100 protein-coding genes and 2 tRNA genes (2 of these 102 only partly in view) are annotated in these 115343 nt (G+C 58.9%); 51 read left to right on the plus strand and 51 right to left on the minus strand.

Annotated elements, in window-relative coordinates; translation table 11 throughout:
- The 3 genes in view from tsaE to G449_RS0110580 are tightly spaced (at most 2 nt apart) and all read right to left on the minus strand, a layout consistent with a single transcriptional unit that may run on beyond the window.
- Window positions 1-416, minus strand: the 5' portion of a protein-coding gene (tsaE, locus tag G449_RS0110570; RefSeq protein ID WP_022659284.1) for a tRNA (adenosine(37)-N6)-threonylcarbamoyltransferase complex ATPase subunit type 1 TsaE. Its footprint begins 76 nt before the window's first position; 416 of the gene's 492 nt are visible here — the first part of the coding sequence; the start codon lies at window positions 414-416; the stop codon falls past the left edge of the window.
- Window positions 404-2071 (minus strand): bifunctional ADP-dependent NAD(P)H-hydrate dehydratase/NAD(P)H-hydrate epimerase, encoded by a 1668-nt coding sequence (locus G449_RS0110575; protein ID WP_022659285.1) that lies wholly within the window; start codon window positions 2069-2071, stop codon window positions 404-406. Before G449_RS0110575 ends, tsaE begins: the two co-directional genes overlap by 13 nt.
- Before the next feature lie 2 nt (window positions 2072-2073).
- Window positions 2074-2445, minus strand: a complete 372-nt coding sequence (locus G449_RS0110580) for a holo-[acyl-carrier-protein] synthase (RefSeq protein ID WP_022659286.1) — start codon at window positions 2443-2445, stop codon at window positions 2074-2076.
- Window positions 2446-2609: 164 nt separating this feature from the next.
- Between G449_RS0110580 and G449_RS0110585 the strand changes: the two genes are divergently transcribed.
- The gene (locus G449_RS0110585) at window positions 2610-3944 is read left to right on the plus strand and encodes a UDP-glucose dehydrogenase family protein (protein WP_022659287.1); all 1335 of its coding nucleotides are present in this window, start codon (window positions 2610-2612) and stop codon (window positions 3942-3944) included.
- Window positions 3945-4222: 278 nt separating this feature from the next.
- On the opposite strand, the gene ychF is transcribed toward G449_RS0110585, so the two are convergent.
- The 4 genes from ychF to G449_RS0110605 form a co-directional block, all read right to left on the minus strand.
- Window positions 4223-5323: a redox-regulated ATPase YchF gene (ychF, locus tag G449_RS0110590; RefSeq protein WP_022659288.1), complete on the minus strand. Its 1101-nt coding sequence runs from the start codon at window positions 5321-5323 to the stop codon at window positions 4223-4225.
- Window positions 5324-5554: 231 nt separating this feature from the next.
- Window positions 5555-6163: a FlgO family outer membrane protein gene (locus G449_RS0110595; protein ID WP_022659289.1), complete on the minus strand. Its 609-nt coding sequence runs from the start codon at window positions 6161-6163 to the stop codon at window positions 5555-5557.
- 8 nt (window positions 6164-6171) lie between these two features.
- Window positions 6172-6525, minus strand: coding sequence for a hypothetical protein (locus tag G449_RS0110600; protein WP_022659290.1), 354 nt, complete (start codon window positions 6523-6525; stop codon window positions 6172-6174).
- A 13-nt stretch (window positions 6526-6538) separates the two neighbouring features.
- Entirely contained in the window at window positions 6539-7198 is a 660-nt protein-coding gene (locus G449_RS0110605) for a FlgO family outer membrane protein (RefSeq protein WP_245170850.1), read from the minus strand.
- 440 nt (window positions 7199-7638) lie between these two features.
- Here G449_RS0110605 and ispG point away from each other — a divergent pair, with 440 nt between their 5' ends.
- From ispG to dxs, 7 genes are all read left to right on the plus strand, one after another.
- Window positions 7639-8712, plus strand: a complete 1074-nt coding sequence (gene ispG / locus G449_RS0110615) for a flavodoxin-dependent (E)-4-hydroxy-3-methylbut-2-enyl-diphosphate synthase (RefSeq protein WP_022659293.1) — start codon at window positions 7639-7641, stop codon at window positions 8710-8712.
- Window positions 8712-10442 carry a proline--tRNA ligase gene (locus tag G449_RS0110620; RefSeq protein ID WP_022659294.1) on the plus strand — a complete coding sequence of 577 codons (1731 nt, stop codon included), beginning with the start codon at window positions 8712-8714 and terminating at the stop codon, window positions 10440-10442. Before ispG ends, G449_RS0110620 begins: the two co-directional genes overlap by 1 nt.
- Before the next feature lie 183 nt (window positions 10443-10625).
- Window positions 10626-12179: an exodeoxyribonuclease VII large subunit gene (gene xseA / locus G449_RS16855; protein WP_022659295.1), complete on the plus strand. Its 1554-nt coding sequence runs from the start codon at window positions 10626-10628 to the stop codon at window positions 12177-12179.
- The gene (locus tag G449_RS16860; RefSeq protein WP_022659296.1) at window positions 12179-13111 is read left to right on the plus strand and encodes a M23 family metallopeptidase; all 933 of its coding nucleotides are present in this window, start codon (window positions 12179-12181) and stop codon (window positions 13109-13111) included. Before xseA ends, G449_RS16860 begins: the two co-directional genes overlap by 1 nt.
- Window positions 13108-13368 (plus strand): exodeoxyribonuclease VII small subunit, encoded by a 261-nt coding sequence (gene xseB / locus G449_RS0110635; protein ID WP_027180913.1) that lies wholly within the window; start codon window positions 13108-13110, stop codon window positions 13366-13368. The genes G449_RS16860 and xseB overlap by 4 nt, the downstream gene beginning before the upstream one ends.
- Window positions 13369-13371: 3 nt before the next feature.
- The gene (locus tag G449_RS0110640; protein WP_027180914.1) at window positions 13372-14265 is read left to right on the plus strand and encodes a polyprenyl synthetase family protein; all 894 of its coding nucleotides are present in this window, start codon (window positions 13372-13374) and stop codon (window positions 14263-14265) included.
- Window positions 14266-16167, plus strand: a complete 1902-nt coding sequence (dxs, locus tag G449_RS0110645) for a 1-deoxy-D-xylulose-5-phosphate synthase (RefSeq protein ID WP_022659297.1) — start codon at window positions 14266-14268, stop codon at window positions 16165-16167. It abuts the gene before it with no gap.
- Window positions 16168-16313: 146 nt separating this feature from the next.
- Here the strand turns inward: dxs and G449_RS0110650 are convergent, their stop codons facing one another.
- From G449_RS0110650 to G449_RS0110720, 14 genes are all read right to left on the minus strand, one after another.
- Complete coding sequence (locus G449_RS0110650; protein ID WP_022659298.1) at window positions 16314-16859, minus strand: hypothetical protein; 546 nt, start codon at window positions 16857-16859, stop codon at window positions 16314-16316.
- Window positions 16859-17617 carry a 7-cyano-7-deazaguanine synthase QueC gene (gene queC, locus G449_RS0110655; RefSeq protein ID WP_022659299.1) on the minus strand — a complete coding sequence of 253 codons (759 nt, stop codon included), beginning with the start codon at window positions 17615-17617 and terminating at the stop codon, window positions 16859-16861. The genes G449_RS0110650 and queC overlap by 1 nt, the downstream gene beginning before the upstream one ends.
- Window positions 17614-18336, minus strand: coding sequence for a thermonuclease family protein (locus G449_RS0110660; RefSeq protein WP_051135441.1), 723 nt, complete (start codon window positions 18334-18336; stop codon window positions 17614-17616). Before G449_RS0110660 ends, queC begins: the two co-directional genes overlap by 4 nt.
- Window positions 18337-18448: 112 nt before the next feature.
- Entirely contained in the window at window positions 18449-20218 is a 1770-nt protein-coding gene (rpoD, locus tag G449_RS0110665; RefSeq protein ID WP_022659301.1) for an RNA polymerase sigma factor RpoD, read from the minus strand.
- The gene (gene dnaG / locus G449_RS0110670; protein WP_022659302.1) at window positions 20205-21938 is read right to left on the minus strand and encodes a DNA primase; all 1734 of its coding nucleotides are present in this window, start codon (window positions 21936-21938) and stop codon (window positions 20205-20207) included. The genes rpoD and dnaG overlap by 14 nt, the downstream gene beginning before the upstream one ends.
- A gap of 17 nt (window positions 21939-21955) precedes the next feature.
- On the minus strand, window positions 21956-24355 hold the full coding sequence (locus G449_RS0110675) for an endonuclease MutS2 (protein ID WP_022659303.1): 2400 nt from the start codon (window positions 24353-24355) through the stop codon (window positions 21956-21958).
- 277 nt (window positions 24356-24632) lie between these two features.
- Entirely contained in the window at window positions 24633-25100 is a 468-nt protein-coding gene (locus tag G449_RS0110680; RefSeq protein WP_027180917.1) for a GatB/YqeY domain-containing protein, read from the minus strand.
- A gap of 156 nt (window positions 25101-25256) precedes the next feature.
- Window positions 25257-25460, minus strand: a complete 204-nt coding sequence (gene rpsU, locus G449_RS0110685; protein ID WP_027180918.1) for a 30S ribosomal protein S21 — start codon at window positions 25458-25460, stop codon at window positions 25257-25259.
- 311 nt (window positions 25461-25771) lie between these two features.
- The gene (locus G449_RS0110690; RefSeq protein ID WP_022659306.1) at window positions 25772-26044 is read right to left on the minus strand and encodes an HU family DNA-binding protein; all 273 of its coding nucleotides are present in this window, start codon (window positions 26042-26044) and stop codon (window positions 25772-25774) included.
- Window positions 26045-26155: 111 nt separating this feature from the next.
- Window positions 26156-26977 (minus strand): 16S rRNA (adenine(1518)-N(6)/adenine(1519)-N(6))-dimethyltransferase RsmA, encoded by an 822-nt coding sequence (gene rsmA / locus G449_RS0110695; protein WP_022659307.1) that lies wholly within the window; start codon window positions 26975-26977, stop codon window positions 26156-26158.
- Between the two features lie 6 nt (window positions 26978-26983).
- On the minus strand, window positions 26984-29023 hold the full coding sequence (gene fusA / locus G449_RS0110700) for an elongation factor G (RefSeq protein ID WP_022659308.1): 2040 nt from the start codon (window positions 29021-29023) through the stop codon (window positions 26984-26986).
- A gap of 190 nt (window positions 29024-29213) precedes the next feature.
- The gene (locus G449_RS16865; protein ID WP_022659310.1) at window positions 29214-30086 is read right to left on the minus strand and encodes a hypothetical protein; all 873 of its coding nucleotides are present in this window, start codon (window positions 30084-30086) and stop codon (window positions 29214-29216) included.
- Between the two features lie 17 nt (window positions 30087-30103).
- Window positions 30104-31504 (minus strand): argininosuccinate lyase, encoded by a 1401-nt coding sequence (argH, locus tag G449_RS0110715; protein WP_027180919.1) that lies wholly within the window; start codon window positions 31502-31504, stop codon window positions 30104-30106.
- Between the two features lie 218 nt (window positions 31505-31722).
- Window positions 31723-32928: an argininosuccinate synthase gene (locus tag G449_RS0110720; protein WP_022659312.1), complete on the minus strand. Its 1206-nt coding sequence runs from the start codon at window positions 32926-32928 to the stop codon at window positions 31723-31725.
- 276 nt (window positions 32929-33204) lie between these two features.
- Between G449_RS0110720 and carB the strand changes: the two genes are divergently transcribed.
- The 5 genes from carB to G449_RS0110745 all read left to right on the plus strand — a co-directional run bounded on the left by carB (window position 33205) and on the right by G449_RS0110745 (window position 39465).
- The gene (gene carB, locus G449_RS0110725; protein ID WP_022659313.1) at window positions 33205-36447 is read left to right on the plus strand and encodes a carbamoyl-phosphate synthase large subunit; all 3243 of its coding nucleotides are present in this window, start codon (window positions 33205-33207) and stop codon (window positions 36445-36447) included.
- Window positions 36448-36450: 3 nt separating this feature from the next.
- Window positions 36451-37581: a glutamine-hydrolyzing carbamoyl-phosphate synthase small subunit gene (gene carA / locus G449_RS0110730; RefSeq protein WP_022659314.1), complete on the plus strand. Its 1131-nt coding sequence runs from the start codon at window positions 36451-36453 to the stop codon at window positions 37579-37581.
- Window positions 37582-37830: 249 nt separating this feature from the next.
- Complete coding sequence (locus tag G449_RS0110735) at window positions 37831-38265, plus strand: hypothetical protein (RefSeq protein WP_022659315.1); 435 nt, start codon at window positions 37831-37833, stop codon at window positions 38263-38265.
- A 39-nt stretch (window positions 38266-38304) separates the two neighbouring features.
- The gene (locus tag G449_RS0110740; protein ID WP_022659316.1) at window positions 38305-38544 is read left to right on the plus strand and encodes a glycine zipper domain-containing protein; all 240 of its coding nucleotides are present in this window, start codon (window positions 38305-38307) and stop codon (window positions 38542-38544) included.
- A 105-nt stretch (window positions 38545-38649) separates the two neighbouring features.
- Window positions 38650-39465, plus strand: a complete 816-nt coding sequence (locus tag G449_RS0110745; RefSeq protein WP_022659317.1) for a 4Fe-4S binding protein — start codon at window positions 38650-38652, stop codon at window positions 39463-39465.
- 197 nt (window positions 39466-39662) lie between these two features.
- Here the strand turns inward: G449_RS0110745 and G449_RS0110750 are convergent, their stop codons facing one another.
- Complete coding sequence (locus tag G449_RS0110750) at window positions 39663-40712, minus strand: HD-GYP domain-containing protein (RefSeq protein WP_022659318.1); 1050 nt, start codon at window positions 40710-40712, stop codon at window positions 39663-39665.
- 3 nt (window positions 40713-40715) lie between these two features.
- Entirely contained in the window at window positions 40716-42134 is a 1419-nt protein-coding gene (pyk, locus tag G449_RS0110755) for a pyruvate kinase (RefSeq protein ID WP_022659319.1), read from the minus strand.
- A gap of 384 nt (window positions 42135-42518) precedes the next feature.
- Here pyk and G449_RS0110760 point away from each other — a divergent pair, with 384 nt between their 5' ends.
- The 16 genes from G449_RS0110760 (at window position 42519) to G449_RS0110835 (ending at window position 61085) form a co-directional block, all read left to right on the plus strand.
- Entirely contained in the window at window positions 42519-42965 is a 447-nt protein-coding gene (locus G449_RS0110760) for a division/cell wall cluster transcriptional repressor MraZ (protein WP_027180920.1), read from the plus strand.
- An 8-nt stretch (window positions 42966-42973) separates the two neighbouring features.
- The gene (gene rsmH, locus G449_RS0110765; RefSeq protein ID WP_022659321.1) at window positions 42974-43957 is read left to right on the plus strand and encodes a 16S rRNA (cytosine(1402)-N(4))-methyltransferase RsmH; all 984 of its coding nucleotides are present in this window, start codon (window positions 42974-42976) and stop codon (window positions 43955-43957) included.
- Complete coding sequence (locus tag G449_RS0110770; RefSeq protein ID WP_022659322.1) at window positions 43954-44259, plus strand: hypothetical protein; 306 nt, start codon at window positions 43954-43956, stop codon at window positions 44257-44259. The genes rsmH and G449_RS0110770 overlap by 4 nt, the downstream gene beginning before the upstream one ends.
- A gap of 91 nt (window positions 44260-44350) precedes the next feature.
- The gene (locus tag G449_RS0110775) at window positions 44351-46492 is read left to right on the plus strand and encodes a penicillin-binding transpeptidase domain-containing protein (RefSeq protein WP_022659323.1); all 2142 of its coding nucleotides are present in this window, start codon (window positions 44351-44353) and stop codon (window positions 46490-46492) included.
- 115 nt (window positions 46493-46607) lie between these two features.
- Window positions 46608-48062 carry a UDP-N-acetylmuramoyl-L-alanyl-D-glutamate--2,6-diaminopimelate ligase gene (locus G449_RS0110780; RefSeq protein WP_022659324.1) on the plus strand — a complete coding sequence of 485 codons (1455 nt, stop codon included), beginning with the start codon at window positions 46608-46610 and terminating at the stop codon, window positions 48060-48062.
- The gene (locus tag G449_RS0110785; protein WP_022659325.1) at window positions 48053-49501 is read left to right on the plus strand and encodes a UDP-N-acetylmuramoyl-tripeptide--D-alanyl-D-alanine ligase; all 1449 of its coding nucleotides are present in this window, start codon (window positions 48053-48055) and stop codon (window positions 49499-49501) included. Before G449_RS0110780 ends, G449_RS0110785 begins: the two co-directional genes overlap by 10 nt.
- A 152-nt stretch (window positions 49502-49653) precedes the next feature.
- Window positions 49654-50730 carry a phospho-N-acetylmuramoyl-pentapeptide-transferase gene (gene mraY / locus G449_RS0110790; protein WP_022659326.1) on the plus strand — a complete coding sequence of 359 codons (1077 nt, stop codon included), beginning with the start codon at window positions 49654-49656 and terminating at the stop codon, window positions 50728-50730.
- A gap of 11 nt (window positions 50731-50741) precedes the next feature.
- Window positions 50742-52046: a UDP-N-acetylmuramoyl-L-alanine--D-glutamate ligase gene (gene murD / locus G449_RS0110795; RefSeq protein ID WP_022659327.1), complete on the plus strand. Its 1305-nt coding sequence runs from the start codon at window positions 50742-50744 to the stop codon at window positions 52044-52046.
- Window positions 52043-53221, plus strand: coding sequence for a putative lipid II flippase FtsW (gene ftsW / locus G449_RS0110800; protein WP_022659328.1), 1179 nt, complete (start codon window positions 52043-52045; stop codon window positions 53219-53221). The genes murD and ftsW overlap by 4 nt, the downstream gene beginning before the upstream one ends.
- The gene (murG, locus tag G449_RS0110805; protein ID WP_022659329.1) at window positions 53203-54267 is read left to right on the plus strand and encodes an undecaprenyldiphospho-muramoylpentapeptide beta-N-acetylglucosaminyltransferase; all 1065 of its coding nucleotides are present in this window, start codon (window positions 53203-53205) and stop codon (window positions 54265-54267) included. The genes ftsW and murG overlap by 19 nt, the downstream gene beginning before the upstream one ends.
- Before the next feature lie 75 nt (window positions 54268-54342).
- Window positions 54343-55716 (plus strand): UDP-N-acetylmuramate--L-alanine ligase, encoded by a 1374-nt coding sequence (gene murC / locus G449_RS0110810; RefSeq protein ID WP_022659330.1) that lies wholly within the window; start codon window positions 54343-54345, stop codon window positions 55714-55716.
- Window positions 55709-56599 (plus strand): UDP-N-acetylmuramate dehydrogenase, encoded by an 891-nt coding sequence (gene murB / locus G449_RS0110815; protein ID WP_022659331.1) that lies wholly within the window; start codon window positions 55709-55711, stop codon window positions 56597-56599. The genes murC and murB overlap by 8 nt, the downstream gene beginning before the upstream one ends.
- Window positions 56584-57468: a cell division protein FtsQ/DivIB gene (locus G449_RS0110820; protein ID WP_022659332.1), complete on the plus strand. Its 885-nt coding sequence runs from the start codon at window positions 56584-56586 to the stop codon at window positions 57466-57468. The genes murB and G449_RS0110820 overlap by 16 nt, the downstream gene beginning before the upstream one ends.
- A 69-nt stretch (window positions 57469-57537) precedes the next feature.
- The gene (ftsA, locus tag G449_RS0110825) at window positions 57538-58773 is read left to right on the plus strand and encodes a cell division protein FtsA (protein WP_022659333.1); all 1236 of its coding nucleotides are present in this window, start codon (window positions 57538-57540) and stop codon (window positions 58771-58773) included.
- A 45-nt stretch (window positions 58774-58818) separates the two neighbouring features.
- The gene (gene ftsZ / locus G449_RS0110830; protein WP_022659334.1) at window positions 58819-60132 is read left to right on the plus strand and encodes a cell division protein FtsZ; all 1314 of its coding nucleotides are present in this window, start codon (window positions 58819-58821) and stop codon (window positions 60130-60132) included.
- Between the two features lie 608 nt (window positions 60133-60740).
- Window positions 60741-61085 carry a hypothetical protein gene (locus G449_RS0110835; protein WP_022659335.1) on the plus strand — a complete coding sequence of 115 codons (345 nt, stop codon included), beginning with the start codon at window positions 60741-60743 and terminating at the stop codon, window positions 61083-61085.
- Window positions 61086-61532: 447 nt separating this feature from the next.
- Here G449_RS0110835 and G449_RS0110845 read toward each other — a convergent pair whose 3' ends face one another.
- Together G449_RS0110845 and G449_RS18460 are read right to left on the minus strand one after the other, a co-directional pair.
- Window positions 61533-61799 carry an RNA recognition motif domain-containing protein gene (locus tag G449_RS0110845; RefSeq protein ID WP_022659337.1) on the minus strand — a complete coding sequence of 89 codons (267 nt, stop codon included), beginning with the start codon at window positions 61797-61799 and terminating at the stop codon, window positions 61533-61535.
- Between the two features lie 313 nt (window positions 61800-62112).
- On the minus strand, window positions 62113-62349 hold the full coding sequence (locus G449_RS18460; protein ID WP_022659338.1) for a hypothetical protein: 237 nt from the start codon (window positions 62347-62349) through the stop codon (window positions 62113-62115).
- Window positions 62350-62708: 359 nt separating this feature from the next.
- On the opposite strand from G449_RS18460, the gene G449_RS0110855 reads away from it, so the two are divergent.
- Window positions 62709-62912: a dual CXXC motif small (seleno)protein gene (locus tag G449_RS0110855; protein WP_022659339.1), complete on the plus strand. Its 204-nt coding sequence runs from the start codon at window positions 62709-62711 to the stop codon at window positions 62910-62912.
- Between the two features lie 39 nt (window positions 62913-62951).
- Here G449_RS0110855 and G449_RS16870 read toward each other — a convergent pair whose 3' ends face one another.
- Window positions 62952-64394 (minus strand): BaiN/RdsA family NAD(P)/FAD-dependent oxidoreductase, encoded by a 1443-nt coding sequence (locus tag G449_RS16870; RefSeq protein WP_022659340.1) that lies wholly within the window; start codon window positions 64392-64394, stop codon window positions 62952-62954.
- A gap of 114 nt (window positions 64395-64508) precedes the next feature.
- Here G449_RS16870 and G449_RS0110865 point away from each other — a divergent pair, with 114 nt between their 5' ends.
- The gene (locus tag G449_RS0110865; RefSeq protein ID WP_027180922.1) at window positions 64509-65510 is read left to right on the plus strand and encodes a YheT family hydrolase; all 1002 of its coding nucleotides are present in this window, start codon (window positions 64509-64511) and stop codon (window positions 65508-65510) included.
- A 66-nt stretch (window positions 65511-65576) separates the two neighbouring features.
- On the opposite strand, the gene hrpB is transcribed toward G449_RS0110865, so the two are convergent.
- The gene (gene hrpB / locus G449_RS0110870; protein ID WP_022659342.1) at window positions 65577-68375 is read right to left on the minus strand and encodes an ATP-dependent helicase HrpB; all 2799 of its coding nucleotides are present in this window, start codon (window positions 68373-68375) and stop codon (window positions 65577-65579) included.
- A 116-nt stretch (window positions 68376-68491) separates the two neighbouring features.
- Between hrpB and G449_RS0110875 the strand changes: the two genes are divergently transcribed.
- The 6 genes from G449_RS0110875 to bioA all read left to right on the plus strand — a co-directional run bounded on the left by G449_RS0110875 (window position 68492) and on the right by bioA (window position 78066).
- A complete protein-coding gene (locus tag G449_RS0110875) occupies window positions 68492-69610 on the plus strand; it encodes a sigma-54 interaction domain-containing protein (RefSeq protein WP_027180924.1) in 1119 nt (372 codons plus the stop codon).
- 211 nt (window positions 69611-69821) lie between these two features.
- Window positions 69822-73079 carry a tetratricopeptide repeat protein gene (locus tag G449_RS16875; protein ID WP_081640543.1) on the plus strand — a complete coding sequence of 1086 codons (3258 nt, stop codon included), beginning with the start codon at window positions 69822-69824 and terminating at the stop codon, window positions 73077-73079.
- A gap of 295 nt (window positions 73080-73374) precedes the next feature.
- Window positions 73375-74115, plus strand: coding sequence for a DUF4851 domain-containing protein (locus G449_RS0110890; RefSeq protein ID WP_027180925.1), 741 nt, complete (start codon window positions 73375-73377; stop codon window positions 74113-74115).
- A gap of 332 nt (window positions 74116-74447) precedes the next feature.
- Entirely contained in the window at window positions 74448-74870 is a 423-nt protein-coding gene (locus G449_RS0110895; protein WP_022659347.1) for a Ros/MucR family transcriptional regulator, read from the plus strand.
- A gap of 165 nt (window positions 74871-75035) precedes the next feature.
- Window positions 75036-75986 (plus strand): biotin synthase BioB, encoded by a 951-nt coding sequence (gene bioB / locus G449_RS0110900; RefSeq protein WP_027180926.1) that lies wholly within the window; start codon window positions 75036-75038, stop codon window positions 75984-75986.
- Window positions 75973-78066, plus strand: a complete 2094-nt coding sequence (gene bioA / locus G449_RS0110905; protein ID WP_022659349.1) for an adenosylmethionine--8-amino-7-oxononanoate transaminase — start codon at window positions 75973-75975, stop codon at window positions 78064-78066. Before bioB ends, bioA begins: the two co-directional genes overlap by 14 nt.
- A 61-nt stretch (window positions 78067-78127) precedes the next feature.
- Here bioA and G449_RS0110910 read toward each other — a convergent pair whose 3' ends face one another.
- Window positions 78128-78337: a hypothetical protein gene (locus tag G449_RS0110910; protein WP_022659350.1), complete on the minus strand. Its 210-nt coding sequence runs from the start codon at window positions 78335-78337 to the stop codon at window positions 78128-78130.
- Window positions 78325-78693 (minus strand): prenylated flavin chaperone LpdD, encoded by a 369-nt coding sequence (lpdD, locus tag G449_RS0110915; protein WP_022659351.1) that lies wholly within the window; start codon window positions 78691-78693, stop codon window positions 78325-78327. The genes G449_RS0110910 and lpdD overlap by 13 nt, the downstream gene beginning before the upstream one ends.
- On the opposite strand from lpdD, the gene G449_RS18465 reads away from it, so the two are divergent.
- The 6 genes from G449_RS18465 (at window position 78692) to G449_RS0110945 (ending at window position 87677) form a co-directional block, all read left to right on the plus strand.
- Window positions 78692-78844: a hypothetical protein gene (locus G449_RS18465; protein ID WP_022659352.1), complete on the plus strand. Its 153-nt coding sequence runs from the start codon at window positions 78692-78694 to the stop codon at window positions 78842-78844. The two genes, lpdD and G449_RS18465, sit on opposite strands and share 2 nt — an antisense overlap.
- 105 nt (window positions 78845-78949) lie before the next feature.
- A complete protein-coding gene (locus G449_RS0110925; protein ID WP_022659353.1) occupies window positions 78950-80728 on the plus strand; it encodes a formate--tetrahydrofolate ligase in 1779 nt (592 codons plus the stop codon).
- Window positions 80729-80958: 230 nt separating this feature from the next.
- A complete protein-coding gene (locus G449_RS0110930) occupies window positions 80959-83013 on the plus strand; it encodes an HD domain-containing phosphohydrolase (protein WP_022659354.1) in 2055 nt (684 codons plus the stop codon).
- The gene (locus G449_RS0110935; protein WP_022659355.1) at window positions 83010-85208 is read left to right on the plus strand and encodes a CHASE2 domain-containing protein; all 2199 of its coding nucleotides are present in this window, start codon (window positions 83010-83012) and stop codon (window positions 85206-85208) included. Before G449_RS0110930 ends, G449_RS0110935 begins: the two co-directional genes overlap by 4 nt.
- Window positions 85209-85235: 27 nt before the next feature.
- Window positions 85236-86291 carry a FecR family protein gene (locus G449_RS17845; protein ID WP_051135434.1) on the plus strand — a complete coding sequence of 352 codons (1056 nt, stop codon included), beginning with the start codon at window positions 85236-85238 and terminating at the stop codon, window positions 86289-86291.
- 75 nt (window positions 86292-86366) lie between these two features.
- Complete coding sequence (locus G449_RS0110945) at window positions 86367-87677, plus strand: tetratricopeptide repeat protein (RefSeq protein ID WP_027180927.1); 1311 nt, start codon at window positions 86367-86369, stop codon at window positions 87675-87677.
- A 210-nt stretch (window positions 87678-87887) separates the two neighbouring features.
- On the opposite strand, the gene G449_RS0110950 is transcribed toward G449_RS0110945, so the two are convergent.
- The 17 genes from G449_RS0110950 to G449_RS0111030 all read right to left on the minus strand — a co-directional run bounded on the left by G449_RS0110950 (window position 87888) and on the right by G449_RS0111030 (window position 103418).
- Window positions 87888-88319 (minus strand): ACT domain-containing protein, encoded by a 432-nt coding sequence (locus tag G449_RS0110950; protein ID WP_022659358.1) that lies wholly within the window; start codon window positions 88317-88319, stop codon window positions 87888-87890.
- Window positions 88320-88348: 29 nt separating this feature from the next.
- On the minus strand, window positions 88349-88558 hold the full coding sequence (locus G449_RS0110955; protein WP_022659359.1) for a twin-arginine translocase TatA/TatE family subunit: 210 nt from the start codon (window positions 88556-88558) through the stop codon (window positions 88349-88351).
- 160 nt (window positions 88559-88718) lie between these two features.
- Window positions 88719-90014 (minus strand): transcription termination factor Rho, encoded by a 1296-nt coding sequence (gene rho / locus G449_RS0110960; RefSeq protein WP_022659360.1) that lies wholly within the window; start codon window positions 90012-90014, stop codon window positions 88719-88721.
- 183 nt (window positions 90015-90197) lie between these two features.
- Window positions 90198-90713: a CarD family transcriptional regulator gene (locus G449_RS0110965; RefSeq protein WP_027180929.1), complete on the minus strand. Its 516-nt coding sequence runs from the start codon at window positions 90711-90713 to the stop codon at window positions 90198-90200.
- A 307-nt stretch (window positions 90714-91020) separates the two neighbouring features.
- Window positions 91021-91617 (minus strand): aminoacyl-tRNA hydrolase, encoded by a 597-nt coding sequence (gene pth, locus G449_RS0110970; protein ID WP_022659362.1) that lies wholly within the window; start codon window positions 91615-91617, stop codon window positions 91021-91023.
- A gap of 154 nt (window positions 91618-91771) precedes the next feature.
- The gene (locus tag G449_RS0110975) at window positions 91772-92656 is read right to left on the minus strand and encodes an alpha/beta hydrolase (RefSeq protein ID WP_022659363.1); all 885 of its coding nucleotides are present in this window, start codon (window positions 92654-92656) and stop codon (window positions 91772-91774) included.
- Between the two features lie 95 nt (window positions 92657-92751).
- Window positions 92752-93342, minus strand: coding sequence for a 50S ribosomal protein L25/general stress protein Ctc (locus tag G449_RS0110980; protein WP_022659364.1), 591 nt, complete (start codon window positions 93340-93342; stop codon window positions 92752-92754).
- 109 nt (window positions 93343-93451) lie between these two features.
- A complete protein-coding gene (locus tag G449_RS0110985) occupies window positions 93452-94399 on the minus strand; it encodes a ribose-phosphate diphosphokinase (RefSeq protein ID WP_022659365.1) in 948 nt (315 codons plus the stop codon).
- A 147-nt stretch (window positions 94400-94546) separates the two neighbouring features.
- Window positions 94547-94621: transfer RNA gene (locus G449_RS0110990), tRNA-Gln, on the minus strand.
- A gap of 5 nt (window positions 94622-94626) precedes the next feature.
- A complete protein-coding gene (ispE, locus tag G449_RS0110995) occupies window positions 94627-95505 on the minus strand; it encodes a 4-(cytidine 5'-diphospho)-2-C-methyl-D-erythritol kinase (protein WP_022659366.1) in 879 nt (292 codons plus the stop codon).
- Window positions 95506-95535: 30 nt separating this feature from the next.
- Complete coding sequence (gene hslV, locus G449_RS0111000) at window positions 95536-96069, minus strand: ATP-dependent protease subunit HslV (protein ID WP_027180930.1); 534 nt, start codon at window positions 96067-96069, stop codon at window positions 95536-95538.
- Between the two features lie 2 nt (window positions 96070-96071).
- The gene (locus tag G449_RS0111005; RefSeq protein ID WP_022659368.1) at window positions 96072-97481 is read right to left on the minus strand and encodes a beta-barrel assembly-enhancing protease; all 1410 of its coding nucleotides are present in this window, start codon (window positions 97479-97481) and stop codon (window positions 96072-96074) included.
- 59 nt (window positions 97482-97540) lie between these two features.
- Window positions 97541-98992 (minus strand): cysteine--tRNA ligase, encoded by a 1452-nt coding sequence (gene cysS, locus G449_RS0111010; RefSeq protein WP_022659369.1) that lies wholly within the window; start codon window positions 98990-98992, stop codon window positions 97541-97543.
- 9 nt (window positions 98993-99001) lie between these two features.
- Window positions 99002-99445, minus strand: a complete 444-nt coding sequence (rpiB, locus tag G449_RS0111015) for a ribose 5-phosphate isomerase B (RefSeq protein ID WP_022659370.1) — start codon at window positions 99443-99445, stop codon at window positions 99002-99004.
- A gap of 142 nt (window positions 99446-99587) precedes the next feature.
- The gene (locus G449_RS0111020) at window positions 99588-100373 is read right to left on the minus strand and encodes a LolA-like protein (protein WP_022659371.1); all 786 of its coding nucleotides are present in this window, start codon (window positions 100371-100373) and stop codon (window positions 99588-99590) included.
- Window positions 100370-102154, minus strand: a complete 1785-nt coding sequence (locus tag G449_RS0111025) for a tetratricopeptide repeat protein (RefSeq protein WP_022659372.1) — start codon at window positions 102152-102154, stop codon at window positions 100370-100372. Before G449_RS0111025 ends, G449_RS0111020 begins: the two co-directional genes overlap by 4 nt.
- Window position 102155: 1 nt before the next feature.
- Complete coding sequence (locus G449_RS0111030; protein ID WP_022659374.1) at window positions 102156-103418, minus strand: sigma-70 family RNA polymerase sigma factor; 1263 nt, start codon at window positions 103416-103418, stop codon at window positions 102156-102158.
- A 297-nt stretch (window positions 103419-103715) separates the two neighbouring features.
- Between G449_RS0111030 and G449_RS0111035 the strand changes: the two genes are divergently transcribed.
- From G449_RS0111035 to G449_RS16885, 5 genes are read left to right on the plus strand one after another with little or no spacing between them, the layout of a single operon-like run.
- Complete coding sequence (locus G449_RS0111035) at window positions 103716-106112, plus strand: homocysteine S-methyltransferase family protein (protein WP_022659375.1); 2397 nt, start codon at window positions 103716-103718, stop codon at window positions 106110-106112.
- Between the two features lie 49 nt (window positions 106113-106161).
- Complete coding sequence (locus tag G449_RS0111040) at window positions 106162-106629, plus strand: TlpA family protein disulfide reductase (protein ID WP_022659376.1); 468 nt, start codon at window positions 106162-106164, stop codon at window positions 106627-106629.
- Window positions 106629-107138, plus strand: coding sequence for an N-acetyltransferase (locus G449_RS0111045; protein ID WP_022659377.1), 510 nt, complete (start codon window positions 106629-106631; stop codon window positions 107136-107138). The genes G449_RS0111040 and G449_RS0111045 overlap by 1 nt, the downstream gene beginning before the upstream one ends.
- The gene (gene hpt, locus G449_RS0111050; protein ID WP_022659378.1) at window positions 107125-107673 is read left to right on the plus strand and encodes a hypoxanthine phosphoribosyltransferase; all 549 of its coding nucleotides are present in this window, start codon (window positions 107125-107127) and stop codon (window positions 107671-107673) included. The genes G449_RS0111045 and hpt overlap by 14 nt, the downstream gene beginning before the upstream one ends.
- Window positions 107674-107715: 42 nt before the next feature.
- Entirely contained in the window at window positions 107716-108438 is a 723-nt protein-coding gene (locus G449_RS16885; protein WP_022659379.1) for a zinc-ribbon and DUF3426 domain-containing protein, read from the plus strand.
- A gap of 43 nt (window positions 108439-108481) precedes the next feature.
- Here G449_RS16885 and G449_RS18550 read toward each other — a convergent pair whose 3' ends face one another.
- Window positions 108482-108790: a hypothetical protein gene (locus G449_RS18550; protein ID WP_169421555.1), complete on the minus strand. Its 309-nt coding sequence runs from the start codon at window positions 108788-108790 to the stop codon at window positions 108482-108484.
- Here G449_RS18550 and G449_RS0111060 point away from each other — a divergent pair.
- Window positions 108776-110143, plus strand: coding sequence for an amino acid permease (locus G449_RS0111060; RefSeq protein WP_245170851.1), 1368 nt, complete (start codon window positions 108776-108778; stop codon window positions 110141-110143). The two genes, G449_RS18550 and G449_RS0111060, sit on opposite strands and share 15 nt — an antisense overlap.
- 557 nt (window positions 110144-110700) lie before the next feature.
- On the opposite strand, the gene G449_RS0111070 is transcribed toward G449_RS0111060, so the two are convergent.
- Window positions 110701-110776, minus strand: a tRNA-Lys gene (locus G449_RS0111070).
- A gap of 83 nt (window positions 110777-110859) precedes the next feature.
- On the opposite strand from G449_RS0111070, the gene G449_RS16890 reads away from it, so the two are divergent.
- Both G449_RS16890 and G449_RS0111080 read left to right on the plus strand, forming a co-directional pair.
- Window positions 110860-112782: a protein-disulfide reductase DsbD family protein gene (locus G449_RS16890; RefSeq protein ID WP_022659382.1), complete on the plus strand. Its 1923-nt coding sequence runs from the start codon at window positions 110860-110862 to the stop codon at window positions 112780-112782.
- 169 nt (window positions 112783-112951) lie between these two features.
- Window positions 112952-113428: a chemotaxis protein CheW gene (locus G449_RS0111080; protein ID WP_022659383.1), complete on the plus strand. Its 477-nt coding sequence runs from the start codon at window positions 112952-112954 to the stop codon at window positions 113426-113428.
- A gap of 281 nt (window positions 113429-113709) precedes the next feature.
- Here the strand turns inward: G449_RS0111080 and G449_RS0111085 are convergent, their stop codons facing one another.
- The 3 genes in view from G449_RS0111085 to G449_RS16895 are tightly spaced (at most 47 nt apart) and all read right to left on the minus strand, a layout consistent with a single transcriptional unit that may run on beyond the window.
- The gene (locus G449_RS0111085) at window positions 113710-114627 is read right to left on the minus strand and encodes a rhodanese-like domain-containing protein (protein ID WP_159060469.1); all 918 of its coding nucleotides are present in this window, start codon (window positions 114625-114627) and stop codon (window positions 113710-113712) included.
- 47 nt (window positions 114628-114674) lie between these two features.
- Window positions 114675-115229: an RNA polymerase sigma factor gene (locus tag G449_RS0111090; RefSeq protein ID WP_022659386.1), complete on the minus strand. Its 555-nt coding sequence runs from the start codon at window positions 115227-115229 to the stop codon at window positions 114675-114677.
- 8 nt (window positions 115230-115237) lie between these two features.
- Window positions 115238-115343: the 3' end of a hypothetical protein gene (locus tag G449_RS16895; RefSeq protein WP_022659387.1), read on the minus strand. It continues 233 nt past the right edge of the window; the window shows 106 of its 339 coding nt (coding positions 234-339); its start codon lies off the right edge, out of view; it ends in the stop codon at window positions 115238-115240.

Raw genomic sequence — 115343 nt, forward strand, 5'->3', positions numbered from 1 at the left:
GCTTGCAGCGTCAGTAGGCGACCTTCTTCGCACGGTTGCACCGAGATGTCCAGATAATCTTGCGGCATTTCCGCCTCGGGCAGGTATTCCGACCATTCCAGCACCGACAGGATTTTCGGATTATCCAGACCTTCGGCAATTTCATCAGGCAGGCTGCCGGGGCTGCGATACAGATCGCTGTGTATGACAGGCGGCTGGGTAGGGTAGTAGTTGCAGAGCGTAAAGGAAGGGCTGCCCACCTCGGCCTGATCGCCGCCGGGCATGGCCTCCACCAGGGCGCGGGTGAGCGTGGTTTTGCCGCTGCCAAGCGGGCCACGCAGCAACAATGCCGCAATGCCGCAGGTGGCGACAGCCTCGGCAAGCATATGCCCTAGGCGGTTGGTATCAGAAAGATTGCGCAGGATTATCTGGGCCATGGCAGAATGTCGTCCTTTGATTCACTGGCTGCCATGCAGGCAGAGAGGCCTTGCGGCAATGCATCCGCCACTGCCGAGGGCGTATTGCCCCTGAGGGGCCATTGTTCGGCAAGGCTTTTGCCCGCAAGGGCATGCAGGGCCGCTGCCTGCCCGGCCAGCATGTGGGATGAGGTCAAAGTGTGGTTTGCGGTATTGTTGTGCACTTGCGCTTGCTCTTTTGCGGCCTGCATGCCGGGCAGCATTCTGGCAAGCAGCCCGCCAGCGCAGCCCGCCAGCACATCGCCCGAGCCGCCAACCGCAAGCTGCGGCACATCGTAGGGGCAGAGCAGGGTTGGCGCGTCAGCCTGCCCGATGAGGCTTGCCGCTCCTTTAAGAATAATTACGCCGAGGCAGAGGCCGCGCAGGCGCTCAAGCGCGCCTTGCCGGTCTGCCTGAACATCCGCTGCGGAACAGCCCAGCAGGGTTGCCGCTTCACCGGGGTGGGGCGTCAGAATATCGTCTGCGGTTATGCGGTCGAGCAGGTCTTGCCGCCCGGCCAGCAGCACCAGGGCATCGGCGTCAAATACCGTGGGCGGTCTGTGGTCCAGTGCCAAAAGAGCTTCAACAAAGGCCGCAGCGTCCTGCCCCCGGCCCATGCCGGGGCCGACCACAAGGGCAGCGCAGCGCTTTGCCAGTTCCACAAAATTTTGCGGCAGGCGGGCGGGCCACTGGCGTTCGCTCTCGCCCAGCGGCAGGGTCATTATTTCGGGCCAGCCGTTCTTGATATCCGCAATGCCAGCACCAGGCGCAGCGGCAGTTACAAGGCCAGCGCCTGCGCGCAGTGCCGCGCGGGCGGCAAGATGCGCTGCTCCGCCAAGACCGGGCGCGCCCCCAACCACCAGCACATGACCGTAGGAGTTTTTGAAGCCGCCGGGCCGAATCGCCGCAAGTGGGGCGAGGCAATGCCCGTCAGCAACGTAAAAAGAGCAGGGAGCCTTGCGCCGTGCGGCAAGGGGAATGCCGATGCTGCGTACGTGCAGCGCGCCTGTCCAGTGGTGCGCCTCGGGCAGGGCCATCCCCGGCTTGGCGGCCGCAAAGCTGACTGTGGCCGTGGCGCGCACTGCTTCCGGCATGGGCAGGCCGGTGCGTCCGTCCAGCCCCGAGGGAATGTCAAGCGCCAGCACAAAGGGGCGGTTTTGCAAGGAATTAACCGAGCGCACAAGCTCCAGCGCATCCGGTCGCAATTGGCCGCTGAAGCCTGTACCCAGCAGACCATCCACAAGGATGTGGGGTAGCTTCGCCCTTTGGAAGACCGCCGGGCGGCAGCGTTCAAAGGCAACTTCTGCGGCTCTGGCAATGCGCACATGCTTGCCGCAGGCTCCCTTGCAGGCGGCAAGAGGCCGCGTGTGCAGCACCAGCGGTTCCGCGCCCGCGTCCAGCAAATGCCGCGCAAGGCATGCGGCATCGCCGCCGTTGTTGCCGCTGCCCATAAGCAGCCAGACACGCAGACCCGCCAGCCGTGGCTGGTATTCGTGCAGAACGTCAAAGGCCGCTCTGGCGGCATTTTCCATCAGCAGTTCTTCGGGCAGGCCAAGGGCCATGGCTTCCGCATCCCACTTGCGCATTTCTGCAGGCAGGGGAAGGGGAGGGAACAGATCGTCAAATGAGGTGGGCATGATTATGCCTCCAGCACCACAACCGCCACGGCGGCATTGCGGTCATGACTTATGGAAATGTGGGCGGCGCGCATGCCCAGAGCTTCGGCCCGCGCAAGGGCGGGGCCGTGCAAATGCAGTTGAGGCTGCCCCAAAGGGCCGCGCAGCACCTCAATATGGTGAGGGCCAATCCCCTCGTTAAAGCCAGTGCCGAGCGCCTTGACCGCAGCCTCTTTGGCAGCAAACCGACCGGAAATGTAGGCAATGGGGCTTTCCGGCACGAGTTCCAGTTCATCGGGGGTAAGGATCTTTTGCAAAAAGCGCTCTCCAAACCTGTCGTAACTTGCCTTGATACGTGCCAGTTCCGTAATGTCAGTCCCAATGCCTATGATCATCAGTTATCCACCATATACAGTACGGGCAAAATGTACTGCAAACAGGGCTGTTGCCCATTAAAAAAAATTAGCGTATTGCTTGCCTTTCAACCTAAACTATTCTGACCCGTTCCCCGCTGTAACGTCAAGCGCGCTGGCTGTGGGAACGTACGGAGAAATTTTGTATGAAGTTGTGCATTATCGGGACCGGCTATGTTGGCTTGGTCAGCGCCGCGTGCTTTGCTGAAATGGGTAATACCGTGACCTGCGTGGATGTTAACCCGGCTGTTGTGGAAAAGCTCAATGCCGGTTCCGTGCATATTTTTGAACCCGGTCTTGAACCCATGGTTCGCCACAGCCGCACTGATGGCCGTCTCAAGTTTACTACCCGTCTTGAAGATGGCATTGCGGATGCCGACTGCGCCTTTATCTGCGTTGGCACCCCGCCCCAGCCCGATGGTTCCTGCGATCTGAGCTACGTGCGTCAGGTGGCTGGCGAAATTGGCCGTCACATGCAGAACGACCTCGTGGTTGTGGACAAGTCCACGGTTCCCGTGGGCACCGCTGACGAAGTACGCGCTCTTGTGGAAAAAGAGCTTGCCGCGCGCGGCGTGTCCTACAAGGTGGACGTGGTTTCCAACCCCGAGTTCCTCAAGGAAGGCGACGCCATCTCCGACTTCATGAAGCCCGACCGCGTTGTGCTTGGTACGGATTCTGAACGCGCCGCTTCGCTGATGCGCGAACTGTATTCGCCCTTTGCCCGCACCCGCGACAAGATCATCGTCATGGGCGTACGCAGCGCAGAAATGACCAAGTATGCGGCCAACTGCATGCTTGCCACCAAGATTTCCTTTATCAACGAAATCGCCACCATTTGCGAAAAAGTGGGCGCGGACGTACGCGATGTGCGTACCGGCATCGGCTCCGACACCCGCATTGGCTACCAGTTCATCTACCCCGGCGTGGGTTACGGCGGTTCGTGCTTCCCCAAGGACGTGAAGGCGCTCATTCACACTGCTGAAAAGGCGGGCGTGGAACCCAAGCTGCTCAACGCTGTGGAAGACGTCAACGCCCGGCAGAAAAAGCACATGGCTGGCCGCATCATGGAATATTTTGCTCCGCAGGGCGGCGTGAAGGGCAAAACCCTTGCGCTGTGGGGGCTGGCCTTCAAGGCCAATACCGATGACATGCGCGAAGCCGCTGCCATCAGCATTGTCAACGAGCTTACCGCCGCTGGCATGAAGGTTCGCGCTTTTGACCCGGTTGCCGCCGACAATGCCCGCGAAATCTTCAAGGACAACGCGCTTGTGGAAATTGTGGACAGCCAGTACGGCGCGTGCGAAGGCGCTCAGGGCCTGCTGGTGGTTACGGAATGGAACCAGTTCCGCAACCCCGATTTTGACAAGATCAAGGGTCTGCTGACCGCCCCCCTGCTGTTTGATGGCCGCAACCTGTATTCGCCCAGCTTCATGGCGCAGCGTGGGTTTGCGTACTTCTGCATTGGCCGCCGCGCCGATTAGAGCCTGTTGACACTATGGTTCTTTTGCCCCCTACCTGCGTCAGGAAGTCTTTTAATTCCGGTCGAGTACCGGTCGAGTACACTCCCTTCATAAAAAGGCTTCCTTCCTTGGCAGGGAACAAAATTACTCCTGGTGTTAACAGCCCCTTGTAAAAATGCTCAGCAGATGATTTGAAATGTTTGAAGCCGCCCGGAGCGTCAGTTCCGGGCGGCTTTTGTCATAAAAAAGGCTCTGTTCATGTGGAACAGAGCCTTTAAGCTATTTATAGGCGGCAAAAACTATACGTTGAACAGGAAGTGCATGACGTCGCCATCGTTGACCACGTATTCCTTGCCTTCCACGCGCAAGACGCCGTCGGCGCGACAAGCCGCTTCGCTTTCGTGGCTCATGTAGTCGGCGTAAGAGATCACTTCGGCCCGGATAAAGCCCCGCTCAAAGTCGGTATGAATAACGCCAGCGGCCTGCGGGGCCTTCCAGCCCTTTTGGATGGTCCAGGCGCGGACTTCGTCCGGCCCGGCGGTAAAGTAGCTGTACAGGCCAAGGGTTGCGTAGCCAGTGTGGATGATGCGCACAAGGCCGCTTTCATCAATGCCGTAGGAGGACAGCAGTTCGGCCTGTTCCTCATCGGGCAGGCCTTGCAGTTCTTCTTCAAGCTTGGCGCAAATGCGCGCAAAGCCCGACTGACGTTCCTTGGCAAAGGCTTCAAGTTTGGCGGAAAATTCATTGCCCTCGGCAACGGCGGCTTCATCCACATTGGCGCAGTAAATAACGGGCTTGGCCGTGAGCAGGCCAAGTTCGCGCCATGTGGTCGAAAAACTCTCGTTATCAGGCAGGTCAAATCCCCGCGCGGGCTTGCCGTCGTTGAGCTGAGCCAGCAGGGTCTGCATGATTTCTGCGGATGCCTTGGCGTTTTTATCAAACTTGGCAAGCTTTTGCAGCTTGTCGAGGCGCTTTTCAACGCTTTGCAGGTCGGCCAGCAGCAGCTCGGTTTCAATGGTGTCCACATCGCGCAGGGGATCAACGCCGCCGTCCACATGGGTGATATTTTCATCCTCAAAGCAGCGCACCACATGCACAATGGCCGCGCATTCGCGAATGTTGCCCAAAAACTGGTTGCCCAGCCCTTCACCCTTGCTTGCGCCGCGCACCAGACCTGCAATGTCGATAAAATCCACACTGGCGTAGATGGTCTTCTTGGGCTTGGCCTTGGCGGTCAGGGCGTCCACCCGCTTGTCCGGCACTGCCACAGTGGCTTTGTTGGGTTCGATGGTGCAGAAGGGGTAGTTGGCGGCCTGAGCGTTCTGGGCCTTGGTCAGGGCGTTGAAAAGGGTGGATTTGCCAACGTTGGGCAGGCCCACAATACCAATACTGAGCGACATGTTGTCTCCTTGCTGCGCGCAAAAAGGCGTATAGCCCGCAGTGGGCGGCGTGCCCGCGCGGGATTGGCCGCCAGCAAAATCAGCGGCCCGGGTTCACGGAACGTTTACGCTATTGCCCCTGTGGGCAAGACGGAATTGTTGAAACCAGCGGCTGCCCCAAAGGCAACCCGCGCCGTCAAGCAGACAGGCGCGGGCATGTTATAGACGCAAAGCGCGTATGAGGCAAGGACGCTACTGAAGCCGTGTCCTCACCGAGGGCGCAAGCCCATCGCCGGGCCGGGCCTCGCGCACGAGGGGCCGCAGGTCGTCCGTAATGGGCACAGTGGCCGTGCCCATGGCCAGCACCTCGTTGCTTGAGGTGTGGATAAGCCGGATGCTGAAGCGCACCTGATCGCTGGTAGTCACATAGGTGCCCGCCAGTATGGCCTGACTGGTGCCACTGGGGCTGGCAAGCTGGCGCACGTCGCGCGTCAGGATAAATTCGCCCTTGAGCTTGTCAAAGCGGATGTCACGCCCCTTGCGCAGTTCCTGAAAACGGTAACCCGCATTGATGAGCCAGCGGGAGATTTCTTCCGTCATCTGGCGCGCCAAGGGCGAGGCTTCGTCCAGGTTGTTGATGTTGACCGGGGTGGTGCCCATGATCATGATGCGCGCGCGGGCAAGGGATTCCCGATCTTTGCGGCTCATGTCCTGGCTGTCGCCCGAAAAGCGCATCATGATCTGTTCGTCAAGTTGCTTGGCAATGCTTACGGCAGCATTGGGCACGTTTCCGGCTGCCGCCGCCGTGAGCGGAAAGAGCAGGGCCGCAAGCACAAGAATGGTAATGAAAAAGCGGTTCATGGTGATCCTCAGCGCATGGTGCGCAAAAGCAGTTCAACGCCGTTCAGTTCTCTTTTTATGATACCAAGGGTCTGGTCGTCTGCACAGATGGAAAGGGCCTGAAGATAACGCTGCCGCGCAAGCTCATAGCGCCCCTGTTCGCGGAACTGGCGGGCCTGACCAAGGTAGACAAGGCTGTGCTCGTTGGCATCAGAAAGATAGTTGGCCCGTTCCTTTGCCTCGCGCTTTGCCTGAGCATCATTGGCCTGCCCGCTGTAGGACGACATGCTGTCGGCCAGTGCGCTGGCTGGCAGCGCCGCAAGGGGCAGGGCGTATGAGGCCATAAGGCAAAGTGCGCAGATGTTGTTCAACATTTTTTTCATGGCAATTCCGGCATTACCGGCCTTGTTTGATTACAAGCGTGCCGCTGCTGATGCTGCTGGCAGGCGTATAGAGCGAAGTTAGAGCTGGTTTGGCTGCGGCGGTGCTGGCCGTGGCCTTTACCGGCGGGGGCGCATAGGCCTCGGCCATGCGCGTCACAATGGGGGTATTCACCAGCACAAGCTGGCCCGTGCGCATGACAAGGCCATCGCTGGCGCGCACCAGCCGGGCGTTGATAAAGGTTGCGTCCTTATCCACATAATAGGTGCCCACAACAAGGGCGGCCCACTTTTGCCCGGTGGTTGAAACCATCTGGTTGGCGGCAAGGGCAAGGTCGTCACGCCCGCCCTGAACGTTGATGGCCCCGTTCAGCCTGTATTCCCGCGTGGGAAAGCCCCGCTGGTTGAATTCATAAAACAGCGATTCAGCCATCAGCCTGCCCATGGGCGAGCTTTGCGAGGTGTTGTTCTGGTTCACAAAGGCCGTGGGCATGGCCACAAAGCCCTGAATGGCGTCGTTGGGCATGGTGGCAAGCATCTGCTCGGCCAGTTCGCGGCTTTTGAGCTTCAGCTCCACGGCGTCCGTATAGCCGGGCGAAAGCGCGGAAGGCCCACTTTTGGCGCAGCCGGAAAAGAGCGGCAGCAAAAGTGCGCAAAGCATAAGAAGACGCGGCATTATATGCATACAAACCCCGAGTGAAATTGCTCTGATGCAGTCCCTCGCGCCTTGATCCCGATGGATCCCCGGCGGGATAATTCCTCGTTTGCCGGGGCTATTGCCCACGGCCCAGCGGAACTGCTCTTACCATAGTCTTATCGTCACAATGGCCGTCAACTTGAGTGCTGACGGAAAAAACGTCAGCCTGCGACCTTTTTTTTAAACTTTGCAAGACACGTTCCAGATATCGCATTTGCCCCACAGTCGCTTACTGCCAGGCTGTCCAAATGGGGTTTATGCGGTTCAGAATCACGGTGCATGCGGCAAGGCTTGCCGCAAAGCCCGCAGTGCTGCCCGTGCTGCGCGCACTTGGCTTGCAGGGGGAAATAGCATAGAAGACTCGTTTACGGAGTGCCGTGGCTTTGCGCCGTGGCTCCACTTGTTTTTGTGAGGGAAGCATGCAAAAGCACACAACCCGCGCCATCCGTCTGGGCGGGCTTTCCATTGGCGGCGGTGCGCCTGTTATGGTGCAGAGCATGACCAATACCGACACCCGCGATGCAGAGGCAACGCTTGCCCAGATTGCGCGGCTTGAGGCGCGCGGCTGCGAGGCCGTGCGCGTGGCTGTGCCGGACGAGGCTGCTGTTGCGGCCCTGCCCGCCATCCGCGCGGGTACGCGCCTGCCGCTCATAGCGGACATACATTTTGATTACCGTCTTGCCGTGGCCTCGCTGGAGGCCGGGCTTGAAGGCCTGCGCATCAATCCCGGCAATATTGGCCCCAAGGAACACGTGGACCGCGTGGTGGATGCCGCCAAGGCCCACGGGGCGGTCATCCGCGTGGGGGTCAACTCCGGCTCGGTGGAAAAGCGCCTGCTCCAGCAGTACGGCGGCCCCTGCCCCGAGGCGCTGGTGGAAAGCGCTCTCACCCATGTGCGCATGCTGGAGGCGCGCGGTTTTTACGATACCAAAATTTCGCTCAAGTCCTCCTCTGTGCTTGATACCATTGCCTCCTACCGCAAGCTTGCCGAAGCTTGCGACTACCCCCTGCACATCGGCGTTACCGAGGCCGGGGGCCTCATGCGCGGCACGGTAAAATCTGCCGTGGGCCTTGGTATCCTGCTGCACGAGGGCATTGGCGACACCCTGCGCGTTTCGCTCACCGCCGACCCGGTGGAAGAAGTGACCGTGGCGTGGGAAATACTGCGCGCCCTTGGCCTGCGCTCGCGCGGGCCGGAAATCATCTCGTGCCCCACCTGCGGGCGCACGGAGATTGACCTGTTTTCGCTGGCCCGCGCGGTGGAAGACCGCTTAGCCACCTCCAGGGCCGACATCAAGGTTGCGGTCATGGGCTGCGTGGTCAACGGGCCGGGCGAGGCCCGCGAGGCCGATCTGGGCGTTGCGGGCGGGCGCGACAAGGGCATCATATTTCGCAAGGGCGAGGTCATCCGTTCGGTCAAAGGGCAGGAGGCCCTGCTGGCGGCTTTTATGGAAGAACTGCAACAACTGCTCAACGAAAAGGAATCACAGTAATGCGTTTCAGCAACTGCTATATTCCCACCCTCAAGGAATCTCCGGCGGATGCCGAGGTAATCAGCCACAAGCTTTTGCTGCGCGCCGGTATGGTGCGCAGGCTTACTTCGGGCATGTACACCTATCTGCCGCTGGGCCTGAAGGTGATTGAAAAAATAAGCCGCGTCGTGCGCGAAGAAATGGCCGTCGCCTACTTTGAAGAACTGCTCATGCCCATGGTGCAGCCCGCCGACCTGTGGAAGGAATCGGGCCGCTGGGAGCATTACGGCAAGGAACTGCTGCGCTTCAAGGATCGCAACGAGCGCGAATACTGCCTTGGCCCCACGCACGAAGAAGTCATCACCGACCTCGTGCGCGGCGAAGTGCGCTCCTACCGTCAGCTTCCCGTGCGTCTGTACCAGATTCAGACCAAGTTCCGCGATGAAATTCGCCCCCGTTTCGGCCTCATGCGCGGGCGCGAATTTATCATGAAGGACGGCTATTCCTTTGACGCCACGGAAGAAGGCGCACAGCAGAACTACTGGGCCTGCCACGCGGCCTACAAGCGTATTTTTCAGCGCCTTGGCCTCAAGTTCCGCCCTGTGGAGGCCGACTCCGGTTCCATCGGCGGCAACTTCTCGCACGAATTCATGGTGCTGGCTGAAACGGGCGAAGACACCATCGCTTTCTGCCATCACTGCGACTACGCGGCCAACGTGGAGCGCGCCGAAGTGGCCTGGAACGGCAAGCCCTGCACGGAGACCTGCGTTCCGGCAGAGAAGGTTGCCACCCCCAATGCCCACACGGTGGAAGAAGTGGCGGCCCTGCTGGGCGTGCCCGCCTCCTCCGTGGTCAAGACCATGCTCTTCAAGGTGGACGGCAAGCCCATGGCCGTGCTTGTGCGCGGCGACCGCGAAGTGAACGACATCAAGCTCAAGAACCTGCTCAACGCGCAGGATGTGGTCATGGCCGACGCCGCCACAGTGCAGCAGCTCACCAAGGCCCCTGTGGGCTTTGCCGGGCCTGTGGGGCTGGAAATTCCGGTCTACGCCGATGCCGAACTGCAAGGCGCTACAGATTATGTGGTGGGCGCCAACGCTGGCGATGCCCACCTTGTGCACGTTGACCTCAAGCGCGACGCCACGGTGACCGCCTGGGCCGACCTGCGCGCCATCACGCCAGAAGATACATGCCCCCGCTGCGGTGGCCGCATTGAGCTGACGCGCGGCATTGAAGTGGGCCACGTGTTCATGCTTGGCCGCAAATACAGCGATGCCATGCATGCCGCCTTCCTTGACGAAAACGGCAAGGAACAGATCATGATCATGGGCTGCTACGGCATCGGCGTTTCCCGCGTGGCCGCAGCCGCCATCGAGCAGAACAACGACGAGCACGGCATTGTGTTCCCGCCGCCGCTGGCTCCTTACGACTGCATCCTGCTGAACCTTGACCCGCGCAATGCAGAGGTCAACGCCAAGGTCGAGCAGATCTACGCCATGCTCAAGGATATGGGCGTGGACGTGCTCATGGACGACCGCGACGAACGCCCCGGCGTCAAGTTCAAGGATGCGGACTTGCTGGGTATTCCCATGCAGCTCGTTGTGGGTGGCAAGGGGCTGGCCAAGGGCATTGTGGAATGCAAGGATCGCCGTAGCGGCGAAAAGGGCGAACTGCCCGCCGATGCAATGGCTGAAGCCTTTTCCGCCTGGGCCGCCAAGGTTCGCGAGGGCTGGGCGCAGCAGCAGGGCTAGGCCCGCACAGCAATCTGGTTGTGCCTTTAAAAAAACTGAGCCACGCCGCGATGTGAGGTAATACCTTTCGCGCCACGGTCTGAGGGTTTGTTATAGGTTGAGGTAATGTAAAAGGGGCACTGTCAGTGCCCCTTTTACAACAAAAAAGCTTTTTTTCAGATAGATAGCCTGACGCGGAGCACCATGCAGGAAGCCATACTGTCTGTCCGTGAACTCACGGAACAGCTGCGCAAAACCCTTGAGGGACGTTTCCCCTTTGTCTGGGTGCGGGGCGAGGTGACCAACCTGACCCGTCCCGGCTCGGGGCACGTCTATTTTACCCTCAAGGATGCCGATGCTCAGTTGCAGTGTGTGTGGTTCAGGCACATGCAGCGGCAGAACAGTCAGGGTTTTGATCCGCTGACGGGCGAGGTTTTTGACGCGCCGCGTCCATCGCCGCTGGAGCTTTTGCGCAACGGGCTGGATGTGCTGTGCGCAGGGCGCATCACCCTGTATGCGCCGCGCGGCCAGTATCAGCTAGCGGTTGAACTGGTGCAGCCAGCGGGCGAGGGCTTGCTTGCGCAGGCCTTTGAGGCCAGCAAGCGCAAGCTGGCGGCTCTGGGCTATTTCAGCCATGAGCGTAAGCGGTCCCTGCCGTATGATCCGCAGCGCGTGGCCCTTATCACTTCCCCAACGGGTGCGGCTATCCATGATTTTATGGAGCTTGCGGCCAGCCGGGGCAGCGGGGCGCGCATTCGTCTGTTCCCGGCTCTGGTGCAGGGGGCGGAAGCTGCTCCCTCCATTGTGCGGGCCCTGCACGAGGCCAACGCGCAGGGCTGGGCGCAGGCCGTGGTGCTGGTGCGCGGCGGCGGCTCGCTGGAAGATTTGTGGGCCTTTAATGAAGAAGCCGTGGCCGAGGCCGTGTTTGAGTCGCGCCTGCCGGTGCTGGCGGGCATCGGGCATGAGGTGGATGTTACCCTTGCCGACATGACAGCAGACCTGCGCGCGGCAACGCCTTCGCATGCGGCCCAGTTGCTCTGGCCCGCGCGGTCAGAGCTGATGCAAAAGGTTGACGAGGCGGAGGCGGCCCTTGTGCGGGCGGCGCGGCGGCGGCTGGAAACAGCGGGGCAAAGTCTTGCCCAGTTTGAAAACGCCCTGCGCTGGTTTTCGCCCATGCGGCATCAGGCCCGCCTTGCAGAGCAGCTTGACGGCTTGCACCGCTCCTTGCACCGGGCCGCGCGTCAGTGGCTCGATACCACGGAGGCCCGGCGCGACAGGCTTGAGCGTGCCCTGCAAAACGCCTTCAGCCCTTCGCGGCTGGATGTGCTGGGCAGCAGGGTAGAGGCGCTTTCTGCCAGTCTGGCTGCGGCTATGCCGCGCATGCTGACCGCGCAGGAGCAAAGGTATGATGCCGCGCGGCAGCGCTTGCAGGCGGCAGGGCAGGAAATGCTTGCCTGCACCGGGCGCGAACTGGAAAAATGCGAATTTGCTCTGGCAGCCGCCAACCCCCTGGCACCCCTCAGGCGCGGTTATGCCCTTGTGCATGGCGCGGATGGCGGCCTGCTGCGCACGGTGACGGCGGCCCCTGCGGGCAGCGCCATCACGGTGCGACTGGCGGATGGCAGCCTTGCCGCCGTGGTCAGCAAGGTGCTGCCAGACGTTGCGCCAGACGTTGCGCCAGACGTTGCGCCAGACGCTGCGCCTGGCTCTGATACAGTCGCGTTGCCGGTTGCCAAAAAACAAGGACGGAATAGCTGATGTCTGTGCTCACGCGCATGCTCATGGTTCTGTTGGCGGGGGCTTTCCTTTTTGTTCCTACAGCCGTTCTGGCTGCGCCATCCCCCACGCCAGCCCTTGCGCTTGACGCGCCCGAATCCGTTGCCAGAGGGGATGCTTTTCCCGCCCTGGCTGTGAGCGACGCGCCCGCAAAGTCCTTGACGTTCCGCTGGCTGGGCAAGACCTACGAGGCCAGGGCGGAGCAGGTGAGCGCCACTACCGCTGCGGGCGCTGCAACGCGCTGGCAGGCCGTCATGCTGCTGCCCGTGCCGCTGGAAGAAAAGGAATCCGCGCGTGATCTTGCCGTCTCCACGGGCAACGGCAAGGATGCCCCCGCCGTAGCGCGCAAGATCGCTTTTTTTGACAAAGACCGCCCGGTGCAGAAACTGAACGTGGATAAAAAATACGTCGATCCTCCGGCGGCGGAAATGGCGCGCATCAAGGCCGACAGGGAGCTTGTGCGCCAGGCCCTGGCCCAGCGTCTGCCCGAGCGCTTCTGGGTGCTGCCCTTTGTGCGGCCTGTGCCCGGCGATGTATCAAGCCTGTACGGCCTCAAACGCGTGTTCAACGGGCAGCCGCGCGGGGTGCACAAGGGCCTTGATCTGCGCGGCCCACAGGGGCAGCCTGTGCTTGCCTGCGCAGATGGTCAGGTGGGCCTTACGGGGAATTTGTACTTCTCTGGTAATGTAGTGTACATCAATCACGGCGAAGGGGTGTTCACCGCGTATTTGCACCTCTCTGAAATACTGGTGCAAAATGGCGATCGGGTGCGCAAGGGGCAGGTTATCGGGCTGGTAGGGGCCACGGGCCGCGTTACCGGGCCGCATCTGCATCTATCGCTTCTGGTTCAGGGCGAGTCGGTTGACCCGCAGCCCTTTTTGACAACCGGGAACGCCAGGGGAAACAATCCATGAGCGCCAAGACAGACAATACTTTTGAAAAAAAGATGGCCCGGCTTCAGGAGATCGTGGCGGCGCTTGAAAGCGGCGACCTGCCCCTGGAAAAGGGCATGGCCCTGTATAAGGAAGGAGCGGCGTGTTCGCGCTATTGCCGCGAACAGCTCGACAAAGCCCGGCATGAGCTTGAAATCTGGCAGGATGGTCAGGCTCGTCCCCTTGAGTCACGCCCTGTGACGGCAAGCGGGCTGAACGCAGAAGAGGAGGCGGAATAGGCGATGATGAGCGTTGCTGACATGAAGGCCCTGCTGCACGCGCGGGGCAAGGATGTGGAAGCCTATCTGGCCACCTGCCTTGACGGCCGTGATATGCCGCAGAGGCTCAAGGATTCCATGCTGTACAGCCTGCAAGCCGGGGGCAAGCGTTTGCGCCCTGTTTTGTGCCTGAGCACCGCCGCCCTGTGCGGCCTTTCGCCACAGCGCAGCATGCCCTTTGCTGCCGCTATCGAGATGATTCACACCTATTCTCTCATCCATGACGACCTCCCCGCCATGGATAACGATGATCTGCGCCGGGGCAAGCCCTCGAACCACAAGGCTTTTGACGAAGCCACGGCCATACTGGCGGGCGATGGCCTGCTGACGGACGCCTTCATGGTCATGTGCCGTACCGCAGAGGCCCCTGACCGTGTGCTGGACGCCGTGGCCGAGCTTTCGCTGGCGGCAGGGTCTTCCGGCATGGTTGGCGGGCAGGAATGGGACATGATCTACACGGGCGCGGCGTCCATCACGCTTGAGCAGATGCGTGCCGTGCACGCCATGAAAACAGGGGCGCTGCTGCGGGCATCGTGCGTGTGCGGGGCCATCCTTGCCGGGGCGGAAACTCCCGCGCGCGAGGCCATTGCCGCCTACGGCGCGGCGCTTGGCGTGGCCTTTCAGATTGCGGACGACATCCTTGATGTTGTTTCCGACACTGAAACCCTGGGCAAACCTGCGGGCAGTGACGAGGAGCAGGGCAAAAGCACCTATCCCGCCCTGCTGGGGCTTGAAAAAAGCCGTGAACTGGCGCGCGCGCAGGCTCAGGCCGCGCAGGACGCGCTGGCCCCGTTTGACGGGCAGGAAGCGGATTTTCTGCGCGCATTGGCCGACTACACGGTAACGAGGGCGGCCTAAATGGACATCACAGAGAGCCCATTGCTGGATGCTGTCAGCAGCCCGGCGCAACTGAACAAATATTCTGACGCCCAGCTTGCCCAACTGGCTGGCGAGGTGCGCAGCCGCATCATTGAAACCGTCTCCCGCAACGGCGGGCACCTTGCGCCCTCGCTGGGCGTGGTTGAGCTGACGCTGGCCCTGCTGGCGACCTTTAATGTGGAGCACGACAAGCTCATCTGGGACGTGGGGCATCAGGCCTACGCCTACAAGCTGCTGACAGGGCGCGCCAAGAATTTTCATACTCTACGGTCTTTTGGTGGCATTTCAGGCTTTCCGCGCATGGCAGAAAGCCCGTACGACCATTTCGGCGTGGGGCATTCCTCCACTTCCATTTCTGCTGCCCTGGGTATGGCCCTGGCCCGCGATCTTTCCTGTCTCAAGCACCACGTGCTGGCCGTTATCGGCGATGGCTCGCTGACGGCGGGCGAAGCCTTTGAGGGTCTGAACCTCGCGGGCCACATGGGGCGGCGGCTCATTGTGGTGCTCAACGACAATGAAATGTCCATTTCGCCCAATGTGGGCGCGCTTTCGCTGTTTTTGAGCCGCACACTTTCACAGCGCTGGGTGCGGCAAACCCGCAAGGAAGTGCTCAATTTCCTGCGTTCCATTCCGCGCATCGGCCAAAAGCTGGCCGTATACGCCATGCGCGGCGAATGGAGCTTCAAGTCGTTCTTTACGCCGGGCATGCTGTTTGAGGCTTTTCGCTTCAACTACATCGGCCCGGTGGATGGGCACGACATCACAAGCCTGCGCCGCCATCTGGAAATGGCCGCCGCCATCGAGGACGGCCCGGTGCTGCTGCATGTGCGCACCCAGAAGGGCAAGGGCTACGGCCCGGCGGAAAAAAATCCCACCCTGTACCACGGCATCGGCCTGTTCACGCCAGAAACCGGGCAGCCTGTGGCTTCCACAGCCAAGCTGCCCTCGTTCACCACGGTGTTCAGCAATACGCTGACCGAGCTTGCCGAGCATAACGACAAGATCATTGCCATCACGGCGGCCATGCCCGAAGGCACAGGCACGGACAAGTTCCGCGCGCGCTTCCCCGACCGTTTTGTGGATGTGGGCATTTGCGAGCAGCACGCCGTGACCTTTGCTGCGGGCCTTGCCAGTCAGGGCTATCGGCCCGCGCTGGCCGTGTATTCCACCTTTTTGCAGCGCTCGTACGATCAGGTTGTGCACGATGTATGCCTGCAAAACCTGCCCGTTACCTTCTGCGTGGACCGCGCAGGCCTTGTGGGCGAAGATGGCGCGACCCACCATGGCGCTTTTGATATCGCCTACCTGCGGCACATCCCCAATATAGCCATGCTGGCCCCGCGCGATGAAAATCTGCTGCGCCATAGCCTGCACACGGCTTTGTGCCATCCCGGCCCTTGCGCCCTGCGGTATCCGCGCGGCAGCGCCTTTGGCGTTGCCCCTGACGGCGCGCCCCGGCTGCTGACCCCAGGCAGGGGCGAAGTGCTGCAACAGGGCGAAGGCCTTGCGGTGATAGCCGTGGGCAACCGCGCGCATCCGGCGCTGGAAGCTGCGGCCATGGTGGAGCGTCAGACAGGGGTGAAACCCTTTGTGTTCGACCCGGTCTGGATCAAACCCTTGCCGGAAGAACAACTGGCCGAAATCGCCCAAACCTTTGACCGTATTCTTATGGTGGAAGAAGGCGTGCTGGCTGGCGGTTTTTCATCCGCAGTGCTGGAATTCTGGAATGACCGTGGCCTCATGCGCGGCCAGCGCATCAAACGCCTTGGCCTGCCCGACCATTTTGTGGAGCACGGCAGCCAGTTGCGCCTGCGCGAGCTTGTGGGCCTGCGCACCAACAATATCGCCGAGGCCATGCTGGAGCTTCTGGGAAAAAAATAGGCTGATAGAAATCTTGAAAATAAAACTGCCGGGATTTTGATGCATCAAAATCCCGGCAGTTTTGTATTTTGTGGGAGAAAAACTAATTTGCGGCAGTGCGTCCTATGCTTGCTGGATCAGAATGGAAGTATTCCGCCCTACGCGTTCTAGTCTGGCTGAATATCGTATTGCTCCAGCTTGTCCCACACGGCGCTGATAATCAGGGCCATAACGGCAGCAAGGCGGGCCTTTGCGTGGTCGTCCGGCGGGGTGGCCTGGCCGTGCAGGTTGGCGGCCTGCACCGCAAGGCGCTGGCAGAACAGTTCCGGGCAGCGAACCTGCTGTTCCTGCGCGAGCAGGGGCATGTATTCGGCAAAAGGGCCGTCCACAAAGGCATTAAGGGCTGCGTTGACCGCTTTTTCGTCCGCGCTGTCAAAATCATTGCTGGCTGCGGCCAGCAGATTGCCCGTCTGGCGCAGATAGGCCAAAAATACGGTATTGGGCGCGTGGTGCATGATAGCGGCCGTAACCACCGCATGCACAAAGGCCCGCCACTCCGCGCAGAACATATCCGCACCGGGGCCTGACAGATATTCATCGGGCATCTGCGCGCCGCTGGCCATATTGATGATGTCGGCGGTCTTGCTGTTGAGTTGAAACAGAATACAGGCCGCTTCCACACCCTGAGCCGCGCTGAGCCGTTTTTTGGACATCAGGCCTCTTCCTCTAGCGGGTTTTGCGCGCAGGCTGCCTGCGCCTCGGCATAGGCGGCGTAACCCGCAGCGCGCAGGCGGCAGGCAGGGCAGTCGCCGCAGCCATAGCCCCAGGGGTAGCGCTGCCCGCGCTGGCCCATGTAGCAGGTGTGGCTTTCTTCCACAATCAGGTTCACCAGCGCATCGCCGCCAAGGCTGCGGGCCAGCATCCAGGCGTCTTTTTTGCTGCACCACATGAGCGGCGTGTGTAGCGTAAAATTGGCGTCCATGCCGCTGTTAATGGCAACCTGCATGGCCTTGATGCTGTCGTCCCGGCAGTCGGGATAGCCGGAGTAATCGCTCTGGCAGACGCCCAGCACCATGTGACGGATTTCCTTGGCATAGGCCCAGGCAGCGGCGTGCAGAATAAATATGAGGTTGCGGCCAGGCACAAAGGTGTTGGGCAGGCCGTTGGCGCAGTGTTCTTCAATGGGCGCGTCAGAGGTCAGAGCCGTGTCTGCCAGCTGGCGGAAAATATCGAGATTGAGCAGGGTGTCCGGCCCCATGCGTTGCGCCCATTGCGGGTTGAGGGCGACAATGCCCTCGCGCACGCGCTTGCGGCAGTCAAGCTCCACAGAGTGACGCTGCCCGTAGTCAAAGCCCAGGGTCAGCACACGTTTGAAGCGGCTGAGCGCCCATGCGAGGCAGGTGGCGGAATCCTGCCCGCCGGAAAATATGACAAGAGCCTGTTGTTCAAGCAGGGGAGAAGTGGTGTTCATTTTACTTGCGGCCAGAAGTTGCAGGGACGCGCCGGGGCGTAGCCAGCCATAAAGGCATCCATGAGCGTGCCGAAAAACACGCGGTTGCGGGGCTTTATGTGCTGTACTTCAGCGCAGTCAGTGGGGAAAAAGCGCATGGATTCACGATTGCCCAGATAGGTCTTTTTGGCGGCGGGCAGGGTGAGCAAATGCGCCCACATGCCGCGCCGGGCGGCAATGGCTTCGTGCTGGAGTTTGCGCAGCCTTTCCTGAAAATGGGGATTAAGGTCGTTGTGCGGATACACAAAGGCCGCACCGTTGCGAACCATGGTGTCGGACAGAGAGTGCCCGTCAGGCAGAATGACATCGGCCACCACGCGTCCGTAATGATCCTTGCCCTTAACATCCACAGCCACAAGGCGCACATCCTTGCCCTGAGCCAGTTTGGTGAGCTGGTCAAAGGCCTCGCGGGCGTAGTACTGGGGCTTTTGCTTGCCCCGATCCATTTCAGGGGCGTCAATGCCAGCAAGGCGCACTGTGCGCCTGTCAGTGAGCTTTAACGTGTCGCCGTCAAAACATTTGGCGACCTTGCCCTGCGGATTGGGCAGAGGCTCTGCCGCAGGCGCAGCGCCAGCAACACGTGTCAGTGCCAGCAGACACAGAAGAATCAGCGCAAAGACATGCGCTGTAGTATGATTTTTGCCGCCCGAAAAATTGGGCCAGCGGAAAAGCTGTTGCATGTGGCTCAGCATGGGTGCGGTGCTCGTCCGTTGCTGTCAGTGTGGCGGAAGGGTCAATGGAATAATGACCGTGCAAGCCCGGCAGGTCAACCCGCCGGGCTTGCACAATGAATCAGTTTTCGTAGTAGGAGCGCAGGGGCTGGCTGCGAACGGGGTGGCGGAGCTTGCGCAGGGCCTTGGCCTCGATCTGCCGGATGCGTTCGCGCGTGACGTTGAAGAGCTTGCCCACTTCTTCAAGGGTGTGGTCGCTCTTTTCTGCAATGCCAAAGCGTTTGCGCAGCACCTGTTCTTCGCGCGGGGTAAGGTCGGCCAGCACGGCGGCAAGCTGCTCGGACAGCTTGGTATTGATGACTTCTTCAGCCGGTGCAACGGCCTTTTTGTCTTCAATAAAGTCGCCGAGGCTCGAATCTTCTTCGTCGCCAATGGGCGTCTCAAGCGAGATGGGCTCCTTGGCGATCTTGAGCACTTTTTTGACCTTTTCCACCGGGTATTCCATACGCTCGGCGATTTCCTCGGGCGTGGGGTCGCGCCCCAGCTCCTGCACAAGGTAACGTGAGGTGCGGATAAGCTTGTTGATGGTTTCGATCATGTGCACGGGAATGCGGATGGTGCGGGCCTGATCTGCAATGGCGCGGGTAATGGCCTGACGGATCCACCACGTGGCATAGGTCGAAAACTTGTAACCGCGCTGATATTCAAACTTGTCCACGGCCTTCATCAGGCCGATGTTGCCTTCCTGAATAAGGTCAAGAAACTGGAGGCCGCGGTTGGTGTACTTTTTGGCAATGGAAACAACCAGGCGCAGGTTGGAGCGGATCAGCTCCTGCTTGGCGCGCATGGCGGCGGTGTTGCCGCGCTTGATGCGCCACAGCACTTCTTCAAGATCAGTGACGTTATGGCAGCACTTTTCCTGGAGGCGGCTGAGAATTTCGATCTTGCCGATGATCATTTCCTTGAACGAAAACAGCTCGTCCACGCTCAGCTTGAGGTCGCGGGCCGCATCGTTGGGGTTGACCTCGCGCTTTTCAAGGCCGTCAAACATGGCCTGAATTTCCGCCTGGGTGCGCCCGGTGGAAAGGATGTAGGCCGACAGGTCGCGCTGGCAGTTGTGCATCTGGCGCACATAGTCCTCGACCGTTTCAATGATGCGGTCGATGAGCGTTTTTTCCAGCTTGATGTCGCGCAGGCGGGTGACGATTTCATCCTTGAAGCTGATGATTTCTTTCTGCACTGCGGTAACGCGGCGATCCATGCAGGCGCAGGCGTCCAGCTTTTTGTAAATTTTGCGTTTCTTCTTGAAGGTCTGCTTGATTTCGTCCAGCAGCAGAATAACGCGGGTGCGCTGGTTCATTTCGTCTTCGCTGGGGTCGTCTTCTTCAATGGTTTTGACCACGTCCTTCAGTTTGACGCGGTTCTGGCGCAGGTCTTCGCCCACATTGATGAGTTCTTCAACGGCCACAGGTACTTCAACCAGAGCGTAAAGCACGTCCTGTTCGCCCATTTCGATCTTTTTGGCGATAACAACTTCGCCATCGCGGTCGAGCAGGGGCACGGCGCCCATTTCGCGCAGGTACATGCGCACAGGATCGGTGCTGCGCGAGGAATAGTCCGCTGTGTCCTCGTCTTCAGTCAGATCCAGCGATCCTTCGGTAATATCTTCGTCAGTCTCGGTGGCGGCGGCGGAAATCTTTTTTCCGTCCTTTTCCGAATCCACAATGACAATTTCGAGCTGTTCAAAGATGCCGATGATTTCCTCAAATTGCTCCGGCGTGCTCATTTCAACAGGCAGAGCCTTGTTGACCTCTTCAAAGGTCAGAAAGCCCGCGCCCTTGCCTTTGGCAATAAGGGACTGTATCTGCTGGATATCTTTAAGATTGCTCATGCCCTTTCTCCAAGGTTTCCTTAAGTGCGCGAAGATAATCCAAATCAGCTTCAAAGTCACCTATGCCTGTATTGGCCCGCATGGCAGCGGACAGGGAGGAGGCCTGAGCTGAGGCATAGTATTGATCTAACGACTGTCGCAAAAATTCCAATTCTTTTTCGCCATTGTCGCACGGTGCGGCAGTTGGCCCGCGACACTCACACCAGAAGCTTTTTTCTCGTTCGTCTAAGTGATGAAAAACATCCTCGGGGCCGTGGGTTTCTATCTTGTCCCAGAGCCTCCTGGCGATTTCAGACCTCAAGGCAAGGTCTGCCCCTATTTCCTGCATATCGCGCAGACGGTGGGGATACCGCACGGCAAACATCATTATTTGTCTGTCGCGTATGTTCTGGCGCGTCCGCGAGGCGGAGACCCCCTGTCGCTGGCTGTCTTTGCGTTGCCCCCGCGCCCCGGCAATGCCCTCGCGCAGGTCGGCTTCCGAAAGCTGCAAATGTGCCGCCAGCCGCGAAATGTAAGGGCTGATCAGCTCTGGAATATCCAGCTGGCGCAAAAAATTGCGTGCCCATTCCACTGTTTCGCGCGGGGCCAGGGCCTTGAGCACGTCTACGCAAAAGCGCAGACCGTCCGGGGCCTGTGCCTGCAATGCCTCAAAAGCCTCGGGGCCAGCGCCGCGCAGCAAACTGTCTATGTCTTCACCTTCGGGCATGATCACCACGCTGCACGAAAGGCCGCGCGTGAGCAGCATTTCGCACGAGCGCAAGGCTGCCTTGCGTCCGGCGCGGTCGCCGTCAAACAGCAGGGTCATTTGCGATGCAAAGCCCGAAAGGCGTTTTATCTGTTCAGGCGTCAGGGCCGTACCCAGCACGCCAACGGCATTGTCGTAGCCGAACTGGTGCAGGGTGAGCACGTCCATGTAGCCTTCTGTCAACATGGCGCGGCCCTTGGTCACAATGCCGCGCCGCGCCTGCGCCAGCCCGTAAAGGTGCTCGCCCTTCTTGTAGAGGGGCGTGTCGGCGCTGTTGATGTACTTGGCTTCTTCCTCATCGGCGATAATGCGCCCGCCAAAGGCGATTATCTGGTTGGAAAGGCTCTTGATAGGGAATATAAGCCGCCCGCGAAACCTGTCGTAGGGTCGCCCGCTGCTCGCCTGTCCTACAAGGCCAGCCTCTGCGGCCATGCGCATATCAAAGCCCGCACGGCGCAGGGCATCAGCCAGCGACTGCCATTCGCGTCTGGCCCAGCCAAGGCCAAAGCGCTGCACTATCTCATCGCTCAAATCGCGTTTTTCTATATACCGCCTGCACTCTTCTGCCTCGGGGCTTTGCAGGGCCGAGGCAAAATGGCCTGCCGCAAGCTCGTACATGCGCAGCATCTGCTGCCGCGCCGAGCGCTGCTTGCGTTCCTGCCCATCCCGCTGGGGATCGCGTGGGCCGCGGTCAATGGTAATGCCAGCTTCCGCCGCCAGCTGTTCAAGTGTTTCCTTAAACTCCAGCCCGTTGATGCGGCTGTAAAAATCAAAAATATCGCCCGAGGCGTGGCAGCCGAAACAGTAAAAAAGCCCCTGATCTTCGTTGACGGAAAAGGACGGCTTGGTTTCCTGATGGAATGGGCAGGGTGCCACCCAGCGCGGCCCGTTGCGCTTCAGCTCAACATAGCGGCGCACCACGTCAACGATATTCAGGCGCTCTTTAATGGCGCGGATTGCGTCCTTGGACTGCATGGGTCACACGCCCGTAATTAGCGAAAGGTTACTATGGTCATGCCGTCGCCGCCCCGGTCTTCCGGTGCAAGGACAAACTGCCCCACAGCCGGGAAACTCCGCAAAAAATCATGCACCTGACGGCGCAGCGCGCCCGTTCCCCTGCCGTGTACCACTTCCACCTCAGAAAATCCTGCCAGCAAGGCCTTGTCCATAAAGCGCTCCAGCTCGGCCAGCGCCACATCCGCTCGCATGCCGCGCATGTCAAGGCGCAGGGATGCGGCCTCGTCACTGGCGGATGTGCGTCCCACAACGCCCCTGAGGGCGCCTTTGGAGGGGCTTGGCGCTGCCTGGCCCGGCACGCGCAGGGCCTTCATTTCTGCCCAGAGGTTCACGCCGTTCATTTCCAGCCGCACACGCCCGCGCCGTTCGTCCACATCTGTGATGACGCCGCGCTTGTTGAATACGGTGTGCAGCACCTCCTGCCCGGTTGCAAAGCTCTGGGGCTGGGGCAGCACGGATGCGCCTTCCGCAGTTTCATCCTGCGCGGGAGCCAGCGAGGCCCGCAGGCGCGACATTTCCTTGAGCGCCTGCTTGTGGGTGGCGCGGCCTTCCTTCCAGGCGCGCATGAGGTCGCCAGCCTGGGCGCGAACCTCGTCATGCAGGCGGAGGCGTTCCTTCTCAAGCTTTTCGCGCAGATCCTGCGTCTGGCGGCGGGTTTTATCCTGCTCGCGCTTTAGTTCCGCCAGTTCTTCCTCCCGCTTTGCGGCCAGGTCATTGAGCCTGCCAAGCAGGGCCGTGGCGTCCTGCCCGTCCTGCAAAAGGTAATGCTCCGCCCTGCGCACAATGCTTTCGGCAAGGCCGTGCTCGCGCGCCACATCCAGTGCCTGACTGGCCCCGACCTGATCGTAAGCAAGCCGGAACAAAGGCTTTTTGCTTTGGGGATCAAAGAGCATGGAGGCCGCGCGAGCGCCTTCGCGCGTGAGGGCATAGCTTTTGAGCGCGGGAAAATGCGTTGCCGACAGAACAAAGGTATGTTTGTCCAGCAATTCGTCAAGTACGGCCTGAGCAAGGGCAGCGCCCTGGGCCGGGTCTGTGCCTGCGCCAAATTCGTCAAGCAGCACAAGGCTGCTGGCGTCAAGGTGCTTCCATGCCTTGGCAAGGTGCTCGATCTGGGCTGTGAAGGTAGACACGTTGTCCGCAAGGCTCTGCTCGTCACCGATAAAGGCATCCAGCCTGCTGAACCAGAGCAGGTGCGAACCCGCGCCCACTGGCACGGGCAGGCCGCTCAGGGTCATGGCCGCAATGAGGCCAAGCGTCTTGAGGCATACGGTTTTGCCGCCCGCATTGCCGCCGGTGATGACCAGAGCGCGCTCGCCGGGGCGCAGCACGATATCCAGAGGCCGCACCTTGCTGTGGGCAGCGGCGGCGGCCTTGGAGCCATCCTTGCCGGATTCTGCCACGCGGTTGAGCATGAGCAGGGGGTGGCGGGCATCAAGAAGCTGAATGCCCTCCGCCACGGGGGTGAGGGGCAGTGGGCGGCCGTCAAAAAGGGCGGCAAGCCTGCGCTTGGCCTGCAAAACATCAAGTTGTGCCAGCAGTTCAAGGGCTGCGCGCGCGCCGGGCAGTTCCGCTTCAAGCAGGCTGCGCAGATAGACCAGAACCTTGCGTTCTTCTTCGCGTTCTTCGCGCTTCAGTTCCTGAAGGCGGTTGTTGATCTCCACCAGAAACATGGGTTCAAAGTAGCAGGTCTCGCCCGTTTGCGACCAGTCGTGGATGATGCCCTGCATGCGGCCCTTGAAGTTGGCCTTGAGGGGCAGCACGTAACGGTCGGACGAGAGGGTCATGAACTCGTCTTGCAGATAGGCCAGCATGTTGTACTGCTGGGCAAAATCCTTGACCTTGCGCATGCAGCTCTGGTGCAGGCGGCGCAGTTCGCCGCGCAGGCGGTACAGCTCCGGCGAGCTTTCATCGCGCAGCAGGCCATCGTCAGAAATGCAGCGCAAAAGGGCCGCAGTGAGCTGAACCGGCAGGGGAGAGCCATCGGCCATGGCCATCAGGTGCGGCCAGCGGGTGGCGGCTTCGGGCTGGGCAATGGATGCGTGGGCGTCTCTGGCAAGGCGCAGCACCTCGCGCAGTGCCCAGAAGGCGTCCACATCGGGCTGAAAAGTTTGGGAGCGGCTGGTGGCCGCAGCGCGCAGCATGCCGCTGACATCGGGGAAGGAACAGACGCAGAAAACAGCGCCGCCTGCGGCAGGGCGGCTGGCCCAGTCGGCGGCTTCCTCATAGATGCGCGCGGCAAGCGTTACAGCCTCTGCATCGTCAAGGGGGGCAATGGCCCTGGCGCATTCCCGGCCAACGCCGGAAAGGCACAATTCCGAAAGGTGGTCTGTAATGCGGTGAAATTCAAGGGCGTTGAGCGTGCGGGCGTGAATCATGCGTGAACTGCCTTAAAGCATTGGGTTTGCGCGCAAAAAACGGCGCTTGCCCGTGGTGCGGAAAAAACATCGTGAGCCGTCGGGCAGCATGCCCTTGCGCAGCAGTAAAGCTACCCGGCAAGCGCAGCTGTAGCGCTTTCGGGCTGTCGCCCAAGGGGCGAAAGTGAGCTGCTCAAGGCTTTTTGCTCCAAAACGTGGCGACTCCCGCAAGATTGCATGCCAACTCAAAACGGGACACTGAAACGGGGGTTTTCCCCAGGTGGAAATGCGCCTGAAGCTACGGCTGGAGGCGTTTTTTGACAGCTTCCGAAAGAGCCTTGCCGTCTACACGGCCTTTGTGGCCCGCCATGATGGCAGAAATGACCTTGCCCATCTCCTTGGGGGAAGTTGCGCCCACTTCGGCCACGGTGGCGTCAATAAGGGCTGCTAGTTCTTCTGCCGAGAGGGGTTTGGGCAGGTATTCCTTGAGAATGACAAGCTCCGCCGCTTCCTTGTCGGCCAGGTCAGTGCGGTTTGCTGCCGTGAACTGGTCGATGGAATCCTGCCGCTGCTTGCCTTCCTTGATGATGATATCAAGCATTTCTTCGTCGGCAAGGCTGCCGCCGGGGCGCTTGAGTTCCACCAGGCGATTCTTCACCGCCGTCTTGAGAAGGCGCAGCACGGTAAGGCGCACACTGTCCTTGGCTTTGTAGGCTTTGATATAGTCAACGTCGATCTGCTCAAAAAGCGTGGTGGTGACAGTCATGGCGGTGGTGGGGTGGAGGGTGGAGAAAAGCAGAAAACGCGGGAAGCCCGAGGGGCCTCCCGCATAACTGGCCGAATGAACGGAGCGATGGCTTTGCATCGCCCGGCCTGCCGTTTGCCGGGCAATGCCCTGCAAAGCGGCGCAAGGCATTGCTGCCTAGGCCATGTTCATCTTCCTGATTTTTTTCAACAGCCGCTTCCGGGCGGCGGCCTTCTTCTTTTTACGCATAACGCTGGGCTTTTCGTAGTGCTGGCGTTTCTTCATTTCAGAAAGAACGCCCGCCTTTTCTACCTGCTTCTTAAAGCGGCGCAGTGCGATGTCGAAGTTATAGTCGTCGTCGTTAAGAAAAACTCCGGGCAAGAAAATCACCCCCTTCGGCGGTGGGGCACAGCTCTAGACCGTGGCCCGCAAAATATGAACTACTCTTTTAGCCCGCACTTTAGAAAAAGGCAAGCCTCAAGTGCGGGAAAATGAATATTTTCCGCAAAAGGTGGCAGCTTTTCAAACTTTTGATTCCCAGCGGCAATGCAGAGGAGTCTCTTCAGGGTGCATCGGGTGCACCGCTGACGAGGTGTTCTTTGCCTTGCCGCTGGGCAAAAGCAGTCGACAACAGCCTTGCGGCTGCTGGCGTAAATCAAAAAGCCGCTATGCCAGAGCATAACGGCTCAAGCTTAATTCAGGGAGTCCTTAAGCATTTTGCCGGGACGGAATTTGAGAATTTTGCAGGCGGGAATGGTCAGCGTATCGCCGGTGCGCGGGTTGCGCCCCTGGCGAGCTTTGCGGGTTTCTACCGCAAAGGTGCCAAAACCCGTGAGGGTCAGTTTGGACTCTTTTACAAGAGCGTCTTCCACAGAAGCAAGAAAAGCATTGAGGGCACGCTCGGCGGCAGCCTTGGTCAGGTTTGCCTTGGCGGCGATTTTTTCAACCAGATCAGCTTTAGTCATCAGCACATCCTCCTGAAAATTCCCCGGCTTGAGTTGTTCTGCCAGCAAGCTCAGGCGGCAAATGCCGCCAAGCGTTACGTTTTAAAAGACAGTGCGTAAACTCAAAACTTTTTATGCATTATTGTCAAGCTGATCGGCCCAAAAAGCGGCTAGAGCCTGAAAATCTTTGTTGGCAAGGGCTTCAGGCCGCAGGCTTGGGTCGATGCCTGTCTTTTCCAGCGCGGCCTCAAGCCCCGGCTGACCGCTACGTCTGAAAACGCCGCCAAGCTGTTTGCGGCGCTGCTGAAAACACACGCGCAAGAGCCTCGCCAGAATCTCGGGGTGGGCTGGTCTGCGTTCCGACGGGAGCGGATCAAAAGAAAGCACGGCAGAATCCACCTTGGGCGGCGGGCTGAAAGCCCCCGGCCCCACAATAAATTCCATGCGCGGGCGGGCGTAGCTTTGCACCCAGACCGAAAGCGCGCCATAGTGATTGGTGTTGGGCTGGGCAGCCAGCCTCTGTCCCACCTCTTTTTGCACCATAAAGGCAGCGCGCTGCCAGCCCGTTGCGCGCGAAACAATGTCCCATATGAGGGGCGAGGCCACGTTGTAGGGCAGGTTGCCTATGATTTTCCAAGGTTTTTCGGGCGTGATGCGCCGCCAGTCAAAGCGCAGGGCATCGGTCAGCACCGCCTGGGTGCGGGCCTCGCCAAGACGCTGGCGCTCAGCCGCCCAATGGCGATCTTTTTCAAGCAGCAGCAGGCGGGCGTGAGGCTGCTCCTCAATGGCGCGGGTGAGCGCGCCGGGGCCGGGGCCGATCTCAAGCACCATGTCTTCGGGCTTGGGCAGCAGCAGCATGGCAATGCGGCGGCAGATGTCCTCGCGCTTCAAAAAGTGCTGGCCGAGGCTTTTTTTTGCGCGGGGCTGGCCGTGTGTGGATTCTTGGTGCTGCATGGTTCCTCAGGGCAGATCAAAGCGGTCAAAGGTCATTACCAGCCCGGCGCGGCCCTGTGTGGCCGAGCGCAGGGAGGTGGAAAAGCCGAACAGGCGGCGCAGGGGGGCTGTGCCGCGCAGGGTTTTGCGTCCGCCGTGGTCTTCCATATCCTCAACCTTGCCGCCACAGGTGGTGAACATGGTAATGGACGCACCAAGGAAGTCTTCCGGCACGGTAATTTCCACGCGCATCACAGGCTCCAGAACCACGGGAGTTGCCGCCGCCAGTGCCTCGCGCAGGGCTTGCCCGGCGGCCATGCGGCTACCGGGAACAGTTGTCAGGCCTTCCTGCCTGTCCACCGCAGTGAGGGTCACGGCCACATCTTCAATGGGGTAGCCTGTCAGATCGCCGCATTGCAGTGCATCGCGCACGCCTTCAAGGGCGGCGTCCAGATAGACCCTGGGCAGAATTTTGCGGGCTTCGGCGGCATCCTGCGGCAAAAAGTCGCCCACTTCAACCACATTGCCCGTGCCCCGGGCGCGTGGCGCAACACGCAGGGCCGCAGAGCCATGATGGCGCTCCTTGCCCATTTCGCGGTCAAAGACAGAGGCCACCTCGGCCTCCTTGCGCACGGTTTCGCGCAGCACAACCTGCGGATTGCCCGCGCGGGGGCTGATGCCGTATTCGCGCTGCATGCGCTCCAGCAGAACGTCCAGATGCAGCTCGCCCATGCCGGAAACCATGCGAGAGCCTGTGTCGTCGTCCAGCCGCGTCAGCAGGGTGGGGTCTTCTTCCGTATAGCGCGCGAGCGCTTCGTCCAGAATCTTGCCTTCGTCCGCATTGCGGGGCTCCAGCGCAAGGGTGATGACGGGCGCGTACGCATCAATGCTTTCCAGTGCAAGCTGCCGTTCGCGGGCGGTATAGGTTTCGCCCGTATGCCCGCGCAGGCCCACCACGACCACGATTTCGCCCGCCTCGGCGCATTCCACCTGCTCCCGCCTGTCGGCATGCGGACGGTAGATGCGGCCCAGGCGGTCATCCTTGCCGCTGGCGGTATTGCGCAGGCTTTCACCCTCGTGGATGCGGCCCGCGTACATGCGTACAAAGGCCAGCTTGCGGCCGTTTTCCATGAGCACTTTAAAAACCAGCGCCGCAGCGGGGGCATCTGGCGTTGCCTCCACAATGATTTCCCGACCATCGGCATCGTGCCCCACCGGGGCCGGAACATCAGCAGGCGAGGGCAGCAGGGCGCACACGGCATCAAGCACGGGTTGCACACCCATGTTGCGCAGGGCCGAGCCGCAGAAAACGGGCGTGAGCGTGCGGGCCAGCGTGGCGCGCCGCAGGGCCGCGTTGATGTCGGCCAGGGTGAAGGTGCCTTCCAGATAGGGTTCCACAAAGGCGTCATCCGCCTCGCCAAGCTTTTCCAGCAGAATTTCGCGCCAGGGGGCGGCGATGGCGGCTTCTTCTTCCGTAAAGGGCGCGTGGTGTACGGTCTGGCCCTGATCCGCCGGGTCAAAGGTCAGGCTTTGCTCGTTCACAAGATCAAGCACTGCGCGGAAATCTTCGCCCTGTCCAAGGGGGATGGTCACGGCAACGGCATTGGTTTGCAGGCGCTGGCGCATGGCCTCGAGCACTGCTTCAAAATCCGCGCCCAGGCGGTCTATCTTATTGATAAAGGCGATCTTGGGAACGTTGAAATCTTCCGACTGCCGCCACACGGTTTCCGACTGCGGTTCAACCCCGCCCACGGCGCAAAACACGCCCACGGCCCCGTCCAGCACGCGCAGGGCGCGTTCCACTTCAATGGTAAAGTCCACATGGCCGGGCGTGTCGATGAGGTTGATGGTATTTTCGCCCCACTGGCAGGTGGTGCAGGCCGACATGATGGTGATGCCGCGCTCCTGCTCCTCCGGCATGTAGTCCATGGTGGCCGAGCCGTTGTGCACCTCGCCCATACGGTGAATTTTGCGGCTGTAGAACAGCATGCGCTCGGAAAGCGTGGTCTTGCCCGCGTCGATATGGGCAATAATGCCTATGTTGCGGATATGCTTGATGCTGGGCATGGTTTTGCTCCCAAGGCGAGGTGTTTCTGAATGATTACGGCTTTTTCAGGCGCAGGGCAAGGCTGGCCGCCGCAGCTTCCCCATGCTGTGCGGGGAAGCAGGGCAGCCAGCCTGCAAAGAAGCCTTGGCGAAGATTCAATTGAGAACGCCCGATGACCTGGCGCGGTGCGTGGCGCGAATTTGCGACGGATTACAGCAGCCCGAATGCCTGCCGTTGCACGCGGAAGAAGTCGGGCGTGAGGCCGGGGTGCAGCCAGAAGCCCTCGCAGCCCGGCGTGAGCGCGGGCGCGCCACTGTAGGGGAATGGCCCGGTGCGGCGCTCGCGGCAATGCCCAAGGGCGGCCACGGGCGCAAGGTAGGTGGCGTCAGGGGTGAGGCGCAAGGAGGTATCGAGCGCTGTTTCCAGAGCCTCGGCCTGCGCAAAGGCCATCGCCTCAAGGTCAAAGGCTTCGGGCTTGGGCAGGCACAGGATGGGAGAGCGCCGCTCCTCGTAACAGGGCAGTTCCAGCGCCCGCGCCGCCGCGCCCACGCCGTCCAGCTCTCCCCTGTGCAGCAGCACCAGCCGCCCCGGCCCTGGCTGGGTTTCTTCCAGCAGGGTGCAGAGGCCAGCGCTGTCCAGAACAAAGATGTCTTCCACACCAGCCAGCTCCAGCGTGACCAGAGCATTCCTGCTGGGTGCGCCGCCCACGCACACGGCCCCCACAAGGGGCACGCCGCCAAGCAGGGCGGGCATGCAGGCTGCGGCAAGGCGGGCCGCAGCGGCGTATGCGGGCGTAAAGGCAATGACCGCCCAGGGCGCGGGGTGCGCGATGGAGCGCCGCCAGAAGCCCAGATGCGCGTTGCGCACCTCGTTGCGCTGGCTGGTGGTGGACTCGCCAAAGTGCATGTGGGCCAGAGCCAGCCCCGTTTTGATTGCGGCGCGCAGGGCGGCAGGCGTGGCCTCATAGGCCTCTGCGGCGAGGTCGTCGTCCAGCCGCGCGTCTTCGGCCCACTGGGGCCAGCACACGGCGGAGGGGGCTTCCGTCCCCATATCCTGCCGGTTTTCGGTATCAAAAATGGACATGGCGTTCGGCTCCGTTCTCAGTTTTCCTCGCCCAGATTCTGCCCGAGCCACTGGTGGATCTGTTCAAGCTGTGTTTCCACAGAGCGGGGGCCGGTGCCACCGGGGGTTTCGCGGCGGCTTACTGCTGCGGCATATTCCAGAATGGGAAAAACCGAGTCGTCAATGCGCGACTCGAGGCTCTGGAGTTCGCCAAGAGTGAGGTCTTCAAGGCCTTTGCCAGCCTTTTCGGCCATAGCCACGGCCTGACCTGTGATGTGGTGCGCCTCGCGGAAGGGAATACCCTTGCCCACGAGGTAGTCCGCCAGTTCTGTGGCGTTGAGGAAGCCAGCCTTGCAGGCCTCGCGCATGCGGTCGGTGCGGAAGGTCAGTTCTTCCAGCATGCCCGCCATGAGGCGTAGCGATGCTTCAACGGTGCGGTCGGCATCAAGGAAGCCTTCCTTGTCTTCCTGCATATCGCGGTTGTAGGCTAGGGGCAGACCCTTCATGACCGTAAGCAGGCCCGTCAGCGCACCATAGACGCGCCCGGTCTTGCCGCGCATGAGTTCAGCCACGTCAGGGTTTTTCTTTTGCGGCATGATGGACGAGCCTGTGGAATAGCCGTCAGAAAGGCGCACAAAGCCAAAGGCGGGGTTGGCCCATAGGATGATTTCTTCGCACAGGCGCGAGAGGTGCATCATGATGGTTGAGCCGTCAAAAAGTGCTTCAAGCACAAAATCGCGGTCAGAAACGGCGTCCATGGAGTTGCCGTAAATTTCTGCAAAACCCACTTCGTCCGCCACACTCTGCGGGTCGAGGGGGTAGGTGGTTCCGGCCAGGGCCGCAGCGCCCAAGGGCGAAATGCGCACGCGCTCAAGGGTGTCTTCAAGTCGCATGGCATCCCGGCGGAACATCCAGGCATAGGCCAGCAGGTGGTGGGCAAGGCTTACAGGCTGGGCCGGTTGCAGATGGGTGCAGCCGGGCAGGATGTCCGTCTTGTGCTCCGCGGCCTTGTCGGCCAGCACGGAGCACAGCAGGGCCGCGCGCTGACGCCAGGTTTCGAGGCGGTCGGCCACAAAGAGGCGGAAGGTCAGGCCCACCTGATCGTTGCGGCTGCGGCCAGTGTGCAGTTTTTTGCCCACATCGCCCACAAGCTCGGTGAGGCGTGCTTCAATATTCATGTGCACGTCTTCCAGCTCGGGCTTCCACACAAAGTTGCCAGCTTCGATTTCTTCGCGCACACGGTCCAGACCGTTGACCAGAATCCGCGCCTCGTTCTGGCTGATGACGCCCTGGCGGCCCAGCATGCGGGCATGCGCCTGTGACGCGCGGATATCCTGGGCGTAGAGCGCCCTGTCGTAGGATTGCGAATCCGTATACTGGGCCACGGCTTCCTTGGGGCCTTCGGCAAAGCGGCCGCCCCAGCTCTGGTTGGTCTTCATGGTCTGTCCGTTTTCTGTAAAAAATGAATCGGGGGAAGCCGCGTTGCTCGTGGCGAACGCCGTTTCCCCCGGAACCTGTCCCGTCAAATCTCTGCAAAACATGCGGCAATGCCGCCAATGGCCGAGCCCGGGATGGCGCAGGCTCCGGGGAAAGCGCCCGATATTCCACACCCCCGCATGCCGCCGTATTTTCAAGGCTGCATGCGGGGCGTTTCAGTCTACTTGCCGAGCTTGCTCTGCACAGCGGCGTGCAGGCGCAGGCGCAGGCTGTTGAGGCGGATAAAGCCAGCGGCATCCTTGTGATCGTAGTTGCCGCCTTCAAAGGTGGCCAGATCTTCGGAGAAGAGCGAGTTGAGGGAGGTGCGGGCCAGGGGCCACACGCCGCCCTTGTAGAGCTTGGCGCGCACCGTGCCGGTGACGCACTCCTGCGACTTGTCCATAAAAGCCTGCATGGTTTCGCGCTCGGGCGAATACCAGAAGCCATTATACACGCACTGGGAGTAGCGCACGGCCAGCATGTCGCGGATGCCGAGCAGTTCGCGGTCCATGCAGATGCCTTCAAGGTCGCGGTGCAGGGCAAACAGCAGGGTACCGGCGGGGTTTTCGTACACGCCGCGGCACTTCATGCCCACAAAGCGGTTTTCGACCATGTCGTCGCGGCCAATGCCGTTACGTCCGGCCATTTCGCTGAGGGTCTTGATGATGGCGGCGGGGGAGAGGCGTTGACCGTTAACGGCCACAGGGTTGCCCTGCTCGAAATCCACGCTGATGATCTCGGGGGTGTCGGGTGCTTCTTCCACGGGCACGCAGCGCTGATGGCACGAGGAATCGGGCGCGCTACCGGGATTTTCCAGCTCGCTGCCTTCAAAGCTCGTATGCATCATGTTGGCGTCCATGCTGTAGCGCTTGGCTTCGCTGGAGATATGGATGCCGTGCTTTTCGGCAAAGGCCGTGAGGGCCGTGCGCGACATGAGATCCCATTCGCGCCAGGGGGCGATGACCTTGAGGTCGGGCGCAAGGGCGCTGACGGCAAATTCAAAACGCACCTGATCGTTGCCCTTGCCGGTAGCGCCGTGGGCCACGGCGTCCGCGCCTTCCTTGCGGGCGATGTCCACAAGGGCCTTGGCGATGAGCGGGCGGGCGATGGAGGTGCCCAGCAGATAGCGGTTTTCGTAGCGGGCAGCGCCGCGCATCATGGGGAATACAAAGTCTTTGGCCATTTCTTCGCGCAGATCAAGCACGTAGGCCTTGGAAGCGCCGGTCTTGAGCGCTTTTTCTTCCACGCCCGTGAGGTCTTCGGGCTGGCCCAGATCGGCGGTAACGGCAATGACCTCACATTTGTAGGTCTCAATGAGCCATTTAAGGATAACGGAAGTATCAAGCCCGCCCGAATAGGCGAGGACGACTTTTTTTACATTCTGCATGTGGTGCTCCCCTTGTGGATTCAAGGGAAAAATTATTGCGCAAAAAAAACTGCGAGGCAAGGGCTTTGTGCCCCGGCATGTCGCACGGCAGGGTAAAACCCTGTAATTCAGGCTTGGCGGGCACGCGGCTGCAGCACTGCAAGGGTGTGTATTCATTTGGCCGAAGGAAAAACTTGACTTTTATACCAGCTGTGGAATAAAAACAATCGTTTTATGCAAATCGGCGCGCCTGTGCCGCGTCATTACCTCTGATCTCAAAATCCGCAGGAAAGTTCAATGCCCAAGCGTTCGGATTTACACAAAATTCTTGTCATCGGCGCGGGCCCCATCATCATCGGCCAGGGCTGCGAGTTTGACTACTCCGGTTCCCAGGCCGTGAAGGCCCTCAAGGAAGAAGGGTACGAGGTGGTGCTGGTCAATTCCAATCCGGCTACCATCATGACCGATCCGCATATGGCTGACGCCACCTATGTGGAACCCATCGAGCAGGAGACCCTTGCCGCAATCATCCGAAAAGAACGCCCCGATGCGCTCTTGCCCACGCTTGGCGGTCAGACGGCTTTGAACGCCGCTCTTGGGCTTGCCAAGAGCGGCGTTTTGGCGGAATGCGGCGTTGAGCTCATCGGCGCGCGCGCCGACGTGATTGAAAAGGCTGAAAGCCGCGAGCTTTTCCGCGAAGCCATGGAAAAGATCGGCCTTAAAATGCCCGCCAGCGGCATTGCCCGCACCATTGAAGAGGCCTGCCAGCTCGGCAACGTGCTGCCCTTCCCGCTGATCATCCGCCCGGCCTTTACGCTTGGCGGCACTGGCGGCGGCGTGGCCTATAATATGGAAGATCTTGAAGCCATTGCATCCAGCGGTCTTTCGGCGAGCCCCACCTCTGAAGTCATGATTGAGCAGAGCGTGCTTGGCTGGAAAGAAATCGAAATGGAAGTGATGCGTGACGCCAAGGACAACTGCGTCATCATCTGCGCCATTGAAAACTTTGATCCCATGGGTGTGCACACGGGCGACTCCATCACCGTTGCCCCGGTGCAGACCCTCTCTGACGCCGAATACCAGAACCTGCGCGATGCCTCCATTGCCATCATGCGCGAAATCGGCGTGGAAACGGGCGGCAGTAACGTGCAGTTCGGCCTCAATCCGGCCAACGGCGAGATTGTGGTTATCGAAATGAACCCGCGCGTGTCGCGCTCGTCCGCGCTGGCCTCCAAGGCCACGGGCTTCCCCATTGCCAAAATCGCCGCCAAGCTGGCCGTGGGCTACACCCTTGACGAACTGCGCAACGACATCACCCGCGAGACCGTGGCGAGCTTTGAGCCAGCCATCGACTACTGCGTGGTGAAAATCCCGCGCTTCACTTTTGAAAAGTTCCCCGGCGCCAAGGACGAGCTCACCACCTCCATGAAGAGCGTGGGCGAAGCCATGAGCATTGGGCGCACCTTTAAGGAAGCCTTGCAGAAGGGCCTGCGTTCCATGGAAATCGGCGCAACGGGCCTTGGCTACAGCTTCCGCTCCGAGTTGCCCGACCGCGAAACCATTCTGGAATCCTTGCACCGCCCCAACTCCAAGCGCATTTTTTCGCTGCGGCAGGCCATTGTGGCCGGTATCAGCGAAGAAGAAATCTTTGCGGTTTCCGCCATTGATCCCTGGTTCATCCGCCAGGTGCGCGACATTGTGGAGATGGAAAAGCGCATCAGCAACTTTGGCCTCGCCAACGACATGACCACGGCCAACGCCGCTCTTGCCGACATGCTGCGCGAAGCCAAGGAATACGGCTTCTCCGACCGCCAGCTGGCGGAAATGTGGAAGACGCCAGAGGCCGACATACGCCGCATGCGCAAGGAAATGCACGTGGAGCCCACCTATTATCTGGTGGACACCTGCGCTGCGGAATTTGAGGCCTACACCCCCTATTTCTATTCCACCTACGAACGTGGCGAAGAAATCAAGGTGGAAGACCGCCGCAAGGTGCTCATTCTTGGCGGCGGCCCCAACCGCATCGGTCAGGGCATCGAGTTTGACTACTGCTGCTGCCACGCTTCCTTCGCCCTGCGCGATGCGGGCGTGATGGCCATTATGGCGAACTCCAACCCCGAAACCGTTTCCACAGACTACGATACCTCGGACAGGCTCTATTTTGAGCCCCTGACCTTCGAGGACGTGATGAACATCGTGGAAAAGGAAAAGCCCGAGGGCGTTATTGTGCAGTTTGGCGGCCAGACCCCGCTGAACCTCGCCGTGCCGCTCATGCGCGCTGGCGTGCCCATTCTGGGCACCAGCCCGGACGCCATTGACCGCGCCGAAGACCGCGAACGCTTCCAGGCGCTCATTGAAAAGCTTGAGCTGCTCCAGCCGCCGAACGGCACGGCCATGAGCCTTGAAGACGCGCTTGAAGTGGCCGAACGCATCACCTATCCCGTGGTTGTGCGGCCAAGCTACGTGCTCGGCGGCCGCGCCATGGCCGTGGTGTATGACGCCGCCGAACTGAAGGATTACTTCCATGTCCAGGTGCCGCAAAAGCCGGAACACCCCATTCTCATCGACAAGTTCCTTGAGCATGCTGTGGAAGTGGACGTGGACGCGCTTTCGGACGGCAAGGAAGTGTACGTGGCGGGCATCATGGAACACATCGAGGAAGCTGGCATCCACTCCGGCGACTCGGCCTGCGTGCTGCCCTCGTACTCGCTTTCTTACGACCACGTGGCCCGCATTGCGGTGCAGGCCGAGGCCCTTGCCCGCGAACTCAAGGTCGTGGGCCTGATGAACATCCAGTTTGCCATCAAGGGCGATGATATCTATATACTGGAAGTAAACCCGCGCGCCTCGCGCACCGCGCCCTTTGTGTCCAAGGCCACGGGCGTTCCCCTGCCTTACCTGGCAACCCAGGTCATGCTGGGCAAAACGCTTGAGGAACTGGATCCCTGGAGCATGCGCAAGGGCGGGTTCACCTGCGTCAAGGAAGCTGTGCTGCCTTTCCAGCGCTTCCCCGGCGTGGACGTGATTCTAGGACCCGAAATGCACTCCACCGGCGAAGTCATGGGCATGGGCTCCAACTTCGGCGAGGCCTTCCTCAAGAGCCAGCTTGGCGCTGGTCAGGTACTGCCGCAGGGGGGCAAGCTCTTCCTGTCGGTCAACGACCGCGACAAACCCTATCTGCCCGAAGTGGCGGATATGTTTGCCAAGCTTGGCTTCCACCTGCTGGCAACGCGCGGCACGGCTGCCGTGCTGCGTGAGCACGGGCTTGAAGTGGAAGAAGTGCTCAAGGTTTACGAAGGGCGGCCCAACATTGTGGATCTGCTCATCAATCATGAGGTGGCTCTGGTCATCAACACGGCTTCGGGCAAGCATACGGCCAGGGATTCCAAGGCCATTCGCCACGCGGCCCTGACATACAAGGTTCCTTACTGCACCACCATCGCCGCAGCGCGCGCCACGGCCACGGCCATCGGTTCGCGGCGGGCAGAGACCCATGTGGAAAGTTTGCAGGAATACTACGCGCGGGAAGCGCGGGGGTAAGTTATGAAAGCATTGCTGGTGCTGGAAGACGGATTCACGTTGGAAGGCAAATCCTTTACCGGAGACTTTGAAACCGGCGGTGAAGTGATTTTCACCACGGGCATGACTGGCTATCAGGAAGTGCTCACCGACCCCTCCTACTATGGGCAGATGGTCTGCATGACCTATCCGCTGGTGGGCAACTACGGCATTTCCGAGGCTGATATGGAATCGGCCAGCGTACATTGCAGCGCCTTTCTGGTAAAGGAATGCTGCAAGCAGCCCTCCAACTGGCAGTCTGTCATGGCATTGCCCGCCTTTTTGCAGAAGTTCGATACGCCTGGCATGGAAGGGCTGGATACCCGCGCCCTGACGCGCCACCTGCGCATCAACGGCGCTATGCGCGGCATGATTTCCACCAGGGAGCTGAATCCCGCTGCCCTCAAGGAAAAAGTGCTTGCCCAGCCCACCATGAAGGGCCGTAACCTCGTGCCCTTTGTGGCAGCGCAGGAACCCTACGCATGGTTTGACAACCAGCCGCAGAAGGTCGCTCTCGGCGCCGATGGCGCCTACGCCTGGCGCGGCACGGGCCTGCCCCTGCTGGTGTATGATTATGGCATCAAGTGGAATATCCTGCGCCGCCTGTGCGAGGCCGGTTTTGAGCCTCTGGCGGTGCCGCCGAACTTCAGCGCCGCGCAGGCCAAGGCCAGCGGAGCCAAGGGCGTGTTCCTTTCCAACGGCCCCGGCGACCCGGCGACCCTGACTGCGGAAATTGCTCTTGTGCGCGAACTTGTGGGTTCGTTCCCTGTCACGGGCATCTGCCTTGGACATCAGCTTATCGGTCACGCCCTTGGCGGCACCACCGACAAGCTCAAGTTCGGCCACCACGGCTGCAATCACCCGGTCAAGGATCTGACCACAGGACGCATCGAGATTTCGTCGCAGAACCACGGCTTCCATGTGGTGCTGGACGGCGTGAACGATGTGGAAGCCACGCATATCAACCTGAACGACAACACGCTTGAAGGCCTGCGCCACAAGACCCTGCCTGTCATGAGCGTGCAGTACCACCCTGAAGCGGCGGCTGGCCCCCGCGACGGGCAGTACCTCTTTGGCCGCTTCCGCCAGCTTATAGGCGAGGCCGCAGGAGCGTAGGGCGGATTGCCCTGCCAGCAAGACATATAAAATACAAGGGCGCACCGTGCGCCCCCGCGAATGAAAACCCGGCTGTTTGCATAAGACAGCCGGGTTTTTCGTACTTGATATCTCGGTGGTGTTTTGGGTAAACTGCAAGACAAGCTAAGGGCCATGCCCCGATAATTCTTGCCGCTGGTGTATTCCGCCACGCGGCTGGCTGCCGCGCAAGCGGCATTGCAGAGGGTTCTTCAACTCAAGGAGCATATCGTGAAAAAGTCGGTTTTGTGTCTGGCCTTGAGCCTTGCACTTGTTCTGGCATTCGCTCCGGTTCGCGCTGCCGAAAATACGCCCGAGGCCGAAAATTCCAAGGCGAACCCTGTGGATCAGTTTACGGGTGCCGCGTGGCAAAAAACTCCCGAAGCTGAAAAGCTCGCCTTTCTTTTCGGTGTGGAAACAGCGATCACCGTTGAGTATTTTGTAAACGGAAAAATCGCGGAAAAAGCGACCAAGGAAGGCAAACGTCCGGTGTACACGCTTTCACCCTTTGAAAAGGGCTGGATGAAGGCCTTCAAGGGTGTGAACCGCGCAGAGGTCGCCAAGATGGTGGACGCGTGGTATACGGCAAATCCGCAGCAGCTTGACCGCCCCGTCATGAGCGTGATCTGGCGCGAAATCATTGAACCCCGCCTGAACGCCAAGTAACAGCAAAATCCGCTACGCGGTTTCTTCAGGAGAGAAAATATGAAAAACTTGTTGATAATCACGTTGCTGGCCGCCATGTTTGTCAGCGGCATCGGTTGCACCAATATGAGCAAGACCCAGCAGGGTGTTGCCAGTGGCGCGGCCCTTGGCGCGCTTGGCGGCGCAGGCGTTGCCGCCATTGCCGGTGGATCCGCTGCCTGGGGCGCTCTGGCTGGCGCGGGCGTGGGCGCCTTGGCTGGCGGCATAGTCGGGCACGAGCAGAGCAAGAAAGCCTGGTAAGGGCCTGTTTGCTTAACTACCTTTGCGGCCCAGCGCCGCAAGAAAATGAACTCTTCAGGCGGGCTGTACCAACGGCCCGCTTTTTCATGAACAAAGGATGATGTCATGACCCCAAGCCTTCACACGGTCTTTTTCAGCCCAACTGGCAGCAGCCGCAACATTGCGCAAGAGACTGCCCGTGTTCTGGCGCAGGAATTGGCGCAGAATATGGCACTGGCGCGCGGCGATGACTGGGACTGGACGTTTCCTGAAGGGCGGGCGGCAGCCCACACGCTTGGGCCGGAGGATGTGCTGGTTTTTGCCTTTCCGGTCTACGCCGGGCGTATTCCACAAGTGCTGATGGAGCCGCTGGCAAGGTTGGCAGGGCGGCATGGCGCACGCGCAATTCTGCTTGCCGTGTATGGCAACAGGCACTATGACGATGCCCTGCTTGAAGCGGTTGATCTGTTTGTAGCCAACGGTTTTTCCGTTCCTGCGGCAGGGGCCTTTGTGGCAGAGCACAGCATGACGGCAAAGGTCGGGGCAGGCAGGCCTGATGCGGAAGATATGGCCGCTATTGCGGATTTTGCCCGCAACGCAGCCAGCGTCATCTCCTGTGGAAAAAGCGCAACTGTGGCTGTGCCCGGCAACCGGCCTTACAAGGCACTGCCGCCAGCGGCGGATATTCGGCCTCAAACCTTTGATTCATGTACGCAGTGCGGCTTGTGCGCCAGCGTGTGCCCGGTGCGCGTGATTGCTGCCGACAATGCGGCACAAGTGGCGCACGGCTGTTTGCGCTGTTGCGCCTGCGTAAAAACCTGCCCGGAACAGGCAAAGTATTTTAACAATCCGCAGGTGGATAAAATTGTTGCCATGCTTGAAAGCAACTGCCGTGAACGGCGTGAGCCAGAGGTGTTTTTTGCTGCAGCGGGCAAAATGTAAGCAGGCCAGCCGAGCCGGGCAGGGTAATTGGCCGCCGCGCAAGCGGGCCTGACTCACATAAAAAGCCGGTTCAGAACCATGCGTTCTGAACCGGCTTTTTATGTATCTGCTGGCAGCAGGACAAACTCCCTTAGGGCATTGGACTTGCGACCGAATGAATTTTTCTTGTTCTCTTGCTGGCCTGCGCCTGGATTTGTCTATTCCGGCTGCGGCGTATCCATCACTGAGTCCATGTCGACCATTTGCCCGATGGTTCCTGCGGCAAAACCTCCGAACAGCGCGTTGGCCATTTCCTGATCATAGCGCGGGTCGTTGGCCAGTTCCTTGGCAGACTGCACAACATCCTTGGCCTTTCTGAAAGGCCGGTCGCAAATCATGGCGGCAAAAGAGTCGGCCACCGCTGCAAGGCGTCCTACCCTGGTGGTCTGGTTGCCCTTGGTGTGCTGAGGGTAGCCTGAACCGTCAAGCCGCTCGTGGTGCTCAAAGCAGGCGCGCAGCAGTTCGTCAAAAGATACTTCCATCTTTTGCATCAACCGAACGCCCACAATGGGATGGAGAATGATTTTTTCCCTTTCTTCCTGCTTCAGAGGGCCAGCCTTGCTGAGCAGGAAAGGGGGAACCTTGCACATGCCCACATCGTGCAGCAGCATGGCAACTGCAATGCGATCCATGTCTTTGCGGCGGTATTCACCAGAGCCCTGCAACCATATCCACAGGCCCACAATCATGCTGTTGATGGAATGCCGTGCAAGATTGTTTTTGCGAAACAGGCGGCGCATGAATGTGTTGATGTGGTGTTTGTCGCTCCACAGGTACTCAGTAACAACCATAACGTCGCGGTACAGCGGTTCAAAGAGCGCCTTGACGGGCTGCTCAAAAAAGTCGCTGCAACGCATCAGCAGGGCGCGGATGCAGATATCTGCGATTTCCGCTTCCTTGAGGTTGTTGTCCTGCAGCACAAGGTCAAGCTGCTTGACAATGTGGCGCGAGTAAATGGGGTGGTCGGAGCGGGAAACAAAAAGGTCGCCCTCAGCGCACAACTGCGCCACTTCGTCCACCTGTTCGCTGCTCAGGCGGCTCCCCTTGACGCAGTAGGGAGCGAGTACAGCGATATCTTCGCGAAACCTGAACAGATCTACCGGAGGCCGGAACTTGGGAAAGCTCGACAGGATTTCGCCGCTGATCTGATAATATTCCTCGTTGATGTTCATGGGAACATCAAGAACTTTCCTTTGCTCTGCGGCCATGAGCTACTTCCAGTAAATTTTGACAAGGTTTGTGCCACGGGGCGTGGCGGAAGACCCCTTGACCTGACCGGCAGTAATAACCGCGCAGTCGTCAGGTTCAAAATCCGGGCTGTCATGGATAAAGCTCTCGGCCCGGATAAGGTGGCTTGGTTCTTCCTGCGGATTTTCCACAAAAACAGGCCTCACGCCCCAAACAAAGTTGAGCGCCTTGATGGAAACCGGGTCAGGCGTAAGCGCATAGATGCTTTGCGGGGGGCGGCGGGCAGAGACCTGCCGGGCCGAGCTGCCCGAAAGACTGTGCGACACAATGGCCTTGGCCGAAGCCTTGTCTGCCAGCAGGCAGGCGGAGTAGGCCAGAAATTCCGGTATGCCCTTGTCGCTGTCCGGCTCTTCAAGCTTGCGGTTGAGCAGCAGCAGGCGTTCGGCTTCGTCCGTGATGCGGCGCATGTAGCGCACGGTTTCAACGGGGAAGTTGCCCATGGCGGTTTCTTCCGAAAGCATCACGCAGTCCGCACCGTCAAGCACGGCATTGGCCACGTCTGTGGTTTCCGCGCGGGTAGGGGCAGGGCTGTTGACCATGGAGAGCAGCATCTGCGTGGCAACAATAACCGGCTTGGAGGCCTTGTTGCAGGCGCTGATGATATGCTTTTGCAGGGCGGGCAGATGGGGCAGGGGGCATTCCACGCCAAGGTCGCCGCGCGCCACCATGACCACGTCTGTCTCATGCAGAATCTCGGCAAGGTTGTCCACGGCGCTCTGCCGTTCAAGCTTGACGACCACAGGCAGGCTTTTGCCGGCAGCGGCGATAAGCTCCTTGGCTTCGCGCACATCGTCAGCAGTCTGCACGTAGGAGATTGCCACTGCGTCCACGCCAAGTTTGAGGCCGTCCGCAAGGTCTTTTTTGTCTTTTTCCGTCAGGGCGCGCACCTTGGTGGCCTTGCCGGGCAGGGCCAGACCCTTGCGCGAGGTGACGATGCCCGAGTTGTCCGCCTTGAGCAGCACAAGGCCGTCCGCGCGGCACTCCGTAACCACGAACTGAAGCCCGCCGTCAGCCAGCACCATGCGGTCGCCGGACTCGAGGCTTTCGAGGATCACATCGTGGTCAAAGGGCAGATAGGGGAAATCGTCCACATGGCGGTCACTGGGGCCGAGCAGCAGCTCCATGCCCTTGGTGACGGTTATGCTGGTTTCGGGCAGCACGCCAAGGCGGATTTTGGGGCCGGAAAGATCCTGCATGATGGTGATGGGGCGCCCGATGGCGGCTTCCACCTCACGGATGCTCTGGATAATGGCAACAAAGTCCGCCGCGCCGCCATGCGAAAAATTGAGTCGAAATACACTGACTCCGGCCTCGGCCAGTTCGTGCAGTTTTTCTTTGCTGTTGGAAGCGGGACCGATAGTAGCGACAATTTTCGTTCTCATATCTGTTCCTTATGGCTGAAACCGGTGGCGCAAGGGCGCAAAAGTACAAAATTTACAGTTCCGGCTTGATCCAAATAGTCTTGGTTTTCCCGCATATTGTCAAGGCATTCAGCGCAAAAGCGTTGAAACCGCGCGCATGCTGTCCGCCTGATGTTTTTTTGCTTCTGGCGGCAATGGTGGGCGCTATTTTTTGCCGCGCATCCCCCTGAGGGGTGGGCCGTGGTAAATTGCCACTTTTTACCACCGCAAAAATGGACGGAAACTGGAGGGCTTATCGCCAGATAATTCGCAGATAAAGCCAATTTTGCGGCATTACTTGACACGGGGTGGGGCATGGGGCATAAGTGGGAAAAAGTGGTAACAAGTAGTAAGAAGTGGGAAAAAGTGAAAAAACTGTTCACAAAAAGCCTTTCCCGCAGCCTGGACCCCAAGGGGCGCCTCATGCTGCCGCCGGAATACCGCGAAGGACTCTGCGCGGACGGCGGCTCTGGGACGTTTTGGCTTACTGCTTTTTACGGACGCCTGGTGGCCTATCTGCCCGCCGACTGGGACATGGTTACAGAACAGCTTGGCAGCATCCCCATGCCCTCGCCCAGGCTTTCGCACTTCAAAACAAAGGTTATGGGCCTTGCCCAGGAACTTGAACCTGACGCCCAGGGGCGGGTGCGCATTCCGCAGGTGCTGATGCGCGAGGCTGGTTTGCACAAGGATGCAATGCTCGTGGGCATGCTGAATAAATTTGAAATCTGGGATCAGGAACGCTTCAACGCCCTCCAGCTTGAGGATGTGTCCGACGAGCTTTCCGGGCTTGGCATAACTCTCAGTCTATAGGCCGCACCATGACGGAACTTTTGGATAACATTGCTGAACCCGTGCGGCACGTGCCGGTGCTTCCGGCAGAAACGCTGGAGGCTCTTTCGCCCCGGGCTGGTGGCCGCTATCTTGACGGCACCCTGGGAATGGGCGGCCATGCCTCGGCAGTGCTTGGCGCCGCCAGCGACATAGAACTGTGCGGCCTTGACCGGGACGAAGACGCCATGGCTCTTGCGCGTCAGCGCCTGGCCCCTTTTGGCGGCCGCGCCCACATTTTTCATTGCAATTACAGCAACTTTCCAGATGCGCTGGCAGAACTGGGCTGGGACAAGGTGGACGGGGCGCTGCTGGATATCGGCGTTTCTTCGCTCCAGCTTGATGAAGCCGAACGCGGTTTCAGCTTTCACGGCGATGGCCCGCTCGATATGCGTATGGATCAGAATTCCGGCCAGCCATCGGCCTGGCACTGGGTCAACCGCGAGAGTTTTGCAAAGCTCAAGGAATGCATCGCCATGCTGGGCGAAGAACCCCAGGCAGGGCGCATTGCCCGCGTGATTGTGGAATCGCGCCAGAAGGCAAGCATAGATACCACCGCAGAACTGGCGGCCCTGGTGGAAAAGGCCTATCCCGCCGCATGGCGGGCCAAGGCCCGGCGGCATCCGGCCACGCGCACCTTTCAGGCCTTGCGCATGGCCGTCAACGACGAGCTGGGCGAATTGCGGCGTTTTCTTGATAACATTCTGGCATATATGCCCATTGGCGGCAGGCTTGCCATCATAACGTTTCACTCGCTTGAAGACCGCATGGTCAAGCAGGCCATGCGCCATTGGGCAGAAGGCTGCCGCTGCCCGCGCCATGTGCCGATATGCGTGTGCCATCATCAGCCCGAAGTACGCATTCTGTTCAAAAAACCCGTGACCGCCACACCCGAAGAGCTGGCCGTCAACCCTCGCTCCAGCAGCGCCAAGCTGCGCGCTGTGGAAAAAATAGCCGAGGCGACCGGATCATGAAGCGCAATACAACCATGAACCAGCAACATGGGGGCAGGGGATGGCTTCTGGCGCTGGTTCTGGGGCTTTTGAGCTGCATGGTCATGGGCCTTGTGCTCGTGTGGAGCAACATTGAGCGCATGGACACAACCTATTTCATCAATATCCAGCAAAATACTGTTCGCGAACGGCGCGCCCTGAGGGCCAAGCTTGAGGTTGAGCGCGAACGGCTGCTTTCTCCCTATGAACTGCGGCGCAAGGCAGATGAGTTCGGTATGCGCGAACCCAAGCCCGGCCAGATTCGACGTATGGAACTACAGTAAAAACTCCGGAACGCTCCAATGCCTGACCAGTCAATGCTCAGGCCCGGAAAAAGCCCGGCGTCATCACGGCGACGCCCAGTTTGGAAACGCCATGTTCAAACTCAGTTCTCGCAAACGCAATGTGTCCAGCGCTGGCCCTGCACGTGCCGCCAAGCCGCAGACCACCCGCAACCTTGTCTCTTCTGGCAAGGGCACGAGTTCTCCGGCCTGGATGGGCAATGTGGACTGGGGCCGCGCCCGCATCAAGATCGTTGTATGCATGTTCTGCTTGCTGTGGGTCGGGCTGTGGGGGCGCGCATGGTATCTCCAGATGATGGAGGGGCCGCGCCTTGCAGAACGCGCGCGTCGGCAGCATACGGCTACGGAGCTGGTCACCGGACGTCGCGGCATGATCTTTGACCGTAACGGTCAGGTGCTGGCCCGCAGTGTGGAAGCCAAATCCATTTACGCGCGCCCGCAGGATATCACCGATTTTCAGGCCATGGCCAACACCCTTGGCCCCATTCTGGGCATGGAGCCGCAGAAGCTTTATGACGACCTGGCGCAGACCAAGCGCCGTTTTGTCTGGCTGAAGCGCAAGGTGGACGACTATACCGCCGAGGCCGTGCGCAAGGCCAACATTACCGGCATAGGCCTGAGTAAGGAATATGACCGCGTTTATCCCTTCAAGCATATGGCCGGGCAGCTTCTGGGCTTTGTGGGCCTTGACGACAAGGGGCTTGAGGGCATCGAGCGCTCGCTCGATTCGCGCCTTGGCTGCATTCCCACGCGCCAGATTGTGCAGCGCGACGCCATGGGCCGCCGCTTTTATCTGCACGAAGAAGGGCAGAGCGAGCCGGTGGGGCAGGATCTGACCCTCACCATCGACATGCAGATCCAGTTTTTTGTTGAAGAAGCCGTGGCGCGTACCGTGCGGGAATATGATGCCCGCTGGGGCGGGGCGCTGGTTGTGGATGTGGCCTCGGGCGAAATTATGGCCTGGGCGCAGTATCCTTTCTTCAATCCCAACAACTACAAGGATTTTTCGCCCCTCGTTTACCGCAACAGGCTGGCTGCCGATGCCCTGGAACCGGGTTCCACATTCAAGCCTTTTGTGATGGCCGCCGCCATTCAGGAGCGCAAGGTCACGCCCAATACCCTTATCGACTGCGAAGGCGGCAAGTGGGTGACCAAGAACTTCACCATCCGCGACACCTCGCGGCAGGGGATATTGCCCGCTGCCAAGGTGCTGCGTTATTCGTCCAACATTGGCATGGCCAAGATCGGCCTGTCCATGGGCGCTCCCACCTTCTACAAATATATGCATGCGCTGGGCTTTGGACAGCGCACCGGCGTACCTGTGTCTGAAAGCCGTGGCATCCTGCGCGCCCCGCGTGACTGGAGCGAAGTGGACATCATGTCCACCTCGTTTGGCCAGAGTATCTCGGTGACGGGCCTCCAGATGGCGCAGGGCTACCTGACCCTGCTTAACAATGGCGTGTACAAGCCCCTGCGCCTCACGCGCGAAGACGGGGTTGTGGATGAGGTGCGCCCCCGCATTTATTCTGAAACCGCCGTGCGCGAAGTCATGCACATGATGCGCGATGTTGTTGAAGAACATGACGGTACAGGCAAGCGCGCCCGTGTGGACGGCATTGACGTGGGCGGCAAGACCGGTACGGCCCAGAAGGCCGACCACAGGTCGGGCACCTACGGCAGCAAGCGTCTTGCTTCGTTCGTCGGCTTTTTCCCGGCAGACAAGCCCAAGTATTTTGTGATGGTCATGGTTGATGAACCTTCGCGCAACCAGTACGGCGGTGTTGTTGCCGCGCCCGTGTTCAAGGAAGTTGCTTCCCGCATGGTCTCGTATACGGGCATGTTTAACGAAACCAAGGTGGCGGAAGCGGGTACAAAGGCAGCAACTGGCGAAAGCCCGGCGACCAAGACCCGTCAGCGCGGTCTCAAGCTTGCCTCGCTGGAAGTTCCCTATGCAACCGACGCCAGAAAGCTGGCCCCGCCGCAACAGGCCGAAGGCATGCGTTTGCCGGGGCATCTGGCAAAGGCCAGCAGCAGGGTGCCGGACGTGATGGGCAAATCTGTGCGCAATGCGGTTGAACTGTTTGCCCGCGCGGGCGTTGTGCCTGAACTCAAAGGATCCGGCAGCAGGGTGGTCAAGCAGACCCCTGCACCCGGTGTGGCCTGGCCTGAAGAAGGCAAGGACATTGAATATATTCTCTGGCTTTCCGAACGGTAAAAACGGCAGATTGCTTCCGGCTGGCGCACGCATGACGCGCGGGGTTGCGGGTTGAATTGCGCGCGCCGCCGGGACTAAATTGGGGCATTTGCCCCGGTTATGCAGTGAGGTTGATATGGAACGGGAATTTACAGCCCTTCTTGAACAGTGCAGACGCGGCGGTATTGAAGTGCGCGTCGATTCTCGTCAGGTCAATTCCGGCGATATCTTTGTTGCCGTGCCTGGCGTTAACGAAGACGGGGCTCGTTTTATTCCCGCCGCAGTTGCCGCAGGGGCTTCCATTGTCGTTTGCCGCCCCGGCGGAGCGGAAGAAGCCGCAGCGCTTGCTGGCGGCTGCCGCGTTGTGCATCATTCCGACCCGCGCGAGGCGCTCTGGCGTCTGGCGGAGGCCCGCTGGCGCACCAGCGAACTGCCGCTCAAGATCGTGGGCGTTACAGGCACCAACGGCAAGACCACATGCTCCTATCTGCTCGAACAGCTCTTTGCGCAGGCCGGGCACAAGCTTGGCGTCATGGGCACGGTCAGCTACCGCTGGCCCGGTCATGCGGAAGCTGCCCCCCTCACCACGCCCGATGCCCTGAGCGTGCACGCCATGCTGGCCGCCATGGCCAAGGCGGGCGTGGATGTGGCGGTGATGGAAGTGTCCTCCCACGCCATTGACCAGCAGCGCGTCTGCGGCGTTCCGTTTTCCGGCGCAGCATTTACCAATCTGACGCAGGATCATCTGGATTATCACAAGAACATGGAAAGCTACTTCCAGGTCAAGGCCCGCCTGTTCCTGGAGCTGCCCCGGCCCGACAAGGCCATGGCTGTCAACGCTGATGATCCCTGGGGCCGCCGCCTGCTGGAATTGTGCCCCACGGCGCTTTCCTTTGGTTTGCAGAAAGGCGCGCTGAACAAGCGCCACCTCTGGGGTGAGCTGCTTTCTGCCGGAACGGACGGCTGCCATATGCGCATGCACCTTGAGGGCAGCAAGTGGGAACTTCGCTCGCCTCTGGTGGGCGCGTTCAACGCCTCCAACCTGCTGGCCGTGCAGGCTGTTGCCCTTGAAATGGGCATAGAGCCTGATGCCTTCAAATCTCTTGAAAGTTTTACGGGCGTGAGCGGGCGGCTTGAACGTGTGGAAAATCCCCAAGGATTAAATGTATTTGTAGACTATGCCCACACGCCAGACGCGCTGGAAAACGTTTTGCAGGCCCTGCGGGGGGCTGGATTCAAACGCGTTGTTACTGTATTTGGCTGCGGCGGTAATCGTGACCGCACCAAGCGCCCCCTCATGGGCGAGGCTGTTGCCCGCTGGTCTGACGTGGCAGTGCTGACCTCCGACAACCCGCGTTTTGAAGAGCCGGAAGCCATTTTGCAGGATGTTCTGCCTGGTTTGAAATCCGCCCGCGAAGTTGTGGTTGAGGTTGACCGCCGTGCAGCTACCATCAAGGCGCTGAAAATGCTCGGCAAGGACGATGCATTGCTTATTGCAGGCAAAGGCCATGAGGATTATCAGATCATCCAGGGTGTCAAACACCACTATAGCGACCAGGAAGTAGTTAGGGAGTTTCTTCATTGCGCCTGACTTACAATGAAATAGCGGCCCGTCTGGGCCTGAGCGCCCTTGAGAGCGACATTGCGCTGACCGCCACAGTGACGGACAGCCGTGAGGCCGCGCCCGGGGCTCTCTTTGTCTGCATCCCCGGCAGCAGGGTGGACGGGCATGACTATGTGCCTGCCGCCGTGGAGCTTGGGGCTTCTGCCGTGCTGGCCTCACGGGCGCTGCCCGATGCGGGTGTGCCAGTGCTGGTTGTGGAAAATACGGTCAAGGCCCTTGGCAGCATAGCCGCCATGTGGCGCGACAAAACAACTGCCAGGGTTGTGGGCGTTACCGGCACTGCGGGCAAGACAACGCTCAAGGAAGTGCTGGCTCAGGTGCTTTCCGTGCGCGGCAAAACCGCCAAGAACGCCCTGAACAACAACAATCAGATCGGCATGCCCCGCGCCATGCTCGCCACTGACGGCGATGAAGATTTTTGGGTCATGGAGGCTGGCATCAGCCACGAGGGCGACATGGAAGAACTGTCGTCCGTCATGCGCCCCGACATTGGCCTTATACTTAACGTCGGCGCCGGGCATACCGAGGGTCTTGGCAGCAAGGGCGTGGCCTGGCACAAATCGCGCCTGCTCACAAATCTTGCCCCCAAGGGCATAGGCCTTGTGTGCGCCGATTATCCCGAACTTGTGCGCGAGGCGAGAGCCACCGGCGCAGAGTTGCATTTTTTCAGCGCCGCAGGCAGGGCTGTGGATTACCGCGCTTCTTACGCTGGGCCAGCGCCCGCCCAGGCCGACGGCCGGGATAATGCCGCAACGGGCTTTGACGCGCCGGACGACAGGCGCGGTCTGTACCACCTCTGGCTTGACGGCGCACGTTGCGACGTTACCGCTCCTTTCAGGGGAGAGTACGGCGCAGAAAATGTTATAGCCGTTGCCGCCGCCGCCCATCTGCTGGGCTTGAGCACTGCGGAAATTGCTCAGGGGCTGGCTCAGAGCGAGCTGCCCGTGCAGCGCTTCAACCAGGCGCGCGTGGGCAAGTGGCTGCTTATTGACGATACCTATAATGCCAATCCGCTTTCCATGCGCCGCATGCTTGATGCTGCGGCAGAGCGCGCCGCTGGCAGGCTTTTTGTGCCTGTGCTCGGCGAAATGCTCGAGCTTGGGCCGCAGGCAGCGGCAGAGCATGAGGCACTTGGCAAACACCTGGCTGAACTTAAACCTGCGGCCATATTCTGGAAAGGCGGCCACGGCGAAAATATCCGCGCCGGGCTGACCTGTGGGGGCTATACAGGGCCGTGGCACGAGGTGTATGACGCTGCGGCCTTTGCTGCTGCATGGGCCGAATTGACGCAAACTGCGTTTGCTGAGAACAAAACCGGCGGCGTGGCCTTGTTCAAGGGATCACGAGGCAACAGGCTGGAATGCCTGCTCCAGACTCTCACAGAGCCGGAGGCCGTGCGGGGCTGAGGGCCAAGATCAAAAACGCAGCCTGCTGGAGCGTTGCATACTTGAAACGGGCGTTGGCGGATTATTACGCTCAAGCCCAGGTTTCAGGGTTTAACTGCTTTAAAGAACGGGCATAACGGTCTGCACACGACCAAAAGAACGGATTACGCTGCATGTTCTATAATCTCTTTGTCCCCCTTGCGTCCGAATGGACGGTATTCAACGTTTTTCGGTACATCAGCTTCCGCTCGTTGGCCGCGCTCATCACTGCTCTTGTGCTTTCTATTCTCATTGGTCCCCGTTTTATCGGCTGGCTCCGCAGCCTCAAATGCGGCCAGTATATTCACGAAGACGTTGCCGCCCACGCCTGCAAGGCCGGCACCCCCACCATGGGTGGTCTGCTCATGCTGTTTGCGCTCAGCATCAGCCTGATTTTGTGGTCTGACCTGACCAATCCCTATATCTTGCAGGCTTTTCTTGTTTTTGCGGGCTTCGGGGCCGTTGGCTTCTGGGACGACATAACCAAGTTGCGTCACCACAAAAACAAGGGGATTTCCGGCAGGTCCAAGATGGCGGGGCAACTGGCTGTTGCCTGCGCGGCAATGGTGCTGCTCTATATCAATCCCGATTACAGCAGCAAGCTGACCATTCCTTTTCTGAAAGAAGTTACCTTTGATCTGGGCTGGTTTTATCTGCCCTTTGGCGTGTTTGTCATGGTGGCCTCTTCCAACGCCGTCAATCTGACGGATGGACTGGACGGTCTTGCCATCGGGCCTTCCATTGTGGCTTGCCTCGTTTTTTCCATCTTCATCTATATCACGGGCAACGCCCGCTTTGCCGGATACCTGCTGCTGCCCTACATGCCCGGCGTGGGCGAGGTCACAGTGTTTTGCGCGGCGCTTGTGGGCGCTGGTCTTGGCTTTTTGTGGTTCAACGCCTATCCGGCCCAGGTATTCATGGGCGATGTGGGTTCGCTTTCGCTCGGCGGCGTGCTGGGCTATCTGGCCCTGCTGTGCAAGCAGGAACTTGTGCTTTCAGTGGTGGGCGGCCTTTTTGTGGCCGAAACACTTTCGGTCATTCTACAGGTCGGCTACTTCCGCTGGACTGGCGGCAAACGTATTTTCCGCATGGCTCCCTTGCACCATCATTTTGAGCTCAAGGGCGTGCCTGAATCCAAGATCATCATCCGGTTCTGGATAACTTCCATCCTGTTGGGCCTTGTGGCGCTTTCTGTTCTGAAGCTGCGCTGAGGAGAGGGGATATGGCACTGGAGAAAAATCGCGGCAGACGTATCGAACCCGGTGAACTGGCAGTTGTTGTGGGCGCGGGCCGTTCCGGCCTTGCCGCCGCCAGACTGCTGCGGCGCGCCGGGGCGAGGGTTCGGCTACTGGACAGCAACCTCAAGGCATTGGCCGGAAGGGAAGTGCTTGTCGCTGAACTTGCGGCCCTTGGCATTGACGTGCAGCTTGGCGAGCATTCCGCCGCGCAGTTTGCAGGCGCGGCCTTTGTGGTGCCCAGCCCCGGCATGCCTGTAGCCAGACTCGCAGGGCTGGTGGACACGCAGGTTTCTGAAATCCTGGCCGAAATGGAACTGGCCTGGCGTTACCTTGATGACGAGCCAGTGCTGGCCATAACCGGCACCAGCGGCAAAACCACCACGGCCTCTCTGGCTGCCGCCATGCTCCACGAGCAGGGCTATGCCGTGTTTTTGGGCGGCAACATCGGGACGCCGCTTTCGGAATACGTTCTCGGCGGCAAAAAGGCCGATGTGCTTGTGCTCGAGATTTCCAGCTTCCAGTTGCAGGCCTGCACCACTTTTTGTCCGCGCGCGGGTATTCTGCTCAACATCACGCCCAACCATCTTGATTACCACAAGGACATGGCGGAATACACCGAGGCCAAGTTCCGGTTGTTCCGCTGTCAGGACGAAGGCGATCTGGCCGTGCTGGGCGAAGACCTGCAAGCGCTGGCTGACGCTCACCGCCTCAAGGCCCGCAAGGTTTTTGTAAAAGCCACTGACCGCTTTCCCACAAGCTGCCTCATGGGCGCACACAACCGTATTAATGAAGAAGCCGCGTGGCAGGCCTGCCGCCTTTTTGGTGTGACGGAAGCCAGCGCCACCAGGGCCGTCGAGCGTTTTCAGCCCTTGCCGCACCGCCTTGAGCGTGTACGTGAGCTTGGCGGCGTGTTGTACGTCAATGATTCCAAGTGCACCACGGTTTCCGCCCTTCAGGTGGCGCTGGAGGCCTTTGACCGCCCTGTGCGGCTGCTCTGCGGCGGCAAGTTCAAGGGCGGCGATCTGGCCGGGCTTGCCGACCTGTTGCGCGCCAAGGTGCAGGAAGTTGTGCTTTTTGGGGCCAGCCGCGAACATTTTGAAAAAGCCTGGCAGGGGATTGTGCCCATAAGCTGGCACGAAACAATGGATCCGGCAGTGCGGTTTGCCTCGGCAAATGCCAGAAGCGGCGATGTGGTGCTGCTTGCGCCCGCCACCTCCAGCTATGACCTGTACAAAAATTATGAACAGCGCGGTGAAGACTTCAAACAGATTGTAGGTAAGCTGTCATGAAGAATATCTTCAGCGGTAAGGACAAAGCGCCCAAGGTAAACAGCGCCATGGCGAGGGCCACGGAAGAAGGGCCGTTTGCGCCCTTTGACTGGTGGCTTTTCACCATCATGCTGATTATCCTTTCCATTGGTCTTGTGATGGTGCTTTCGGCCAGTGGTATCGTGGCGGAGCAGGTCAACGGCGACAAATACTTTTTCTTCAAGCGTCAGGTCATCTTTGCCCTTTGCGGCGGCGTTGCGCTGTGGAGCGCGGCCCTCCTGCCAAGGCACTGGCTGTACCGCATGCAGTATCCGGCGCTCTTTCTTGCGCTGCTCCTGCTGCTGGTGACGCTCTCGCCCCTTACCCCTGCCATCAACGGTGCAAAACGCTGGATCCCGCTGGGTTTTATCTCCATTCAGCCCATGGAGTTCGTCAAAATTGCGCTGGCGCTGTACCTGGCGTACTTTATGAGTTCCAAACAGGAACTTATCAAGACGTTCAGCCGGGGCGTCATACCTCCCTTTGCCGTTACGGGGCTGTTCTGCTTTTTGCTGCTTTTGCAGCCGGACTTCGGCAGCGCCGTTGTTCTGGCAAGTATTTTGTTTTTCATGTGCGTGGCGGGCGGCACCCGCTTTGTCTATCTGTTTTTTTCGGTGGCGCTTGCATGCGGCGGCGCTATGGCGCTGGCGATTTCTTCGCCCTATCGTCTACGCCGCCTGCTGGCCTTTCTTGATCCTTTTCAGGATGCGCACAACACGGGCTACCAGCTTGTGCAGTCGCTGCTTGCCATTGGTTCGGGCAGCTTCTTTGGCGTAGGCGTTGGCGCAAGCAAGCAGAAGATGTTTTATCTGCCTGAAGCGCACAACGACTTTATCATGGCCGTGCTTGCCGAAGAAATGGGGTTTGTGGGTGTAAGCGCAGTGATGATTCTGTTTGCCCTGCTTTTCTGGCGCTGCTACAAAATCATCATGGGCCAGCGCAATCTGCGCGACCGTTTTACCGCATTCGGCATTACCACCATTCTTGCAATGGGTTCGGTCATGAATCTGGCCGTGGTCATGGGGGTTGCACCGCCCAAAGGCGTGCCCATGCCCCTCATGAGTTACGGCGGCAGTAACCTTTTGGCCACCATGCTGTGCGTGGGCCTGCTTATGAATTTTTCAAGAACGGCGGACACATGGACAACATCATCCTGACGACCGGCGGCACTGGCGGGCATATCTTTCCGGCATTGGCTGTGGCAGAGGAATTGCGGCGTCGCAATCCCAATGCCAGCTTGCTGTTTGTGGGTTCGCTCTATGGGCCGGAAGAACGGCTGATGCGTCAGGCGGGCATTCCCTTTGAGGGGTTGCCTGTGCGCGGCCTTTTGGGGCGCGGTTTCAAGGCTGTGGGCGCTGGTGCGCAGATGGCTCTTGCCGTGGGTAAGGCCGTGGGCATTCTGCACCGTTTCAAGCCCGATGTTGTGGCTGGCTTCGGCGGGTATGCTGCATTTGCGCCCATGCTGGCCGCCCGTATTCTTGGCGTGCCCGGAGTGCTGCACGAGCAGAACGCCATAGCCGGGGCCAGTAACCGTTTTCTGGCGCGGCTTGCGCGGCGCGTGTGCATTTCTCTGCCCAACACCAGCGGCTTTGACATGAAAAAATGCGTATTTACGGGCAACCCTGTGCGGGCGGCCGTAAGCGCGGTGGGGCAGGTGGATCGCCACCGGCAGACGCGCCGTCTGCTGGTCATGGGCGGTTCGCAGGGCGCGCATGCGCTCAATGCCTTTATGCTTGAAAATCTGGCGGAATTTCGCGGCGCCGGGGTGGAGATTCGCCACCAGACCGGCATAACCGACGAGGGCAGTGTGCGCGCGGCCTATGTGGCGGCGGATTATGCACCCGAATGCGTTTCCGCCTTTATTGACGACATGGCCGGGGCCTATGCCTGGGCCGACGTGGCCCTGTGCCGCGCCGGGGCCAGCACTGTGGCGGAGCTTTGCGCCGCAGGCCTGCCCTCGGTTCTTGTGCCTTTTCCCTATGCCATTCACGATCACCAGACCCGCAACGCCGAAGTGCTGACACGCAGCGGCGCTGCCGTGCTGGTGCCTGAAGGACGCATGGCCGTGCAGCATATGTCTGACATTCTGCTGCGGCTCTTGACCATGCCTGGCGAACGCGAACCCATGACCGCAGCCGCGCTTGCCGCTGCCCGGCCTGACGCGGCAGCGCGCGTGGTCGCCGTTCTGGAACAGACAGCATAAACAGGGCTTCAGTATCCAATATCCAAGGGTGAATTCAACCCTTCAAATTATCTAGACTTTCTTTAAAGGTAGAGCATGAACAGCAAGATTCGGCGTATTCATATGGTGGGCATTGGCGGCGCGGGTATGAGCGGCATTGCCGAGGTTCTTCTCAATCAGGGCTACGAAGTTTCCGGCTCTGACATGAGTGATTCTGCCGTTGTGCGCCATCTGCGCGACCTTGGCGCACTCGTTGCCGTGGGCCATGCAGCGGAAAACGTGGGGGATGTTCAGGTACTGGTGAAGTCCACCGCCATCAGCGATGAAAATCCAGAGCTTGTTGAAGCCCGCCGCCGCAATATTGCCATTATTCCCCGTGCCGAAATGCTGGCCGAGCTGATGCGTTTGCGGCAGGGCATCGCCATTGCCGGTACGCATGGCAAGACCACTACAACATCACTTACTGCATCTATCTTTGATACTGCGGAGCTTGATCCTACAGTCATTATTGGCGGCAGGCTCAACGCTTATGGCACCAACGCGCATCTTGGGCACGGAGAATATCTGATAGCCGAAGCCGACGAGTCTGACGGCTCCTTTCTGTGCCTTCTGCCCATCATCAATGTTGTGACCAACGTGGACGAAGACCACCTGGATCACTACAAAACCCGTCAGGGCATTGATGACGCCTTTGTGCAGTTTATGAACAACGTGCCCTTTTACGGCCTGAACATTGTCTGCGGCGACGACCCCGGCGTGCGCGCACTGCTTGCCCGTGTGAAGCGCCCTGTGCTTACCTACGGCTTTGCGGAGGACAACGTGCTGCGGGCCGTGCCGCTTGAATGCGGCGTGCGCAACAACTTTGAAGTGTGGCGCAATGGCGTCAGGCTTGGGCAGGTTAGTCTGCCGCAGCCGGGCCGCCACAATATGCTCAACGCTCTGGCCGCCATTGGCGCTGCTATGGAAGTGGACATCAGCTTTGATAAATGCGCCGAGGGCCTGAATGGTTTTGGCGGCGTGGGGCGGCGCTTTGAATTCAAAGGCGAGAAGGGCGGTGTGACGGTGGTTGACGACTACGGTCATCACCCGGCGGAAATTGCGGCAACTCTTGCAACGGCGCGGCAGGTCTTTCCCGGTCGGCGCATTGTAGCGGCTTTTCAGCCGCACCGATTTAGCCGCACGCAGGCCCATTTTGGCGAATTCTGCAAGGTGTTTGACAATGTGGATCAACTGCTGCTCACCGAAATTTACGCCGCGTCTGAAAAACCCATCCCCGGCGTTTCGGGCCAGAGTCTCGCTCAGGGCATCCGTCAGGTCTCCATCACGCCGGTGGAATACTACCAGACCCTCAATGACCTTGCCGCAGCCCTGCCCAATGTGCTGCGCGAGGGCGATGTACTGTTGACCCTTGGCGCTGGCAGCATCACCCGCCTTGGCCCAGCGTGGCTGGAGGGACAAGACCATGCGTGAAATGCCCGCTCCTTTTCTTGCCCCCCGCACCACGCTGAGGGTGGGGGGGACCGCCATTGCGGAAATAATACTCGAGCGGAGTGAAGACCTTTATCTGTTGCCCGATAGGCTCAAGGCCCTTGGCGGCACACCTCTGGTACTGGGCGCGGGCAGCAATATTCTTGCGCAGGACGGCGAATTGCCGCTGGTTCTGATCCGCCCGTTTTTCAATGACGGCCCGGTTATTGTGGGCGAGCACGAGGGCAAGGTTCTGGTTCGTGCGAGAGCGGGCGTTCCTATGGCGCGGTTGCTGCGTTTTTGCGCTGTAAACGGGCTTTCCGGCCTTGAGGGGCTGGTGGGAATACCCGGCAGCGTGGGCGGGGCTGTTGCCATGAATGCAGGCTCCCATGGTGCGGAAACATGCAAAAATATTTATAACATCCAGGTGTTTGCTGATAACACCATTGAGCGCATCAACGGAAATGCACTGCAATACGGCTATCGTACTCTCAGCATTAACGGGAAAAAGAATGATTTTATCGTCTTGGAAGCCATATTTGGCTTGACCGTTGCTGAAAGGGATGGCATCTGTAATTGCATGCGTCACAACTTTTTTAAGAAAAAGTCTAAACAACCTGTGACGGCCTGGAGCGCGGGGTGCGTATTCAAAAATCCCACGCCGGAAATGTCTGCCGGGAGGCTTCTTGACGAGGCCGGTTTCAAGGGCAGGCAGCTTGGGGGAATGGCTTTTTCAACCCTGCATGCAAATTTTTTGATTAATGAAGGCAGGGGCAGCGCCACAGCGGCCTTGGCCCTGTTGCAAGAGGCCCGGCAAGCTGTGCGGCAACGGTTTGGCATTGAGCTTGAGCCGGAGGTCAGGATAGTGCCATGCCCCTTGCCCTGAGAAAAAACGGACGCAAAGCCCGTAACTCCTACACACGAGCATCTGCCCCAGTCAAAAAAAGCGGCGGCGGATCAAAAGTACGTGCGGGCGGGGTTTTCGCGGGGATTTTCAAGAATCTCAGGGGCTTCAGCGGACTGAAAAGCCTTGCCGCGCTGACTGTGCTGCTGGCCTGCCTGGGGCTGATTCTTGCGGGTGTGTGCTATTCATCGCTCTGGCTCTACAACAAGGCCATAACCAGCGATTTTTTTACCACCCGTCATGTTGACGTGACCGGCAATGTGCGTCTCTCGCACGACATGGTGCTGCAATACGGCGGCATACGCGAGGGCGACAACAGTCTTGCAGTCAGCATTGCCAAGGTTGAAAGAAACCTGCGCAAGACGCCCTGGGTTGAAGAAGTTTCTGTTAAGCGCCTTCTGCCAGACAGGTTTGTGATACGGCTGAAAGAGCGGTTGCCTTCTTTTTGGGTGCATAAGGACGGGGTGCTGTATTACGCCAACGAACTTGGCGAAATTATAGCGCCGGTCGAGAGCAAAAATTTTCTCTCGCTGCCCACCTTGCGTGTTGACCAGGGGGCAGAAGACGCCCTGCCGTACCTGACGCGCCTGATGAAGGGCATGCAAAGCGGTTTGCTGCCCATAGAAGCGGGGGCGGTTTCGTCCGTCAGCGTGAGCCCCGGCAAGGGCATTGAAATTTATCTTGAAGACAGGGAGATGCGGCTTTCCATCGCTACTGACGATTGGGAGGGCAATCTTTCCCGGTTAAGTCTGACCCTGGGCGATCTGGCCCGCAGACACGAACTGCGCAATGTACGCGAGATTCGATCTGTTAACGGCAATGTTTGGGTTTTACTTAACCAGCCAGCGTAAGAAACTTGCGGCATGCGCCAGAGTGGCATGCCGTTGCGACCCGGAGACAGGAGTTTTGAGGAGAATGGCATGAATAAGTCCGAGCTCATCGTTGGCCTCGACATCGGCACCACAAAGATATGCGCTGTGGTGGGCGAGCTGTCGGAGTCGGGTCTTGTAGATGTGGTGGGCATCGGCACCAGTGTTTCCACTGGTTTGCGCAAGGGCGTGGTGGTCAACATTGAACAGACCGTCCAGTCCATCCGCAAGGCCGTGGAAGATGCGGAACTTATGGCGGGCTGCGAGATCCACTCGGTATACGTGGGGATTGCGGGCAGCCACATCATGGGCATCAACAGCCACGGCGTCATTGCCGTCAAGGGCGGCGAGGTTGCGCAGCGCGATATTGAGCGCGCACTTGACGCAGCCAGGGCTGTGGCAATCCCTGCCGACCGCGAGGTCATCCATATTCTGCCTCAGGAATACATTGTTGATAACCAGCGCGGCATTGCCGACCCGCTCGGCATGGCTGGCGTACGCCTTGAAGTGAAGGTGCACATTGTTACCGGCGCAGTTTCTTCAGCCCAGAACATTGTGCGTTCATGCCACCGCAGTCAGCTTGAAGTTGCCGATATTGCCCTTGAGTCGCTGGCATCGGCCAAGGCCGTGCTGACCGAAGAAGAACGCGAAATCGGCGTTGCTCTGGTTGATCTGGGCGGCGGCACAACCGATATCGCCGTTTTTGCCAACGATGCCATCAAGCATACGGCTGTTCTGGCGCTCGGCGGGCAGAACCTTTCCAACGACATTGCCTTTGGTCTGCGTACTCCCATAGCCTCTGCCGAAAAAATCAAGCTCAAGTATGGTTGCGCTCTTGCCGACCTTGTGCGCAACGACGAATTTATTGAAGTTCCCAGTGTGGGGGGCCGCGAGCCGCGCAGGCTTTCGCGTCAGGTGCTGGCCGAGATATGTGAACCCCGCATGGAAGAAATTCTTTACCTTGTGGATCAGACCCTCGTGCGCTCCGGCTACAAGGACATGATCGGCGCAGGTGTGGTGCTCACGGGCGGCACTGCGCTGATTGAAGGCTGCCAGGAACTGGGCGAACAGATTTTCAATCTGCCCACGCGCATTGGCTACCCGCGCAACATCGGGGGCCTGAAAGACGTGGTCAACAGCCCCAAGTTTTCCACAGCGGTCGGACTGTTGCGTTACGGCGCGGAAAAGGAACTTTCCGGTCAGAAAAAATTTACCACACGTAGTGAAAGCGGCGTTTTTGACGGTGTGCTTTCGCGAATGAAAAAGTGGTTTGCGGACATTTCATAACAACCTCAAGCGGGCATTTTGAGGACAGCACAGAGGAGAGGTGTAATGGCTCAGTCTATCGTTGATGATATCGATACCTCGTTGGCCAGCAATGCCAAGATCAAAGTTATTGGCGTAGGTGGTGGCGGCGGTAACGCAGTGCAGAACATGATTGCCTCTGGCCTGCGCGGAGTGCAGTTTGTTTGCGCCAACACCGATGTGCAGGCGCTGAACAAGAACGGTGCATCCGTTAAGGTGCAGCTTGGTGAAAAGCTCACCAAGGGCCTTGGCGCTGGCGCCAACCCCGCCATTGGTCGCGAGGCTGCGGTGGAAAGCGTTGGCAGCATTCGTGAAGCCATCGGCGATGCCGATATGGTCTTTGTTACCGCTGGCATGGGCGGCGGCACCGGTACCGGCGCTGCTCCTGTGGTTGCCCAGGCTGCCAAGGAAATGGGCGTCCTCACCGTGGGTGTTGTGACCAAGCCCTTCAGTTTTGAAGGCGCCAAGCGCAAGCGCGCGGCGGAGGCCGGGCTTGAAGAGTTCAAGCAGCATGTGGACTGCCTGATCACCATACCCAACGACCGTCTGCTTGCCTTTGCCCCCAAGAAGGCTCCTTTTTCCGAAATGCTTCAGAAGGCCAATGATGTGCTGTACTACGCCGTCAAGGGTATTTCTGACGTCATTGTGGGCGAAGGCCTCATCAATCTCGACTTTGCAGACGTGCGCACCACCATGGCCGAAGCCGGTATGGCCCTGATGGGCACGGGCATCGCCTCTGGTGAAAACCGCGCCCGCGAGGCCGCCCAGCGCGCCATCATGAGCCCGCTGCTTGAAGATGTTTCGCTTGAGGGCGCCAAGGCGGTCCTTTACAACATCACTGCCCCCACAGATATCACTGCCGAGGAAATTGCCGAAATTGGCGATATCATCGGCGATGCCACGCCTGAAGAAGCCAACATCATCTTTGGTGTCGTGTTTGACGACAATATCGGTGACGAAATTCGCCTTACCGTTATTGCCACCGGCATTGACTCTCCTCAGGTTATTCAGCCCGTGCAGGCTCCTGCGGCCACTGTCACCAACTTCCGCAAGCCCGGCCCTGACGCCGTGGTTGCCGAACCGCGCCGCATGAATTCCCGCGCGGCCCAGCAGAGCATGATGGACGAGCAGGAACGTGCGGAGTCGCGTTTGCCGCAGTCACCTCGCCGCACCGAGGTGGAGCGCTGGTACGATGAAAACAGCAATCGTCCTCCCTATCTGCTCAAGCGTGAAGTTGTGGGCCAGCCGCGCCGCCGTGCGCATAACCCCGGTCATGAAGACTTCACCTATGATGAGGATGATTTTGAAATTCCCACCTTCATCCGCACCCAGGCCGACTAATCTGTTGGTTCCTGAGCGCATTGGCAGAATGCCTTTCTGCCATGAAGGCCCATGATTTTCAGGGCTTGCCTCTTCGGCCCTGAAATGCCCGCCGGGAGGCCCATTGGGGGCCTCCCAGAGCTGGGCGTAAATGTCCGCTATAGTCCGTGAGACCTAGGTTTCACGGACTTTTTTGTTGGGAAACTGTTTGTAGGATTCCGTCCGCCCTTCAAAATAGACCGACTAGTGCTGCATTTCAGACACATGGTTTGATATATAAGCCCCGGAACCGATGCTAAATTGCCCCCTTGCGCTGCGTGATTGGCATTGCTATGCCCATGTGCAGGGCATTTGGATGTTATCCAAGGCGTAATTTTGCACTTGGCCGCCAGCCAGGGCAACGCATGGAAACGCTGCGCACATGAATCGACCTTTGAAATTCATGTCTCAGGTACAAAATTCTTTTTCACATCCGAAATATTGGGCTGGTATTTGTGCGTTAGCGAAGGTGCGCTTGTGTGCATCTGTCGTGCTTGTCATGGCGAACTGGTCTGGCAGGTATGTGTTTATCCTTGCGAGTGGCATTCCTGCTATGGCTTGCCTAACCCTTTGACTGATGGGGTAGATTCATGAAAAAGTGTCTGCATATCCTGTGGGTTAACGATAACCCTGTCACCGCTGAGAATATGGTCTTTATGTATGCCACAAATTCCTTGCTGAAAGGCTGGTGGGAAGAAGTACACTTGATTCTTTGGGGGGCAACGGTCAAGTTGATTTGTGAAGACGCGAAGTTGCAGGGGCTTCTCAAAAAATTTCATGATGCTGGCGGGCATGTCTCCGCATGCAGAAAGTGCGCTGAAAACCTCGGTGTGTTTGCGCAGATAGAAAAGCTGGAAGGTGTTGATGAGGTTTTTTACATTGGGGAGGCGTTTACAAAAATCCTCAAGGATGATGAAAAACTTATTACCATCTAGCTCCAGCTGAATAGTTAAGGCCTTCTCAGGGCAAGGACTCCACTAATCAAGCTGGCAGCCGGGTATCTGTTCTTTGCGCCGCGGCTGGCCTGCGGAGCCATATTCCTCGTGTCGCCTGCCGCACAGACATTGCGGCGTTTGGATTAAACCGGGTAGTTTTAAATACAGAAGGATGCTCTTGGTGGGTGCATGGCGATCAAGTGTTTTCTGACAATTTTGCGGTACATGTTTTTGCCGCAGCGGCGCAATGCTTGTCCGCATTGCGGCGGCATCCGTTGTATTGGCGCATGTCAGTTCACCGCTCCAGAGTCTGGCGCTGTGACTGGGCAAGAGAGCAAAAAGCAGAGCGCGCCTGCCCAGAGCGAGGGCAAGCAAGGCTAGAACGGTTTGTTCTTACAAAAAAAGCCGCTGCGGGAGCAGCGGCTTTTTTTCAAGGAAATTTGTGGTCTACCAGCGGCGGGGCGCGGGGCGACGTTCTTCGGCCTGGTTGATGCGAAGGGTGCGGCCGCCAAAGTCAACGCCGTTCAGGGCTTCAATGGCCTTGTGGGCATCGGCTTCGTCCATTTCAACAAAACCGAAACCACGGGGGCGGCCGGTTTCGCGATCCATGATAAGCTTGACGGAAAGGGCTTCGCCGTAGGGGGCGAACAGGGCTTCAATGCCTTCCTGAGTGGCGGAAAAAGGCAGATTGCCGACATAAATGGAAACAGCCATAACGACTCCGTTGTTGAGGTGGGTAAACTTTCCGCTTGAAGCCTTACCCACGCAAAGTCTCTGGCAAAAAGAAATACTGCACCCTATGAATAAGGTCGAACAGTACTGTTAAGCAAAAAAATCGTCAAGTATTATCTGCATTGGCTTCAAAAATGATTGCCAAACGACAAACTTTGACTAAATTGCTCCGCATTAGGTGGTATTTTTACATTACTGCATGTGCATTATTCTGCTGTTAGTTGATTATGCACTCAATAGCGCATTAATCTAAACTGTAAAAGGCCGGTTTAACCGGCCTTTTTGACAGCAAGAATTAGATTGCCTGCGTCTTTTTCTTTGCAGGAGCTTTCTTTGCCTTGGCGGGAGCCTTGGCAGAAACTTTTTTTACTTTGGCGGGAGCCTTCGCCTTGCTGGCCTTGCTGGCTTTGTGTGCCTTGGTTCCACTTGCAACAGTTGCCGGAGCGGTGTTAGCGGCGTTGGCTTCAGTGCTGAAGAGGCAGGGAGCAGTCATCAGCGAAAGGGCCACGGCAGCCATAAGGAGCTTTTTCATGTTCGTATCCGTTTCTTCTGGTTATGCCACATCTACAACAATATGGCTGTACGTCTATGGCATGAGCGGACGGTGGACGCAATAACAAATTTGAGCCTACGGAACCGGGCATTTGCGGGCATTTTTTATGGCTCGTCCATTGTGGCGGCAAGGGGCTTGCTGCATCTGCCCCATGTTGACAAAAATATGGGACAGATGCTCTAAGAATAAGCTGCGTTGCGCCGCCTCATTTGATGGACATCTGCGGCTTGTTCAAGGCTCATGACCAATGGCCCGGATGGGGATGGAACCAGCATTTTACCGATCTAGCCACAGCCCGGGCAGCATTTCAAACAGTACTTTTAACACAAAGAATCGCCATGGCTTTTTTTGCACCCCGTGATGTCAAGACTACACTCGTATGCCCGACCTGCGGCGCGCCCCTGCATATCGCCCGCACCTGCCACGAAGTCTATATGTACTGCCCGGCCTGCAAGGCCCAGTTTCCGCTTCAGGACTACATCCGTCAGGCGGATGAAGCCATGGAGCACTTTCTGGAAAACGTCTACTGCAATCGCATCTAGCGTTATCCCCATCATGCTTGCCAATGGGCTGCCAGCCGTTTAATCCGTGGCTGGTGCAGCGGCCCTGGCGGTTGGGCTGCGGGCCAGTTCCCTGGCTGCCGCCATGCCGCTGGCCCAAGCCCAGTGCAGGTTGTAGCCGCCCAGCAGGCCGGTAACATCCAGCAGTTCACCCACCACAAAGAGATTTTCTTGCAGCAGGCTGCGCATGGTCCTGGGGTCTACTTCGTTGGTGTTTACACCGCCGGAGCAGGCCTCCGCTTTTTTTAGACCCGCAGTCGCCTGCGGTGTCACCGTGTGCCGCTGCATAGCTTCCACAATCGCCACGCGGGCCGCGCGCGAAAGCTCCGCAACCTTGCGCCTCGCGGTTCCCTCCGGCAGCAGGGCGTCCACAAGCCTCTGGGGCAGGAACCTTGCCAGTAGGGCGCGCGGGGTCTGTTTGCCAGCCTGCGGCGCATCCATAAGCGCGGCAACATCCTGCTCCGGCAAAAAATTCAGTGTGATTGCAGCGCCTTCGGCCCAATAGAGGGATGCTTTGAGGGCTGCTGGCCCGCTCAGCCCTTCATGGGTGAACAGCAGATCATCCTCCCAGCGGTGCTGCCCAAGCGTAACGCCCACAGGCAGGCTGATGCCCGTCAGACCGAGCAGGGGGGAATCCGAATTGAGGCGTAGCGGCGCAAGAACAGCGCGCGGCGCAACAATGCTGTGCCCCAGGTCTTCCGCAAGGCGATAGCCGGCACCGCCGCCGCCAGCCTGAGGCCATGCCGGGCTGCCCAGCGCCAGCACCAGGGCCTTGCCGCGCCATAAGCCGCCCTCCGTCTGCACAGAAAAACCATCCGCCTGAGCCTCTACTGCTGTTACTGTGGTGCCGCAGGCAATGACGCAGCCGTGTTCGCGGCAGTCGTCCGTCAGTGCCCTGACCAGCCGCTGCGCGGAAACAGTCAGAAAAAGCTGCCCGTGGGTGCGCTCCTCAAAGGGCAGATTCCATTCCTGCACAAGGCGCAGCATGTGCTCCGGCGTAAAGCCCTTGAGCGCAGGGCCGCAAAATGCATTGCCCCTGCTTCCGTCACTGCGGTAGTCCTTGGGGCTGACAGCGCGGTTGGTAAAGTTTGCCTTGCCGCCGCCGCTCACGGCCAGTTTGCGTCCGGGCACAGGCCCACGCTCCAGCAGCACAACGCGCAGGCCTTTTGACGCCGTCTCGCGGGCGCACATAAGCCCCGCAGCGCCAGCGCCCAGAATCAGCACATCGGCTACATCCGGGCAGCGTCGCCCGTCGCCCTGCGCTGGCTTTGCGCTCTTTTTTTTAGGGGGCTTGGATTGTACAGAATCCTTGCCCTTGGGCTTGGCCTGCGATGTGTTTTCAACAGGTGCCGCAGGCGCAGCGGGTTCGGCCTTGGGGCCGGGAGTTTGCGGGGCAAAGGCCTGACGTGCCGGATTTGACAGAATTTTGCGCGTGGCGCTATTTTGGGGAGCTTTGTTGTGCATGCGGCGAAAGTATACGAGGCTTTGGCGGCTGCCAAGCCCTTGTGTGCCGTCAAACCGCCTTTGTCTGACCCGGCCCGCGCATCCGCGCAGCCATTTCTTGTTACCGGGATTGTCATGCCAGTTCTTGTCTCATCCTACGTTGCGCCGTGGTTTGTGCGCAACGGCCACGCCAATACCATATGGCCCGTGCTCTTTCGTGAAAAGCCGCAAGTGCCGCCTTCTGTGCGCCGGGTGCGCCTTGAAACGCCCGATGGCGACTTTCTTGATGTGGATCAGCATCCCTCGCTCGGAAAGGACAGGGCAGAGCGCCCTTTTGGACAGGGCAGGGGCATAGCTGTTATTTCGCACGGGCTGGAGGGCAACAGCCGCCGCAAGTATGTTCTGGGCATGGCCAATGCCCTGCGGGCCGAAGGCTTTGACGTGCTGGCCTGGAACATGCGCTCCTGCTCGGGCGAGAGTAACCGCACTGCGCGCCTGTATCACATGGGCGAGATTGAAGATCTTGGAACTGTCGTGCGTTTTGCCGAGCAGTTTGACCGCCCCCTGCTGCTGGCTGGCTTCAGCATGGGGGGCAACCAGATTTGCCGTTATCTGGGCCGGGGGCCGGTTTCGCCGCTGGTGCGGGCGGCTGTAGTCGTGTCCGTGCCGTGCGATCTTTCCGCCGCTGCACCGGTAATGGACGGCCCTGCCTGCCGCATTTACATGAGTTATTTTTTGCGAACCCTGCGCAAAAAAGTGCGCGAAAAAGCCGAGCGCTTTCCTTCCTATCCCTCCGTTGAAGGCGTGGAAAAAATCCATACCTTTGCGGAGTTTGACGAATGCTTTACCGCGCCTGCCTTTGGCTTTGCATCAGCCAAAGATTATTGGGAAAAGAACACGGTTCTGCCCGATCTGCCCTGCATAAACGTGCCGACCCTGCTGCTCATGGCTGCGGACGATCCTTTTTGCGCGCCATCGTGCTATCCGTGGCAGACAGCGGAGCAGAGCGCGCACCTGCATCTGGAGGTAGCCCCGCACGGCGGGCATGTGGGTTTTGTGCAACAGAAGCAGGAATACTACAGCGAACAACGCGCGCGCGGATTTGTACGGCAGTTGACGGGGCAAGGCGTTTTTTAGGCGGCTGGTATCGCAAACGGGGCGCGACAACAGAGGTCTGGTTGTGATGGAGGTTTTGCGGGCGCGTCAGCTTTTTTGCCGCTCGGCGAGCCGTTTTTTGGTCAGAACCGTGGCCACGGCGTTAACCGGGTCTTCCGGCCAGGGATGCTTGGGGTAGCGGCCACGCATTTCTGCGCGCACTGCGGGGTAGCCGTTACGCCAAAAATGGGCCAGATCGCGCGTAACCTGCAAGGGGCGGCCTGCGGGCGAATTGAGGCGCAGCACCAGAGCCACGCGTCCATCGGCTATACGCGGCGTGTCCACGCAGCCGAATAATTCCTGCAACTTGGCGGCCAGCCAGGGGCCTCCGTCTTCACCATACACAATGGGGCGCATGGCCCCTGACGGCACCTGCCATTCCGTGGGGGTCTGCCGTTCAAGTATCCGGTGAAGATTCCCCGGCAGCAGACGGCGCAGGGCATCCAGCAACTGCTCCGGCCCGAGCGCCGCCAGCGAATTGGTGCGCCCCTGCTTGCCTTGCCCGGCTGACCTTTCGAGTGCCTGCTGCAAGGCTGGTGCGAGCCAGTCATTGAGAGTCGCCAGCAGGGCGGCATCAGAAACATCGGGCCATGCCTCGCCGTCCAGCTCGCGCAGCAGGCTTACCCGCGCGCGCCACTGCTTTGCGGCATCATCCCACGGCAGGCATTCCAGCCTCTTGCTCTGCACATGGGCGCACAGGGCCGCAGCGCACTGATCGGGCAGCGGGCGTGGCAGAGGGGCATCTTTCAGAACCAGAGATCCCAGCACTCGCTGCCGCCGAGCGCTGACCAGCCCGGCATCCGAAACTGTGAGCTTGTCTTCGTTGCAAATGTCTGCGCTGAAAAGCGCTGCAAGATCATCGGGCGAAAGGGCGGCGGCAAGGCGGATGCGCCCGCGCGGCGCTGCGCCGTCAACTTCTGCCGCCGCCAGAAAGGGCAGCCGCGCCAGAGGGTCATCGCTGGCTATCTGGGCGGCCCGTCCGCTGCGCAGGAGATAGGGCGTCATGGCGGCCACCCCGCCAGAAAAATTTCCATTGCCGCTGCCCTGAGGCTGACCGTCTGTCTGCCGCATGGCGATCTGCTCCGGCCACGCCACAGCCAGCAGTTGCCCGAGGCTTGCGGTCTGAGCGAGAGCTGTGGAAAAAATTTTGTCCGTTTTGCTGGATTGCCCTTGTGGCGCAGGCCGGGAACCTTTCTTCCCATGCTGATCAAGCTGGCGCATGAGCCGCTGCGCCAGACGGCGCACCCGCTCGCGGGCGGCGTCCAAATTCTTGCCCGCTGCGCCATCGCGGCATAGCCAGTCGAGGCGGCGCAGCACATCGCATCCCGCGCCAGCGGCAGGCATGCCGCCCGTGTTTTTGCCAGCGGTAAAGGCCAGCGGGTCGCGTTCTTCCAGCAGGGCGGCGATACAGGCTGCCAATGCGGCAAGGGATTTGTCGCGCCCCCACAGCAGCAGGCGCGCCGTGCGCGGCGCAAGGGGAAGCGCGGCCATGCTGCGGCCCAAAGCCGTTGGCCGCATCTGGGCATCCACCGCGCCCAGTGCCAGTAGGTTCTGTCTGGCAACAGCCATATGGGCCGGGGGCGGCGTGTCGAGCCATGCGAGCGAGGCCGGGTCAGTCACGCCCCATACCGCCAGTTGCAAGGCAAGCCCGGTGAGGTCGGCATCCAGAATTTCAGCGCGGATGTGCGGGCGCATGCCGTTTTCCTGCTCTTTTGCCCACAGGCGGCAACAGATGCCGGGTTCGGTGCGTCCGGCGCGTCCGGCCCGCTGGGCAGCGCCAGCCAGCGAAACGCGTTCTGTCACAAGGCGGGTGAGGCCACTGGCCGGGTCAAAGCGCGTCAGGCGCGCAAGGCCGCTGTCCACCACGAGCCTCACGCCCTCGATGGTCAGTGAAGTTTCGGCAATGGACGTGGCAAGCACCACTTTGCGTTGCCCCTGCGGGGCGGGCGCAATGGCCGCATCCTGCTCTCTGGCGCTAAGATTGCCATAGAGCGGGCACAGGGCCACATCAGCAGGCAAAGCGCCCTCAAGCATGGCTGCAAGATGGCGGATTTCGCCAGCGCCGGGCAAAAAAGCCAGCAGGCTGCCCTGTTCAGTACGCAGCAGGTGCAGGATTGCATCGGCCATGTGCCGCCACAGCAGCGGCCCTGCCCCGGCAGCAGACAAAGGGCCGCCGCCCACAATCTGCCCTGCGCGGATTTTGGGCGGCAGGTGCACCATCTGCACAGAAAAGGTCTTGCCCTCGCATACAACAGAAGGGCAGCCTCCCATGAGGCCTGCCACGGCCTGCACATCCAGCGTGGCAGACATGACGATCAGCCGCAGGTCGGGGCGCAACGCAGCTTGACTCTCAAGGCAGAGGGCAAGCCCGGTATCGGCAGTGAGCGAGCGCTCATGAAATTCGTCAAAAATCACACAGGCGATATCCGGCAGCTCGGGATCATCCTGCAACATGCGCGTGAGCACGCCCTCGGTGACAACCTCCACGCAGGTGCGGCTGCTGACGCGGCTTTCATCACGCATGCGGTAGCCCACAAGGCCGCCCGGTTCCTCACCCAGCAAGGCCGCCATATAGCGCGCCAGCGCGCGGGCCGCCACGCGCCGTGGTTCAAGCAGCAGAATGCGGCGATTCTCAAGCCAGGGCTGCCCCATAAGCCAGAGGGGAACGCGGCTGCTTTTGCCTGCTCCCGGCAGGGCGCTGAGCACCAGATTGCGCCCCTGGGCCAGAGATTCCAGAACTTCTGCGCGCGAAGCGTCAAGTGGGCATGGGGGCAGGCATGAGGGCAGGCCCGGGCAACGATCAGGGGAGCCTGCGGGGGCGGCAATGCGTATCGGCGAATCGGTCATGGCTAAATACGGCATGGCTGAGGGTAAATGCGGTACAATAGGCGCATTTTTACTGGTAATCCAATGCGTGTCAGTGTATTGACACAAGAAAGGATATGCACGCGGAGAATGAACACATGGAGTTGAATACCAGCGGCATTATCGGCCAGAGCACCAGCCTCGCCGAAGTCTTCAAGGTTCTCGGCAAGGTTGCGCCCACGGACAGCACTGTGCTTGTAACTGGTGAATCGGGAACTGGCAAGGAATTGCTGGTTCGCGCGCTTCACGCCAACAGTCGTAGGGCTGACAAGCCCTTTGTACCCATCAACTGCGGGGCCATCCCCAAAGAGCTGCTTGAAAGCGAACTTTTCGGTCACGAAAAGGGCGCCTTTACGCACGCCATCCGTTCGCGGCCAGGCCGTTTTGAAATGGCTGACGGCGGCACCATCTTTCTGGATGAAATCGGCGAGATGGAGTTGAGCCTTCAGGTCAAGATTCTGCGTGTACTGCAGGAAAAAGAAATAGAGCGCGTGGGCGGCACTGGCTGCAAAAAGGTGGACGTGCGCATTGTGGCCGCCACCAACCGCGATCTTGAGGTAGAAGTCGCCGCCGGGCGCTTCCGCGAGGATCTCTACTATCGCCTGAACGTCATTCCCCTGCATTTGCCGCCGCTGCGCCAGCGCGGCAATGATGTGCTGCTGCTTGCGCGCTATTTTCTCAACCATTTCTGTACCAAAAAAGCGCGCGAGCCCATGCTGCTTGACGAAACAACGCGGCGTATTCTGGCGGCCTACAACTGGCCCGGCAACGTGCGCGAGCTTGAAAACTTCATGGAGCGCCTGAGCATCCTCGTGGATGACGATACGGTGTGCATGGATGATCTGCCGCGCAAGATTCTGGATCAGGTGGGCGATGTGTCGCTGCTGCCCCCGGTGGAGGATGATGCCCCGGCGTGCGAACCAGAGGCGGAGCCGCTTGCCGAATCCACCGCTGATGACGGCGTGGAGCAGGCACCCGCCCCAGCGCCGCAAGTTGAAGCCGCAATGCCCGTTGCAGCCAATGGAGCTTTCGTGTGGCCCAATCTGGGCGTTTTGACGGCTCAGGGGCAGAACCTGAAAGATTTTCTTGATGCCGTGGAAAGCCGTCTTATTGATGAGGCCTTGGCCAAGGCGGAGGGAGTAAAAAATCAGGCCGCCGAGCTTTTGGGCATCAAGCGGACAACGCTTATTGAAAAGCTCAAGAAACGCAGTATGTAGCGGCATAAAATTTGCATAGAATTTGCGTTGGATTTTGCGGCTCAGACGCAACGACACATCCTGCGAAGTGCAAGTGAATACACAACTTTTCGCCGCCGCGCCACGGCCTCATATTTCTGCCCGCAAGGGTGCGATTCCCCAACGCTGCTCACGTGTTGGGGCTTTGCTGCTGATTGCGAGCCTTTTGCTGCCCGCGCAGCCTTCGCAGGGTATGAGCTGGAACTGGGCGCCCATTGCAGATACTGCCGCAGCCACGGTTGCCGGGAAACAGTCAAAAAGTTCACAGCCAGCCGGGGAAAGGCTGCGCCTCACGCTCGACAGCCCCGGTCAGGTGCACAGGCTCTTGCGCACCGGCAATACCTTGCTTCTCTATCTTGATGACCCTTCTGCAACGCTTGAACGCAGCGGTGCAGCGCCTTCTGCGGGTGCGCTGCTCGACAGCATCGGGCTTTCCAACGGTCAGTTGCGCATTACGCTTTCTCCCAAGGCCGTGAACCATGTTATGCGCCGGTCTTCTCCTTCTGAACTGGATATAGAAATTTTTGCCGCCGGAACCCAAAAAGGGGAAAATTCCTCTCGTCTGGATGCGGCGGGTGTGCCTGTGGGCAATGCCTCTGCTGATTCAGAAGGGCAGGGCGCTTCTTTTGCCGTTAATCTGCCTGCAGATGCCGCAGTGGGCTTTTTGCAAAAGGCCCAAAAACTGCTGGCCGATGTGCAGCAGGGGGCAAAGGCCTTGCCCTTCACTGGTCTGCTTGACGCAGGTAAGGCAAAGCTGGCGGATTTGAGCCTGAAATTTTCCGCCCTTGGCTCGACCAAGACTGCGGAAGCCGCTGAGGTGCCGCAAGCCGCAGGCGGTGCGGGCAGCCTCGCCGTGACGCTGGACGCCCAGAGCCTCATGAGCCGGGTGAATCCCGGCGGGCCGGAAAACTGGCCTGACAGTAAGGGGCTTTCTACATCAATTCCCGGCAATGTTCCTCCTGCGGCTCCGGCCACAGCGCCAGCAGCTCCGGCTGCGTCTGCCAGCCAGCCAGCGACTCAGCCTGCAACCCAGCCCGTAACAAGACCAGCGGCCCAGCCTGCGCCTGTTCCGCAAAATGGCGTCCAGCGTGCAGTACCGCCCGCCGCACAGCCACAAGCTCAGCCCTCTCCACAGCCTGTCCAGCAGGTTGTGCCGCAGGCCATACCACAACCGTCGTCCCAGCCTGCGCCGCAGGCAAAAACAGCACCGGCCCAGCAGCCTGCGCCCGCCGCAGCTCCCGCGCCTGCCCCTGTGGCCGGTCAGGCAAAGCCGAACGGCGTGGGCGGCAACGTATCCGGCAAGGTTTCGGACAATGTGGTGGGGCTGCCGCATGCCGAAGAAAAAGACGGTCACGGGGCCGCTGCTCCCAAGGAAGAACCCCGGCCCGTGGTCTATGTGGACGAGCAGGGCAATCCTGTTGCCAAGCCTGCTAACCCGGAAAAAATGATGGAAGAGGCGGAGCGGCTCATCAAGGAGCGCAAGTTCGTTGAGGCCTTGCCACAGTTGGAAAAACTGAAGGAAATGCCCACAATCAGCGCCGATATGCGTCTCAAGACGCTGTATTACATCAGCGACTGCGTATGGGCCAGATATGCCGATAATCCGCTGGCTGGCTTTGAGCCTATTGTTTCAGCCACCAGCGAGGCCATGAATTTTGACCTGCGTTCTCCCCGCGTGCCGGAGGCCCTTCTGCGCCTGGGGCTGGTTAACGTCAATGTGGGCAATCTGGTAGATGCCGGGGGCTACATTGTGGCCATGTATCGGCGCTATCCGGATTATCCCGGCGTGGCGCAGGGTTTTACGGCCCTAGGCAAGGCACAGCTCAAGCGGCACATGGATGCCCAGGCGGAGCAGGCCTTTGCCATTGTGCTCGACAAGTACCCGGAATCCTCCTTTTTGCAGGAAGCGTCCGTGGGGCTTGCCCAGGCGCTGAACAACCAGCGCAAGTACACCAATGCGCAGGTTATCCTCGATTTTATAAGCAAGCGCTGGCCCCGCTATTATATTGAAGACCCCACATTCCTCTTTTTGCAGGGCGCCAATGATGAGGCTCTGGACAAACCCGTTGCGGCCCTGACCCTGTACTGGCTGTATTACAACCTCGTGCCCGGGCAGAAGGGCAATGACGACCTGCTCCTTAAAATGGGCGACATGTATACCCGGCTTGGCAACAAGAGCGGGGCCGAGTTCCTGTATTCCTATCTGACGCGGCATTTTGCGGGAACCCATGCGGCAAATATGGCAAGTCTGCGGCTGGCCGAAGGCGGCATTTACGATTCGCCCATCAATTATGAGGCCATGACCCAGGTTTTTGCCAGAGCCGCCAGCGGTAATCTGCCCAAGGTTTACGCCAGCCTTGCGGCGGCTTCGCGCACTGCGCCGGAGTCTGTCCTCGCGCGGCTCAAGGAGGCCATGTGGCTCTATTGGAGCAAGCGCTATACAGAGGCCATGGGCAAGGCCGCAGATTTTATTGACGGCTATCCCGAAAACGCCAACGTGGCGCAGGCCCGCGATATTATCTGGCTTGCTTTTCAAAAAGAGCTTGCCAATTCCATGGCTGAAAAAAACTATGGGCGCATTCTCATTCTGTGGAATGGCTTTCCTCTGGTGCGCGAGCGCTATGGGGCGATAGATCCGCGTATGCGTTATGCCTTGGCGCAAGGATTGCTTGAACGGGGTGAGACTGAACAGGCCCTTGGCATGCTTACGGAATTTTTGAAGTCGCCCATGGACCCCCAGTATGGGGAAGCGACCTTTACGGAATTTTTCAACCGCTATCTTCAGGCCGGGGCCTGGGCCAAGATTCTTGATCTTGGCAAACTGGTGGCCACCTGGCCTCTGAACCCCCAGTTGCGCAACCAGCTTGATTACGCCATGGCGCTCTCGGCCCAAAATCTCAATCTGGCCGGGGCTGCTCTCGCCATGTGGCAAAAGCTTGCCGAGCGGCAGGATATCCCGCTCTATCAGCGGGCCTACGCCACGTACTTTCTTGCCCGTGATGCCGAACAGCGCAAGGATATTCGCAATTCCTACACGCTGAACCGCAAGGTGATTGATCTCTTTACCCAATTGCAGAACGAACGTTCTGACAAGGCCGACCCGCAGCGTATCAAGGATGCCATACTTTCACTCATGGATATCTGCGAAGTGGGCAACCGTGTGCCGGAAGCCCTGGAATGGCTTGCGCGTTACAATGCCTTTGTGCCCAAGGAGTCGTCGGAATATCCGGGCTTGCGCTTCCGCGAGGCCCGGCTGTATCGCAAGCTGGGCGATGCCACGCGGGCTCAGGCTTTGCTTGAGGATATTGTGCGCAACTATGCCGATTCTCCTTTTGCCAAGGCAGCCACGGCGGAACTGCACACCTTTGAGGTTTCGCGCGACCTGCAAAACTACCTGCCTGGCGGGGCGGGCAGTCAGGCTGCGCCCGCTGCCAAGCCTGCCGCTCCCTAGCTTCTTCCGGTTTTCATCATTTGGGCCTGTCGCCCTTGCCTTTCGACCAAGCCTGCCGCTGTCGTCTCAGGCGCATCTTGCATGAGGGCACGGAACCCCTCCCATATGCCGATCAGGTATATGAGGGCGCATTGCATGCGTTCACACCTTGGAATATAATAAAACACAACCGCAGTTCTGCCGTGGGGTGGAATTGGCTGCCTGATGCAATTTTAATGGAAAGTGCGATGGAACGTCCCGCAAGCTTCACAAGATGATGCAGGGCGTGATGTGCGCCGTCAGCCTTGGAGGGCATATGAACAGAGTGCTTCTTTGTGTTACACTCGGCCTGCTTGCCTTGATGGCCGGATGCACCGGCGCATTGCAAAGGGGAATGCAGAACACGGCCTATGTTTCCACAGCACGCCCGGCCATCAGCATGAAGGCCGTGAACATGCCCCTGCTTACCGGCGGCGAGACAAGCGTCAGCCTTGATGGTGCAGGCGTTATCGGCGGCTTGCCGCTGCATGCGTGGGTTGCTGTTTACGGCAAGGGCGACCCCCAAAGTCCCCTGGCCATTGTGGGGCTGGCTGAGGTGCCGCGCGGCTGGTACTGGGACAGCGACGGCCAGCGCCCCTTTAGCGTTGATAAAGGGGTGGAGATTTTCAATAATGACGGTTTTGCGGCCAGCACCTATATTGTGGACAGCAAAAAGGATGCGTTTTCAGCCCTTGCAGGGCTGACGGACGAAACAAAGCCCATGCGCTGGCTGACGCGCGGTTTTGCCGCCAGATACAATTTTAATGACACCAAGGTCATACTGGAATACAGAGAACCCCTGCCTGAAAATCTTGCCGGGCAGGAAAGCCTGACAGAAAGCCAGACTGACCAGCTCCGTGCCTTTGAGCAGCGCGCCAGCGCAGCCTTTGCCGTTGCTTCTGTATCTGAACATATGACTGGAATTACAGAAGGATATGCAAAGAACATTCGTGGGCAATATCTGGATCACCGCTTCTGGGGAACTGCATCAAAGTATGACACATTTGTCTTAAAGTAGCATGTGCTTGCGGTAATCTGACATTACACCGGGATTCCGCCAGGGAGGCCGCTTGGGAAAGTTTTTTCAAGCGGCCTCCCTGTTTTTTACGTTTGTTGCGCCTGCACCGACACCAAGTAACTGCAACAAGTTAATACATTCTGGAATAATGGTTATGTAAAATTTGCAACACAATTTTATATTATAGGGTATAGTACATTGACGAAACAATAGCTGCTGTGTATGTTCTCCCCATCAGGATGGGAGGGGGACCGACTGTTCTGTCAATGAGCCGATCAGGCGGGTACGCAGCGCGTCAGATTGAGTATATTGAAGACAATAAAGGGGTAGTTATGGACGATTATCTGAAAGAGGCGCTGGAAATTACCAGAGCACAAGCTGGCGTTCGCGTTATGAGCGAAGAAGAAATAGCCGCCTTTATACAGAAAGTGGCGCAGGGCATCAAAGCAGTTGCTGAAGGCGAAACGCCTGTGGAACTGGACAGCGGCGAAATGGCCGTTGAAGCACGCAAGTCGGTCAAAGAAAAGTCCGTCACCTGCCTTGAGTGTGGAAAGAGTTTCAAGATACTTACCAAGCGTCATCTGGCCAGCCACGGCATGACCTCGGCTGAATACCGCGAAAAGTGGGGCTTCAAGAAAGACGCACCTCTGGTGTGCAAAGCCCTGCAGCGCGAACGCCGCAAAAAGATGAAAGATATGAAGCTGTGGGAAAAACGCCGCAAGGTTCAAGTATCCCCGGCATCAAACCCGCAATAGCAGGCATTGTCATCGGTCTGAAAGTCCGCCCCTGAGGCGGGCTTTTTTTTTAGGCCAAAAAATGGCATTGTAGCTGCCTGTATGGCGGCATGGCTGCCATTCAGGGCGGTTACGGCCAGCAAATGATTTTTGCTCTGCATCATTGTTCTTTTTCAGGGTTATATCATGACTGAATCACAGGCGGCTGCAACGCCCGCCGAAGCCCTCGCGCTTTTGTCCCTGCCGCAGGAACACTTGTTTGCCAGGGCCACTGCGCTGCGCGAAACGGCCTTTGGGCGCGGTATTGTTTTGTGCGCCATCATCAATGCAAGAAGCGGCAACTGCTCCATGGACTGCCGTTTCTGCTCCCAGAGCAGGCACAATCACACCCCCATTGAGGTTTTTCCTCTCTTGCCGGACAATGAACTGCGCGAGCGCATTCTGCATCTTGCAGCTCTGCCTGTGGCGCGCATTGGCGTTGTTACCAGCGGTTCTGCACTGAGCGGCAGCGAATTGCAGCGCCTGCGCACTGTAATTTCCGGCCTGCCGGATACCGTGCGCCCGCGCGTCTGCGCTTCGCTGGGCAAACTAACGGCTGAAGATTTTGCCCTTTTGTCCGGGGCCGGGCTTACCCGGTTTCACCATAATATGGAAACTTCGCAGGGCTATTACTCCAGCGTGTGCACCACGCAAACCTGGGAGCAGCGGCGCGACACTGTGCTGCGATCCAGCGAGGCGGGCCTGAGCGTGTGTTCCGGCGGCCTGTTCGGCCTGGGTGAAAGCTGGGAAGACCGCGTGGATTTTGCCTTCAGCCTTAAAAAAATGGGCGTGGCCCATGTGCCCATGAATTTTCTGCATCCGCACCCGGAAACGCCGCTGGCAGGGCAGAAGCCCCTTACCGCTGATGAAGCGCTGACGCTCATTGCCGTGTTCCGGCACATTTTGCCCCAGGCCACCTTGCGCATCTGCGGGGGCAGGCCTCTTGTGCTGGGCAGCCGCCAGAATGAGATTTTCGCCGCCGGTGCCAATGCCCTCATGACGGGCGATTATCTTACAACCCACGGGCAGAGCATTGCGCATGATCTTGAAATGATCGCCGCGCAAGGGCTTGAGGTTCGCTGCGATGCAAACTGCTGAGGAAAAGATTGACCCACCGCTAAGGGGCCTTTTTGTAGCCGGCTCCGGCACAGATGTGGGCAAGACCGTGGTGACGGCGGCCCTGCTGCGGGCCTTGCTGCTGGCCGGGATCAACGCCCAGGCTGTAAAACCTGTGCAGACAGGTGTTGCGCCGGAGCAGGCCAATACGGCCCCTCTGGCCGATGCCCGCGTGTATGCCGCTGCCGTTGCGGGCATGCCGCAAAGCGCCGCCATGCTGCCTGCCACGGCCCTGCATTGCTTCAGCCTGCCCGCTTCGCCCCATCTGGCCGCGGCCCGCGAAGGCGCGCGCCTGACCTGCGCAGGGCTGCGCAACGACATTGTTTGCCACAGCCGTGCCAGCACCGCTGAAATGCTGCTGCTCGAGGGCGCTGGCGGCTTGCGGGTGCCGCTCAACGAGCGTGAAGACATGCTCGACCTCATGGCCACGGTGGATCTGCCCGTGCTGCTTGTGGGCGGCAATTATCTGGGTGGTCTGAACCATATTCTGCTTTCGCTGGATGCATTGCGTCATAACGGCCTGCAACTGGCCGGAGTGGTGCTTGTCCCATCTGCCGATCCGGCAGCGGGTTGCCCCGGCGTGGATGTGGACGCCATGCTGGCCGACAACGCCGCCATGCTGCGCGAGCGGCTGGCGCAACAGGGCCTGACTGCGCCCCTTGTGGAATTGCCGCGTGTAGCGCAGCTGGATGCAGAGGGCTGGCAGACTCTGGCTCAGGGGCTTGAGCCGCTGGTGCGGCATCTGCAAGCCTCACTGGATGCTGCTTGCGGCTGCGGCGCGGATGTTGTGCGCCGCGATCACCAGACCATCTGGCACCCCTATGCCTCGGCCATGCAGCCGCCCTTGCTCAGCACTGTGGCGCGCACCAGAGCCAACCGCATTGTGCTGGCAGACGGCAGGGAACTTGTGGACGGCATGTCTTCATGGTGGGCAGCCGTGCACGGCTACAACAATCCGCGCCTCATGGGGGCCCTGCACGCACAGGCCGGGCGCATGCCCCATGTAATGTTTGGCGGCCTGACGCACGAACCGGCGGTCAATCTGGCCGAAAAGCTGCTGCGCCTCATGCCTGCGGGGCTTGAGCGCGTGTTTTTTGCCGATTCCGGCTCGGTGGCGGTGGAGGTGGCGCTGAAAATGGCCCTGCAATACCAGCAGGGCAGGGGCCAGACCGGTCGCAGCAAGTTTCTTACGCCGCGCGGCGGTTATCATGGGGATACCTTTGGCGCCATGTCGGTGTGCGACCCGGTTACGGGCATGCACAGCCTGTTTACGGCCATGCTGCCCCAACAGATATTTATGGAGCGGCCCGGTTGTCGTTTTGACCAGCCCTTTGACTCCGCAAGCCTTGACGATGCCCGGCGTGTTTTTGCCGAGCGCGGGCACGAGATCGCGGCGGTGATTCTTGAACCAGTGGTGCAGGGCGCGGGCGGTATGTGGTTTTACCACCCGGACTACCTGCGCGGGCTTGCGCAACTGTGCCGCGAGGCTGGCGCGCTGCTGATATTTGATGAAATCGCCACGGGCTTTGGCCGCACTGGAAAGATGTTTGCTGCGGAATGGGCCGGTGTTTCGCCGGATATTCTGTGTTGCGGCAAGGCGCTCACGGGCGGGGTGCTCACCCTGGCTGCCACGGCCTGCACAGCCAGTGTGGCGCAGGGCATTTGCGCCGGGGGCAATGTGTTTATGCACGGCCCCACCTTTATGGCCAATGCGCTGGCCTGTGCCGTGGCCTGCGCCAGCCTTGACCTGCTGCAAGAGGGAGAATGGGCGCAGAAGGTGGCAAATCTTGAAAGCGGCCTGCGCTCAGGGCTTGCCCCCTGTGCGGAGCTGCAAGGCGTGGCTGACGTGCGCGTACTGGGCGGCATCGGCGTTGTGGAAACGTGCGAACCCGTCAATACATCCGCATTACAGGAATATTTTGTGCGGCACGGCATCTGGGTGCGGCCATTTAACCGGCTTGTTTACCTCATGCCTCCGTATGTTACCCCGGCTGAGGATGTGGCGCGGCTTTGCGCTGTGGTGGCAGGCGCCTTGGAATCAGGAGCGCATCTGCAAGGATAAAGGCTGTCGGCCTGGTTTCAGTGTCTGCTTACCGGCATGCGGCCTAAAGGCCAGCGCATGGTTATTTTTCTGTGGGCGGCGGAGGAACAGGCAGCCCCTTGAAGATGAGCCGAGTGGCGGCGGCGTCTGCCAGTTCGGAGACGTCCATGAGCTTTTCCAGCAGTTCAAGCAGGTAGAAGCGGTCGTTTTCGCAGCCGTCCTTGAAGTCGGCTTCAAGCTCGCCGCTGCGGATGTAGTTTTCCAGTTCTGTAAGGTCTTTTACCGTGAGCATGGAGAATCCTTTTGCAGTGCGGAGATGCAACGCTCCGTCAGGTCGTGGACCATCTGCTCGACCTGCCGGATTTCTTCGCGGGTGATGTTGTCGTAGTGGATGCCCGCGTTGACGCACACGGCACAGTTCAGGGCATGGGCCATGCGTTCGGCCATGCGTTGGGCGAGAGCGTCTTCCTTGTGTCCGGGCAGGCCCGCCAGATGGCTTTGGGCCTCTACCTGACCATGCGCAGGCGCGGCCAGAGCCACAGCGCCGATATGGGTTGCGCCGCCGCCGCAAAGCACCTGCAGGTCGCGCCCCTGACGAAAAACGCGCAGATGTATGCTCAGGTGGCCCTGTTGGGCGGTGAATCGCATGGCTGCTCCTGTGCTTTGGCGGCAGGTAGGGTGCCACGCCGTTGCGGGCCTTACGGCTTTTTGCCATGTGCCCGATGAAATTTCCAGCCTGCCTGTTGCGGTGGGCAAATCCGCCCATGAACATGGCGGAATTGTTGTGGTATATATATGATGCGGTCTACAGCCGCAAGGCCGCCGCGATGCCTGATGCCCCGGGCTTGACGCCCCAGCTGGCGGCCCTTACCATTTTGCCAATTCTTTGTTGTATGGAGACAGCATGACTCTTGATCCCACCAAGCACCCGGACTGGCAGATAGCCCTGGATGCCGAACAGAATATGAAAACTTTTGAGGCCCTGACCGCCGAGATGGGGCTTGAACCTTCAGAAGTCCTGCCCTATGGGCGATACATGGGCAAGATTGAGCAGCAGGAAGTGCTGCAAAGGCTTGAGAGCCGCCCCAACGGCAAATATGTTGACGTTACGGCCATCACGCCCACGCCCCTTGGCGAAGGCAAGTCCACCACCACAATCGGTCTGGTGCAGGGGCTTGCGCGGCGCGGCTTGCGGTCTTCTGCCGCCATTCGCCAGCCTTCTGGCGGTCCCACCATGGGCATGAAGGGTTCCGCCGCTGGCGGCGGTCTTTCGCAGTGCATCCCGCTCACGCCGTATTCCCTCAACTTTACGGGCGATATTCATGCAGTGGGCGCGGCCCACAACCTTGCCATGACGGCCCTCACATCCCGCATGCAGCATGAGCGCAACTATGACGACGCCACCCTTGAGCGGCTCTCGGGCATGCGCCGTCTGGATATTGACCCCACACGCGTCAGCACCGGTTGGGTGATGGATTTTTGCGCCCAGACTCTGCGTAACGTGATTATCGGTATGGAAGGCGACGGCAGGCGCAACGATGGCTTTATGATGCGCTCGCACTTTGACATCACCGTTGCTTCCGAGGTTATGTCCATCCTTTCCGTGGCGCGCGATCTGGCCGATCTGCGGCAGCGCATGGGCCGCATGGTGCTTGCCCTTGACCGTAATGGCAGGCCCGTGACCACCGCCGACCTTGAAGTGGACGGTGCCATGACCGCCTGGCTGGTGGAGGCCATCAAGCCCAACCTTATCCAGACCATCGAGGGCCAGCCCGTGCTGGTGCATACTGGTCCCTTCGGCAACATCGCTCTGGGACAGAGTTCGGTTATTGCCGACAGGGTGGGTCTGAAGCTTGGCGACATCCACGTGACCGAATCCGGCTTTGCCGCAGAAATGGGCTACGAAAAATTCTGGAACCTCAAGTGCCGTTACAGCGGCCTTGCGCCTGACGCGGCAGTGATCGTGGCGACAGTGCGGGCGCTCAAGCACCACGGCGGCGCGCCGCAGCCCCGCCCCGGTCAGCCCCTGCCCGAAGAATATCTGCGGGAAGATGTGGGTCTGGTGGAGGCCGGCTGCGTCAACCTGCTGCACCACATCGGCATTGTGCGCCGTTCCGGTGTGCCCTCTGTGGTGTGCATCAACAAGTTTTATACCGACAAACCCGCCGAAATTGACGCTATTCGCCGTATCTGCGAAAAGGCGGGGGCTAGCGTGGCTGTTTCTGAACACTGGGAAAAAGGCGGCGAAGGCGCGCTTGAACTGGCAGATGCCGTCATGGACGCCTGCAATTCGCCCAAGCGGAACTTCCGCCCGCTCTACGACTGGAAGCTGCCCATTGCCGAGCGCATTGTCTGCATCGCCCGCGAGGTTTACGGCGCTGATGGCGTGGATTTTGAACCTATGGCCGCCCAGCGCCTCAAGGCGCTTCAGGAACGCCCCGATGCGGACGAGCTTGGCGTGTGCATGGTCAAAACCCAGTATTCGCTTTCGGATGACGCCAAGCGCAAGGGCGTGCCTTCATCCTGGCGGCTGCATGTGCGCGATGTGCTGCTTTTTGGCGGCGCTGGCCTTGTGGCTCCGGTGGCGGGCGACATCAGCCTTATGCCCGGTACTGGCTCCCGGCCCTCCTTCCGCAACATAGATGTGGATGTGGCAACAGGGCGTGTAACCGGCGTGTTCTAGACGAGCAATACAATAAAAGCGTTATCCGGTCTGTTGGTTGGCCGGATAACGCTTTTATTGCCTTTCATAAGCAAAAAAATTTTTTTCTGAAATATTTTTCCAACCTGCTCTATTCATAGTTGATAGTATTACCAAATATCAGATATGCCGGTTTTTGCCGCTTGAAAAAAATTACAGATGACATAGGGTTAGCACTATAAAACACCGTATTGATCCATCAGGAGGATCGCATGGAAGTAGTGCTCAGAGGCGTGCGCGGCAGCATTGCCGTGCCAGCTCCGGCCATGTCGTTTTACGGTGGCAACACCTCTTGCGTTGAACTGCGTTCCGACAACGGGGCGCTCATCTTTTTCGATGCTGGCACCGGTCTGCGGCAGGCTGGCGAAAACCTGCCGGAAAGCGGCACCTGCCATCTTTTTATTTCGCACGGGCATACAGACCACATCCAGGGGCTGGGGTTCTTTCCGCCCCTGCATTCCCCCCGCTGGACAACCCACATCTATATTCCTGTCTGGCTTGAGGACGTGCTGGACAATCACTTTGCCCACGGCATGTTCCCCATACCATTCAGCGACTTTGCCGGAAACGTTGTGCGGCACAGCCTTGAACCCGGTGACCTGGTGCATCCCGCCGATGGCGTCGCGGTTGCGGCCATAGCGGCCAACCATCCCGGCGGCGCGCTTGCCTACAGGGTTTGCGCCGACAATGCCATTTTTGTGTACTCCGGCGATTATGAAATCACCCGCGCCCATGAAGTGCAGCAGGCGGCGCGCGAACTGCTTGAAGGCGCGGATCTGGCTGTTGTGGACAGCATGTACAGCAAGGCCAGTTATATTGAAGGCTGGGGGCATTCCCGCTGGGAAGACTGGCGTGATCTGGGCCATGCTGCCGGGTTGGGCTGTATTGTACTTTCACACCATGCGCCGGATATGAGGGACGCGCAGATAGACGCACTACAGCGCGAGGCCTTGCACAGTTGCCAGATGAGCGGGCAGCGCCTGTGCTTTGCGCGTGAGGGCATGCGGTTCAGCCTGCCCATGCCCAGGCAGCAGGCCTGTGGGGAATGCGGTCTGGTTCAGTTCAGCGACTGGCTCGACAGATTTCTGGACGACCTTTCGCAGTATCAGGACGAAAACACGCTGCTCGACCGCATACTCGCCAAATCCCGAGAGATCACGCGGGCTGATGCCGGAACCATTTTTCTTGTTGATGGGGAAGATCTGCTCTTTGCCTATACGCACAACGACAGTCTGTTTTCTGTAAACACTGCCTCAAAGTTCGCCTATTCCTCGGCGCGCCTGCCCATCAATCCCCATTCCATTGCGGGCTATGCGGCCTGCACGGGCGAAATGCTCAATATTGTGGATGTGCGCGCCTTGCCGAAGGATTTGTCGTTTTCGTTCCGCGATGATTTTGACAATGCCACGGGATACCACACGGAATCCATGCTCGTGGTGCCTTTTCACGACCACGCGGGGCACATCTCGGGTGTGATGCAGCTCATCAACAGCCTTGATCCGCGCACGGGCAAGCCCCGCAAGTTCACGCACGACATGGAGCGGCACATACGGGTGCTGGCCCGCGAAATCGCCAATATCCTTGAACGCAGCCATCTGGTGCGGGCAAGCATCAACAGGCTTGTGCGGCTGGCCTCCGTGCATGACCCGCTCGAAACTGGCCCCCATGCCGAGCGCGTGGGCGCCATTGCCGCAGAAATGTATCAGGTGCGGGCCAACCGCCTGTGCCTTGACCCGGACGTGACCCTGCACGTCAAAAGCCAGATACGCCTTGCCGCCATGCTGCACGACATAGGCAAGGTGGGCGTGAGCGATCTGCTGCTGAAAAAGCCGGGTAAGCTCTCTGATGAAGAAATGGCCGTCATGCGGTCGCATACGATTATTGGCTCGGGTATTCTGGAGGCAGAGGCTCAGAGCGGCGGATTCATGATCTTTGCCTGCGAGATAGCCCACCATCACCACCAGAAATGGAACGGCAAGGGCTATGCAGGCCCAAGCGACGCGGGCAGGCTGGAAGGGGAGGATATCCCCCTCGCGGCACGTATAACCGCCATTGCCGATGTGTTTGACGCGCTGGTTTCCCCGCGTTCGTACAAGGCAGCATGGCCGCACGAAAAGGCTCTTGCCCTCTTGCGCGAGGAGGCGGGCAGCCATTTTGACCCCCAGCTTGTGGAATGCCTTGAAGAAATCATGGACGTTGTCGCCAAAATCTATGAACGCTTTCCTGATGCGGAGCCGGAACAGGCAAAACGCGATACTGCTTCATGAACATTGCAGATGCCCTGAAACGGCTGCTACGGCAGCCGTGGCTTTTCACCGCCCTTGTGGGGCTGTGCGGGGGCCTTGCCATGCTGGCTCTGTATGTTGTGCAGCCTGTGGCACTGCAACGCCTTGATCTGAGAATTTACGATGCACTGCTGCCTCTGCGGCGGCAAAGCGAGCCTTCTCCGGTACCCCTTGTTGTCGATATAGACGAGGAATCCCTGGCCCGGTACGGGCAGTGGCCCTGGCCCCGGTATCTGGTTGCCGACCTTGTAGACAGGCTGGCGCAAAACGGCGCTGCATCCATCGGGCTGGATATCATGTTTGCAGAGCCGGACAGAACCTCGCCCGCGAGCATGCGCGAGGGGCTTTATCGAGACAGGGGCGTGACGCTAGAAATTGTGGGCCTGCCTTCATATCTTGGGGATTTTGATACCTTGCTTGCCGCCTCCGTGCGCGCCGCGCCCGTGGTGCTGGGCGCGTTTGCCCGCTATGCGGGCGAGCCGTATTCCGGCCCCATGCCACAGCCTCCGGCCATGATAGCGCGGGGCGGCAAGGACGCCCCCCCATTCGATGCCTATTTGCCGACAGCCCTTGGTGCAGTTTTGCCCCTGCCGCAGCTTTTTACCGAGGCCCCCGTGGGTTTTGTGAATGTGTCGCCCGATGCTGATGGCCTTGTGCGGCAGGTTCCGCTGCTCCTCAGGCTTGGCGATGCCGTTTACCCCTCGCTGGCCTTGCAGGCCCTCATGCGCGCGCTGGGAGCTGATGCCCTGCGGCTTTACACAGGGCCGGACGGGCTTTTCAGCGTGGCGGCGGGGGAGTTCAAAATTCCGGTTTCGCGCGAGGGCTATATGCTGGTTCCCTTTCAGGGGGGGCGGCATACCTATCGGTATATCAGCGCCGCCAAGGTGCTGGATGGCAGTGCAAAGCGGGCTGATATTGACGGTTGCATTGTTTTTGTGGGCACGTCCGCACCCGGTCTGGCCGACATCCGCGCAACGCCCTTTGACAGGGTGATGCCGGGGGTGGAGGTGCATGCGGCGGCCATAGACGCCATGATCGGCGGCAATTTTGTGCAGTCGCCATCCTGGGGGCCGGGTGCACAGGCGCTGATAATCGCCTTTGTGGCCTGCGCGGCAACGCTTGCCTTTGGCTTTGCCGGGCCGCGCGTATATGTGCCGTCCTCTCTGGCGCTGATGGGCGCTACGCTTGTGGCCTCACGCCAGCTGTTTATGGGCGGCCTCTTTCTCTCGCCCCTCTATGGTCTGCTCACCACCCTGCTGTGCGGCGGCTTGCTGCTGAGTGTGCGCTTCTGGCAGGAGGAAAAGCAGAAAATCGTTCTGCGCCGTGCGTTTTCGCGCTATGTATCGCCGGAAGTGGTCAAGCGGATCAGCAATCGGCAGGGCGATCTGCTGGCTGGCGAAAACCGTGAGCTTTCCATCCTGTTCACGGATATTCGGGGTTTTACAAGCCTTTCCGAAACGCTTTCACCGCAGGATGTGGTGCAACTGCTGAACCGTTATTTTACGCCCATGACGGCCATTGTGCGCAGTCGGCAGGGAACGCTGGACAAGTTCATCGGTGATGCGCTCATGGCCTTCTGGAACGCGCCCCTTGATGTGCCGGGCCATCCTGCGCTGGCGGTGGATGCCGCCCTGAGCATGCAGGAACAGCTTGAGGCGCTGAACGGCGAAATTGAGGCGAGCTTTGGCATACGCCTTGCGATGGGCGCGGGCATTCACACCGGTCAGGCCTATGTGGGCAACATGGGGTCGGACGATCTCATCAACTACACCCTCATAGGCGATAATGTGAATCTTGCCTCGCGCCTTGAGGGGCTGTGCAAACGCTATGGCGCGCCTGTGGTAGTGAGCGGGGACACCAGGGAAGGCTGCGGGGATGCCTTTGCCTTTGTTCATCTTGACGTGCTGCGCGTGAAGGGCAAGACGAGGCCTGTCAGCATCTACTGGCCCATGAGGCAGGGTATGGATGGAATTTTTCAGGCAGCCATGCCGCAGTGGAGCGCAGCGCGCGCACTGTATGAAAAGGGGGATTTTGCCAAGGCCGCGGCTGGCTTTGCCGTGCTGACCAAAAGTTATCCCTCGATACGTCTGTTTGGTCTGTATCATGAACGCACGCTTATGCTTGCGCAGAATCCGCCTGCCCGGTGGGACGGCATCTGGACAATGGAAGGTAAGTAGAAACATCCTGTTGATGTGGGGGGAACAATGATTCGTTCAATGCTGGGGCGCGGAGCTTTGGCCCTGTGCCTGACTTTGCTGGCCGGGGGCGTATGCACGGCCAAGGATGTGGGACAGGTTATTTCCTTCAAGGCAGGCGTTACTGCTCAAAGGGATGGACAGGCCGTGGCGCTGGACATGAAAAGCGCGGTTGGGAATCAGGATACGCTGACTACAGACTCCACAGGCCGCGCGCAGATTCTTTTTGACGACGACACTACCGTGGCGCTTGGTTCCAACACGTCCCTGAGCCTTGAAACTGTGGTTGCAGAAGGCGCTAACCCCGCTTTCAAGGCCAGAATGGGGCAGGGCGTGGCCCGCTTTATCACGGGCAAGATTGTGGAAAAAAATCCTGATGGATTTTCAGTGGTTACGCCAGATGCTACCGTAGGCATCCGCGGCACCATCTTTGCCGTTCAGGTGGGCAACGGCACCACAACCGTATTTGTAACCAACACCACCAAGCAGGTTTTTGTTAACGGCGTGCTGGTGCCGACAGGTTTCAAGATCACCCTGCCGCAGGGCGCGCCTACCCCCATGACGCCAGCAGACCATAACCTGGTGTCTGGCAGCGTGGCGGCCAACAGCCCCGCCTCTGGCGCGACAGCGCAGCTGGCACCACCGTCACCCATTGCGGGGAATCCTATTACGCCCACAACGCTGGCGCAGACGCCCATTGTATCGCAGGCGCTGGGCGAGGGCTTCCGGCAGACGGGCAACGCCAATGTGTCTGGTACGCTGACCAATGAAGTGTACTCAGGATCGTTCAGTTTTCTGGTCAATCTGACAAGCGGCGCCGTAAGCAACGGCGTCATGCAGTCTGGCAATTCGGACACGCCTATGGCAATGACGGGCGGCAGGGGAAGCATCAGCGGCTCAAGCCTGAATGTTAGCGGATTCACGGCGGATGATTATTCCGGATCCATGAACGGCGCCGCCGCCCGCAACGCATCTGGGCTGTCTGTTTCAGGCGGCTACAAGATCACTGATAACAGTGATGGCAGCTTGAGGGAATCTGGTTCATTTTCCGGCAAGCAACGATAGGTTGAGCCAGCAATGATACGTAATCCATTCCACCTGTTGCCCTGTTGCTGTAGGTTCGCGCTTGTGCCCCTGTGCATGCTTTTACTGGTCAGTACCGCCATCGCCGCAGATGATTCCCCCGCACTGCGCACGGCGGTGGGATCTGCCAAGGTTGATGCTGCTGCCCTCATGCAACAGGGCAAATATGCTTCCGCATACGACATGTACATGCGCCTGCTGCGTGAAGCGCCGGACGATGATGAAATCAACCTTAATCTGGCGCGCAGCTCCATGCGCTGCGGGCGGTACAATCAGGCTGTAATGGCCTATGAGCGCCTTACGGAAAAATATCCATCGGAGCCTGTACTCTACAGCGAACTGGCGCAGGCCTACATGGCGCTTGAAGACCGCGCCAGCGCGGAGCGAGCCATGGCAACCATGCGGTCGCTGAATCCCAATATCAGCAAGGCTGATAATGACCGACTGCTAGATTCGCTTGAAAAGCGTTACGATCATTGGCAGGTGCACGGCAAACTCCGCACTGGTCTGCTGTATGACTCCAACGCCACATTTGGCCCTTCAAGCACAACCATGGATTTGGGTACGTGGCGTGTCAGCCTGCCGGATTCGGAAGCCAAGGGCACCTTTGGCGCGTATCTTGGGGCAAACCTTGATGTGGGCTGGAAGGCCGAGCGGGATACGCCCTGGTGGATTGTGGGCGATGCGCAGGGCCTGGCGCGCGGCAATGGAGATTCATCGCTTGATGATGTGCACAGCCGCACTACAGAATGGGGCAGGGCGGCTGTGGGCCTTCGCCATCTCACGCCCACAACCATGTTTGATCTGCGCCTTAAGAGCGAAGTTTTTGATTATCAGTGGTACCAGAATGTCACGGCATCCGGCCCGGAAGCCACATGGCTTTGGGCGGTCTCGCCGTCATGGCATCTCATTACGCGTGGTACGCTGGATTCGCGGGCATACTCCAGGGACGGCGACCGCAACGGCGCGTACTGGACACTGGGCCAGTATGTGCGACGTTTTTTTGGCGAGAGCAACCATGAAATCATGGTCGGCTTGAGTTATGTGGGCGGCAACACGCCGGAAAAGGCCGATTACTGCTACACCGGATGGGAAGCCAGCGCCCGCCTGGTGCTCAAGCTGCCCAAGGACTTTGAACTCGCCCCCTTTGTTTCCTTTGAAAACGACTGGTACAACGGCCCGGCAACGGCACTTGAAACATCCAGCAGGCTTGACCAGAAATGGCGCACTGGCGCGGTCCTTACGTGGCACATTACCGATGCATGGTCTGTTGAAACTTCGTACCAGTATACCCACAACAATTCAGAAAGCCCGCTGTACAGATACGACCAGTCCCTTGTTTCGCTTGGTGTTGCCTGGTCGTTCTAGGAACCGTCACAGTGCTATTGCCCTTTGCCCCAGACAGGGACAAAGAATCTATCGTGTCATCAGTTCCAAGGTAAGCTTCATGCACGACAAAAAAGGGCTTGTGGGAAACCACAAGCCCTTTTGCATAAAATCTGCGAGGAACAGGGACAAAAAAAGAGCCGCAGTAACAGCGGCTCTTTAAGCTTGAAGCCCGAGGCTTGCTGCAGCGCCCTAGCGGGCGCAGAGACGCTCTGCCGGGATAATAACAAAGTTGTGGGCCTTGAGTACTTCAATGGCCTGATCGACCTTGTCAAAGCGAAAGATCATGACGGCGCTTTCAGCTTCGCGCTGCACAAAGGCGTACATGTATTCCACGTTGATGCCGTTCTTGGAGACCGTCTGAAGAACGGAATCAAGGCCGCCGGGGTTGTCCGGAACTTCCACGGCCACAACGCTTGTGCGGCCAAGGGTAAACCCCTTTTCCTTCAAAACAACCTTGGCTTTATCATGGTCGCATACAATCATGCGCAGAATGCCGAAATCAGAAGTATCGGCCAGCGAGAGCGCGCGAATGTTGATGCCAGCCTCTGCCAGAGTATGCGTAACCTCGGCCAGACGGCCGGCCCGGTTTTCCAGAAAAACTGAAAGCTGTTCCGTTTTCATGACAAATCCTTATAGTTCAACGGGCGGTTCTATGCCTTGTGATTGGGATCGTCAGTAGACGTGGGCTGCTTTTTATCCTTGGGGGTTATGTCAATTTCATCCGGCTCGGTCGAAGAGCGGCGAAAGTTGCGGATTGCCCGACCCAGCCCACCACCGATTTCCGGCAGTTTGTTCGACCCGAAAACAAGCAGAACCACAACAAGTAAGAGCAATAATTCAGGCATGCTTACGCCGAACATGCGGGGAGCCTCCGTTGAGAGTTGGGCAATAATGCAAATTACACCCTAAAAGATAAGCCTTGCTAAACCCAAGGTCAAGGTGAAACCTGGAGCTGACCGGGTTGACGGCTCCATCCACGCGCCGCAGAGCGGCAAGTTGCATTGCTCTGCGGCCGGGGGCTTACTTGCCCATGGCGTTCATGAAATCCTTGTTGGATTTTGTCGCGCGCATTTTGTCCAGCAAAAATTCCATACTGTCGATGGAAGACATAGGGGCAAGAATCTTGCGCAGAATCCACACGCGGTTGAGCACATCGTCGGCCAGCAGCAGGTCTTCCTTGCGGGTGCCCGTGCGGTTGATGTCGATGGCGGGGAAAACGCGTTTTTCCGAAAGGTGGCGGTCGAGGTAGATTTCCATGTTGCCGGTACCTTTGAATTCTTCAAAGATAACTTCATCCATGCGGGAACCAGTGTCGATAAGCGCCGTAGCGATGATGGTGAGGCTGCCGCCTTCTTCAATATTGCGGGCCGCGCCAAAAAAGCGCTTGGGCCGTTGCAGGGCGTTGGCGTCAAGACCACCGGAGAGCACCCGGCCTGAAGAAGGGGTCACAGCGTTATACGCGCGCCCCAGGCGGGTGATGGAGTCGAGCAGGATGACAACATCGCGCTTGCGTTCCACAAGGCGCTTGGCTTTTTCAAGCACCATCTCGCATACCTGCACGTGGCGCTGCGGCGGTTCGTCAAAGGTGGAGCTGATAACCTCGGCCTTTTTGACTGTGCGCTCCATGTCGGTAACTTCTTCCGGGCGCTCGTCAATCAAAAGCACAATGAGGTAAACATCGGGGTTATTGGCATTGATGGCATTGGCCAGCGACTGCAGCAGGATTGTTTTACCCGTGCGCGGCGGGGCCACGATAAGGCCACGCTGTCCGCAGCCAATGGGCGCCATGATGTCGATAACGCGGTTGGAAAGATTCTTCTCGCCATTTTCCATGACGAGCTGGAGGTCAGGATAGATGGGCGTGAGGTTGTCAAAAAGAACAAGGTTCTTGGCGTGTTCCGGCGGTTCAAAGCCGATCTCGGTGACCTTGAGCAGGGCAAAGTAGCGTTCGCCCTCCTTGGGGGGGCGGATCTGGCCGGAAACTATATCACCCTTGCGCAAAGAAAACCGCCTGATCTGCGAGGGCGACACGTAGATGTCGTCCGGGCCGGGCATGTAGCTGCACAACGGCGACCGCAAAAAGCCAAAGCCATCGGGCAGAATTTCAAGAACGCCATCACCGTAAATGGCGCCGTTTTGTGAAGCACAGGTGGAAAGCAGAGCGAAAATGATCTCCTGCTTACGCATGGAACTGGCATTTTCAATTTCATACTGCTCAGCCAGCTCCATGAGTTCCTGCATGCTACGCGTCTTCAGCTCCGTGAGGCTCAAGGCGCTGTCGGTCAACAGTGTGGAAGTAGCTTTCTTTTTGCGCATAACAGTCCGATATTTTGATAAGACACAGGGTAACGCTTACAATATTTGCATATTGTAGCGTGGTAGGCGGATGATATTGGGAACAAAAAAGATGTGTGAAAATGCGATTAGCCCATCTTTTCTGTAATGGCAAGCAAAAAATACGTCGCTGTTCACAAAAATTTCGGTCAAGGGGTAAGCGGACTAGCTGGCAGTTTCTTCGGGTGCTGGCGGGGGCGCATAGATTTCAAGCAGTTCGTCGCGCACCTTGCCTTCTGCAATTTCCAGAACTTCTGACAATTCGCCGGTCACAAGGCCCATGGCCTGCTCCTGAAGCCGCCGTTCGCCAAAAGAAAGTTCCTTGCTGCGGCCAATAAGCAGCAGCTCGCGCAGCACTTCGGCCACAATTGCAAGGCTGGGGCTTTTGAGCCGCTCGGAATATTCGCGGAAGCGGCGGTTCCAGTTCTGGCCCGTGTACACAACCTTGCCCGAATCATTGCGGAGCGATTCAAGAATCGTGGCGGCCTCATCCTTGGGCGTGAGGGTGCGCAGGCCCACATGCGCGGCATTGTTTACCGGAACCATCAGCGTGACGTTGTTTGCCCGAATGCGCACAATATAGAGCTCACAGACAAGCCCCCCAACGGTTTTGCTGTCTATGCGTTCTATTTGGCCCACACCTTGGGCAGGATATACAACGAGATCGTCCGGAGTGAACATGATGCCACCAAAACGCCCCAAAAGGCGCAAATAAACGAGACCTGGAGCGATAGCTGGAAGTCGCGAATTAAATGAAGTATTGAAGAGTCGGAAACCGACTCTTCAAATATCCTAGTCCAAGAATGAGCAGGAGTCCAGTTGAAAAAGTATTTTGCTCATATTTGGGGCAATGGGCATTTGACCGGGCCAGCATGGCAGTGCGCAGGCACTGTTGCAGAGGGTTTACAGCATTGGCTCGATGCAAATTGATTGCAAAACCGACGGTTACAGAAAGCCATTATCAAAAGGCAGCACTGCACGGTACTGCTCAGGATGCCTTTCGCGCAGCGCGAACAGCGCTGTCGAGTCCTTTATCGGCAAAGGCAAACAATGTATCGGCGGCAAGTTCCATCGAATTTTCAATGTTTTTTGCATCTTCGCCTTCAGGTCGGCCCAGCACCCAGTTTGTCACGTCACCCTTGTGAGGGGGCCGACCAATCCCCATGCGCAAGCGGTAAAAATCTGGCGTTCCCAAAAGTTCTGTGATGGATTTCAGCCCATTATGCCCGGCATTACCCCCGCCAAGTTTGAAGCGAAGCTCCCCGGCGGGGATGTCCAGTTCGTCATGTACAACAACAAGATCGTGCGGCTTGAGTTTGTGCCAGGCGAGCAGCGGCTGCACGCACTGGCCGCTCAGGTTCATGAATGTCTGCGGTTTGGCCGCAAGCCACAAGCCCCCAAGCTTTGGCAGGCGCAAGCGCCATAATTCGCATGAAAATTTGCCGCCATTCTGCTGACTCGCTTCGCCGTCTCTGGCGGCGAGCTCAACCAGATAGGTCACAAAATCAAAACCGCAGTTATGACGTGTATGGTCGTATTTGGCGCCGGGATTGCCCAAGCCTACGATAACGCCTTTATAGTCCATTGTATGCCCCTCCGGGGGCGATTTTAGAGCAATTTCATTTTGAAATTGCTCTGGTGACTGCGAGAGCAGGCACTCGCCGTGAAGGTATAAGCGCAATTTACTTGCGCGTTAAATGCCGGAACCGGCGTATCTTAAACTTTGAAAATGTATATTTTTAAAGTTTATCTGCTCTAGTCTGCTCAAGGTGCAGGGGCAGGCCCAGGCCCGCGCAGGCAGCTGCTGCGGTGCGGGCCATAAAGCGGCACAGCGGGGGATTCATGGCGGCCAGATGCCCGCCGCCGGGCAGCCATACCAGCTTTTTGGACGGTGCCTTGAGGCAGTCAAAGGTGGTCTGGATGATGGCTGGCGTAAACAGGGCATCGTTCTGCGCGCTGAAAAAATACAGGGGGCAACGCAGTTCCTCTGGCAGACGCGTGTTGAACAGGCTGGCCAGAAAACTCAGAGGATACGTCAGCCGCGTCCTGCGGCGGTTGCTCACAGTTCGCCGCGCGCCGGAAATAATCCGCCAGGGATTAAGGTAGGCGTGCAAGGGCATGGGCAGCCACGGCAGCCAGCGCGCAAGCGTGCAGAAAACACGCTCAATATCTGCTCTGCGGTCAGCCAGACCGGCAAAACGCGTCAGATATACAGCCTCGCGCATCTGGGGCAGCACCCCGGTAATGGGAAATGCCGCCGTAAGGCCGGGGGATGCCGCAGCATGCGCCAATGCGAGTATGCCGCCCTGGCTGTGCCCGCATACCGCAATATGGGCATGGCCCGCATCACGCAGCCATGCCTCGGCGTCCTGGCAGTTTTGCCGCAGGTCGTCAAAGCAGAAGCCCGCGCTGTGGCGGTTCAGACCGTGCCCGGTAAAATGCACTGCGGCAACGGCAAAGCCCGCTTGCTGCAAGGCGGCGATCATGGGCCGGTACTGAAGGGGCGACAGCATGGTGCCAGGATAAAACAGCATGACCCCGGCCCCATGATTGGGCCAGAGTTCGAGCTGCAGTTCCCGGTTATGGGCAGACAGCTTGTGCGTGACAAAGGCTGGTTTGTTCATGGCGCCATGCGTACATAAAATGAGGCCGGTCCCGCAAGGAACCGGCCAATACAGTCGCACAAAGGCCCGATGATCGGGCTTTGCGTCAAACAGTCTTATTCGGCGGCTTCAGCGGTTTCCTTGGCCTTGGAAAGAACGCTGACGATGGCGAAGTTCTGGTCGTAAATGGCCTTGACGTTTTCGGGCAGGGGCAGGTCGCCCACGCAGATGGTGGTGTTGATGTCCATGGGGGCCACATCAACAACGATCTTTTTGGGCATGTCCAGGGGCTTGCTGCACAGGCGCACGACTTCGCGGTAGGTTTCAAGCTGGCCGCCAAGCTTCACGCCGCGCGACACACCCACAAATTCCACGGGCACGTCAACGGTCACGGGCTTGTCCAGATCCACGCCGTAGTAGTCGATGTGGCAGAATTCCTTCTTGTAGGGATGGTACTGCACGTCCCAGATGATCACGGGATGCACGGACTTCTGACCGTTGTCGTCAATCTCGAGGTTGAACACCGAGGTACGACCGGCTTCGGCAAAAATCTTTTCCAGCGGCAGGGCAGGAGCCTGCACAGAGATGTTGTCACCCTTGGCGGTGTAGAACACGCCGGGGATCAGATCCTGGGTACGCAGACGGCCACTGGCGCCTTTACCGCTACCTTCGCGCTTCTGCACGCTCAAAGTCTTTTCAATATTCATGTCCTGCTCCTTGGCTTACCGCAGCCGAAACGTGCGGAAAAAGTTCTGTTATTATGGAACCGGCCCTTGCGGGCAGGCTTGGGTCTATACGCAAACCGCATAAAGCGGGTTACACAAACAACACGCTCACGGATGAACCGGTATGGATGTTGTGGATAGTCTTGCCCAGAAGGGCAGCCACAGAAACAACCTCCAGCTTTGGGCAACGCTCAAGCTTGTCGCCCATGGGGATGGTGTCTGTGACAAATAACTTTGAAAGCGCCTCGGTGCTGTTGATGCGCTCAATGGCCGGGCCAGACAAAACACCGTGGGTGGCGCAGGCCACAATCTTGGTAGCGCCGTTTTTGAGCAGCACGTCAGCACCAGCGCACAGCGTGCCAGCGGTGTCGATCATGTCGTCCACCACAATGGCAATACGGCCTTTCACCTCGCCGATAACATGCATGGCCTGTGCCTGATTGGGCTTGTCGCGGCGTTTGTCCACAATGGCCAGCGGCGCGTTGAGCCTTTTGGCATAGGCGCGGGCGCGCTCAACACCGCCAGCATCGGGCGACACGATCACGATGTTGTCATCGTGCAGCCGCCGCAGCGCTTCAAGCATGACAGGCACGGCAAACAGGTTGTCCACCGGGCAGTCAAAGTAACCCTGAATCTGTCCCGCGTGAAGGTCAATGGTGACCACGCGTTCCGCACCGGCAACGCTGATAAAATCGGCCACCATTTTGGCGCTGATGGGCGCACGGGGGCTGACCTTGCGATCCTGGCGCGCATAGCCGTAGTAAGGGATAACGGCGGTAATTCTGCCTGCGCTGGCCCTTTTGAGGGCATCAAGCATAAGGCAGAGCTGCACCAGATTGCGGTTGACGGTCGGGGGGCAGGTGGGCTGCACCACAAAAACGTCATCACCGCGAACATTGTCGCCTATTTCGATCCGCAACTCGCCGTCGCTGAACGTGGTAGCCAGCGTGGGCGTGAGTTGACACCCCAGATGGTTGCAGATGGCCTTGGCCAAATCCGGATTGGAGGACCCGGTGACGATCTTAAGATCGCTGTACATGAACCGCCCTGCCTTGCGCGCCAAAGAGCACTTACGGTTATACATTCTTGCTGCCGTCGCCGGAAGAAAGGCGGCGCTTTATTGCCAGGCCGCCGACAAATCGACGGAAGGCGCGGTCAGACGCCCCAGACGCGATACAGCAGCGTGTGGCTGGGATGGAAGGGTTCGAACCTTCGAATGACGGAGCCAAAACCCGTTGCCTTACCACTTGGCTACATCCCAGTGTTTCACAGCACGTGCGCGTATACGCGCCTGTTCTCTCCTTGCAGCATGGCGGCAGCCGCCTGAGATTCCACATGGAACTCATGTGGGAAAAGCGCCACAATGCTTGAGCCGCTGCCACTCATGGCTACGGCTCCAGCCCCAAGGCGCAGCAAGTTCGCCTTGATTTCTGCAAGCTGTGGATGGCGAGAAAATACAACGTCCTCAAGGTCGTTGTGAATGCTCAACTCTGTCCGCACCCCGGAGAGAAAAGTTCCATTAGCCTTGCTTTCCGTCTTTGTCAAGCAATTTTGCCCAGAAACCGTGTTTGAGGCCTTGAGCGCGGCGTCATAATCGGCGTATGCCTGGGGGGTGGAAGCATGAATTTGGGAGCATACCAGAACAAGGTGTATGCCTGCAAGCGCATCACCCCCGCATGGCTCGATGATCTCGCCAACGCCCCGCACCCGGCAGGGTTTGTTAATAAGGAAAAACGGCGTGTCCGCGCCAACAGTGAGGGCAACCTCTGCCAGCGCCTGATCGTCAAGCGGGCTGGATACCCTGTTGTTGAGCCAGCGCAGCAGGGCCGCCGCATCGCTGCTGCCGCCGCCAAGACCTGCGCCAGCGGGAATGCCCTTGTTCAGGCGCACTTCAAGCCCGGGCAGGTTGGGCACACGTTTGGCGAGGGCGGCGTAGGCCTTGGTGAGGGTGTTGTTCTCAAGGTCAATGCCGGGGGCATCACATTGCACAACCAGACCGGCAGCGCCGGTTTCACGTATGTGCAGGCGATCGCAGGGGCGGGGCAGAGGCCAGAAAAGGGAGTCCAGCTCATGATACCCGTTTTCCCGCACGCCCGTGATGCGCAAACCAAGATTAACCTTGCACCCGGCAATAACTACGCTCATGGATTTTTCCGCTCCTGTGGCGATTGAGGGCTACAGCGTTTCAACCGTGAGGTTGCCGTTGGTGTACACGCAGATTTCCGAGGCGATGCGCATGGCCTCGCGGGCAATGGCCTCCGCATCCATGTCGCTGTGCCGGGCAAGCGCCCGCGCTGCGGCAAGGGCATAGGGGCCGCCGCTGCCAATGGCTGCAACCTCGTCGTCCGGTTCAATGACATCGCCCGTGCCCGACAGCACGAGGATGTGTTCGCTGTCTGCCAGCAGGAGCATGGCTTCGAGCTTGCGCAGGTATTTGTCCTTGCGCCACTCCTTGGTCATTTCAACGGCGGCGCGAACCATGTTGCCGCGCAATTCCTTGAGCTTGGCTTCAAAAAGTTCAAACAGGGTAAAGGCATCGGCTGTGGCCCCGGCAAAACCCGCCAGGATCTTGCCGTCATACAGCCGCCGCACCTTCTGCGCGCCGTGCTTCATGATCATATTCTGGCCGAGGGTCACCTGACCATCGCCAGCAATGGCCACGCGGCCATTCTTTCTCACTGCCAGTATTGTTGTGGCATGCGTATCCATCATCAGTTCTTTTCCCATATTTCCTTGCGCTCTTTGTAGGCGGCCTCAAGCTTTTGAAAATCGCGCGGATTTGCAGATTTGCCCGATAAGGCTTTGGCCTGGTTAAAGTAGCGCTCGGCCTGTTTTTTGTTGTTGGAATACAGGGCGCTGTACGCCATGTGGATATAGGCCCCGGCAGTGTCGCCCGTTTTACCGAGCGAGCGGGCATAGGCCTCGTGAACTTCGGCGTCTTCCGGCACGTAGCGCAGCACATCTTTATAATACTGCGCGGCCTGCGCCTGCCTGCCCGTTTCGTCAAGCATGCGGGCATAGAAAAAAGAGGCCATGTAGTCGCGCGGGTCAAGGCGCATGGCCTGACGCAGCAAGCCATCAGCACGGCTCATGTCGCCCTTGCGATAGTGGAATGCGCCAGCCTCGCGCAGCACCAGAGGGTCGTTGGGCGAGGCGGCGAGGGCTTCGTCAAAGGCCTTGCTGGCCTCGGCAACCCGATTGGTGCGGGCCAGCACAATGCCGCGCCCCATGCATGAAAGGCCGTCCTTGCCCGAAAAACGCTGCTGCGCAGCCTGCGCATCGCCATAGCGCGCCCAGAGGAGCGTTTTGACGCGGATAAATTTGGTATTGTCCTGCGTACGGCCCTGCACAGACTTGCCCATGCCCTCGATGCGGGCCTGAAGCCCGTTGATGCGGTCGCCGATGGCAGGGTGGGTAGAAAGGTAGGTAGGCACACTGGTGCCGCTCATCCAGCTTTTCTGGCGCAGCACCTTGAAGCCGCCCACCATGCCCTGCGGGGGATAGCCCGCGGCCACAAGGTATTGCAGGCCAATCTGGTCGGCTTCGGTTTCGTCCATGCGGCTGTAGTTGAGCATGGCCGACTGCCCGGCCCCCAGCGCGCCCACAGCAATCGCGCCGCCGCTGGAACCGCCCACCGCCACGCCCGCAATGGCCAGCAGCAGGGAGCCAAGAGTCACAAACTGCGCGCGCTCAAGGCGCGAAGCCACGTGGTGCTGGGTTACGTGCGCCAGTTCGTGGGCAAGCACGCCCGCAAGCTCTTCTTCCTTGTCCATGTTCATGATAAGGCCGGTGAACACGTATACGTAGCCGCCGGGAATGGCAAAGGCGTTGAGCGAATTGTGCAGGATAACGGCGGCTTTGAAATTGAAGGGCTGCGGCGGAATCTTTTTGACCAGACGATCCACGATCTGGTTGACGTACTGGCTTACCTCAGGGTCTTCCACAATGGGCATGTTTGCGCGGATCATCACGTCAAACTTGTGGCCCATCTCCTTTTCGTCCTTGATGGTGACGCCGCCGAAAAAGAAGGCCTGGGCCGGTACGGCCACAAGCTGGGCTGACAGAAATGCCAGCAGAACAAACAGCGCCATAAAACGGCGCAGGGCAACACGATGCAACATGGCGTCCTCATGATGCCGCAGTAAAAGCGCCCGCGCCGGAGACCGGCGCGGGCAGCGGCTTATTCCAGATCCCAAACCTGACCTTCGGGGGTGTCGCGTACGCTGACGCCCAGATCAAGAATTTCCTGCCGCAGCGAATCCGAGCGGGCAAAGTCCTTGCTGGCGCGGGCTTCCTGACGGGCGAGCATCAGTTCTTCCACTCGGGCCACGTCAATCTTGCCGCGTGTGGCGCGCTGGCAGCGCAAATCAGCCAGAAAAGCCTGCGGGGCCTGCCCAAAGAGGCCAAGGCGCTTGTCCCATTCCTGCGCGCGGGCAAGAAATTCCTGCAAGAGGTCGCGTCCGGCTTCGGCTGCGCGCAGGGCCTTGTCTTCCAGCAGCCGGTTCACAAGGCGCACCTGTGCAAATACCTGCCCAAGGGCCTGTGCCGTATTGATGTCGTCCTCAAGGGCGGCGTCAAAGGCCTTGGGCAGCGTGGCCCATTCCTCGGCCATTTCCTGCGGGAGGGGCGTTTTTTTCCACTTGTCGCGGGCAAGGGCCTTGCCCGCCTCGTGCAGGGCTGTGAACACGCGGTGCTGGGCTTTTTCCGCTTCGTCCATGCTGTCGGCGGTAAAGTCGATGGGGCTGCGGTAGTGCTTGCCCAGCAGGAAAAAGCGCAGGGTTTCAGGCAGATAGTTTTCAAGAATATCGCGGATGGTCTTGAAGTTGCCCAGGGATTTGGACATCTTTTCCGCATTTACCTGCACAAAGCCGTTATGCACCCAGTAGCGGGCCAGCGAGCAGGCGCAGGCGGCCTCGGACTGGGCAATCTCGTTCTCGTGATGCGGGAAGATAAGATCCTGCCCGCCGCCGTGAATGTCCAGCGGCAGATAGGGCTGGCTCATGGCCGAGCATTCGATATGCCAGCCGGGACGGCCCTTGCCCCAGGGGCTTTCCCAGAACGGTTCGCCGGGCTTGGCGGCTTTCCACAGGGCGAAATCCAGGGGATCTTCCTTTTCTTCGCCGGGCGCCACGCGGGCGCCGGAGAGCAGATCGTCCAGGCTGCGGCCAGAGAGTTTGCCGTAGGGTTCGTAAGCCCGCACTCGAAAATACACGTCCCCGGAGGGAGTGGCGTAGGCCTTGCCCGAATCAATAAGAGTGGAGCAGATGGCCTGAATCTGCGGGATAAAGTCGGTGGCGCGGGGTTCTTCATCGGCCCGCAGCACGCCCAGACGATCCATGTCTTCATGGAAGGCGGTTATGTAGGTCTGGGCAACCTCGCGCCAGTCGCGGCCTTCCTTGTTGGCGCGGTTGATGATCTTGTCGTCCACGTCCGTAAAATTGCGCACAAAGCGGACTTCAAGCCCTGTATGGCGCAACTGCCGCACGAGCACGTCAAAAACCAGGGCGGAACGCGCATGCCCGATATGGCAAAGATCATAGGCCGTTATGCCGCAAACATACATGTTTGCCTTGCCCGGATGAGCGGGAACAAATTCTTCCTTCTTACGGCCCAGGGTATTGTAGAGCAGCATGTATATCCCTTACCCGGCCTGACCGGGAAGATTGATCATGTCGATGCGGCGCTGGTGCCTGCCGCCTTCAAAGGAAGCGCCCAGAAATGCCTCCACAATGGCCTGTGCCAGTTCCACGCCGATGATGCGTGCGCCAAGGCAAAGCACATTGGCGTTGTTGTGCTGGCGCGACAGGCGCGCCTGAAGCTCTGTGGCGCACAGGGCCGCGCGGATGCCGGAGTGGCGGTTGGCGGCAATGGAAATGCCTATGCCTGTACCGCAAATGAGAATGCCTGTTCCCTGCTCCTTTTCCACTGCGGCGCAAAGCTTATGCGCCAGCACGGGGTAGTCGCAGCTTTCGGTGGAGTGGGTGCCGTCGTCCACCACGTTGATGCCCTTCTGGGCAAGAAACTGGACAAGGTGTTCTTTCAGCGCATAGCCAGCGTGGTCTGAGGCAATATGAATGGTCTGCATGTATACTCCTGCAAAGGTACGCACGGTGCGCCCGGACTGGCCGGACGCACCGCTAGAGCATTTAACACTTCTGTATTGGCGGTTAAGGCGGGTTGCCCCGATACCGGGCCGCAGCCGTCAGGCGCGGCCTGTCAGGCCCAAACTATTGCTGCTGCTTGAACTTGGCGAGCGGCAGCAGGGGTGCGTCATCAGGAAGGGTTAAGGCCATTTGCTCTTTTGTAAAGGGCTGGGAAACCTTTTCTCTTTCCTTGATAAGCACAATGGCGCGTTTACCGTTGCTGTGGGCAAGGTTCAGACGGCGGGGCAGAGGCCTGGGATCATCCGAATACAGGATTTCCATGCTCCAGCCCTTGCCGTTGGCCTGTTCCTGCCATTCCACGGGCAGCCCTTGCTCATTGATGATCAGGCGGCCACCGGGCTGGCCCTGAAGGTCGTACAGGGCCTTGCCGTCGGCAGAAAAGGCGGTTTTGTCAAACTGGTTGCCAAATACCGCCGTGTACCGGCCATTGAGCAGGTCGGCCAGATGCACAAGGTTGAAGGGAACCGGCACGCCAACCTGAAGCAGGGGCTTGGTAGCGCCCTGATAGAAGTAGGCCTTGTTTTCGCTGGGGCTGTACACAAGAAAATGCTGGCCGTCTTCAAGTATCTTGGCGACCGTTGTGCCCACGCCTGCCATAACGTCCAGTCGCAACTGGCGTTGGCTGTTGCCCCAGAACAGGGCCGTGACGCGTCGTGTATCGCCCTCTGTGCCAAAGCGCAGGCTCAGTTGCAGGCGATAGGGGTCAGACTTGTCGGCAGAGCTGACAGCCGCAAATTTTTGCCAGCGCTGTTCAAGCACTGCGAGGTTTTCGGGCGAGGTTTCCAGCACGGGCTGACGGGCGCAGGCGCACAGCAGCGCCAGACAACAAAAAATAACTAGTTTTTTCATAGATGTGAAAGCCGCTGCCGCAATGCTTCCGCATTGTCGGGTTTGAGTTCCATGGCCTTTTGATAGGCGGTGCGGGCTTCGTCCTTAAGGCCAGCCCGCGCGGCGATATCGCCGTAGTGCTCCCATATGGAGGCATCCGTATGCTCGTCCAGCGTAACGGCGCGGCGGATTTCCTTCAGGGCGTCATCGAGTTTTCCAGCCTTGAAATAGGCCCAGGCCAGCGAATCTACAATATAGGACTGGTTGGGGGCCAGATCGTTGGCCCGCACAAGAAGCGTCAGTGCGCGGTCAAGGTCGCGGTCTTCCTCGGCCAGGGTGTAGCCCACGTAGTTGAGGGCCTGATAATTGTCAGGATGCAGGGCCAGGAGTTTTTCCATAGTTTTGAAAGCGGCTTTTTTGTCGCCGGTTTCATCCTGAAGAGAGCCAAGCAGAAAGAACATTTCCGCATTGTTGGGCCAGCGCTTTATGGCATTCTGGGCAACGTCCAGGGCCTGTTTCATCTGCTTTTGCCGCGCAAGCAGGCGCACCTCGACCTCCACAAGCTCGGAGGAGTCGGGGTTGGCGCTTGTGGCCTTGCGCACGGCGTCAAGGGCCTCGGCGTCACGGCCAGCCTCTGCCAGCAACTGGATGCGCAGCAGCACGCCCCGCACGGCAGACTTGCTGGAAGCGGGGATTTTATCCAGCCAGGAGAACGCCATGTCCAGATCGCGGCGCTGGTCATATGCCAGCTCGGCCAGCAGCAGATACACATCGTGGGGCGCATCGCCCTGAGCCACTATCTGCTTGAGCAGGCTTTCCGCCTGCAAGAAGTGGCGCGAATCCATAAACATGCTGGCGACCGTCAGCTTGAAAGGCGTACTGTCCGGCCCCTGCTGCATGTACTTGAGCGCCCGTTCGGGCTGTCCCATGCGCAGCGAGATATTGATGAGCCTCAGCAGCACATCCTGCGATGAAAAATTGAGTTTGAGCAGCTTTTCGTAAACGCCGCGCGCGGCCTTGAGGTCGGGCTTTTGTTCATAAATGAACGCCAGTTCCGCCAGGGCCTCCACAAAATCGGGCGTATCCTTGATGGCGCGCTGCAGGTAGGCCACGGCCTCGCTGGGCCTGTCCATGCCAATGAGCGCCCGCGCGTGGTAATAATCCACCAGCGGGGTGCGCTGCTTGCCCGTAACGCTGTTGAGCAGCTTTTCGGCTTCGGGATACTGCTTGGTTTTGACCAGCAGCAGGGCCAGCTCCATGCGGGCATCTACGGAATCGGGGTGCTTTTTAAGGTATTCGCGCATGAGCTTGACGCCAAGCTCGGGTGAACCTTTTTCCATGAGGGCTTCGGCATAGAGCAGATTGAGCGAAATATCATCGGGCCAGACGCTCAAGGCCTGCTCCATGACCATAGCAGTATGGGGAGACTTGCGGCTGAGCAGCCACACGCCGCCTTCAAGCCAGATGTTGACGGGCATGTGCGCCTTGGCCAGCAGCGGGGATGCCGCAGCCAGGGCGTTGTCGTCCTCATTGTTCATAGCCTGCGCAAAAACAAGAAAGGCGTAGGTGTTGAGCGCATTGGGCGAAAGCTCTGCTTCAACCGGGCGCAGCGATACGCCCTTGAGGTCATGCTGCTGGGCCTTTGCTGTGGCTGAAGGCGCGGCAGATTCCGCAGCGGACGTATCCGATTTTTCAGCAGCCTGGTGCCTGGCACCGGAACAGCCGCCGCATCCCAGCAAGGAAAAAGAGGTGGCGGCAGTCAGGGCCAGGGCGCATAGCAGCGCAACGTGGTTACGTTTCATATCAGGATTGTATCCATGTGTCTGAAAAGTCTTTGATATCCACAGCCAGATGCTGCCGGATCTTTTCCAGCAACCGCGCTTCAAGCTGGCGGACTCGTTCCCGCGTGACGTTATACCGTTCGCCTATCTCGCGCAAGGTTACAGGCTCATCCGTGAGCAGGCGATTTTGCAGAATAAACAGCTCTTTTTCGTTCAGCTTGGGCAGTATGGTTTTGAGCTTGCTGCGCACCAGGCCGGCGATTTCGTCGCGCGCAAGGCTGTCTTCAATGCCGGGGCCGAGCGCGGGCAAAAAGTCCATGCGCGTTGCGCCGCCAGCATCCTCGCCCACGGGCACGTTCAGCGACATATCGGTGGACGCAAGGCGCTGATCCATCTCGTTGATCTGGTCTTCCGTAACGCCAAGGCGTTCGGAAAGCATGGCTGCATCGGGGTCAAAGCCCTGCATGATCAGCTTTTGACGCTCGCGGTTCAGATTGTAGAACAGCTTGCGCTGCACCTGGGTGGTGCCGATCTTGACCATGCGCCAGTTGTCCATGATGAACTTGAGTATGTAGGCCTTGATCCAGAACGATGCGTAGTACGAAAACTTGATTCCCTTGTCGGGGTCAAATTTGTTGACGGCGCGCATGAGGCCCACGTTGCCCTCCTGCACAAGGTCGAGCACGTTCTGCATCCATCTGCGCTGAAAGTCCATGGCAATGCGCACTACAAGCCGTAAGTGCGATGAAACCAGCCGAAATGCCGCGTCTGCATCGTTGTGGTCGCGCACACGCAGGGCAAGCTCGTGCTCTTCATCCGGCTTGAGCAGGGGAAAGCGGCTTACTTCGCGCAGGTAAAGGTGCAGGCTGTCGCGTGGCCCCACAGCAGGCAGGCGCGGTGTGGACGGCGCAGGCAGGCCCTCGTGGTCGGCATCAAGAACAAAGGGATCGATATCGTGATCGCTGGCGTCCAGCTCAACTTCCACCTCTTCTGGGGAATCAGCGAGCGCGTCGTCATCGTCCTGATCGTCAGATACGGAATCTGCTGGAACCTCGCGCACGGCGGAGCCATCCACATCAAGAATGCTCTGCTTGGCGGCCTTGCCTTCGGTCGAGCGGGAGCGCGCCTTGGCGGCAGCGCCACGGGTGCCGCCCCCGGCAGGGGCTGGCCGCTTGCGCGAAGGGGGAGCATCCAGAATTTCCACCTCAGGCGAGGAAATTTCGGTTTCTTCCGCTTTCTGCGCGCTGCGCGGTTTTTGGGGAGCTATCGGACTATCTTTTTTCATGATATTTATGTCTGAGCATCGCTGCCTGTAACGGGCCGCAATGTTTAATGCTATAGTTTTGGTTTGTTCTTTTCAGTGTTTTTCAGTAGTAAAAGGCCTGCCGGGTATAATGCGCGGCGCGGTTTTGCGGCTCCGGCGGCGTTCAGCCCCGGTGCGGCCCGCATGTTCCGGTTCGCAAAATCCTTACGGAAACAGCGGCCTCAAACAACGGAAGCCCCAGCATACAGGTATTGCAGGCGGAAGGCAAAGGTGCTCTTTGGCTTGCGGCGACTGTGCTGGGAACAGAGCGAGACGACGATGACATTTCGACAAGCCCTCGGCCTTGGCAGGCCTCTTTTGCTCGACGGTGCCATGGGTACCATGCTTCAGGCCTCGGGCATGCCCGCTGGCGCGACTCCCGAAGAATTTTGCATGGCAAACCCCGACACCCTGCGCGGCATTCACAAGGCCTATCTGGACGCGGGCGTTGATCTGCTGACATCGTGCACCTTTGGCGGCAATATTTACAAGCTGCCAAAAAGCCTGGACGTTTTTTCGTTCAACCGGCGCATGGTCGAAATTGCCAAAGAAGCCGGCGCACAGGCTGGCCGCCCTGTCTTTGTGGCGGGCAATGTGGGCCCCACGGGGCATTTTGCCAAGCCCCTCGGCCCAGTGGAACCGCGCGATCTTATCGCGGCCTTTGCCAATCAGATTCGCGGGCTTGTGGCGGGCGGGGCCGACCTCATATTTATTGAAACGCAATTCGATCTGGCCGAGGCCAGAGCCGCCGTGGCGGCTGCCCGGCAGGAATGCGACCTGCCCGTCATGGTTTCCATGACTTTTGAACAGGGCGTGAGCCTTACCGGCTCCACCCCCGCGATTTTTGCCGAAACCATGCAGAACATGGGCGTGGATGTGGTCGGCACCAACTGTAGCCTCGGCCCGGACCAGATGCTGCCCGTGGTGCAGGAACTGCTAGGCGTGTGCGAATGCCCGGTCATGGCCGAACCCAATGCCGGTTTGCCCGAACTGCGGGGCAACGAAACCGTGTTCCCTCTGGGGCCGGAAGATTTTGCGCAAAAAACCGCCCCCTTCGCCCACCTTGGCGCGCGCATACTTGGCGGCTGCTGCGGCACCACGCCCACGCATCTGGCGGCGCTTGCGCAGGCCTTGCGCGGTATGGACAGCGTCACGCCGCCCCCGGTATCGCGCAAGGGCATCTGCCTGACCAACCGCTCCCAGATGGTGCGAATCGCTGTGGGCCAGCCCCTGACCATCATTGGCGAACGCATCAACCCCACGGGCAAAAAGGCCCTCACGCAGGAGCTTCAGGCCGGAGCCTTTGACGTCGCCATGCAACTGGCCGATGCCCAGGTGGATGCCGGGGCCACAGTGCTTGATGTTAATGTGGGCGCGCCCCTGGTGGACGAAACGCAACTTTTGCCCGAACTGGTGCAGCGCCTTGTGGGGCGGCTGCCCCTGCCGCTCTCCATAGATTCTTCCAATGCCGATGCCATTGCCAACGCCTTGCCGTACTGTCCTGGTTCATTTCTGGTGAATTCCATCAGCGGCGAGACTGGGCGCATGGAAGCGCTCGGCCCCTTGTGCCGCGATTTTGGCGCGCCCTTTATTCTGCTGCCCCTCCAGGGGGCGCATCTGCCGGAAAAAGCCGCAGAGCGCATCAGCACGGTGGAGAGCCTGATCGAAAAGGCCGAGGGCATGGGTATTTCGCGGCGGCTGATGATGGTGGACATTCTGGCGCTGGCTGTATCCTCCAGCGCGGACAGCGCGCTCCAGTGCCTGGAGATGACGCGCTGGTGCGCTGCCAACGGCCTGCCCACAACACTTGGCCTTTCAAATCTTTCTTTTGGTCTGCCCGCGCGTGAACTGCTCAATTCCACGTTTCTTTCTCTGGCGGCGGGCGCAGGGCTTACATCGTGCATCGCCAACCCCTCTGCCCAGCGCCTGCGCGAGGCGGCAGACGCGCTCAAGGTGCTGTGCAACCACGATGCCCACACATCCTCATTTATAGCCTCCTATTCCGGCTGGAAGCCCGGCGAAGGCTCCATACAGGTGCGTCAGGGGGCCGGGGCGGCGGCCAAAACCCTTGCCGAGGCCGTGCTCAACGGCGACAAGGAAAATGTGCTGCCTTTGCTTACGGCAGAGCTTGACGCGGGTGCCGACCCCTTTACCCTTGTGCAGGAAACGCTCATTCCGGCTATTACGGAAGTGGGCGCGCGCTATGAGCGGCGGGAATATTTTTTGCCCCAGCTCATCCGCGCGGCAGAAACCATGCAGACCGCCTTTGCGCATCTCAAGCCTCTGCTGGAGGCCGGACGCGGCCCGGAAACGCGCCCTGTTGTGGTGATGGCCACGGTCGAAGGCGATATTCACGATATTGGCAAAAATATTGTTTCGCTGCTGCTCGGCAACCACGGTTTTGACGTTGTGGACGCGGGCAAGGACGTTCCGGCAGAAGCCATTGTTGCTTGCGCACTCAAGCACAACGCGCGTATCATCGGCTTGTCGGCATTGATGACCACCACCATGGTTCGCATGGAAGACACCATCAAAATCGTCAAGGAGCGCGCTTTGCCCATCAAGGTACTGGTGGGCGGGGCTGCCGTTACGCAGGCTTTTGCCGATGCCATCGGTGCAGATGCGTATTGCGCTGACGCCGTAGGTGCGGTAAAGGCCGCCAAGCAGTTTGTTTAGCCGCGCCCCGGCGCGGCCTTTGCACCTCATTCAAAACTTCGGGTAAACTATGAAGAAACTTATCCTGGCCTTATTGCTGTGTCTGGCTTTGCCGTGCTCGGCGCTGGCGGCCTCGTCATCGGTTCCTACCCTGAATTTGGCCGGGCTGACGGATATGCTTGCCAAAAACAAGGGCAAGGTCATCATGCTCAATTTTTTCGCCACATGGTGCCCTCCGTGCCGCGTTGAAATCCCCGAGCTTGTGAACGTTCGCAAAAAGTACGCGGAAAAAGACGTGCTTATCGTGAGCATCTCCCTTGATGAAGACTCCAAGGTTGTGCCCCCCTTTGTGGAAAAGATGAAGATGACATACCCCGTCTTTGTCGCTGACCGCGAAGTGGCGCGGGCGTTCAAGATTTCGCAGATTCCTCACAATGCCTTCTACAGCAAGGATGGTCAGCTCATTCTGTCTGAACCCGGCATGGCGGACGCCGAAATGGTCGAGATGGTCTTTAAAAAGTTGCTGGAACAGAAATAATGGAAAATACCCTTGTGGTGCGCAAAGCCCACATGGACGATGTAAAGTCCATGCATGGGCTTTTGCTGCAATGCGCCCAGAAAGGGCTTTTGCTGCCCCGCGCGCTGATCCATCTTTATGGGCATGTGCGCAATTTTATGGTTGCAGAAAATACTGCTGGCGAGATAGTGGGCTGCTGCGCCCTTGCCCCTGTGTGGGAAGATCTGGCCGAAATATGCTCGCTTGTGGTGCGTGAAGATGCCCGTCGCCTGGGAACGGGCCGGGATCTTGTCAACGCCTGCCTTAGCGAATGCCGCGACCTGCATATTCAGAAAGTGTTTGCGCTTACATACCAGGAGGCATTTTTCGCCCGCCTGGGTTTCAGGGTTGTGGACAAGGATGTTTTGCCGCAAAAAATCTGGGCCGACTGCGTGCACTGCGCCAAGTACCCCAACTGCGACGAAACAGCCGTTTATTTTGAACTGGATTCCGCTGCAAAGGACGTAGGAGAGGTGCATGTCCAAGGCTAACGACATCAAGGTAAAAGAACTGAAACCGGTATTCACGCCGGAACAGATTGCAGCCCGGATCCAGGAACTGGCCGCAGAGATCAACGCCGAGTACGGTGATGAGCCGATGGTGGCAGTGTGTGTGCTCAAGGGTGGCTTCATGTTTTTTAGCGATCTGGTTCGATTTTTGCATAACAAAAATCTGGAACTGGATTTTGTCCGTTTGTCCAGTTATGGCAAAGGGTCTGCCAGTTCCAAGCATGTGATCTTCAGCAAAGATGTGGAGATTGACATTTGCGGCAAGCATGTGCTGATTGTTGAAGATATCGTGGACAGCGGGCACAGCATGCGTTTTCTGCTCGGGCAGTTTGCGGCGCGCAAGGCGCGCAGTCTGCGTCTGGCTGCTCTGGTGGACAAGGATGAACGCCGGGAAGTTGACGTTAAGGTCGATTTTGCGGGCTTCAAGCTGAACCAGGGGTTCATTGTGGGCTATGGCCTGGACTACGCCGAACATTACCGTATGTTGCCCGGCGTGTTTGAAGTGATTCCCGAATAGGCTTTTCCCGGCTCCGGCAGCCGGTAGGTTTGGAGTAATGGCATGGAAATAAAGTGTCCCAATTGCGGTAGCCGCTTCAATTTGCCGGATCAGCTTGCCAAGCCGGGCGTCAAGCTGCGTTGCTCGGTCTGCAAGACGGTTTTCACCTATGAGCCGGAAGTTCCCCTGGCCGAACAGGGGCCGCTGCCGGAAATGCCCATCAAAAAGAAGCTGCCACTGGTCAAACTGGCGCTGATTTTTGTGCTGGTGCTGGCCTGTGCAGGCGGCGGCTGGTATTATTACTCGCTCAAGAGTGCTGCCAAGCAGCCCAATGAGCAGGAAATTGCCAAGCAGGTTGAACTGCTGACCATGCGCAACGTGCGGCAGTATTATGTTGATAATGAAAAAGTGGGCAAGGTTTTTGTGGTAGAGGGCAGGGTGGTTAACGAGTTCCCGCAGCCAAAGGAACTCATTACCATTGAAGCCGCCATCTATGACAAGGACAAGAAAGCCCTGGCTGTCAAAAAACAGCTCGGCGGTGTGCAGCTTTCACTTTTTCAGCTCCAGGTGCTGAGTGAGAAGGAAATGGAATCCTTCCTCAACAACAAGGTTGAGATTCTCACCAACAACACCAATGTGCCGCGCGGCGGCGAAGTGCCGTTTATGGTGCTGTTTTACGCGCCGCCCGAAGGCGTGGCCGAGTTTGGCGTGAGGATCGTTGACGCCAGGGATGTGTCTGAGCAGGGCGGCTCCGGTACGGGCAACCCAGCAGAGCAGCCCAAATAACTGTTCTGACGCAAAACGCCGCTTGTTTTCGAGCGGCGTTTTGTTATTGTGCCAGCCGCAGGGCCGCATAAGCGGTTTGCCCTCCGCGGTGCCAATAGCTGCGGCGGGCTGTATTGCGGCCTGCGGAATGTTGGGTCAGCCGTCTGCTGCTGACCGGGCAAAAGGCGAATGTGCGCGAAAGGCCGGTTTTGTTGTGGAAGCCGCCTTTCGTTTTTGGCGACAAGAGGATTGGCCGGCCGCATACCGGATTTTGTGCAACAGGGCGACTCTGGCGGGGAGTGGCCGCATAGCCAAATTGCTGCAAATGAAAAACGAAACACCAGAATTGAAAAGAGCCTTGAAAAACAGGCATGTACAGCTCATTGCCCTGGGCGGAGCCATTGGCACCGGCTTGTTCCTTGGCTCGGCCGGCACCATCCAGATGGCTGGCCCAGCTGTTCTGATCAGCTACGCGCTTGGCGGCTTCATTGCCTTCATGATCATGCGCCAGCTTGGCGAAATGATGGCGCAAGAACCCGTTGCCGGATCTTTCAGCAATCTTGCACACAAGTACTGGGGCGATTTTCCCGGTCTGCTCTCTGGCTGGAACTATTGGATTTTGTACGTTCTGGTGGGCATGTCCGAGCTGTCGGCTGTTGCCGTATATGTGCAATACTGGTTTCCCAGCATCCAGCCATGGCAGACCACGGCCTTTTTCTTCCTGCTGATCACCGGCGTGAACCTTTGCCATGTGAGCCTTTTTGGCGAAATGGAATTCTGGTTTGCCTCCATCAAGATTGTGGCCATCGTGTCCATGATTCTGCTGGGGTCTTTTTTGTTGTTCAGCGGTCACGCTGGCCCTGACGCAGCGGTGAGCAACCTCTGGGCGCACGGCGGCTTTTTGCCGCATGGCTGGGAAGGCGTGTTTACCGCACTGGCAGTTGTGGCCTTTTCGTTCGGCGGGCTTGAGCTTGTGGGCATTGCCGCTGCGGAAACCGACAATCCGCGTGTGACCATCCCCAAGGCTGTGAACCAGATCATCTACCGCATTCTTATTTTTTACATTGGCGCACTGCTTGTGCTGCTGACCCTGCACCCCTGGAGCCAGCTTGGCGCGCCCGTGGACAAGAGCCACTGGGCCCAAGCCATGGTAGCCAGCCCCTTTGTGCAGATTTTTGACCTCATCGGCATTCCTTTTGCCGCGCATGTGCTGAACTTTGTGGTGCTCACGGCGGCCCTTTCCGTCTACAATGGCTGCGTTTACTGCAACAGCCGCATGCTGTTTGGTCTGGCGCTTCAGGGCAACGCCCCCAAGGCCTTCGGTACGGTCAGCGCTCGCGGCGTGCCGGTGTACGCCCTGCTGATTTCGTCTCTTGCCACGCTGATCTGCGTAATCATCAACTACGCCATGCCCGGCAAGGCCCTTGGCCTGCTCATGTCGCTTGTTGTTGCCGCTCTGGTCATTAACTGGGCCATGATCAGCCTGACGCACCTCAAGTTCCGCGCTGCCATGGTTCGGGCTGGCGAAGTCATTCATTTCAAGTCCCTTTGGCATCCTTTCACCAACTACCTGTGCCTGCTGGTCATGGCCATGGTTCTCACAGTGCTCGTGGTTATTGGTGAAAGCCTTGCGGTAATGCTTGCCCCCATCTGGATTGCCTTTGTATGGCTGGGCTACAAGCTGAAAAAGCAGAGCAAGCATCTGCCTCCCAGCATGGGCAAATAACGCTGTAGCCGCGTTTTCAGGCTGTAAAGGCCCGCTTGGCGTGCGCGTCCCTTTGGGGACGGCATGACCAAGCGGGCCTTGTTTTTTGTGGTGTGATACTCTTGTTGAGGGCAAGGGATTTCTGCCATTGCCAGCCACGCAAATTGGGCAGCGGATGGCAAGGTGTTGAAAATTTTTTTTGGCACAAGCAGAAATATGGAATCGTGGCTTGCGGTGTGCTGCGACAAAATCCATAATCGCGGCATTGCGCCTGTGCTTGTCTGTCTGTCTTCAGGCCCGGTGTGCGGCTGGGAATATTTATGCCTGCAAGACTGTTAGGAAAATTCGATAGCAGAAGGGGCAGAATCAGCCTGTGATGGGCTGGTAAACGGCAGGAGCGGGCAAATGCGAACAGGAAAAGCCGCAAGCTGCGGTTTTCACAAGTGGCGTAGCCGGAAAGCGCTTGTCTAGACTTGCCTTCGAGGAGCGGCTATTGTCTTGCAACAGGTGAACGCCATGAAAAAACGTAAAGCAACAACAAAAAAAGGTTCGCGGTTGAACCGCGAACCTGAATTTTCTGGTGGGCCATCAGGGACTCGAACCCCGAACCAACTGATTAAGAGTCAGCTGCTCTACCAATTGAGCTAATGACCCGCATTGCGTGAAAAGGTGTTTACGCTCATGCGGCCCTGCCTGTCAAGCAATTTGAAAAAAATCAGCTAAAAAGAGACAATGCATTGAAATATGACAAACTGGCCGTAGCTTCCGCCATGCCGCTTGGCCCGGTCTGGCGAGCGCTGTGCACAGGCCTCGTTGTGCTGTGCGCCGCTGTTTTTTTGAGTTTTGGGGCACGGGCCGAGGATCTGCAACCAAGGCTTGAAACTGCCTGGGACAGGCAAAACCTGATTGCTGCGCTGCACATTGTTATCCCTGCAGAATTTCACGCCTACGGGCACGAACCGGGCGAGGCGGGCAGACCCACCACTGTGGCTTTTTCTGTGGCAGGGAGCCGGGCCTTGCCCGTGTATTACCCCGATGGAGCAGTACAGCGGGATTATTACGATCCTGCGGCCACTGTGAACGTGTACGAAGGCAACGTGACCTTCTACATCCCCTTGCCGTCCGATGCCGCAGGAAAGCCCTTTGTGGCTGATTTGAGCATGCTTTTGTGCTCCAGCAGCAAGTGCATGCCCGTCAATGAACAAGTGACGGGCGTGGTTGCGCGCGAATCCGCGCCCCTCAGCGGCATGCCCTGGCGCATACAGTGGCAGGAATTGCAGCGTCGTGCGCCTGCGGCGCCGCCAGCGGCTCAGGCGGAAGAGGAAGGCAGCGATGATCTTGCGGGCGATACGTGGGCCAGAGAGCCAGCGCAGGCCACCAACGGAGCATTGGCTGATGAAAGCATTGAAAAGCTGCCGCCGCCGGATGGTTTTGACGTGCGCCTTTCTCCGCGTTTTCTTGATGATTCCATGGAAATTTCCGGCCTGGGCAAGGCCCTGCTGTTTGGCATACTCGCGGGCCTGCTGCTCAACGCCATGCCCTGTGTGCTGCCAGTGCTTACCTTCAAGGTCAGCGGGCTGCTCATGGTTGGCGGGCGTGATGCCTCAGGCCTCAAGCGCTTTCGGCAGCACAACCTCTGTTTTGCGGCCGGGGTCATGACGCTGTTCAGCGCGCTGGCCCTTGTGCTGGGGCTCGCAGACCTCATGTGGGGCCAGCTTTATCAAAATCAGGCTGTGCTCATGGTCATGCTGCTGGTGGTCTTTCTGATGGGGCTGTCCACCCTTGGCGTGTTCAGCCTGCCGGTTATTGACCTCAAGACCGGGGCCAACAGCAAAAATCCCTGCTTGCAAGCATATTTTACGGGTCTTGTTTCGACCTTTCTGGCGACGCCGTGCAGCGGCCCGCTGCTGGGCGGCGTGCTGGGCTGGGCTTTTACCCAGCCGCTCATCATTGTTGTTGTGGTCTTTTGGGCTGTGGGGCTTGGCATGGCCCTGCCGTACATCATGTTTTGCATCTGGCCCGATCTGGCGCGTATTTTGCCAAAACCCGGCGCATGGATGCACGTATTTGAGCGCATAGTGGGCTTTATGCTCATGGGTACGGCCCTTTACCTGCTTTCCGTGCTGCCTGTTGAGCGGCACATGCAGGTGCTCACCGTGCTGCTGGTGCTTTCGCTCTGCGCCTGGCTGTGGGGGCAGTATTGCGGCATAACCGCGCCGCCCCTGAGGCGCAAGATCATGGGTGTGCTGGGCGTGGGTCTGCTGGTGGCATCTGTTTTCTGGGTGCTGCGCCCTGTTGCGCCCCTGCCGCAATGGCGGCAATTCACGCCGGAGGCTTTTGAGGCCAACCTTGGCAAAAAGCCCATGCTGCTTGAATTTACCGCCAACTGGTGCCCCAACTGCAAATTTATGGAAGCCACAGTGCTGACGGACGAGCGCATGCGCAAGCTTCAGGCCCGGTACGGCATGGAACTCGTCCGCGTGGATCTGACCAACGCCAATGCCTATGCGGTGCGCCTGCTTGACGCTCTGGGCAGCAAAAGTATTCCGCTTACAGCCATTTTCCCCGCCGGGGATGAAGCCGGGCAGCCGCTTGTGCTGCGCGATGTATATAGCGCCCGGACACTTGAGCAGGCCCTGAGCGAAACTTATGAAAAATAATGGCCTTTTTCGTAGATTGCCCTATGGTTCTTTACTGCCCTGCCGATATTGTCTAATGTGTGACCATACAGCAGTGCTTGAAATGGAAAAGAGGTTTACGGCCCAAGGGTTGTCCCTCATGTAATTTTTCTGCACACGACTGCGGCCTACTTGCGACAAGGGAGCAGACATGGATCTGAGTCAAAAAAAACAGGAAGACGAACTTCTGCAACTGGTGACGTTCAGCATCGGTGAAGAAGAGTTCGGGGTGAACATCCTGAAAGTTCAGGAGATCATCCGCACCATGGAAATCACCAAGGTGCCCCGTGCTCCGGAATTTGTGGAAGGCGTCATCAATCTGCGCGGCAAGGTGATCCCCATCATTGACCTGCGTCGGCGTTTTGGTCTTGCACCCAAGGGGCATGACAAAAACACGCGGATTATCGTCATTGAAATCAACAACATCATCGTGGGCTTTGTTGTCGATGCCGTCTCCGAGGTATTGCGCATACCCGCAAGCACGGTGGAACCGCCGCCGCCAGTTGTTGCCGGGGTGGACTCGGACTACATCAGCGGCGTGGGCAAGTTGCAGGATCGCCTGCTTATCATGCTTGATCTTGATAAGCTGCTTTCTGGCGACGACCTGGAGATGTTGACGTCCGTGTAGCCCGTAGCCCGGCATCTGGTGTTGCCGTTGCCAGCAGATTTGAGCGAAGACGGTATGCCGGCATCGGATTTCTCTGGTTGCGCCCGCCGCGCGGGGTATGACCGCCTTGCAGCCGCTTGCTTGCGGTGTGCTGGCAGCATGCCGGAGTTCACACTACAGATGCCGAAAGGGTATTTAAGACAGGCCGGGCTATGCCCGGCCTGTCTGCGTTATGCGCGGGCAACAAGACTGAAAAGACAAATTGTCAGCTCACCGATATTTACGCTAAGTTCCGCGTATGCTCAGTTGGAGTATTCTGCTGTATGCTCTGCGGGAAAGCGGTGGTCAGTTTGCAGCAGCGGCGACTGATTTTTGAATCCAGATATATTCCACCCGGCGAGCCCCCAATCCAGGCTGTAGGCTTCATACCCCAGCTGGTTGAGGATCATTGCGCCAACATTTGAATAGTGGCCAATGTAGCATGCGACCACAATTTTTTTGTCGCGGGGCAGCTGTAGCAGCTGTTGATCGCCGTCAATAAATATTTTTGCGGGCAAGCTTGCTGCACCGGGTATGTGCGCATAGGCATAGTCCTCTGGAGATTGCATACTGACGAGCAGGGCATCGTCCTTCATTGCTGCCAATTCTTCGTGGCTAATGCTTACAGGCCGCCTTTGGCTGGCGTACTCGCGTGTTTTTTGCAAAATGCTGTCGCTGTCACTCTGCCTGGATGCTTTGGAGGTTTGCGGGGGCACCAATGGCAAGGGGGTTGCAGTGTTTGCAAGGGGCAGTTTGCGTCCCTCAGGAAAAGCCCCCGTACCCGCAAATTCCTTGTTCCAGCCAGCCATCCCAAGTAACAGTGTTCTGGCATCATAGCCCAGCTCGCGCAGAAAGGTGGTCATCTGGCAACTCTGCTGTCCGTTGGGGTCGGTAACAACAATTATTTTGTCACGGGGCAGAAGGTTGAGGGCAGAATCGGGATGTGCGTAATCCAGTTTGAGCAGATTCGCACCGGGGATATGGCCTCTGGCAAATTCATGGGGGCTCTGCAGGCTGATAATGAAATATGAAGCATCCTTTGCCGTAATTATTTTTTGCAGCTCTGCTGCTGTAATCGAGTGTTTGTCAGCGAGGGCCCGGCGACTTATCCGCAATATCTGTTCCTGCTCTGTTTCTTCAGAAGCACAGGCCTGTGTGGCGTGATCAAAAGCAAGTAGCATGGCAATTCCTATTATTGAAACGTTAAACAGCCACATATTGTTCCCCTTTATGAATTGATAATTTCTTGTCTTATGGATTCAAGCCTGGTGCGCAGCCGCAGTACCGCATAGTGCTTGCGTGAAATAAGGGTGTTAACTGGCACACCAGTTTCGCTGGAAATGCTGTTGTACGATTCGCCCCGTAACTCTGTGCGCACAAAAATATTGCGCTGCTCTTCAGGGAGGTCTGTCAGAGCGGATTCAAATTCTTCCCAAAACAGATTTTTCAGTACCTGGTCTTCTGGGCGAGCGTCATCTAACAGCAAAAGTTCCAGTGGGTTGCCAGAAAATTCCTCCTGATCTTGTGGGCCGCAGTCTCCCGCAGAAATTGTTTTTTTCTTTTTCAGCAGATCAATGCTTGCGTTACGGGCCACATGGTAAAGCCATGCGAGCATTTCATCCTGCGGAAGCAATAATTGATCTGCTTTCACCAGCTTATAGAATGCAGTTTGAATGACATCTTCCACATCATTCTGCGGCAGCTTTTTTTGCAGAAAAGTTTTCAGGTGCTGATAGCATTTTCTGAAAATTTCCTTGGGGATGGATTTTGGCAGGTGTGCCATGCTGGTTCCTATTTTTGTTCACCGTCACGATTGGTGCAAGGAAACCTGCCATGGTGTGAGCGGATGCGTTCAATACATTGAGCGCGCTGTTCCGGAGACATGGAATGCCAGTTT

It is taken from the genome of Desulfovibrio desulfuricans DSM 642 (assembly GCF_000420465.1).
Lineage (GTDB): Bacteria > Desulfobacterota > Desulfovibrionia > Desulfovibrionales > Desulfovibrionaceae > Desulfovibrio > Desulfovibrio desulfuricans.

Bases quoted from the DNA above. Each gene is read 5' to 3' on its own strand.
- G449_RS0110575 (WP_022659285.1), bottom strand. From the start codon at position 2,071: ATGCCCACCTCATTTGACGATCTGTTCCCTCCCCTTCCCCTGCCTGCA.
- rpoD (WP_022659301.1), bottom strand. From the start codon at position 20,218: ATGAGCAATCTTAAAGATATCCAGCAGATACAGTCCCTTATTGCCAAA.
- G449_RS0111040 (WP_022659376.1), top strand. From the start codon at position 106,162: ATGAAGAAACTTATCCTGGCCTTATTGCTGTGTCTGGCTTTGCCGTGC.
- G449_RS18550 (WP_169421555.1), bottom strand. From the start codon at position 108,790: ATGCCTGTTTTTCAAGGCTCTTTTCAATTCTGGTGTTTCGTTTTTCAT.
- G449_RS0110925 (WP_022659353.1), top strand. From the start codon at position 78,950: ATGACTCTTGATCCCACCAAGCACCCGGACTGGCAGATAGCCCTGGAT.
- carA (WP_022659314.1), top strand. From the start codon at position 36,451: ATGAAAGCATTGCTGGTGCTGGAAGACGGATTCACGTTGGAAGGCAAA.
- argH (WP_027180919.1), bottom strand. From the start codon at position 31,504: ATGAAGACCAACCAGAGCTGGGGCGGCCGCTTTGCCGAAGGCCCCAAG.
- xseA (WP_022659295.1), top strand. From the start codon at position 10,626: ATGCAGGAAGCCATACTGTCTGTCCGTGAACTCACGGAACAGCTGCGC.
- G449_RS0110595 (WP_022659289.1), bottom strand. From the start codon at position 6,163: ATGAACCGCTTTTTCATTACCATTCTTGTGCTTGCGGCCCTGCTCTTT.
- G449_RS0110930 (WP_022659354.1), top strand. From the start codon at position 80,959: ATGGAAGTAGTGCTCAGAGGCGTGCGCGGCAGCATTGCCGTGCCAGCT.
- G449_RS0110775 (WP_022659323.1), top strand. From the start codon at position 44,351: ATGTTCAAACTCAGTTCTCGCAAACGCAATGTGTCCAGCGCTGGCCCT.
- G449_RS0110855 (WP_022659339.1), top strand. From the start codon at position 62,709: ATGGCTTTTTTTGCACCCCGTGATGTCAAGACTACACTCGTATGCCCG.
- pyk (WP_022659319.1), bottom strand. From the start codon at position 42,134: ATGAGAACGAAAATTGTCGCTACTATCGGTCCCGCTTCCAACAGCAAA.
- pth (WP_022659362.1), bottom strand. From the start codon at position 91,617: ATGGACTATAAAGGCGTTATCGTAGGCTTGGGCAATCCCGGCGCCAAA.
- G449_RS0110865 (WP_027180922.1), top strand. From the start codon at position 64,509: ATGCCAGTTCTTGTCTCATCCTACGTTGCGCCGTGGTTTGTGCGCAAC.
- G449_RS0110975 (WP_022659363.1), bottom strand. From the start codon at position 92,656: ATGAACAAACCAGCCTTTGTCACGCACAAGCTGTCTGCCCATAACCGG.
- dxs (WP_022659297.1), top strand. From the start codon at position 14,266: ATGGACATCACAGAGAGCCCATTGCTGGATGCTGTCAGCAGCCCGGCG.
- G449_RS0110580 (WP_022659286.1), bottom strand. From the start codon at position 2,445: ATGATCATAGGCATTGGGACTGACATTACGGAACTGGCACGTATCAAG.
- G449_RS0110740 (WP_022659316.1), top strand. From the start codon at position 38,305: ATGAAAAACTTGTTGATAATCACGTTGCTGGCCGCCATGTTTGTCAGC.
- G449_RS0110935 (WP_022659355.1), top strand. From the start codon at position 83,010: ATGAACATTGCAGATGCCCTGAAACGGCTGCTACGGCAGCCGTGGCTT.
- G449_RS0110950 (WP_022659358.1), bottom strand. From the start codon at position 88,319: ATGAAAACGGAACAGCTTTCAGTTTTTCTGGAAAACCGGGCCGGCCGT.
- G449_RS0111030 (WP_022659374.1), bottom strand. From the start codon at position 103,418: ATGAAAAAAGATAGTCCGATAGCTCCCCAAAAACCGCGCAGCGCGCAG.
- bioB (WP_027180926.1), top strand. From the start codon at position 75,036: ATGACTGAATCACAGGCGGCTGCAACGCCCGCCGAAGCCCTCGCGCTT.
- G449_RS0110890 (WP_027180925.1), top strand. From the start codon at position 73,375: ATGAACAGAGTGCTTCTTTGTGTTACACTCGGCCTGCTTGCCTTGATG.
- ftsW (WP_022659328.1), top strand. From the start codon at position 52,043: ATGAAGAATATCTTCAGCGGTAAGGACAAAGCGCCCAAGGTAAACAGC.
- ftsA (WP_022659333.1), top strand. From the start codon at position 57,538: ATGAATAAGTCCGAGCTCATCGTTGGCCTCGACATCGGCACCACAAAG.
- ispE (WP_022659366.1), bottom strand. From the start codon at position 95,505: ATGAGCGTAGTTATTGCCGGGTGCAAGGTTAATCTTGGTTTGCGCATC.
- G449_RS0110875 (WP_027180924.1), top strand. From the start codon at position 68,492: ATGGAGTTGAATACCAGCGGCATTATCGGCCAGAGCACCAGCCTCGCC.
- G449_RS0110680 (WP_027180917.1), bottom strand. From the start codon at position 25,100: ATGACTGTCACCACCACGCTTTTTGAGCAGATCGACGTTGACTATATC.
- rsmH (WP_022659321.1), top strand. From the start codon at position 42,974: ATGACGGAACTTTTGGATAACATTGCTGAACCCGTGCGGCACGTGCCG.
- fusA (WP_022659308.1), bottom strand. From the start codon at position 29,023: ATGCCCAGCATCAAGCATATCCGCAACATAGGCATTATTGCCCATATC.
- G449_RS0111045 (WP_022659377.1), top strand. From the start codon at position 106,629: ATGGAAAATACCCTTGTGGTGCGCAAAGCCCACATGGACGATGTAAAG.
- G449_RS0111025 (WP_022659372.1), bottom strand. From the start codon at position 102,154: ATGAAACGTAACCACGTTGCGCTGCTATGCGCCCTGGCCCTGACTGCC.
- G449_RS0110675 (WP_022659303.1), bottom strand. From the start codon at position 24,355: ATGATTCACGCCCGCACGCTCAACGCCCTTGAATTTCACCGCATTACA.
- G449_RS0110820 (WP_022659332.1), top strand. From the start codon at position 56,584: ATGCCCCTTGCCCTGAGAAAAAACGGACGCAAAGCCCGTAACTCCTAC.
- G449_RS0110835 (WP_022659335.1), top strand. From the start codon at position 60,741: ATGAAAAAGTGTCTGCATATCCTGTGGGTTAACGATAACCCTGTCACC.
- G449_RS18465 (WP_022659352.1), top strand. From the start codon at position 78,692: ATGGCTGCTCCTGTGCTTTGGCGGCAGGTAGGGTGCCACGCCGTTGCG.
- G449_RS0110600 (WP_022659290.1), bottom strand. From the start codon at position 6,525: ATGAAAAAAATGTTGAACAACATCTGCGCACTTTGCCTTATGGCCTCA.
- cysS (WP_022659369.1), bottom strand. From the start codon at position 98,992: ATGCTGCTCTACAATACCCTGGGCCGTAAGAAGGAAGAATTTGTTCCC.
- bioA (WP_022659349.1), top strand. From the start codon at position 75,973: ATGCAAACTGCTGAGGAAAAGATTGACCCACCGCTAAGGGGCCTTTTT.
- G449_RS16860 (WP_022659296.1), top strand. From the start codon at position 12,179: ATGTCTGTGCTCACGCGCATGCTCATGGTTCTGTTGGCGGGGGCTTTC.
- ftsZ (WP_022659334.1), top strand. From the start codon at position 58,819: ATGGCTCAGTCTATCGTTGATGATATCGATACCTCGTTGGCCAGCAAT.
- G449_RS0110985 (WP_022659365.1), bottom strand. From the start codon at position 94,399: ATGTACAGCGATCTTAAGATCGTCACCGGGTCCTCCAATCCGGATTTG.
- murB (WP_022659331.1), top strand. From the start codon at position 55,709: ATGCGTGAAATGCCCGCTCCTTTTCTTGCCCCCCGCACCACGCTGAGG.
- G449_RS0110780 (WP_022659324.1), top strand. From the start codon at position 46,608: ATGGAACGGGAATTTACAGCCCTTCTTGAACAGTGCAGACGCGGCGGT.
- G449_RS0110770 (WP_022659322.1), top strand. From the start codon at position 43,954: ATGAAGCGCAATACAACCATGAACCAGCAACATGGGGGCAGGGGATGG.
- G449_RS0110895 (WP_022659347.1), top strand. From the start codon at position 74,448: ATGGACGATTATCTGAAAGAGGCGCTGGAAATTACCAGAGCACAAGCT.
- dnaG (WP_022659302.1), bottom strand. From the start codon at position 21,938: ATGCAGTCCAAGGACGCAATCCGCGCCATTAAAGAGCGCCTGAATATC.
- G449_RS0110750 (WP_022659318.1), bottom strand. From the start codon at position 40,712: ATGGCCGCAGAGCAAAGGAAAGTTCTTGATGTTCCCATGAACATCAAC.
- ispG (WP_022659293.1), top strand. From the start codon at position 7,639: ATGCAAAAGCACACAACCCGCGCCATCCGTCTGGGCGGGCTTTCCATT.
- G449_RS0110660 (WP_051135441.1), bottom strand. From the start codon at position 18,336: ATGCAACAGCTTTTCCGCTGGCCCAATTTTTCGGGCGGCAAAAATCAT.
- G449_RS0110845 (WP_022659337.1), bottom strand. From the start codon at position 61,799: ATGGCTGTTTCCATTTATGTCGGCAATCTGCCTTTTTCCGCCACTCAG.
- G449_RS0110585 (WP_022659287.1), top strand. From the start codon at position 2,610: ATGAAGTTGTGCATTATCGGGACCGGCTATGTTGGCTTGGTCAGCGCC.
- G449_RS0111035 (WP_022659375.1), top strand. From the start codon at position 103,716: ATGACATTTCGACAAGCCCTCGGCCTTGGCAGGCCTCTTTTGCTCGAC.
- rpiB (WP_022659370.1), bottom strand. From the start codon at position 99,445: ATGCAGACCATTCATATTGCCTCAGACCACGCTGGCTATGCGCTGAAA.
- mraY (WP_022659326.1), top strand. From the start codon at position 49,654: ATGTTCTATAATCTCTTTGTCCCCCTTGCGTCCGAATGGACGGTATTC.
- G449_RS0111005 (WP_022659368.1), bottom strand. From the start codon at position 97,481: ATGTTGCATCGTGTTGCCCTGCGCCGTTTTATGGCGCTGTTTGTTCTG.
- G449_RS0110650 (WP_022659298.1), bottom strand. From the start codon at position 16,859: ATGTCCAAAAAACGGCTCAGCGCGGCTCAGGGTGTGGAAGCGGCCTGT.
- G449_RS0110965 (WP_027180929.1), bottom strand. From the start codon at position 90,713: ATGTTCACTCCGGACGATCTCGTTGTATATCCTGCCCAAGGTGTGGGC.
- G449_RS18460 (WP_022659338.1), bottom strand. From the start codon at position 62,349: ATGAAAAAGCTCCTTATGGCTGCCGTGGCCCTTTCGCTGATGACTGCT.
- G449_RS16875 (WP_081640543.1), top strand. From the start codon at position 69,822: ATGAGCTGGAACTGGGCGCCCATTGCAGATACTGCCGCAGCCACGGTT.
- G449_RS16885 (WP_022659379.1), top strand. From the start codon at position 107,716: ATGGAAATAAAGTGTCCCAATTGCGGTAGCCGCTTCAATTTGCCGGAT.
- hrpB (WP_022659342.1), bottom strand. From the start codon at position 68,375: ATGACCGATTCGCCGATACGCATTGCCGCCCCCGCAGGCTCCCCTGAT.
- G449_RS0111085 (WP_159060469.1), bottom strand. From the start codon at position 114,627: ATGCTACTTGCTTTTGATCACGCCACACAGGCCTGTGCTTCTGAAGAA.
- G449_RS0111020 (WP_022659371.1), bottom strand. From the start codon at position 100,373: ATGAAAAAACTAGTTATTTTTTGTTGTCTGGCGCTGCTGTGCGCCTGC.
- G449_RS0110910 (WP_022659350.1), bottom strand. From the start codon at position 78,337: ATGCTCACGGTAAAAGACCTTACAGAACTGGAAAACTACATCCGCAGC.
- queC (WP_022659299.1), bottom strand. From the start codon at position 17,617: ATGAACACCACTTCTCCCCTGCTTGAACAACAGGCTCTTGTCATATTT.
- rsmA (WP_022659307.1), bottom strand. From the start codon at position 26,977: ATGCAGCACCAAGAATCCACACACGGCCAGCCCCGCGCAAAAAAAAGC.
- G449_RS0110640 (WP_027180914.1), top strand. From the start codon at position 13,372: ATGATGAGCGTTGCTGACATGAAGGCCCTGCTGCACGCGCGGGGCAAG.
- G449_RS0110945 (WP_027180927.1), top strand. From the start codon at position 86,367: ATGCTTTTACTGGTCAGTACCGCCATCGCCGCAGATGATTCCCCCGCA.
- G449_RS0111090 (WP_022659386.1), bottom strand. From the start codon at position 115,229: ATGGCACACCTGCCAAAATCCATCCCCAAGGAAATTTTCAGAAAATGC.
- murC (WP_022659330.1), top strand. From the start codon at position 54,343: ATGAACAGCAAGATTCGGCGTATTCATATGGTGGGCATTGGCGGCGCG.
- G449_RS16870 (WP_022659340.1), bottom strand. From the start codon at position 64,394: ATGCACAACAAAGCTCCCCAAAATAGCGCCACGCGCAAAATTCTGTCA.
- xseB (WP_027180913.1), top strand. From the start codon at position 13,108: ATGAGCGCCAAGACAGACAATACTTTTGAAAAAAAGATGGCCCGGCTT.
- G449_RS0111080 (WP_022659383.1), top strand. From the start codon at position 112,952: ATGGATCTGAGTCAAAAAAAACAGGAAGACGAACTTCTGCAACTGGTG.
- murG (WP_022659329.1), top strand. From the start codon at position 53,203: ATGGACAACATCATCCTGACGACCGGCGGCACTGGCGGGCATATCTTT.
- G449_RS0110955 (WP_022659359.1), bottom strand. From the start codon at position 88,558: ATGTTCGGCGTAAGCATGCCTGAATTATTGCTCTTACTTGTTGTGGTT.
- hpt (WP_022659378.1), top strand. From the start codon at position 107,125: ATGTCCAAGGCTAACGACATCAAGGTAAAAGAACTGAAACCGGTATTC.
- G449_RS0110605 (WP_245170850.1), bottom strand. From the start codon at position 7,198: ATGCCGCGTCTTCTTATGCTTTGCGCACTTTTGCTGCCGCTCTTTTCC.
- G449_RS0110620 (WP_022659294.1), top strand. From the start codon at position 8,712: ATGCGTTTCAGCAACTGCTATATTCCCACCCTCAAGGAATCTCCGGCG.
- hslV (WP_027180930.1), bottom strand. From the start codon at position 96,069: ATGGATACGCATGCCACAACAATACTGGCAGTGAGAAAGAATGGCCGC.
- lpdD (WP_022659351.1), bottom strand. From the start codon at position 78,693: ATGCGATTCACCGCCCAACAGGGCCACCTGAGCATACATCTGCGCGTT.
- G449_RS0110745 (WP_022659317.1), top strand. From the start codon at position 38,650: ATGACCCCAAGCCTTCACACGGTCTTTTTCAGCCCAACTGGCAGCAGC.
- carB (WP_022659313.1), top strand. From the start codon at position 33,205: ATGCCCAAGCGTTCGGATTTACACAAAATTCTTGTCATCGGCGCGGGC.
- ychF (WP_022659288.1), bottom strand. From the start codon at position 5,323: ATGTCGCTCAGTATTGGTATTGTGGGCCTGCCCAACGTTGGCAAATCC.
- G449_RS0110980 (WP_022659364.1), bottom strand. From the start codon at position 93,342: ATGAATATTGAAAAGACTTTGAGCGTGCAGAAGCGCGAAGGTAGCGGT.
- G449_RS0110720 (WP_022659312.1), bottom strand. From the start codon at position 32,928: ATGCAGAATGTAAAAAAAGTCGTCCTCGCCTATTCGGGCGGGCTTGAT.
- G449_RS17845 (WP_051135434.1), top strand. From the start codon at position 85,236: ATGATTCGTTCAATGCTGGGGCGCGGAGCTTTGGCCCTGTGCCTGACT.
- G449_RS0110690 (WP_022659306.1), bottom strand. From the start codon at position 26,044: ATGACTAAAGCTGATCTGGTTGAAAAAATCGCCGCCAAGGCAAACCTG.
- G449_RS16865 (WP_022659310.1), bottom strand. From the start codon at position 30,086: ATGTCCATTTTTGATACCGAAAACCGGCAGGATATGGGGACGGAAGCC.
- murD (WP_022659327.1), top strand. From the start codon at position 50,742: ATGGCACTGGAGAAAAATCGCGGCAGACGTATCGAACCCGGTGAACTG.
- rho (WP_022659360.1), bottom strand. From the start codon at position 90,014: ATGCGCAAAAAGAAAGCTACTTCCACACTGTTGACCGACAGCGCCTTG.